This window comes from Melghiribacillus thermohalophilus, assembly GCF_004342905.1.
GTDB classification, from domain to species: Bacteria; Bacillota; Bacilli; order Bacillales; family Alkalibacillaceae; genus Melghiribacillus; species Melghiribacillus thermohalophilus.
The window spans coordinates 1-95256 of sequence record NZ_SMAN01000009.1 but is presented as its reverse complement, the minus strand read 5'-3'; the positions used below and the strand labels follow the sequence as shown (position 1 = coordinate 95256).

At 41.4% G+C, this 95256-nt stretch carries 96 protein-coding genes, 2 pseudogenes and 1 other annotated feature; of the genes and pseudogenes, 63 read left to right on the top strand and 35 right to left on the bottom strand.

All coding sequences use genetic code 11. The features are described from left to right. Positions 1-404 precede the first annotated feature (404 nt). Positions 405-2156: a glycoside hydrolase family 13 protein gene (locus tag EDD68_RS08215; protein WP_132371763.1), complete on the bottom strand. Its 1752-nt coding sequence runs from the start codon at positions 2154-2156 to the stop codon at positions 405-407. Positions 2157-2361: 205 nt separating this feature from the next. Between EDD68_RS08215 and EDD68_RS08210 the strand changes: the two genes are divergently transcribed. The 6 genes and pseudogenes from EDD68_RS08210 to EDD68_RS08185 all read left to right on the top strand — a co-directional run bounded on the left by EDD68_RS08210 (position 2362) and on the right by EDD68_RS08185 (position 11022). Then, positions 2362-3657 (top strand): sugar ABC transporter substrate-binding protein, encoded by a 1296-nt coding sequence (locus EDD68_RS08210; protein ID WP_132371762.1) that lies wholly within the window; start codon positions 2362-2364, stop codon positions 3655-3657. A 289-nt stretch (positions 3658-3946) separates the two neighbouring features. Continuing rightward, positions 3947-5188 carry a carbohydrate ABC transporter permease gene (locus tag EDD68_RS08205; protein ID WP_132371769.1) on the top strand — a complete coding sequence of 414 codons (1242 nt, stop codon included), beginning with the start codon at positions 3947-3949 and terminating at the stop codon, positions 5186-5188. Beyond that, positions 5188-6030, top strand: coding sequence for a sugar ABC transporter permease (locus EDD68_RS08200; RefSeq protein WP_132371761.1), 843 nt, complete (start codon positions 5188-5190; stop codon positions 6028-6030). The genes EDD68_RS08205 and EDD68_RS08200 overlap by 1 nt, the downstream gene beginning before the upstream one ends. A gap of 28 nt (positions 6031-6058) precedes the next feature. Then, positions 6059-7590: pseudogene (locus EDD68_RS08195) on the top strand (alpha-amylase family glycosyl hydrolase). A 19-nt stretch (positions 7591-7609) separates the two neighbouring features. After that, entirely contained in the window at positions 7610-9976 is a 2367-nt protein-coding gene (locus tag EDD68_RS08190) for a glycoside hydrolase family 31 protein (protein WP_132371760.1), read from the top strand. A 14-nt stretch (positions 9977-9990) separates the two neighbouring features. Further along, entirely contained in the window at positions 9991-11022 is a 1032-nt protein-coding gene (locus EDD68_RS08185; protein WP_132371759.1) for a LacI family DNA-binding transcriptional regulator, read from the top strand. 205 nt (positions 11023-11227) lie between these two features. Here the strand turns inward: EDD68_RS08185 and EDD68_RS08180 are convergent, their stop codons facing one another. The 3 genes from EDD68_RS08180 to EDD68_RS08170 form a co-directional block, all read right to left on the bottom strand. Beyond that, a complete protein-coding gene (locus EDD68_RS08180; protein ID WP_132371758.1) occupies positions 11228-12445 on the bottom strand; it encodes a dicarboxylate/amino acid:cation symporter in 1218 nt (405 codons plus the stop codon). Positions 12446-12705: 260 nt separating this feature from the next. Continuing rightward, the gene (gene yppF, locus EDD68_RS08175; protein ID WP_132371757.1) at positions 12706-12891 is read right to left on the bottom strand and encodes a YppF family protein; all 186 of its coding nucleotides are present in this window, start codon (positions 12889-12891) and stop codon (positions 12706-12708) included. A gap of 491 nt (positions 12892-13382) precedes the next feature. Then, entirely contained in the window at positions 13383-14243 is an 861-nt protein-coding gene (locus EDD68_RS08170; RefSeq protein ID WP_132371756.1) for a DegV family protein, read from the bottom strand. Positions 14244-14349: 106 nt separating this feature from the next. Here EDD68_RS08170 and EDD68_RS08165 point away from each other — a divergent pair, with 106 nt between their 5' ends. The 3 genes from EDD68_RS08165 (at position 14350) to EDD68_RS08155 (ending at position 17208) form a co-directional block, all read left to right on the top strand. Beyond that, a complete protein-coding gene (locus EDD68_RS08165; protein ID WP_132371755.1) occupies positions 14350-15204 on the top strand; it encodes a YitT family protein in 855 nt (284 codons plus the stop codon). Between the two features lie 63 nt (positions 15205-15267). After that, the gene (locus EDD68_RS08160; RefSeq protein WP_132371754.1) at positions 15268-16167 is read left to right on the top strand and encodes a BsuPI-related putative proteinase inhibitor; all 900 of its coding nucleotides are present in this window, start codon (positions 15268-15270) and stop codon (positions 16165-16167) included. A 225-nt stretch (positions 16168-16392) separates the two neighbouring features. Continuing rightward, a complete protein-coding gene (locus EDD68_RS08155) occupies positions 16393-17208 on the top strand; it encodes a MerR family transcriptional regulator (RefSeq protein WP_132371753.1) in 816 nt (271 codons plus the stop codon). Between the two features lie 204 nt (positions 17209-17412). Here EDD68_RS08155 and EDD68_RS08150 read toward each other — a convergent pair whose 3' ends face one another. The 5 genes from EDD68_RS08150 to EDD68_RS08135 form a co-directional block, all read right to left on the bottom strand. Next, positions 17413-17676, bottom strand: a complete 264-nt coding sequence (locus tag EDD68_RS08150) for a NifU N-terminal domain-containing protein (protein WP_132371752.1) — start codon at positions 17674-17676, stop codon at positions 17413-17415. Positions 17677-17745: 69 nt separating this feature from the next. Continuing rightward, complete coding sequence (dat, locus tag EDD68_RS08145) at positions 17746-18576, bottom strand: D-amino-acid transaminase (protein ID WP_132371751.1); 831 nt, start codon at positions 18574-18576, stop codon at positions 17746-17748. 171 nt (positions 18577-18747) lie between these two features. After that, complete coding sequence (locus EDD68_RS08140) at positions 18748-18945, bottom strand: DUF3813 domain-containing protein (protein WP_132371750.1); 198 nt, start codon at positions 18943-18945, stop codon at positions 18748-18750. 1 nt (position 18946) lies between these two features. Further along, complete coding sequence (locus EDD68_RS15225; protein WP_165902110.1) at positions 18947-19096, bottom strand: hypothetical protein; 150 nt, start codon at positions 19094-19096, stop codon at positions 18947-18949. A gap of 96 nt (positions 19097-19192) precedes the next feature. Then, positions 19193-20020, bottom strand: a complete 828-nt coding sequence (locus EDD68_RS08135; protein ID WP_132371749.1) for a Cof-type HAD-IIB family hydrolase — start codon at positions 20018-20020, stop codon at positions 19193-19195. 302 nt (positions 20021-20322) lie between these two features. Here EDD68_RS08135 and EDD68_RS08130 point away from each other — a divergent pair, with 302 nt between their 5' ends. Together EDD68_RS08130 and EDD68_RS08125 are read left to right on the top strand one after the other, a co-directional pair. Then, entirely contained in the window at positions 20323-21087 is a 765-nt protein-coding gene (locus tag EDD68_RS08130) for a prolyl oligopeptidase family serine peptidase (RefSeq protein ID WP_132371748.1), read from the top strand. Positions 21088-21173: 86 nt separating this feature from the next. After that, positions 21174-21485 carry a metal-sulfur cluster assembly factor gene (locus EDD68_RS08125; RefSeq protein ID WP_132371768.1) on the top strand — a complete coding sequence of 104 codons (312 nt, stop codon included), beginning with the start codon at positions 21174-21176 and terminating at the stop codon, positions 21483-21485. Between the two features lie 65 nt (positions 21486-21550). Here the strand turns inward: EDD68_RS08125 and EDD68_RS08120 are convergent, their stop codons facing one another. After that, on the bottom strand, positions 21551-22366 hold the full coding sequence (locus EDD68_RS08120) for an undecaprenyl-diphosphate phosphatase (RefSeq protein WP_132371747.1): 816 nt from the start codon (positions 22364-22366) through the stop codon (positions 21551-21553). Between the two features lie 178 nt (positions 22367-22544). On the opposite strand from EDD68_RS08120, the gene EDD68_RS08115 reads away from it, so the two are divergent. Then, positions 22545-22724 carry a hypothetical protein gene (locus tag EDD68_RS08115; protein WP_132371746.1) on the top strand — a complete coding sequence of 60 codons (180 nt, stop codon included), beginning with the start codon at positions 22545-22547 and terminating at the stop codon, positions 22722-22724. 142 nt (positions 22725-22866) lie between these two features. On the opposite strand, the gene EDD68_RS08110 is transcribed toward EDD68_RS08115, so the two are convergent. Next, positions 22867-23046: a DUF2929 family protein gene (locus EDD68_RS08110; RefSeq protein WP_132371745.1), complete on the bottom strand. Its 180-nt coding sequence runs from the start codon at positions 23044-23046 to the stop codon at positions 22867-22869. A gap of 132 nt (positions 23047-23178) precedes the next feature. On the opposite strand from EDD68_RS08110, the gene EDD68_RS08105 reads away from it, so the two are divergent. Both EDD68_RS08105 and EDD68_RS08100 read left to right on the top strand, forming a co-directional pair. Next, positions 23179-23766: a hypothetical protein gene (locus EDD68_RS08105; protein WP_132371744.1), complete on the top strand. Its 588-nt coding sequence runs from the start codon at positions 23179-23181 to the stop codon at positions 23764-23766. A gap of 65 nt (positions 23767-23831) precedes the next feature. Continuing rightward, positions 23832-24788, top strand: coding sequence for a BMP family ABC transporter substrate-binding protein (locus EDD68_RS08100; RefSeq protein ID WP_424399161.1), 957 nt, complete (start codon positions 23832-23834; stop codon positions 24786-24788). Here EDD68_RS08100 and EDD68_RS08095 read toward each other — a convergent pair whose 3' ends face one another. Next, positions 24789-25457, bottom strand: a complete 669-nt coding sequence (locus EDD68_RS08095) for a hypothetical protein (protein WP_132371742.1) — start codon at positions 25455-25457, stop codon at positions 24789-24791. 278 nt (positions 25458-25735) lie between these two features. Between EDD68_RS08095 and EDD68_RS08090 the strand changes: the two genes are divergently transcribed. Both EDD68_RS08090 and fabF read left to right on the top strand, forming a co-directional pair. Beyond that, on the top strand, positions 25736-26668 hold the full coding sequence (locus EDD68_RS08090) for a beta-ketoacyl-ACP synthase III (RefSeq protein ID WP_132371741.1): 933 nt from the start codon (positions 25736-25738) through the stop codon (positions 26666-26668). Between the two features lie 18 nt (positions 26669-26686). Continuing rightward, positions 26687-27928: a beta-ketoacyl-ACP synthase II gene (gene fabF, locus EDD68_RS08085; protein ID WP_132371740.1), complete on the top strand. Its 1242-nt coding sequence runs from the start codon at positions 26687-26689 to the stop codon at positions 27926-27928. A 477-nt stretch (positions 27929-28405) separates the two neighbouring features. Here the strand turns inward: fabF and EDD68_RS08080 are convergent, their stop codons facing one another. Beyond that, a complete protein-coding gene (locus tag EDD68_RS08080) occupies positions 28406-29392 on the bottom strand; it encodes an LCP family protein (RefSeq protein WP_132371739.1) in 987 nt (328 codons plus the stop codon). 195 nt (positions 29393-29587) lie between these two features. Between EDD68_RS08080 and EDD68_RS08075 the strand changes: the two genes are divergently transcribed. Both EDD68_RS08075 and EDD68_RS08070 read left to right on the top strand, forming a co-directional pair. Continuing rightward, on the top strand, positions 29588-29791 hold the full coding sequence (locus EDD68_RS08075) for a YuzI family membrane protein (RefSeq protein WP_132371738.1): 204 nt from the start codon (positions 29588-29590) through the stop codon (positions 29789-29791). 100 nt (positions 29792-29891) lie between these two features. After that, a complete protein-coding gene (locus tag EDD68_RS08070; protein ID WP_132371737.1) occupies positions 29892-30659 on the top strand; it encodes a YjbA family protein in 768 nt (255 codons plus the stop codon). Between the two features lie 314 nt (positions 30660-30973). Here EDD68_RS08070 and trpS read toward each other — a convergent pair whose 3' ends face one another. Both trpS and EDD68_RS08060 read right to left on the bottom strand, forming a co-directional pair. Then, entirely contained in the window at positions 30974-31978 is a 1005-nt protein-coding gene (trpS, locus tag EDD68_RS08065) for a tryptophan--tRNA ligase (protein ID WP_132371736.1), read from the bottom strand. A 110-nt stretch (positions 31979-32088) separates the two neighbouring features. Further along, positions 32089-32327, bottom strand: a binding site (T-box leader). A 57-nt stretch (positions 32328-32384) separates the two neighbouring features. Then, positions 32385-32732 carry a DUF3899 domain-containing protein gene (locus EDD68_RS08060; RefSeq protein ID WP_243646802.1) on the bottom strand — a complete coding sequence of 116 codons (348 nt, stop codon included), beginning with the start codon at positions 32730-32732 and terminating at the stop codon, positions 32385-32387. Between the two features lie 377 nt (positions 32733-33109). Here EDD68_RS08060 and EDD68_RS08055 point away from each other — a divergent pair, with 377 nt between their 5' ends. The 6 genes from EDD68_RS08055 (at position 33110) to EDD68_RS08030 (ending at position 40525) form a co-directional block, all read left to right on the top strand. Then, complete coding sequence (locus tag EDD68_RS08055) at positions 33110-34843, top strand: peptide ABC transporter substrate-binding protein (protein WP_132371734.1); 1734 nt, start codon at positions 33110-33112, stop codon at positions 34841-34843. Positions 34844-34972: 129 nt separating this feature from the next. After that, positions 34973-35902, top strand: a complete 930-nt coding sequence (gene opp3b / locus EDD68_RS08050; protein ID WP_132371733.1) for an oligopeptide ABC transporter permease — start codon at positions 34973-34975, stop codon at positions 35900-35902. Beyond that, the gene (opp3C, locus tag EDD68_RS08045) at positions 35902-37077 is read left to right on the top strand and encodes an oligopeptide ABC transporter permease (protein WP_132371732.1); all 1176 of its coding nucleotides are present in this window, start codon (positions 35902-35904) and stop codon (positions 37075-37077) included. Before opp3b ends, opp3C begins: the two co-directional genes overlap by 1 nt. Positions 37078-37096: 19 nt before the next feature. Next, positions 37097-38170 (top strand): ABC transporter ATP-binding protein, encoded by a 1074-nt coding sequence (locus EDD68_RS08040; RefSeq protein ID WP_132371731.1) that lies wholly within the window; start codon positions 37097-37099, stop codon positions 38168-38170. Beyond that, entirely contained in the window at positions 38167-39102 is a 936-nt protein-coding gene (locus tag EDD68_RS08035; RefSeq protein ID WP_132371730.1) for an ABC transporter ATP-binding protein, read from the top strand. Before EDD68_RS08040 ends, EDD68_RS08035 begins: the two co-directional genes overlap by 4 nt. Positions 39103-39301: 199 nt before the next feature. Next, a complete protein-coding gene (locus tag EDD68_RS08030) occupies positions 39302-40525 on the top strand; it encodes a putative glycoside hydrolase (protein ID WP_243646800.1) in 1224 nt (407 codons plus the stop codon). Positions 40526-40709: 184 nt separating this feature from the next. Here EDD68_RS08030 and EDD68_RS08025 read toward each other — a convergent pair whose 3' ends face one another. After that, positions 40710-40892 (bottom strand): hypothetical protein, encoded by a 183-nt coding sequence (locus EDD68_RS08025; RefSeq protein ID WP_132371729.1) that lies wholly within the window; start codon positions 40890-40892, stop codon positions 40710-40712. Positions 40893-41052: 160 nt separating this feature from the next. Between EDD68_RS08025 and EDD68_RS08020 the strand changes: the two genes are divergently transcribed. Both EDD68_RS08020 and spxA read left to right on the top strand, forming a co-directional pair. After that, positions 41053-41646 (top strand): GNAT family N-acetyltransferase, encoded by a 594-nt coding sequence (locus EDD68_RS08020; protein ID WP_132371728.1) that lies wholly within the window; start codon positions 41053-41055, stop codon positions 41644-41646. Positions 41647-41868: 222 nt separating this feature from the next. Then, positions 41869-42264: a transcriptional regulator SpxA gene (gene spxA, locus EDD68_RS08015; protein ID WP_132371727.1), complete on the top strand. Its 396-nt coding sequence runs from the start codon at positions 41869-41871 to the stop codon at positions 42262-42264. Between the two features lie 103 nt (positions 42265-42367). Here the strand turns inward: spxA and EDD68_RS08010 are convergent, their stop codons facing one another. Further along, on the bottom strand, positions 42368-43033 hold the full coding sequence (locus EDD68_RS08010) for a TerC family protein (RefSeq protein WP_132371766.1): 666 nt from the start codon (positions 43031-43033) through the stop codon (positions 42368-42370). 385 nt (positions 43034-43418) lie between these two features. Between EDD68_RS08010 and mecA the strand changes: the two genes are divergently transcribed. The 4 genes from mecA (at position 43419) to pepF (ending at position 49176) form a co-directional block, all read left to right on the top strand. Next, on the top strand, positions 43419-44102 hold the full coding sequence (gene mecA / locus EDD68_RS08005; protein WP_132371726.1) for an adaptor protein MecA: 684 nt from the start codon (positions 43419-43421) through the stop codon (positions 44100-44102). Positions 44103-44260: 158 nt separating this feature from the next. Next, complete coding sequence (gene cls / locus EDD68_RS08000; RefSeq protein ID WP_132371725.1) at positions 44261-45772, top strand: cardiolipin synthase; 1512 nt, start codon at positions 44261-44263, stop codon at positions 45770-45772. Between the two features lie 181 nt (positions 45773-45953). Beyond that, positions 45954-47147 (top strand): competence protein CoiA, encoded by a 1194-nt coding sequence (locus EDD68_RS07995; protein ID WP_132371724.1) that lies wholly within the window; start codon positions 45954-45956, stop codon positions 47145-47147. 220 nt (positions 47148-47367) lie between these two features. Beyond that, positions 47368-49176 (top strand): oligoendopeptidase F, encoded by a 1809-nt coding sequence (gene pepF, locus EDD68_RS07990; RefSeq protein ID WP_424399160.1) that lies wholly within the window; start codon positions 47368-47370, stop codon positions 49174-49176. 63 nt (positions 49177-49239) lie between these two features. Here the strand turns inward: pepF and EDD68_RS07985 are convergent, their stop codons facing one another. From EDD68_RS07985 to EDD68_RS07970, 4 genes are all read right to left on the bottom strand, one after another. Beyond that, positions 49240-49440 carry a hypothetical protein gene (locus EDD68_RS07985; protein ID WP_132371722.1) on the bottom strand — a complete coding sequence of 67 codons (201 nt, stop codon included), beginning with the start codon at positions 49438-49440 and terminating at the stop codon, positions 49240-49242. 336 nt (positions 49441-49776) lie between these two features. Then, entirely contained in the window at positions 49777-50679 is a 903-nt protein-coding gene (locus EDD68_RS07980) for a ClpXP adapter SpxH family protein (protein ID WP_132371721.1), read from the bottom strand. Next, a complete protein-coding gene (locus tag EDD68_RS07975) occupies positions 50676-51080 on the bottom strand; it encodes a globin domain-containing protein (RefSeq protein WP_132371720.1) in 405 nt (134 codons plus the stop codon). Before EDD68_RS07975 ends, EDD68_RS07980 begins: the two co-directional genes overlap by 4 nt. A gap of 80 nt (positions 51081-51160) precedes the next feature. Further along, positions 51161-51727, bottom strand: coding sequence for a CYTH domain-containing protein (locus EDD68_RS07970; RefSeq protein ID WP_132371719.1), 567 nt, complete (start codon positions 51725-51727; stop codon positions 51161-51163). Between the two features lie 170 nt (positions 51728-51897). Here EDD68_RS07970 and yjbM point away from each other — a divergent pair, with 170 nt between their 5' ends. From yjbM to EDD68_RS07955, 3 genes are read left to right on the top strand one after another with little or no spacing between them, the layout of a single operon-like run. Continuing rightward, the gene (gene yjbM, locus EDD68_RS07965) at positions 51898-52533 is read left to right on the top strand and encodes a GTP diphosphokinase (protein WP_132371718.1); all 636 of its coding nucleotides are present in this window, start codon (positions 51898-51900) and stop codon (positions 52531-52533) included. Positions 52534-52566: 33 nt separating this feature from the next. Continuing rightward, positions 52567-53370: an NAD kinase gene (locus EDD68_RS07960; RefSeq protein WP_132371717.1), complete on the top strand. Its 804-nt coding sequence runs from the start codon at positions 52567-52569 to the stop codon at positions 53368-53370. 15 nt (positions 53371-53385) lie between these two features. Continuing rightward, on the top strand, positions 53386-54267 hold the full coding sequence (locus EDD68_RS07955; protein ID WP_132371716.1) for an RluA family pseudouridine synthase: 882 nt from the start codon (positions 53386-53388) through the stop codon (positions 54265-54267). A gap of 183 nt (positions 54268-54450) precedes the next feature. On the opposite strand, the gene EDD68_RS07950 is transcribed toward EDD68_RS07955, so the two are convergent. Next, on the bottom strand, positions 54451-55638 hold the full coding sequence (locus EDD68_RS07950; protein ID WP_132371715.1) for an FtsW/RodA/SpoVE family cell cycle protein: 1188 nt from the start codon (positions 55636-55638) through the stop codon (positions 54451-54453). A gap of 204 nt (positions 55639-55842) precedes the next feature. On the opposite strand from EDD68_RS07950, the gene mgtE reads away from it, so the two are divergent. From mgtE to EDD68_RS07930, 4 genes are all read left to right on the top strand, one after another. Continuing rightward, positions 55843-57207: a magnesium transporter gene (mgtE, locus tag EDD68_RS07945; RefSeq protein WP_132371714.1), complete on the top strand. Its 1365-nt coding sequence runs from the start codon at positions 55843-55845 to the stop codon at positions 57205-57207. 23 nt (positions 57208-57230) lie between these two features. Further along, complete coding sequence (locus tag EDD68_RS07940) at positions 57231-59093, top strand: monovalent cation:proton antiporter family protein (RefSeq protein WP_132371713.1); 1863 nt, start codon at positions 57231-57233, stop codon at positions 59091-59093. Positions 59094-59448: 355 nt separating this feature from the next. After that, positions 59449-60225, top strand: coding sequence for an enoyl-ACP reductase FabI (fabI, locus tag EDD68_RS07935; RefSeq protein ID WP_132371712.1), 777 nt, complete (start codon positions 59449-59451; stop codon positions 60223-60225). A gap of 289 nt (positions 60226-60514) precedes the next feature. Then, positions 60515-60961 carry a CotO family spore coat protein gene (locus EDD68_RS07930; RefSeq protein WP_165902108.1) on the top strand — a complete coding sequence of 149 codons (447 nt, stop codon included), beginning with the start codon at positions 60515-60517 and terminating at the stop codon, positions 60959-60961. A gap of 67 nt (positions 60962-61028) precedes the next feature. Here the strand turns inward: EDD68_RS07930 and EDD68_RS07925 are convergent, their stop codons facing one another. After that, positions 61029-61481 carry a CotY/CotZ family spore coat protein gene (locus EDD68_RS07925; RefSeq protein ID WP_132371710.1) on the bottom strand — a complete coding sequence of 151 codons (453 nt, stop codon included), beginning with the start codon at positions 61479-61481 and terminating at the stop codon, positions 61029-61031. Positions 61482-61684: 203 nt separating this feature from the next. On the opposite strand from EDD68_RS07925, the gene EDD68_RS07920 reads away from it, so the two are divergent. From EDD68_RS07920 to EDD68_RS07905, 4 genes are all read left to right on the top strand, one after another. Next, positions 61685-61918, top strand: a complete 234-nt coding sequence (locus EDD68_RS07920) for a hypothetical protein (protein WP_132371709.1) — start codon at positions 61685-61687, stop codon at positions 61916-61918. Positions 61919-62116: 198 nt separating this feature from the next. Continuing rightward, positions 62117-62317 carry a hypothetical protein gene (locus EDD68_RS07915; RefSeq protein WP_132371708.1) on the top strand — a complete coding sequence of 67 codons (201 nt, stop codon included), beginning with the start codon at positions 62117-62119 and terminating at the stop codon, positions 62315-62317. A gap of 99 nt (positions 62318-62416) precedes the next feature. Further along, entirely contained in the window at positions 62417-62686 is a 270-nt protein-coding gene (locus EDD68_RS07910; RefSeq protein WP_132371707.1) for a hypothetical protein, read from the top strand. A gap of 29 nt (positions 62687-62715) precedes the next feature. Then, the gene (locus EDD68_RS07905; RefSeq protein WP_132371706.1) at positions 62716-63609 is read left to right on the top strand and encodes an MBL fold metallo-hydrolase; all 894 of its coding nucleotides are present in this window, start codon (positions 62716-62718) and stop codon (positions 63607-63609) included. Positions 63610-63629: 20 nt separating this feature from the next. Here EDD68_RS07905 and EDD68_RS07900 read toward each other — a convergent pair whose 3' ends face one another. The 4 genes from EDD68_RS07900 to EDD68_RS07885 all read right to left on the bottom strand — a co-directional run bounded on the left by EDD68_RS07900 (position 63630) and on the right by EDD68_RS07885 (position 66216). Beyond that, positions 63630-64304, bottom strand: coding sequence for a YetF domain-containing protein (locus EDD68_RS07900; protein WP_132371705.1), 675 nt, complete (start codon positions 64302-64304; stop codon positions 63630-63632). A 143-nt stretch (positions 64305-64447) separates the two neighbouring features. Then, complete coding sequence (locus tag EDD68_RS07895) at positions 64448-64864, bottom strand: GNAT family N-acetyltransferase (RefSeq protein WP_341540272.1); 417 nt, start codon at positions 64862-64864, stop codon at positions 64448-64450. 9 nt (positions 64865-64873) lie between these two features. Further along, entirely contained in the window at positions 64874-65389 is a 516-nt protein-coding gene (locus EDD68_RS07890; RefSeq protein WP_132371703.1) for a YjcG family protein, read from the bottom strand. Positions 65390-65493: 104 nt separating this feature from the next. Then, positions 65494-66216, bottom strand: coding sequence for an alpha/beta hydrolase (locus EDD68_RS07885; RefSeq protein WP_132371702.1), 723 nt, complete (start codon positions 66214-66216; stop codon positions 65494-65496). 373 nt (positions 66217-66589) lie between these two features. Between EDD68_RS07885 and EDD68_RS07880 the strand changes: the two genes are divergently transcribed. Then, positions 66590-67324, top strand: a complete 735-nt coding sequence (locus tag EDD68_RS07880) for a LytR/AlgR family response regulator transcription factor (protein WP_165902107.1) — start codon at positions 66590-66592, stop codon at positions 67322-67324. Positions 67325-67860: 536 nt separating this feature from the next. Further along, positions 67861-69171 (top strand): methyl-accepting chemotaxis protein, encoded by a 1311-nt coding sequence (locus tag EDD68_RS07875; RefSeq protein ID WP_132371700.1) that lies wholly within the window; start codon positions 67861-67863, stop codon positions 69169-69171. Between the two features lie 390 nt (positions 69172-69561). On the opposite strand, the gene EDD68_RS07870 is transcribed toward EDD68_RS07875, so the two are convergent. After that, a complete protein-coding gene (locus EDD68_RS07870; protein WP_165902106.1) occupies positions 69562-70263 on the bottom strand; it encodes a CBS domain-containing protein in 702 nt (233 codons plus the stop codon). A gap of 135 nt (positions 70264-70398) precedes the next feature. Here EDD68_RS07870 and rpsN point away from each other — a divergent pair, with 135 nt between their 5' ends. Next, positions 70399-70668, top strand: a complete 270-nt coding sequence (gene rpsN / locus EDD68_RS07865) for a 30S ribosomal protein S14 (protein ID WP_132371698.1) — start codon at positions 70399-70401, stop codon at positions 70666-70668. 221 nt (positions 70669-70889) lie between these two features. Here rpsN and EDD68_RS07860 read toward each other — a convergent pair whose 3' ends face one another. After that, positions 70890-71129 (bottom strand): hypothetical protein, encoded by a 240-nt coding sequence (locus EDD68_RS07860; protein WP_132371697.1) that lies wholly within the window; start codon positions 71127-71129, stop codon positions 70890-70892. Between the two features lie 178 nt (positions 71130-71307). On the opposite strand from EDD68_RS07860, the gene EDD68_RS07855 reads away from it, so the two are divergent. The 8 genes from EDD68_RS07855 (at position 71308) to EDD68_RS07820 (ending at position 78481) form a co-directional block, all read left to right on the top strand. Beyond that, a complete protein-coding gene (locus EDD68_RS07855) occupies positions 71308-71496 on the top strand; it encodes a DUF5370 family protein (RefSeq protein ID WP_132371696.1) in 189 nt (62 codons plus the stop codon). Between the two features lie 167 nt (positions 71497-71663). After that, positions 71664-73049, top strand: coding sequence for a pyridoxal phosphate-dependent decarboxylase family protein (locus EDD68_RS07850; protein WP_132371695.1), 1386 nt, complete (start codon positions 71664-71666; stop codon positions 73047-73049). A 58-nt stretch (positions 73050-73107) separates the two neighbouring features. Further along, a complete protein-coding gene (locus EDD68_RS07845) occupies positions 73108-73674 on the top strand; it encodes a histidine phosphatase family protein (RefSeq protein WP_165902105.1) in 567 nt (188 codons plus the stop codon). A gap of 28 nt (positions 73675-73702) precedes the next feature. Then, entirely contained in the window at positions 73703-74137 is a 435-nt protein-coding gene (locus tag EDD68_RS07840; RefSeq protein ID WP_132371693.1) for an NUDIX hydrolase, read from the top strand. A 261-nt stretch (positions 74138-74398) separates the two neighbouring features. Further along, a complete protein-coding gene (locus EDD68_RS07835; RefSeq protein WP_132371692.1) occupies positions 74399-75424 on the top strand; it encodes an ABC transporter substrate-binding protein in 1026 nt (341 codons plus the stop codon). A 143-nt stretch (positions 75425-75567) separates the two neighbouring features. Then, on the top strand, positions 75568-76581 hold the full coding sequence (locus EDD68_RS07830; RefSeq protein WP_132371691.1) for a FecCD family ABC transporter permease: 1014 nt from the start codon (positions 75568-75570) through the stop codon (positions 76579-76581). Then, positions 76578-77624 (top strand): FecCD family ABC transporter permease, encoded by a 1047-nt coding sequence (locus tag EDD68_RS07825; RefSeq protein WP_132371690.1) that lies wholly within the window; start codon positions 76578-76580, stop codon positions 77622-77624. Before EDD68_RS07830 ends, EDD68_RS07825 begins: the two co-directional genes overlap by 4 nt. A gap of 11 nt (positions 77625-77635) precedes the next feature. Further along, positions 77636-78481 (top strand): ABC transporter ATP-binding protein, encoded by an 846-nt coding sequence (locus tag EDD68_RS07820; RefSeq protein ID WP_132371689.1) that lies wholly within the window; start codon positions 77636-77638, stop codon positions 78479-78481. A gap of 7 nt (positions 78482-78488) precedes the next feature. Here EDD68_RS07820 and EDD68_RS07815 read toward each other — a convergent pair whose 3' ends face one another. After that, complete coding sequence (locus tag EDD68_RS07815) at positions 78489-79022, bottom strand: GrpB family protein (RefSeq protein WP_132371688.1); 534 nt, start codon at positions 79020-79022, stop codon at positions 78489-78491. Positions 79023-79401: 379 nt separating this feature from the next. Here EDD68_RS07815 and EDD68_RS07810 point away from each other — a divergent pair. After that, a pseudogene (locus EDD68_RS07810) lies at positions 79402-79515 on the top strand (acyl-CoA dehydrogenase family protein); the annotation flags it as partial. Positions 79516-79538: 23 nt separating this feature from the next. Continuing rightward, positions 79539-80678 carry a CaiB/BaiF CoA transferase family protein gene (locus EDD68_RS07805; protein ID WP_132371687.1) on the top strand — a complete coding sequence of 380 codons (1140 nt, stop codon included), beginning with the start codon at positions 79539-79541 and terminating at the stop codon, positions 80676-80678. A gap of 184 nt (positions 80679-80862) precedes the next feature. On the opposite strand, the gene EDD68_RS07800 is transcribed toward EDD68_RS07805, so the two are convergent. The 3 genes from EDD68_RS07800 to EDD68_RS07790 form a co-directional block, all read right to left on the bottom strand. After that, positions 80863-81708, bottom strand: a complete 846-nt coding sequence (locus tag EDD68_RS07800) for an RNA polymerase sigma factor (protein ID WP_279388241.1) — start codon at positions 81706-81708, stop codon at positions 80863-80865. 170 nt (positions 81709-81878) lie between these two features. Beyond that, positions 81879-82646: a 3-hydroxyacyl-CoA dehydrogenase gene (locus EDD68_RS07795; protein WP_132371765.1), complete on the bottom strand. Its 768-nt coding sequence runs from the start codon at positions 82644-82646 to the stop codon at positions 81879-81881. A 43-nt stretch (positions 82647-82689) separates the two neighbouring features. Beyond that, positions 82690-83844 carry a thiolase family protein gene (locus tag EDD68_RS07790; protein WP_132371685.1) on the bottom strand — a complete coding sequence of 385 codons (1155 nt, stop codon included), beginning with the start codon at positions 83842-83844 and terminating at the stop codon, positions 82690-82692. Positions 83845-84056: 212 nt separating this feature from the next. Between EDD68_RS07790 and EDD68_RS07785 the strand changes: the two genes are divergently transcribed. The 4 genes from EDD68_RS07785 to EDD68_RS07770 all read left to right on the top strand — a co-directional run bounded on the left by EDD68_RS07785 (position 84057) and on the right by EDD68_RS07770 (position 87659). Beyond that, a complete protein-coding gene (locus EDD68_RS07785) occupies positions 84057-85253 on the top strand; it encodes a site-2 protease family protein (RefSeq protein WP_132371684.1) in 1197 nt (398 codons plus the stop codon). 42 nt (positions 85254-85295) lie between these two features. Next, the gene (locus tag EDD68_RS07780) at positions 85296-85631 is read left to right on the top strand and encodes a DUF3784 domain-containing protein (protein ID WP_132371683.1); all 336 of its coding nucleotides are present in this window, start codon (positions 85296-85298) and stop codon (positions 85629-85631) included. Between the two features lie 73 nt (positions 85632-85704). Beyond that, positions 85705-86193 carry a PH domain-containing protein gene (locus EDD68_RS07775; protein WP_132371682.1) on the top strand — a complete coding sequence of 163 codons (489 nt, stop codon included), beginning with the start codon at positions 85705-85707 and terminating at the stop codon, positions 86191-86193. Further along, positions 86190-87659: a PH domain-containing protein gene (locus EDD68_RS07770; RefSeq protein WP_132371681.1), complete on the top strand. Its 1470-nt coding sequence runs from the start codon at positions 86190-86192 to the stop codon at positions 87657-87659. The genes EDD68_RS07775 and EDD68_RS07770 overlap by 4 nt, the downstream gene beginning before the upstream one ends. 98 nt (positions 87660-87757) lie before the next feature. Here EDD68_RS07770 and EDD68_RS07765 read toward each other — a convergent pair whose 3' ends face one another. After that, positions 87758-88324 (bottom strand): TetR/AcrR family transcriptional regulator, encoded by a 567-nt coding sequence (locus EDD68_RS07765; protein WP_132371680.1) that lies wholly within the window; start codon positions 88322-88324, stop codon positions 87758-87760. Between the two features lie 180 nt (positions 88325-88504). Between EDD68_RS07765 and EDD68_RS07760 the strand changes: the two genes are divergently transcribed. From EDD68_RS07760 to EDD68_RS07750, 3 genes are all read left to right on the top strand, one after another. Beyond that, positions 88505-90538 (top strand): efflux RND transporter permease subunit, encoded by a 2034-nt coding sequence (locus EDD68_RS07760; protein WP_132371679.1) that lies wholly within the window; start codon positions 88505-88507, stop codon positions 90536-90538. A gap of 2 nt (positions 90539-90540) precedes the next feature. Continuing rightward, complete coding sequence (locus EDD68_RS07755) at positions 90541-92367, top strand: YhgE/Pip domain-containing protein (protein WP_132371678.1); 1827 nt, start codon at positions 90541-90543, stop codon at positions 92365-92367. Between the two features lie 126 nt (positions 92368-92493). Beyond that, positions 92494-92799 (top strand): hypothetical protein, encoded by a 306-nt coding sequence (locus EDD68_RS07750; RefSeq protein ID WP_132371677.1) that lies wholly within the window; start codon positions 92494-92496, stop codon positions 92797-92799. Positions 92800-93024: 225 nt separating this feature from the next. Here the strand turns inward: EDD68_RS07750 and EDD68_RS07745 are convergent, their stop codons facing one another. Further along, complete coding sequence (locus EDD68_RS07745; protein WP_243646799.1) at positions 93025-93636, bottom strand: class I SAM-dependent methyltransferase; 612 nt, start codon at positions 93634-93636, stop codon at positions 93025-93027. A 274-nt stretch (positions 93637-93910) separates the two neighbouring features. On the opposite strand from EDD68_RS07745, the gene EDD68_RS07740 reads away from it, so the two are divergent. Beyond that, complete coding sequence (locus EDD68_RS07740) at positions 93911-94420, top strand: methylated-DNA--[protein]-cysteine S-methyltransferase (protein ID WP_132371676.1); 510 nt, start codon at positions 93911-93913, stop codon at positions 94418-94420. A gap of 566 nt (positions 94421-94986) precedes the next feature. Further along, the coding region (locus tag EDD68_RS15410; protein ID WP_207902558.1) for a hypothetical protein at positions 94987-95256 on the top strand (270 nt) is incomplete at its 3' end.

Below are 95256 nucleotides of genomic sequence, written 5' to 3'. Positions count from 1 at the left end.
AAAAGAAATTAAATAACCTGAGTCCTTATGAATATAGGACTCAGGCTGCATAAGTGTGCTTTTTTATTCCTGTCTACTTGACAGGGGTCACTTCACCAGGGCTGGGCGCTTTTTTTAATGAGGGGGATAAGTCAGGGTGAGACTCTATGTAAGGAACAATAGAGTTCTTGGATGCATTTCCTAACTTAAATGATAATGATAATTATTATCATTGTCAAGGGGGAAATTTATATTTTCTTTAGTCAGTTCAAACCTGACAGAGAGATTTCCGTATTTCCAGCGTTCATTACTGTCCATGTTTAAATGAAAACGTCAGTGTTTGTTCACAAATCATCTTATTTTTTTCCCCATTAAATTTACCGGGAAAACTTTTTGTCCAAAAAAAGAAGCATGAACAGAATGCTTTATTTTAAAATAAACGATTCAAAGGGATTTAGTCTTATTTTTGTGTTATGATGTCTCATTTGTTTTCCGGTAATCAGGTTTGTTAATGGGGAAGTACAAAACTCATCCGGAAGCTGAAAGTCCGTTACATGGTCACTGGGATTTAATACAACCAGTGCCTGATCGCCTTCACGTTTTTTTACAAATGCAATCCAGTTTTCATCATCATGGGCGGGCTGGATGAATGTTAACTCACCTTCATTGCCGAGTAACGGATAATTGTTTCTCAAAGCAATTAAGTGTTGAATATGGTGAAATAGATCTCTGTTTTGTTGATCTCGATTCCATTCCATACATTTCCTGCACCCGGGGTCTTCCCTTCCGGTCATTCCAATTTCATCCCCGTAATAAATGCACGGAGTTCCAATAAACGTCAGTAAAAAGGTAAAAATCTGCTTCACTTTTCTTACGTCACCATTACATTCCGATAAAATCCGGGGGGTATCATGACTTCCGACCAAATTAAACAGCACTTGATTGATCTGATCGGGATACATAAATAAAATCGTGTTCATCTGTTCGACGAACTGTTTTGGCGTGAGGTTTCCCCTGGCATAAAGGTTTAAGATGTTCGTAGTAAAAGGATAATTCATCACTGCATCAAACTGGTCTCCTCGAAGCCATGGCATGGAGTCATGCCAGATTTCCCCAAGAATATAGAGTTCAGGTTTAATGGATTTGACTGCTTTTCGGAATTCTCGCCAGAAGGCATGGTCCACTTCATTGGCCACATCAAGCCGCCAGCCGTCGATATCAAACTCCCGCACCCAGTAGCGCCCCACTTCCAGCAGGTATTCTTTTACTTCGGGATTTTCGGTGTTTAGCTTCGGCATCGTGTGAACGAAAGCGAAGGTGTCATAGTTCGGTTTTGGTTGTAACCGGAGCGGGAATTCCCGAATATGGAACCAGTCTTTATAACGGGACTGTTCACCATTTTTTAGCACGTCCTGAAAGGGCTGAAAATAATAGCCGCTGTGATTAAAAACCGCATCCAGCATCACGCGAATACCCCGTTCATGACAGGCTTCAATGAGGCGGTGAAGTGTATCTTTGTCACCGAACTGAGGATCTATTTCCATATAATCAATGGTGTCGTATTTATGGTTGGAAAAAGCTTTAAAAATAGGTGTGAAATAAATACCGTTCACCCCCAGCTCCTGGAGATAATTAAGCTTTTGAATAACCCCTTCCAGATCACCGCCAAAAAAGTTATCAGGAGACGGTTCCTGACTTCCCCAGGGCAGGGTATTTTCTGGGTCGTTATCACGGTTACCATTAGCAAATCGTTCCGGGAAAATCTGGTACCAGACCGTATTTTTCACCCATTCGGGAGCCCGAAATACATCTGCAGGATTTAAAAAAGGAAAACAAAAATAAGAAGCAGGGTCATCAATTATCTTGTCAAAGAATCCTTTTTCACCAAAAAATAAACGGTCCGTTCCGTCATCGAGCAGAAAACCATACCTGATTCGCCGATATGGCGGAGAGATTTCGACCTGCCAGTAGTCAAACAGATCATCACTCCCTCTTTTGAACATGTCCTTTTCATGTTGTACCCAGTTCTCATGTATCCATTCATAGGGATCACCATAAACCAGTTTCACCTGTACAATGTCATTTTTCTTTGTCCGGATTCGAATGTGAAGACGGTCATTTGTGCAAGCGTATGCATAATTATCTTTTGGGCGATGGTAAATGGATTCACGAAACATGGCTTTTCCTCCCGGGGTAAGATAGATATATATTAAGAGTATGGAAATCTGTTATTTCTGTCAATTTATTTTTAGAATTTTTAAATAAATATTGAGATTTTGAAAAAAAGGTGTATAATAAAACACAAAACATGCAACCGTTTTCATGATTTTATTTTTTGCCTCTTTGTGCAAACGGTTGCGCAAAATGATAGGAGGGATTATTATGAAGAAAAGCATTTCCTTTTTGTTTTTGTTTCTCTTCCTGCTTGGACTGTTAGCCGCATGCGGTCCATCCAGAGATACGGTTAAAGACAGTGGTGCAGATGAACAGAATCCAACTGCATCTGAGGGCGAGCAAGAATCAAGCGCAGAAGGCGACAAACCCGAAAAATTAGTTGTATGGATAAATGATGAGGAATCTCAGAAGAAAGCCCTTGAAGATATTTTTGCGAAATATGAGGAAAAAACAGGCATACAAATTGAAACTGTTCCCATGAGTATGCTGGATCAGGTAGAGGCCATATCGCTCGACGGGCCTGCAGGCAGAGGGCCGGACGTTTATTTCCAGCCACATGACCGAATAGGGGATCTAGTGCTCCGGAGTCTAGCTGAACCTGTGGATTTGAGTGATGTCAGGGAACAGTATGTAGAAACCGCCATAAACGCAGTCACGTACGATGGAAAAATATGGGGAGTGCCATCCGTTGTTGAAACCTATGGTGTCATTTACAACAAAAAGCTCGTTGACCGTGCTCCTGAAACCATTGACGATTTAATGGCAATTGCAGAGGAATATACGAATCCTGAAAAAGATGAGTACGGCTTTTTGATGGAAGCTGCGAACTTCTATTTTGCTTATCCATTTTTCAAAACTTATGGAGGGTATGTGTTTCATAAAGAAGGCAGTACTTATGATATAGAAGATATCGGCCTTGCCAATGAAGGCGCAGTAAAAGGCGGAGAATTGATCCAGTCATGGTTCAAGAATGGATATATTCCAGTAGAAATTAATCCAGATATTATGAATGGCCTGTTTTTAGATGAAAAAGCAGCCGTTGTGTTAACCGGCCCGTGGGCACTTCCGGATTATAAAGAAAAGCTGGGAGATAACCTTGGCACGTCTGTTCTGCCTAAAATTGAGGGAGAAGTGGCAGAATCATTTGTCGGGGTTAAGTCATGGATTCTATCTCCTTATTCCGAACATAAAACATGGGCAGTCGACCTAATGAAATTTGTGACAAATGAGGAAAACTCACTGCAGTATTTTGAAGTAGCCGGGGAGATGCCGGCAAATCAGGCAGCTTTAAACAGCAATACAGTACAAAATGACGAATTAATCAAAGCATTTGCGGAACAAGTGCAGTATGGTGATCCGATGCCATCAGCTCCAGAAATCCAGCAAGTATGGGAGCCTATTAACAACGCCCTTTCCTTTATTGCTAATGGGGAGCCTGTTGAGCCTACTCTCCAGGAAGCGGTAAACCTGATTAAAGAGAACATTCAAGCTGCAAAACAGTAGGATTGACTGGATACACACCTGACTCCGAACAAATACCTGATTCCAGTCCGATTGACCCATTGATCGATGATTTAACGGATGGATTGAATCAGGGCTGATCTAATCCCCATCTTTCCTGAGATAAATTTTACCGGGATAAACACTGCCCTGATTCCTTCTCAAACCATATCGATTAAATACGACAAAAATCGATAGATGACAAACACCCCGTCGGGGGAAAGGGAGGGGATTCTGGTTGGCTACGCAGGGGGCACCAGTTAAGTACAGCAAACATAGTCCGGCACTCGCAATGACTTTGTCACTTATATTTGCTGGATTTGGGCAGCTATATAACCGGAGATATATCAAAGGAATATTGTTTATTGTCCTTGAGGTGTCTTTTATCTTCACTTTGGGGAGGTTTATTAATTATGGTTTATGGGGCCTGCGCACGCTGGGAGTGACACCCCTTGAAGACCATTCCATTTTCCTGATGATTTATGGTCTTATATCGCTCTTATTGATTGCATTTGCACTCGGCTTGTATATATTGAATATCCTTGATGCGAAAAGAAACGCCGAAAGACTGAGACAGGGTGAGTCCAATCCAAAAATGAAAGAGACCATTCGAAATGTCTGGGATCGTGGATTCCCATATTTATTCATCACACCGGGACTTTTTATGCTGACGTTTATCGTCATTCTCCCTATTTTATTTACGCTTTCACTTGCATTTACCGATTATAATCAATATAACTCACCACCCGGTAATCTGCTGAACTGGGTTGGATGGGACAACTTTAAAAAGTTAGTCACCCTAAATACGTGGAGCGAAACTTTTTTCGACGTATTTACCTGGACAATTGTATGGACCCTTGTGGCAACAACACTGCAAATTGCTCTCGGTTTATTTCTGGCTCTTATCGTCAATGATCCACGCGTGAAGTTTAAAAAATGGATTCGGACAGTCCTCATACTCCCATGGGCTGTTCCGGCATTTGTCACCATATTGATATTTTCTGCCATGTTCAACGGAGAGTTCGGAACTATCAATCGGGATCTTCTAGTACTGTTTGGTTTAGAGATCCCCTGGATGCAAGATCCTTTCTGGGCAAAAATCGCCCTGATCATGATTCAGACCTGGTTAGGTTTTCCGTTTGTGTTTGCTTTATTTACCGGTGTGCTTCAGAGCATTTCAAGGGACTGGTATGAGGCTGCAGAAGTGGACGGGGGAAGCCGCTGGCAAAAATTTCGCTACATTACATTCCCTCATGTAATGTATGCAACAGCCCCGCTATTGATCATGCAGTATGCTGGAAATTTTAATAACTTTAATATTATTTATCTCTTTAATGAAGGGGGCCCCCCAATTCCAGGGAAACGTGCCGGGGGTACAGATATTTTAATCTCCTGGGTTTATGATTTAACCTTTGAAATTAATCAATACAACATGGCAGCGGCTATAACGATAATTCTCGGGCTGATTGTAACGGGCTTTGCCTTTTATCAATTCAGAAAAACCCGTTCCTTTAAAGAGGAGGGGAATATGTAATGAGCAGGAAAATGAAATCGCGCCTGGAAGTTTCTGCTATTTACTTTGTCATATTTGTGATGTTTGTTGTCATTTTTTATCCGCTGTTATGGACGGTGGGGATGTCATTAAATCCGGGAAAAAGTTTATATTCTGCTTCTCTGTTTCCGGAAAACTGGTCACTCGAGCATTATAAATGGCTTTTTACAGATCCGGACAGTGAGTATTTACTCTGGTATAAAAATAGTTTAATGGTGGCAACGGTTAATGCATTTTTTTCCGTTATATTGACTTCGCTGATTGCCTATGCGTTTTCCCGTTACCGGTTTATCGGGAGAAAATACGGGCTTTATGCCTTTTTGCTACTTCAGATGTTCCCTGCTATCATGGCCATGGTTGCGATTTATATTTTATTAAACCTGATCGGGCTGCTTGATACTTTAACCGGCTTGATTCTTGTTTACATTGGCGGACAGATTCCATTTAATGCCTGGCTTGTCAAGGGGTATTTTGATACGATCCCCCGGGAACTGGATGATGCAGCAAGAATTGACGGGGCAGGTCATTTCGGCGTCTTTATCCGAATCATGCTCCCCCTTGCGAGGCCGATTTTAGGAGTTGTCGCACTGTTCAATTTCATGGCTCCTTTTATGGATTTTCTGCTACCGCGAATCGTCCTTCGCAGTCCAGAAAATTTCACCCTGGCGGTTGGATTGTTTAATTTTATTAACCAGCAATTCGCGAATAACTTTACAAGATTTGCTGCAGGCTCCATACTAATAGCGGTACCTATTGCAGTCGTTTATCTGCTCTCACAGCGTTATTTAATCACAGGTCTAACTGCTGGAGGTACAAAAGGATAATCAGCAAGGAGGAGCACTGGTGAAAAAAATGGTGGTATTCGTCGCGGCATTTTTGTTCTTTCTTTCTTTTTTTTCGTTTCTTCCAGAGTCCATTTCTGCTGAAGAACATGAAGACAGAACATGGCAGGATGAAACGATTTATATGATTCTGATTGACCGATTCAATAATGGAAACTTCAGCAATGATTATGAAGTCGACCCTGACGATCCATTTGCCTATCACGGCGGAGATCTGGAAGGAATCATCAAGCGATTGGATTACTTGAAAGAACTTGGTTTTACAGCCATATGGATCACGCCGATTATGGATAATCAGGAAAAGGTTATCATGGCTACTGGATTACGGATTTTCAAAACGTTGAGGAACATTTTGGAACATTAGAAGACGCCAAACGTCTGGTACAGGAAGCCCATGATCGGGATATGAAAGTGATTCTTGACTTTGTTGTCAATCATACTGGCTATGACCACCGGTGGCTCAATGATCCGGAAAAAGCGGACTGGTTCCATGAACAGACACCCATCCTGAGTGACAACCAGGAAAATTTAGAAAATGGCTGGCTGGCCGGTCTTCCGGATCTGGCCCAGGAAAATCCTGAAGTTGAGCAATATTTATTCGATACAGCCGAGTTCTGGATTTCAGAACTGGGAGTTGACGGATTTCGTCTCGATACAGTCAAACATGTTCCGAAATCTTTCTGGGAAACGTTTGTCGACCATGTAAAGGGCTTAGATCCTGATTTTTATATGTTGGGAGAAGTCTGGACCAATAATCCTCAATATATAGCGGAATACGAAAAAACAGGAATTGACTCCTTCGTCAATTATCCGATGTATGAGACAGTGGTTGACACATTTAAGCAACCCGGTCAGTCTTTAGATCCGCTCTTTGCCATCTGGGAACGAAATAAGTCTGTTCTGGAACGTCCGGAATGGTTAGGAAATTTTATTGACAATCATGACAATCAACGATTTATCAGAACGGCTATAGAAAACCAACAGCATCCAAGAACACGTTTGAAACTTGCCCTGACTTATTTATATACAGCTCCGGGAATTCCTGTGATTTATCAGGGAACGGAAATCCCAATGGATGGGGGGGAAGACCCTGATAATCGAAGGATGGTCAATTTTGCGGCTCAGGATGAGGAGCTCAGGGATTATATCAAACGTCTCGGTGAACTCAGACAAAGAAATCCTGCTTTAAGGCGGGGGGATTTTGAACAGGTGTATCAAGAAGGGGCCTTTAGCATTTTTCAACGAACCTATCAGGATCAGACAATGTTGATTGCGATTAATAATGATACCGAGGAACACATAGGATCCATTCCGGGATTAGAAGATGGATTGCAATTGCGCGGGCTATTGCATGAAGATCTGATTAAGCAAACCGATGAAGGGGAGTATAAGCTGGCCATTCAACCGGAAACCGCGGAAATTTACCTCGTGGAAGAAGATGAGGGATTAAACTGGTCATTGCCCATTCTTATTGTAGCGGTTTTTAGTGGTTTTATCTGGTTTGTGTTTATGGCTGGTCGAAAACAAAAGAATAAAGTGTAACTGCATGGGAGGGGACAGCATGTTAAACGATACGAGTTTTGCCATTCATCCACAAAACAGTGAAAAGATCGGAAATACATCATATCAGGATATTGGAGAACTGCTTGAATTCAAGAAAACTGAGCGGGGATATCGATTTCAATGTACCGGGGGTTACGTATATATTTTGTTTTACCGCCCAGATATTGTCCGGATTGTGATGAATCCCAATCAAATCCCTGAACTGGATGATTCCCGTGCTGTGGTGGGAAAACAGCAGCTGACAGAAGTTAGTGAAGTCAGAGAAAATGATTTAACCCTGAATAGCGAAAAGCTTCAGCTCAGGATTAGCAGGAAGCCATTCCGCATTCAAATTTTAGATCAACAGGGAACTCCGCTACTGATGGAAACAAGCCGGGGCATGGGATTTAAAAAAACCGGCGAAGTGATTGGTTATAAAGTTATGCATGAGGATGACCATTATTATGGATTCGGTGAGAAAACTGGCTTTTTAGATAAACGAGGAGAAAAATATGAGATGTGGAATACAGACGTTTATGCTCCTCATAACCCGGAAACCGATCCGCTGTATCAGTCGATCCCTTATTTTATGACGCTCCGCAATGGCCGGGCACACGGTTTGTTTTTTGATAATACTTACAAAACAGTGTTTGACTTAAAATCGGAACCTGATTATTTTTCCTTTATGGCTGAAGGAGGACAGCTGGATTATTACATGTTTGCCGGTCCATCACCGAAAGATGTTGTGGAACAATATACGTACTTGACCGGGCGCATGCCAGTGCCGCCAAAGTGGGCACTTGGCTATCACCAGTCACGCTACAGCTATGAGACCGAACAGGAAGTAAGGGAAGTTGCTGGCGCTTTTCTTGAGAAAAAAATTCCTCTGGATGTGATTTATTTTGATATTCATTACATGAATGGCTACCGGGTTTTTACCTTTGATCATGAACGTTTTCCAGATCCAGAAAGGTTGATCGCTGACTTGAAAAAGGCCGGTATACGAGTCGTTCCTATCGTAGACCCGGGTGTCAAAAAAGATCCGGAATATCCGATTTACCAGGAAGGGATTCAGGGCGATCATTTCTGCAAATATCTTGAGGGGAATCTTTATACCGGTGATGTCTGGCCGGGGGAAAGTGCGTTCCCTGATTTTACCGATGAAAAGGTAAGAAAATGGTGGGGAGAAAAGCATGCTTTTTACCGGGAACTTGGGGTTGAAGGAATCTGGAATGATATGAATGAACCCGCAGTTTTTAATGAAACGAAGACCATGGATACGAGCGTCATGCATCGAAATGACGGAAAACCGGCTACCCATCGGGCTCTCCATAATATTTACGGATTCATGATGGGAAAAGCAACCTATGAAGGAATGAAAGAAGGTTTACAGGGAAAGCGGCCATTTTTGCTGACAAGAGCCGGTTTTGCAGGGATTCAGCGGTATGCAGCGGTCTGGACGGGCGATAATCGAAGTTTCTGGGAACATCTGCAGATGTCCCTGCCAATGGTCATGAATCTGGGGCTTTCTGGGGTGGCTTTTGCAGGAACCGATGTCGGAGGCTTTGCCCATGATTCAAACGGTGAACTGCTGACCCGCTGGATGCAGGCAGGTGCTTTTACGCCGTATTTCCGCAACCATTCAGCCATAGGCACAAGACGTCAGGAACCATGGGCATTTGGGGAAGAGTATGAAGCGATTATGAAAAAGTATATTGAACTACGCTATCAGTGGCTGCCGCAGCTCTACAACCTGTTTCGCCAGGCCCATCAAACCGGAGTTCCTGTCATGCGGCCGCTATTGATGGAGTATCCGGATGATCCGAAAACATACCGTCTCCATGATCAATTTATGATAGGAGACAATGTGATTGTAGCGCCGATAATGTCCCCGGGAGTCACTGACAGGGCTGTATATTTGCCTGAAGGTGAATGGGCCGATTATTTCAGCGGCGATATGTACGAGGGAAATAAAGTTCATCTCATTCATGCTGAACTGGATCAGCTACCGGTTTTTATCAAACGTGGTACAATAATAGCGCATGGATCGATGAAACAATCTACTATGGAAAAAGATAAGCAGATGACGTTTCATGTTTATGCTCATCATCAGGGAAATTATCAGTATACGTTTTACGATGATGATGGGGAAACGTTTGATTATGAAAAGGGAAAATTTCTTGAAATCCATGTCAGCATGAACTGTACAAAAGAAAAAGTAGAACTGGAATTGAAAACCGTACAAAATGAGTATCATCCATTATATAAAACGATCCAGGTTGTCATTCACCATTTGGACGAAGGTCAAAAAATAGAGGTCAATGGCAAGTCGATTGCCCGACAACAGAATCAGGCGGTGATCTCTGTTCCAGTTGAACGATCATAGAGTAGGTGAAGAAAATGGGAGTTACCATAAAAGATGTAGCAAAAAGAGCAAATGTGGCTCCATCAACTGTGTCAAGGGTTCTGGCTAACAGCCCGAGAATCAGTGAAGATACGAAAAAAAAAGTGCGTAAAGCTATGAAAGAGCTCGGGTATCATCCAAATGTCAACGCCCGGAGTCTGGCCATCCGATCTGCCAGGGCGATTGGGCTTGTTATGCCCCATTCTGCAGACAAAGCACTGCAGAATCCTTTTTTCCCTGAAGTCATGAGGGGAATCAGCTCCATTGCCCATCGTTTGAATTATTCTTTAAACATTTCCACCGGTGAATCAAAAGAGGAAATTTTTGAAGGTATTGAGAGGCTCGTTCAGGGCGGACGGGTGGATGGATTGATACTTCTATATTCCAGAGTGAATGATCAGGTCGTGCACTTTTTACTGAAAGAAAACTTCCCGTTTGTCATTATTGGCAAACCTGACGAACACGAAACGGAAATCACCCATGTGGATAATGATAACATCCGGGCTGCAAAGGAAATAACGAACCACCTCATCGATCTGGGACATCGAAAAATTGCTTTTATCGGAGGAGGAACTGAATTGATGGTAACCCGTGACCGCCTCCAGGGTTATCAGCAGGCTTTGCAGGAAGCGGAAATTCTACGACTGGATCAATATCGGGTTCACACAGAGTTTTTACGTTCCGGAGGACAAAAAGCAGTAGATCAGCTATTTAAACTGGGTGAACCTCCTACGGGAATTGTCATAGCAGACGATTTAATGAGTCTGGGGGTAATTACCATGCTGGAAGAGTATGGTTTACGTGTTCCCGATGACGTTTCCATTGTAAGCTTCAATAATGTTTATCTTTCGGAAATATCAAAACCTCCATTAACAACAGTCGATATCAGGATTTATGAATTAGGAGCCCAGGCAGCCAAATGTTTAATTGAAAAAGTGACCAATAAAGATGAACCAGCTAAACGAATCATTGTTCCCCATGAAATCATATACAGGCAATCCACGAAAGAAGCTCCTGCTCTTGAATAAAGGCAGGAGCTCTTGGATTGTTTGGAAATGATAAAAATCAGCGGATATGGATCATTTTGTATTGGTCCTGGTGCAACGCCATCCTCTGAGACCCCTGCCATTTCCAGTGTCGGCAGGAACCTACTCGAGTATTCGGTGCTGAAAGGGTTATGAGTTGTTCTTTTTATCCCTGAACAGGAGAGGAGGGTTACCTTCTTATCTATCGTTATACATTTATCGATGTATCCCGGGAAACATGATGTTTGCTTTCTGAGGCGGAAACAATTACGGCAGCCGATCCGTCACCGGTGACATTCAACGATGTTCTGAACATGTCAAGAACACGGTCGATACCGGCAATCAGGGCGATACCTTCCAGCGGAAGATTGACAGAAGTGAGCACCATCGTCAGCATGATCAGTCCAGCTCCAGGTACTCCAGCAGTACCAATGGAGGCCAGGGTTGCTGTAAGCACAATGGTTAATTGTTCAGAAAAGCTTAAATCTATGCCGAAAAACTGGGCTACAAACAAAGCACAAACTCCCTGATAGAGGGCCGTTCCATCCATGTTAATGGTTGCTCCAAGGGGAAGGACGAAACTGCTGACTTCTTTTTTGACGCCTAAATGTTCTTCTGCACTTTTAATCGTTACCGGGAGAGTTCCGGAGCTGCTCTGGGTACTAAAGGCGACAATAGATGCGGGTGCAATTCCCTTAAAAAATTTCAACGGGCTCATGTTTGCTAAAAATTTGACGGCAAGAGAATAGGTGACTGCAGCATGAACAGCCACTCCAGCAACGAGGGCAGCCAAGACTTTAATCAATGGCATTAAAACGGACAGACCGTATTCTCCAATAATGGGAGCCACCAGGCCAAAAACCCCGATTGGGGCGTATCGCATTACTATTCCCGTAATCTTATACATAATTTCGGCAAACTGTTCAAAAAAACGGCGTACTGTTGCTGCTTTTTCTCCTAACATGGTTATCCCTAAGCCAATAAAAATAGCAAAAAATATGATTTGGAGGATATTCCCTTCAGCAAGGGAGCTAATAGGGTTAGTAGGAACAATATTTAGGATTGTATCTACTATTTCCGGCGGTTCCTGGGCTTCAACGGATTCAGCAGACTCTTCTGAGATGTTTAAACCTGATCCAGGGGAAAAAAGATTGCCTGCTGCCAGACCAATGACAATGGCAATCGCTGTGGTAGCAAGATAATATAGAACGGTCTTGCCGCCCATACGCCCAAGTTTTTTTACATTTCCGGTACTAGCAACTCCAACAACGAGTGAAGCGAGTACAAGCGGAACTACAATGAATTTAATTAAACGCAAAAATAAGTCCCCGAGCGGCTGTACATAGCTGGCATGTTCACCTAAAAGGGATCCAGCAAAGATTGCCAGAATAAAGGCAAGTAAAATTTGAGTCAAAATATTTTTCATGTGTTGCCCTCCTTTTCTTAAAAGGTTTTGGTATGGAAAAGTGCGATGAATGTTTTAGACGATTTCTCCTGGTGTGTAATCACCTCCTCTAGAAAAAATGATATATTACGGAATTTTCAAAAAAATACATCCATATTTTACTAAAAATCGTTCAAAAGATGAAGGGGGACAGTGCTGAAATAGTAGAAAATCATCCAAGGCGTGACGAAATGTTGAGAAGACAATAAAATAAAGGAGGGCTGATCAAGGGGCAGATCGGATTAGGCATTCTGATAGGCAGACACTGCCCCTCGATCAAGGAGTTTTTTAAAAAGTATCCGATAATCATGAATGGGAAGCTCCCCATTGATATATTTTTGCTGGCAATAATCCAATAAATGATTCACGGACTCGGGATACTGGTTTCGTTCGTTCATATAATCCTGAATAAGCTCGTTGATGTTCATCGAAATCCTCCTTTGTGTACAATCGTATGAAGCTTGCCAGCAAAAGTTGTCTTTTTTGAAAAAAATTTATGTTCCATCTTTTTGAATATTGCACGATTAAACGTTTCAAAAACATTTCTGATGAATAAATGACTTACTTGATTTTTTCCTTTAGTCAATCAGGACTGAGCTTCGGTTAATCTTGCTCGACAGAAATGCCGGTTGTCAACGTGGAGCTTTGAATAGTCTTATCCTAAACAATTGGATCATGGTTCTGAGATAACGAAAAAACCAGCCATGCTGTCATAAACATGACTGGTTTTTTAACCGGACATAATAAGTTGACATTCAGCTGCAGTTAAAGGACTGCTTAAAGTTGAACATACAAACATAGCTCATGCCCTATTAGCTGTGTCTGTATTTCGTGTGGCTGGAGTTAAGGAATTCAGCGAAAACTTTCCAGGATGGATGGCCCATGGCCTGCCAGCATAAACACGGTGCACTACCGTGGATTATTTATACGTATTATTCAAAAAGAAGAGTGCGATTGTACCCGGGCCGGCGTGGGCACCAATGGCCGCTCCGATGGTATGAATGATGATTTCCCTGGGATTATATTGTTCCCGAATCATAGCCGCGAGTTTTTCGGCGTTTTCAAGATCATCTCCGTGGCTGATGGCAATAACCTGATTGTCTATGTCAGTCCCCCGCTCCCCGAGTATGTCCACCATGCGTTTGTAAACTTTTTTCGATCCCCTGATTTTTTCTAGAGGGACGAGTTTTCCGTCTTCCACATGTAAAAGAGGTTTGATTTTTAGTAAACTTCCCATAAATGCCTGGGTGCGGGTCACCCGTCCGCCCCGATATAAATATTCCAGGTCATCTACGGTAAAAATATGTTCCATATGGGAAGCATGGTATTTGGCCATTTCGAGAATGTCTTCCCGGGACGCGCCTTCTTTTGCCAGTTTAGCCGATCTGAGAGCGACAAGACCATATCCAAGGGAGGCACATTTTGTATCCAGTACATCGATCTGTGCATCTGGGTAGTCTTCCTTAACCTGTTCTTCAGCGATTTTTGCACTCTGGTATGTACCGGATAACTCTGAAGAAAAGGCCAGATAAATACACGGCTCACCTTTTTCAGCATATTTCCTGAAAACTTGCTTGAACGATTCCGGTGTGGCCTGGGCGGTTTTTGGGGCAGCTCCCTTTTTCATTTCTTCATATACTTTTTTTGGCTCAATCGTTCTTGAATCTTCATAATCCTGCCCATTTAAATGGACCAGAAGCGGCACCATATCTGCCTGAAATTCTTCATAAAAGTTTTTTGGTAGATCACTGGCGGAATCAACAATGATATTGACGTTCATTTTTAACCCCCACTATAATAGTTCTAATGATTTGTTGTTATTAGTTTATAGCTAATTACAGCTGTCCGTCAATGTTCATGGAAAAAAATAGTGTCAGGAGGACGTTATGTTTTTATTTGAAATGAAACGATTTATGATCGTCATACTCGGTTCTTTATTTAATGCGATCTCACTGAATTTCTTTTTAATTGAAGCCAATGTCTATGCAAGCGGATTTACCGGGCTGGCTCAGCTCTTGTCCAGCTATTTTCGAGATTTTATCGGCATTGATGTCTCAACCGGTATTTTGCTTTTGCTTCTAAATATTCCAGTGGTGATCCTCGGATGGCAAAAAGTCGGAAAAGGTTTTACGATTTACAGTTTACTATCCGTACTCATGATGACATTCTTTTTAGAAATACTACCTGTTGACGCCCAATCCAGCGATATCATTCTTAATGCCGTGTTTGGAGGAGTGATTGGGGGAATCGGTGTAGGGATAACGCTTAAATGGGGGGCTTCAACAGGCGGGATGGATATCATTGCTATGATTTTGTCCCGGATGAAGGACAAACCTGTAGGAAAATACTTTTTAATTTTTAATGGGATCATTATTGTTATGGCGGGTCTTATGCACGATCCGGAAAAATCTCTGTATACCATGGTTACCCTGTATGTTTCAACCAGGGTGATTGACGCCATTCACACCCGCCATGAAAAACTGACTGCCATGGTGGTCACATCCAGAGCAGAAGAAATCACAGAAATGGTTCACAAAAGGATGCTCAGAGGTGTAACAGCTGTTCCGGCCAGGGGAGGATTCACGAAAAAGGAAAAAAGTATGCTATTTATTGTCATTACCAGGTATGAACTGTATGATTTGGAGAAAATTATTAAAGACATTGATCCACATGCCTTTACAAATATTGTTCAGACAACAGGTATATTTGGATTCTTCCGGAGAGATGATGCGAAGATGTAACTTCTCAATATACGAAACGTCTATTAAGTGACAAATGATGTTGAAAAGGGTGTGTAGCCAAACATGAAACAATTGCTCCTGACAATGATGGCACTTCTTTTTTTGTTAGCGGCCTGCGGGACAGACGATCTGTCCAATGGTGATGGAGGAAATCAGGGAAACCTTGATGACCAGACCGGGCATCAAACGAATCCGAATGATCATGGGGGTGGTCAGGTGATCGATCAGCCCGAAGAATTGACAGAAGAAGAATTGTTGGCGATGATTGATCAATTAAATTATCGTACTGCTGTTCAGCCGGATATCGAACAGACTATCTTTACTATGGAACTGATAAACACTGGAGATGATACGGTTGAATTAGGATTTTCTTCCGGCCAGCAATTCGAAATTGTTGTCACAAATGCTGAGACAGGAGAAGAAGTTTATCGATACTCGGAAGGAAGGGCGTTTACCGAAGCTTTTGTGTACAAACCAGTTGAACCAGGACAGTCCCTGACCTGGAAAGAAGTGTGGGAATACGGTAATGACATTCAGCCAGGAACTTACAATGCCGAAGTCACAATACTTGCATCCCAAATCAATAAACAGGTCATTGAGGGACAGCCATTTGTTAAACAATTCTCATTTGAAATACCAGAAGAAAAGGAAAGGTCAGCTTTCCACAATGTGAAAGTTGAAGGAACCGCCGGCAAGTACAAGGTAACAGGGGAAGCAAGAGTATCTGAAGGTGGATTTATGTATCATGTAGAAGATGGGCATAACTTGCTCGTGGAAGATACCCCGGTGCAGGTTGCAGAAGATGCTGACTCCAGCTGGTCTGAGTTTGAACTAGATATTGAAATCCCTGAAGAACAGCTTCCTGTTAACGGCACTTTAACACTGGTATTATATGAAGAAAATAAAAAAGAAGGGAAACCTGGAAGCCAACATCATGTAACCCTTGAGCAGATTATTCAGTAATCATAAAATGCCGTCCAATTCAGCGGGATGGCATTTTTTCTATTCTCAACATTTATGGTCATATCTATCGTATGAAATCAGAACGGATAAACATATCAGGTATACGGCAATTATCCGCGAGTGTTGTTTTTTTGAAAAATGTACAGTCCATTGTGTTGACCCTCCTGTTGCAGGAGACTCTACAATAGAATTGTCATTCCACATCATTCCCGGAGGATTTATAGCATGTACAGAATCGGAATCTTTTCTCAAATGAACAGGGTATCCGTAAAGACGCTCAGACATTATGATCAAATCGGGCTTTTTAAGCCCCGTTATGTCGATGATGAAACGGGTTATCGCTATTATTCTTCCGACCAGATACCCGTTCTCCATCAAATCCTTGCCTTGAAAAAAATCGGGTTATCTTTAAAGGAAATCCATTATGTTATCCATGATTATGATACAACAGAACAGATGATTTCTTTTTTGGAACAAAAACAAAAAGAAACAGAAGAATTGATTATGTCTGAGCAAAAGAGGCTGATTGAAATTGGTTTATTGATAAAACAATTAAAACAGGAGGGTGAAATGATGAAGTATTCTGTCATTATAAAAGAGCTTCCAGAAGTCATCGTTGCTTCCGTGCGGCAAAAAATTGCGAATTATGATGAATTTTTTAAACTCTATCCGAAAATGGGAAAACAGATGAGGAAGCAGAATGTCACATGCGCAACGCCTGAATATTGCTTTACGATCGATCATGACGGAGAGTACAAGGAGTCGGATATTGACGTAGAAGTTTGCGAAGCTGTAACCGATTTTGGAACGGATACCAATGATATGTTATTTAAAAAGATACATGCGGTGGAGAAGGCAGCATGCGTCATTCATAAGGGCCCCTACTCAACGATTGGGAATGCTTATGCAGCAGTCATGAAATGGATTGAAGAAAACGGGTATAAAATGGACGGGATGCCGAGGGAATCCTACATTGATGGCATCTGGAATAAAGAAAATCGAGAAGAATGGATGACCGAAATACAGGTTCCCATCAAATAAAAAAACGACCTGCCCGGAGTATGAAGGGGCAGGTCGTTTATCATTGATGAACGCTCAGTGGATGTGGATTACTTTGAATTGGGGTGCAGCTGCAGTGCCCGCTCCCTTGAGCTGTCCCTCTGCGGTGGCAGTCTCCTCGGGTATCCTCAGGCAGTCTTCAGCAATTTAGCGGGGTGTTTTAAGCTTTTTTGTGTATGTAGCGTCTCAATACCCATGTTTTTTGAACACTTCTTCTACCTTTGGGATCAGCTCATCCCATCCTGCATTCATGCTTTTGTTGACTGTAATAAAATTTTGATATCCAAATACATTGTCAACACCTTCAAGTTCCATAAGATCGTTCAAAATGGCATGTTCACTCGTTTGACCTGGCATAACAGAGACACTGGCATCTCCTTCGAATATGGCCCGGTCTGCTGTAAATTTCATCGCATTTGGATTTGGTGTTGATTCTGCAATCACACCCATATTAATCCCTCCCTCATCTCTTATATATTAGCATGAAAACTGAAAGAGATAAAAGGCCTGGTTGATGAATTATGTTCGTTCGAAAAAAAGTTTCTGGATCCGGCGGGTAATTGGTCCTACACTTCCGTCGCCAATACGTATATCATCAATGGCCTTAACAGGCAGCACTTCTGCAGTTGTTGACGTAATAAAAGCTTCATCCAGCTCTTTTAAATCGTTTAAAGACATGACTTTTTCTTCGCATGGAATTTGTTTTTCCTTGCAAATATTGAGAACAGCCTGCCGGGTAATACCATTTAAAATGAACGAATTGGCCGGATGGGTAATGAGAACCCCATTCTTTACCCCAAAAAAATTAGAAGATGATCCTTCCGTCACATGGTTCTCGTTTCGATAAAACAGGGTTTCAAAACATCCGCGTTCCTTTGCTTTTTGTTTTGCGATGACGTTCCAGAGCAGATTTAGACTTTTAATGTCACAGCGGAGCCAGCGCAGATCTTCAACAAGGGTCATTCGGATTCCGTTTAGTTGTTCTTGATGTGGTCGTGTAACTGGCAGAGGATAAGCAGTAAACACAGGTTCAGGATGTTCCGGGAATCCATGATTGCGAGGGGCAGCCCCCCGGGTAATTTGCAGGTAAACAGCTCCATCACGGATATAATTCTTCTTCATAATTTCTTTCAGTTTGTTCTCAACCTGATGCTCCTTTACATTGAATGGAATACCGACTTCATTCAGGCTATATTGAAGACGGTCGAGATGCTCCTGTAACATAAAAAAATTGCCGTGGTACATCCGGATGACTTCGTATACTCCATCTCCGAACTGATAGCCCCGATCTTCAAGATCCACATTCGCTCGATCCCGTTCAACAAGTTCTTGGTTCACCCATACATACATTTCAGTGTCTCCTCTCCACTACAGGGAAATTCTTTTTCATCATATTATCCCTGTTTAGCAATCATGTAAAGGGGAAAGCATAAAAAAGCACAACCCTATCGACAAAACCTGACAAGTGACAGGCACCATAAAAAAACAGGGGTACTCATGAGAGCACCCCTGTTCTTGTTATTACTTTAAATGGTTTTCGATCTGCCGTTCCAGTTGCTCTAATTGTTCCTGTTCTTCAGGAGTAGATTGTTGATATGCAGACTGGATCACATTCCGAGCAACTGCGATTTGCCGTTCACGCTCTTCATTTGAGGCCTGTCCCATGTTTGTTAATCGATTAACAGCTTCACGGGCCTGCTCAATCATACGATTGGCCATCCTAAAATCCTCCTAACGTGTGCTGATCGGCTTCTTCCCTTTTCCGTTCCACATCGGTAAACCGCTCTCGATAAGGGAACCGTTCAGCATGTTTCCGAACAGCTTTCGTGCTTTCTGATACAAAGCGCTTTGATTTACTTCGCTTGCTCAAGGCAAGATCCCCCCAACATAAAACCTGAACGCCTATTTAGCGTTCAGGTTTATTGTGTGCAGGTTGAAGGGATTCATACGTATGAAATTTTCTTGTTTAGCCTACAGAAAAAGGAATTTTTAAGTATTCCTCCAGAAAAATGGAAATCCCATCCTCCTGGTTGGATTTTGTCACGTGATTGGCGATGGTTTTTAACTCCTCAATCCCATTTTCCATAGCCACGCCAACACCTGCATAATCAATCATTTCAAGGTCATTATCCTCATCACCAAATGCAATGATACGCTCTTTTGGGATATGATAATAATGAGCAATTTTTTTCAGGCCGACTGCTTTGTTTAAACCGGCGCGTACAATTTCAATTACATTCCATGGTGCTCCCCATTTACGATGCTCAATGACTGACGCATGACGGTGATGCAATGTATTTCTTAGTGCATCTACGTTTTCTTCATAAGGATAAATTAACAAAGAAGTGGGATCTTCCTTTAAATGATTTCGCAGGCTTCCAATGGTTATCGGATGATTTTCAACATCAGCATGAAACAGTTCCAATACTTCCTGATCAAATTTATCTAGATAAACATCATCTTTAATTTCAGCCATAATATTATGGACCCCGAAATCATAGCAGGTGTGGACAATTTCTTTTGCAGTTCGAATCGGCATCGGCGAATGGATGACGTCCCATCGTTGATCCTTTGGGTGATGAATAAGTGCACCATTCATATTAACCATTGGCGTATTTAGCCCAAGCTCCTCATAATATTCAATGCTGGCACGATGGGGTCGCCCGGTTGCAATAACGACAATATGTCCCTGGTTTATGGCTTTAACAATTGTGTTTTTTGTACGGTCTGATATGATTTTTTCATCCGTCAGTAGAGTTCCGTCTAAGTCGAGTGCAATTAAATGTCTTTCCATCGATTTCACCTCATTATTTCTTAATAGTTTAGCGGGGAAGGCGGAACTTGTAAAGGGGTAGATGGGATTCCGTGAATAAAAAATTGGTTGAAGAAAATTATGATATCCTTGAATGATTCATACATGAAGTATAACTTTCCATTTGAATCCAGCACAACGAACGGAGGATCATGAGTTAAAATCTTGGTATTTGTACCAGAATTTGATAATATAATGCTATCTATTGTCTTTTGTTCAATATGGATTATGATTTGAAAAACAGGTACAAGTTAAACAAGAAAATTAAAAAGGTAGGGTAAATCATGATAGTCGTTGAGCGGATAACCATTGAAGATATACCTGTTCTCGCGGTGACAGAAGAAAAACGAAAGAATCAGCCGCTTCCTGTGATCACGTATATTCACGGATTCACCAGTTCTAAAGAATTTAATCTTCCCTTTGCGTATTTAATGGCCGGGAAAGGATACCGGGTGCTGCTGCCTGATTGTCTGTTTCACGGCGAACGGAACCAGGGAATCTCCAGCGATGAACTACAGCTGAACTTTTGGAAAATCGTCAAACAAAATTTGTTGGATTTGCCAGTGATCAAAAAGGAACTGGAACAAAGGAATTGGATTAAAGAAGGACGTTTTGGTCTTGCCGGGACAAGCATGGGCGGCATAACCACAAGTGCTGCTTTGACTCAGTTTTCATGGATCAGAGCATCTGCCGTATTGATGGGATCCCCGAAATTGACTGAAATGGCTTACTTCTTAATTGACCAGGTAGAGAAAAGCGGCACGGAACTTCCCCTTACAAAAGAAGAAATCAAGGAGGAAATCAGTCAGCTGGACAGCATTGATCTTTCCCGTCACAAGGAAGTACTCAATGAACGGCCCCTTTTTTTCTGGCATGGAGATCAGGATCCAGTGGTTCCTTTTGACCACTCTTATTCTTTTTACAATGAAGTCATCCGCGAATATAAAGATCCAGAAAAAATCAGATTTTTACGGGAGGTAGGACAGGGGCATAAAGTGAGCCGGTTTGCCGTGATGGAAACCGTAAACTGGTTTGAAATGCATCTGTAATCCCGGAAAAAAATTGAGAGGGTTAAAAATGATGCCAAAATTGTTTATAATAAAAGTAGAATCCGAAAAAAGGAGGATTATGATTGATGGATAAAGCCCTTGAAGAAAACCTAATGGGTGCACTTGAAAACGTAATTGACCCGGAACTTGGGATTGATATAGTCAATCTAGGTTTAGTGTATGGTGTGGATCTTGATGATGAAGGGACATGCACGGTGACAATGACCTTAACGGCTATGGGCTGCCCATTGGCTGCAACGATTGAGCAGGATGTTAAACGGGTAATATCGGATATACCGGAAGTAAAGGATGTAAAAGTGAATATTGTATGGAATCCCCCTTGGACCAAGGACCGTATGTCCCGCTATGCGAAAATTGCACTGGGCATCCCGGATTGATGAAAAAAATCAGCCCGCTTTATCTAGGGCTGATTTTTTTTTTATCAAATATGGAATGTTTTAGATTACAAAAACAGAAGTACAAGTATTCCGACAACTAAACAGTACAATGCAAAATATTTTAAGTTTCCTTTTCTCATAATATCCATAAACCATAGAAGGGCAAAGTATGACGCAACGATCGATCCAATAAATGCGAAAATATATGGAATCACAAGCGACTCAAAGTGGGGATCTTCCATTAAATCTGTAACGGAAAAAATCATGGTTCCCATACTCACCGGAATATACAGCAGAAAGGAGAAACGTAAAGCGGTATCCTGCTTCATTCCTAATAGCATGGCTGCGACGATGGTAGCTCCGGATCTGCTGATTCCGGGCATCAGTGCAACTGCCTGGGCGAATCCAACAATCAACGCATCTTTTAAAGTCAAATCTCCATCCTGTTTTTTCCCCCGTAAATTACGAATAATCCAGAGAGCAAAACCGGTCACAATCAAGGTTGTACCAATCATGCGTATATCCTCACTAAAAATCCCTTCAATAACATCTTTAAATAGTACCCCAATCATCCCGGCCGGTACAGTGGCAACCACTAACAATAAAACAAAACGAAAATCCCCTCTATTTTCTTCGCCTCTCTGTATAACATATTGAAGACTATTCACGGAGAGCCGATACAGATCTTTTCGGTAAATAATCAATACAGCGATTAATGATCCAAAGTTTACAAATCCTTCAAAAGAGATTCCTACATCATCCATTTCCATGAAGTGGCGGACAATCATAAGGTGACCGCTGGAAGAAATAGGGATAGGTTCTGTAAATCCCTGAAATATCCCGAAAAATAAATATTTGATCAGAGTCCATAATTCACTCATCATAAACCTCCATGTAAACAGTGTTTTGAACCGCACGTGATGTTGACCTATTGAATAAAGTGGTAGAGACAACATTCAGTCACTACAGGACGCATGTACTTTATGTCAAAGGCATATTCATCAATATGTATTTATTGAAACTATTCATGGAGAACAAAAAGATGGCACTATCGTAGGTGTGGAACCGGATTATGTTTTTCTGGAAGTGTCGATTGGTGTCCATCCCCAGATGCCTCAGGACAGTCACGAACGATTCTTCGGATGGGGCTATCCCGTCAGTTCATATTTTGGAAGTGGTTTTGCCCGTCTCATGTTGCCGCTAAAGTTACTGGAAGCTTTACGTTTTTCTTATTTCTGATAATTGTTCATAAAAAAAGGGACTGTCCGTCCCACAGGTACTTCGTATGCATGGTCATATCAAAATGGGCACGCACAAGGAGCATAACGATAGGCGTGCCCATCTACCATTATTTATCAAAATGGAATGAGTAATAACTGAATCAGGAAACGTCTTCTTGTTTTAATAAACCCTCTCCAAGTACTACAGATGCAACCGTAAAGGTTATGGATAAGACAATGGCAAGGGTTAAGTCAAAATGAGCGCCAGTCATGCTGCTTACGACGTATACTACCATGCTGCTAAGCAGGAAGCTCCAAATAATTGTCCAAAATAGCCTCATATATGTCACCTCATTTATGGTCCATTCTCTTCAAATAGTTTACCAGAGGATACATAAAAAATAAAGCAAAATTTCCCCCTTTAAAAACGACTGTCTTACTGAAAAACAATGTGTTGATCAGGGAGGATTTAAATGAAAGTAGTAATCGAAAATTGTTTCCACTGGCTGGGGTTTCATTTGACAGGCACATATCTTGATAAGGGGTATTCAATCATAGGGATAGATCCCCTCGATGATCCGAAGAAGGAATTTTTATATGATTTTTTTGGACGAAACAGTGAATTCATCTTTTTTGACCGCTTCGATGCAATACGTTGCCATCCAGACCAGGAATTTCTGATATATAGGTTCCCGCCAGCGTCCGGATGCATGCCCGGTAAAAAAGGGAAGACAGAAAGTGTCCGCATTACGGATGAGGACTTTGCCAGCCAACCAGAACCAGATGATGGAGGAATCGTGATCCAGGCTCCTAATGTCATCGGTCCCTGGATGGATCAAAAAGACTTTGTAAAAAAATCAAAGAAAAACAACATTATTTATGTGGACGATTTTATAAATTGGGTGTATTTTCAGCGCTGGCGGAAAGAGGGACAAAAATGGATCACCACCAGGCACAATGATGAATACCGAAAGATCATACATGTTACTATAGATAGAGAAGAGGCAGTAAAAAAGGTAGAGAAACATATTCAGAGTTTTCCGAGCTATTATGAATTATAATTTACGTTTATCAAGACAGCAAGTACAATAAAAGTAAGCTACAAAGGACATCGGCCAGAATGGGAGTGCTCAAGTTGAAACAACTCACCGCTTTTTTATTTATTTTCTTCATTGCGGCAGGCTGTTCCGGACTGCAAATGGAAGACAATAAACAAAATGTCGGCATGCTCGTTGAAAGCACGATCAATGATATGACCTGGGGGCAAAAAGGATATATGGGTTTACTCCTTATAAAAGATCAATTAAATAAGGATGTATTTTTTGAAGAAAATGTCCGCTCACAGCTTGATGTAAATCAACAAGTACAGAGCTTTGCGGAGAAACATGTAGGACTCATTTTTGGACACGGAAGTATTTATGGAAGATATTTTTTGGATATTCATAAAGCGTATCCGGATACCCATTTTGTATACTTCAATGGAAATCAGTATGGAAGTAATATGACAAGTTTAAACTTTGATTCCCATCCCATGGGTTTTTTTGCCGGGATGACGGCTGCTGAAATGTCTGAAACAGGGCATGTTGGTGTGATTGCGGCCCACGAATGGCAGCCAGAGGTAGGAGGTTTCTATGAGGGAGCAAAATATGTAGACCCTGACATTCAGGTTCATTTTCAGTATGTTTATGACTGGAATGATGAAAATCGAGCACTCGAGCTTTATGACATTATGAAGGAACAGCAGGTGGATGTGTTTTACCCTGCAGGCGATGGGTATAGTGTGCCGGTTATAGAAAAAATAAAAGAAGATGGTTTATATGCGATTGGATTTGTTACGGATCAGTATGAATTGGCACCGGAGGCCGTATTAACGAGTACTGTACAGCATGTAGACCGCCTGTACCTGCTGGCAGCTCAAATGTATCAGGATGGGAATCTTCCTGCTGGGATACTAAGTTTTGGTTTTCAGGATGGAGTGATCAGCATGGGAACATACAGTGAGGAGATTCCTGAAATGACAAAGAGAAAAATTGAAGATGCAGTAAATGATTATATTGAAACTGGACGTTTGCCTAATGAATAATTATTGACCAATTTTTTTCAGTTGGTCAATGATCGATATTATGCAGAATCTCGCCGGACAACGGCGAGTTTTTTTGTGCTTCCCTGTATTTTCCTTGGCAACTACTTTAGTTCGGGCGGTGGAATATTGGCAGATCGCGGGGCTGTAGTGTGATGGCTCAAGCTGGAGAGTGGACGGCCCAAGGAAGAGTGCAGACCGCCCAAAGTGGAGAGCTGATGGCCCAAGGAAGGGTTCTGATGACCCAAACTGGGTTGCGGATGGCCCAAACAGGGGTATGGACGGCCCAAGGAAGAGTGCTAACCGCCCAAAGTGAAGAGCTGACGACTCAAGGAAGGGTTCTGATGACCCAAACTGGGTTGCGGATGGCCCAAGGAAGAGTGCAGACCGCCCAAAGTGAAGAGCTGACGACCCAAGGAAGGGTTCTGATGACCCAAACTGGGTTGCGGATGGCCCAAACAGGGGTGTGGATGGCCCAAGGAAGAGTGCAGACCGCCCAAAGTGAAGAGCTGACGACCCAAGGAAGGGTTCTGATGACCCAAACTGGGTTGCGGATGGCCTAAGCTGGAGAGTGGACGGCCCAAGGAAGAGTGCAGACCGCCCAAAGTGGAGAGCTGATGGCCCAAGGAGAGAGTGTGACGGCCCAAAGTAGAGAGCCGATCGCCCAAACATGGGAGACGATCGCCCGGGGAAGGGAACAGATCACCCATAAGAATAACAGATGCCTCAAAATAGAGACCTCCTCACTCGACCTCACTTTCGAAGATCATCTCAATCGCCCATAACTTGATTTGTGAAGCAAAGAAAAAACTGGATTTTTTCAGGAATTTTAATCCGGTGATGTGGGATACACAATACAATCCAGTGTTGAAAGTTCCATTCGAATACATTAAAATTGATACCAGGTCATAATAATTGATATAAATACAACCAGTAAGGGGATGAAATATATGAATGCAGGGATTATTGGCACGGGTCATTACGTGCCGGAAAAGGTGCTGACCAATAAAGAACTGGAAAAAATGGTCGATACAAGTGATGAATGGATTCGCACCCGCACAGGAATAGAGGAAAGACGAATTGCCGATGATGATATGGATACCTCGGATATGGCGTACCTGGCTGCAAAAAAAGCACTTGAGAATGCTGATATCGGTGCCGAAGATCTGGATATGATTCTCGTGGCTACGGTGACACCGGATCAACCATTTCCCTCTGTATCCTGTATGCTTCAGGACCGGCTCGGGGCCAAAAAGGCTGCTGCCATGGATGTTAGTGCAGCATGCTCCGGTTTCATGTACGGCCTGGTAACTGCTAAACAATTTATTGAATCAAGCGACTACAAATATATTTTAGTCGTCGGGGTCGAGAAACTATCTAAAATTGTGGACTGGAAAGACCGGAATACCTGTGTTTTATTTGGGGATGGTGCAGGTGCAGCGATCGTTGGGCCTGTACAAGATGGTAAAGGCATATTATCATTTGAGTTAGGTGCAGATGGAAGCGGAGGCAAACATTTGTATCAGGACGAATATGTGGTCATGAATGGACGTGAAGTGTTTAAGTTTGCTGTCCGTCAAATGGGAGAATCTGCAGTCAATGTAGTAGAAAAGATTGGTTTAAAGAAAGAGGATGTGGACTACTTAATCCCCCACCAGGCTAACATCCGGATTATGGAGGTAGCCAGGGAACGATTAGGCATTGACCGTGAGAAAATGTCCAAGTCTGTTCATAAATACGGAAATACTTCAGCTGCATCCATTCCAATTGCTCTATCGGAGGATGCCAAAAACGGTAAAATTAAGGATGGGGATCTAGTAGTTCTCGTCGGTTTTGGCGGCGGCCTAACCTGGGGTGCCGTAGCGCTTAGATGGGGAAAATAAGGAAGGAGGAAATGTTCAATGGTTAATCGACGTGTGGTAGTTACCGGACTGGGGGCAGTTACTCCGGTCGGAAATGATGTAAATTCCATGTGGGAAAATCTCATTCAGGGTCATTCTGGAATTAACAGGGTATCAAGGATTAATCCGGATGATTTTCCAGCCAAGGTTGCAGCAGAAATCAAAGATTTTGATCCTACTCTGTACATGGATAAACGTGACGTGAGAAAAATGGACTTATTCACACAATATGCTATGGCTGCTGCAAAAATGGCTGTTGAAGATGCAGGTCTGGAAATTACGGATGAGCTGGCTCCCCGGACCGGTGTATGGATCGGATCCGGAATTGGCGGAATGACAACTTATGAAGAACAGTTCCATAAATTTGCAGAAAAAGGTTACCGTAGAGTCAGCCCGTTTTTTGTACCGATGATGATTCCTGATATGGCCGCAGGACAGGTATCCATTGCTCTTGGAGCAAAGGGAATTAATTCCTGTACGGTAACGGCATGCTCATCTGGAGCAAATTCCATTGGAGATGCGTTTAAAGTGATTCAGCGCGGGGATGCCGATATTATGATTACCGGTGGATCTGAGGCACCTCTGACCAATATGGCTTTTGCAGGCTTCTCAGCAGCAAGGGCATTAACATTCAATGATGATCCTAAAACGGCAAGCCGCCCATTTGATAAAAATCGTGATGGATTCGTCATGGGTGAGGGATCTGGAATCTTAGTGCTGGAGTCTCTGGAATCAGCAAAGAAACGCGGAGCCAAAATATATGCTGAAATTGTCGGTTATGGAGCTACCGGGGATGCTTATCATATCACCCAGCCGGCTCCAGGCGGTGAAGGGGCAGCCCGTGCCATGAAGCAGGCTATTGATGATGCTCACTTAACCCCAGAAGACATACAGTATATTAATGCTCACGGAACAAGCACTGAATATAATGATCCTTATGAAACCAATGCGATTAAGGAAGTATTTGGAGATTATGCTTATCAGCTAGCCGTCAGTTCCACGAAGTCCATGACCGGACATCTGCTTGGGGCCGCAGGTGCCATAGAAGCGATTATTTCCGTAAAAACTATTTTGACAGGCATTATCCCGCCGACAATCAATTACGAAACTGAAGATCCGGAATGTGACCTTGATTATGTACCGAACAAAAGTCGCGAAGCTGATGTGAAAGCGGTGCTGTCAAATTCACTGGGATTTGGCGGACATAACGCCGCCCTTCTTTTCAAGAAATTTGAAGAATAATCAATTAGTCTAAAACTGTCGCCAGGAATGATATCTCCCTGGTGACAGTTTTTTTATTAAACAGCCTTCTCTCCCATTGATCGTATGTGAAAATACCGTATTCATTGAGAATCAATCCACGTAAAAGGGGATGAAAATCCGGATGGATGGACGCCCCTATTTTTTCTGTTTACATCAAGGATGCCTTATAAACGTGCATACGAAAGAGGCCAGGACAATAAAGAACGAATGGTCGTTTTGCAAAAAAATGCACGAAGTCAACCTATGTAGACTTCTGTGGGAATAGCACGAGCGGAATATCCCCTGGGATGGTGACGAATGAACTGCATCAGGAAACCTTAAGCGGTATCCTCGGAAAACGGAACATTTTGACGAGCAAAAAAATACCCGAACTCATACAAGGATCCTTGAATGAGTTCGGGTATTTCCAGTATTTTATTTATGAAATTTTATTCGAGCCTCTTCAGGAAGGCGGGACTAGTTATCTGTTTCAAAGAATTCCTTTATAGCCTGACGATTCTTTTCTTCATCGATCGCCAGTACAGCCCCCGCATGATCATATGTCTCGTCCCAGAAGCTGCCTTCTACCGGGATGGTCATAGTCTCAATGCTGTCAATAGGATTAAGGAGATAATCTTTACCCAGTGAGAGAATCGTCGATGTTTTCATATTCGTCTCCACATAAGGGAGAATAGTGCCAATAACCCGGGGAAGTTTGAGGATCCCTCCGACGGAAAGGACCTCGTCTTTCAGTGTATTGATGATTTGCTGCTGTCTTCTGACCCTGCCGAAATCCCCTTCAGCATCATTGCGGAATCGGGCATAATCCAGTAAGTTTTCCCCGTCTAACGTTTGTTTTCCTGGATATAAGTCGATGTAAGTTCCATCAGAATCATCACGATAAACCATCCGTTTCTCTACGTCTATTTCAACTCCATCGGGAGCAATGGTATCTACAACATGAATAAACCCCTGAAAATCTACGATAGCGTAATAATGAATATCCAGGTCAAAATTTTCCTTTAGCGTCTGCCTTAACAGTTCTGGTCCGCCGAAGAAAAAAGCGGCATTGATTTTATTGTAGCCATAACCGGGAATGTTCACGTATGTGTCACGCATGATTGAGGCGAGTTTGGCTGTATCCTTCTCAGGGTCGTATTGTCCAATCATAATCGTATCCGTACGGGATTTTTCCTCCCCCCGGGAATCTACGCCTAGCAGCAGAACATTGATTTTATCGGTTAGTTGTTCAGCTGGATTGAAGTCCGTGTACTGGTTTCCCTGATTATTAGAATCATCTGTATTCATTTCATTGAGCCGGTCCCTGGCTTCTTCTTGTCCTGCCATAAACTCGTATCCTCCATATAACAGCAGGCTTAAAAAAAACAGAATGACAAATGAAAATATATATTTTCTTTTTCGTTTTCGCCTTTTTTTCCTCTTCATCATACGGCTTTCTGCCATGATGTTTTCCTCTCCTTACAAAATACTGTGTATCTTCATTCTTTTAAGAAAGACCCCTCTTCTGAATCTGAAAAAGGCCACTATTATCTAATTTACTCGTTAATAAAAAAATAGTAAAGGGATTTTCAGGGAATGATTGTTTTTTTATGACATATATATGAATAAAAAAAAAATGGACATGCTCTGGAGGATAACATGTGGTATATGTTTTGGTTTTTAATTGGGTTTGGGCTAACGATCGCTGGAGGCGTCAGTTTAATCGGATACATGAATTTTTTTCCCGCTGGATTAACCTGGACGAATTATTTGCTCTTTATTAGTACAAGACCTGAATGTTATCTCTTCCCTATAGGAATTGTGATTATTGCCATATCGATCTATTTCTTTCCCTCTGAATAAAATTTGTTTGTAAACAACAGGATGATAAGAATAAAAATTCCATACATGGTTCATAATGAGGGCTAGAAGGATGAAAATATAAAGTGAGGGTCTTTGGCTTATGATGTATTTGCATGATGTCTGGGTCAACTGGTTTGAAGGTGAAGAGAATGGATATAATGTCTGTCCATTTCATGAATGGCGTAAAGAAGACGGAATTGAACTGCTTGATCAGGTTCCGCTGCTGTATGTTACCTCGTCCCTTTATGACTATATAGAGAATGATCTGCAGGATCTGCCAAAACCTTTATTGGACAAGGTATACCAGAGGTCTTATTTAAGGAAAAATCAGAAGCGAATTCCCCTCGAGTATGCCTTCGTAGCATCTGACGGGACAGCGATCATAGCGGTGGATACGATGGGCTACTCGGTTCCTGTTCGCAAGAGTCGCCTGATCCCTCGTCAGGAAAGACTGGTTTACGATATGATCGAGAAAATGGAGCCGGCTTCGTATTCCTTTACTCGAACAGCTCAAAAAGAATATCACCTTCTGTCTTTACCCCCTGAATACATGGTCGGCTTAACGAGAAAAGAGCGCCAGCTTAAACAGCTGTTAATGATGATGGTCGATCAGATGAAACAAACCGCCAAACTGGCCGAAATCAGATACTGGCTTACGGAATGGCGTCCATATCAATATGAAAAGATTCAGAACATGGATTTTGATCAAGCCTGGGAAGAGCTCTATAGCGATTTAATACATGGCTGGAGCAAATCCCATGAGGAATTATGCCAGAAGATGTCAAAGGGGCAGCCGTTTTTTGAGAAAATCTGGGAGTTAGAACATGGACATGTGAATTCTTCATCGTCAAATGAGGCTTATAAGTAAAGTTAACCAACAGGGAGCATAAGTATTTCCTTTTTACGGACGGAATATGATGGAAAATGGCTGCAACAGGAATAGTGAATAAGAACATACCTCTTCAAGAAGAACGCTGACTCGAAAAGATGAGCTGTCAATTCAAGGGTGCAGTTGTTCAATATGGATGTTCCGAAAGAGAATAAATGTGTTCTAGGATATAAAGATAGACGTGTTGACAAGCATCAGAGCAGACTTTCCGGTTGACGGCAACCCCCTAATCATAAGAAGAGTGCCACCCTGGACAAACGTGGTGGCACTATTTTTGGTTATAAATGTTCATTTTATTTTTCATATTTTTTGCTCTTCACCCGGCCAAGCCCCATGGCTTTTTTTGCTTTTCGGAGTGTCTTTTCGGCAACCAGGCTGGCCTTTTCAGCCCCCATGTCAAGAATTTCGTCGAGTTCATCCGATTCAATCAAATCAATATAGCGTTGCTGGATCGGTTTGATTCCCTCGATGACAACTTGAGCAAGGTCCTGCTTAAACTCCCCATAACCCTTGCCTTCGTATTTATGTTCCAGCTCCTGTATGGAGTAGTCGCTGAAAGATGTATAAATCGTTAACAAATTGGATACACCAGGTTTGTTTTCAGGATCATATTTCACAACCCCTTCAGAATCAGTGACAGCACTTTTAATTTTCTTTTCAATCTGTTTCTCGTCATCAAGCATAAAAATGGAAGCCTTCTGATTATCATCAGATTTGCTCATTTTTTTCTCCGGATTTTGCAGCGACATAATCCGTGCACCCGTTTCAGGAATGCGCGGCTCGGGTACAGTAAAAATATCATTATATTTTTTGTTAAACCGTTCAGCCAGGTCCCGGGTCAGCTCAATATGCTGTTTCTGATCATCCCCAACAGGAACAATATCTGTATTGTACAGGAGAATATCTGCGGCCATCAGCGGGGGATAGGTGAGAAGACCAGCAGTGACTGCCTCCTGCTTTTTCGATTTATCTTTATACTGGGTCATCCGTTCCAGTTCGCCGACGTATGAAACGCACTGCATCATCCAGCCCAGCTGTGTATGGGCGGGCACTTCAGACTGGATAAAAAGGGTAGATTTTTCCGGATCGATTCCGGATGCCAGATAGAGCGCAGCCAGGGACCGAATATTTTGTCTCAGCTTTAAACGGTCCTGTGGTACTGTGATAGCATGTTCGTCGACAATACAGAAATAACAGTTGTAATCATTTTGAAGCTCCACAAATTGCTTCATGGCACCGATGTAGTTGCCGATAGTCAGCATACCGCTCGGCTGTATGCCTGAAAAGATTGTTTTCATGGTTTACACACACCCCTCTACGGAATTTTTTGAATAAATCATTGATTGGGTATTCGTTCGCTGAAGTGCTGAAGCTTTAAACAATAAAAAAGTTCATTCTTTCCCTTCAGGTAAGGGACGAATGAACCGCGGTACCACCCTTGTTATCTCCCGACAGATAGGAGATCTCTCATTGCTTCTCATCGAAGCCCCACTAACGCCTGGGTCGCGGTGATTCTTACTTGAAATGTTCAGAATCACAGCTCAAAAGCCCCAATTTCTGCCGAAAACATGCTGCCCGCTTCCACCTGTTTCGGGCTCTCTGGTAAGCAGAGGTTTCCGTGTACTTTCGCTTTTTCATCGCCTTCAAATTGTTCTTTTGTTTAAACGATTATAGAAAAAAATGATTCAAAATGCAACAGAAGCTTTAAAAAGTATAATAGGCTAATAACAAAAATACCATAATGGCCATCAGCATTGCACCCTGGAAGAGAAAAAACTTCATGAACTCAGCATGAATTTTTTCGGAGGGGAGGGGTTTATCCTCCCAATCGTCTAAATAATCCGGATTTTTAGAGCTTTTATGAATAAACCGGCGAAAACTGTACGTGATCCCGTCGAAAAACTTACCCCTGATGACAAGCAGGACAAGCCCGATAAAAAAATAAAACGATCCTACATAAAATACGCTATTAATAAAATGAAACAGATTATAGACCGGTGCTTTGAGCCAGAATACAATTCCGGCGATGGTGACGTTGATGAATAAAACCATCCATTTATTTCTAATCACGGTTATACAAATCCTCTTTCTATCTGTAATATATTATTTTACCGCTACTATTATAGCATGAATTTCAATCATCGATTCCTGAAACTACACTTTGTACTATGCCGAAAGTGCGAGTTAAACATCCTTTAAAATGTAAACAATAGATGGATCTGGAAATAAACGGCTCGTTTAGGAATGTGACGAAATATAGGACTATTGACCTAAAAATTGTAATCCAATCGCTATCATGAATAGGGGTTCGTTATTTTTTTCTAAAAAAGGGGTGCAAAAATGTAAGAAAACTTGTATAATTTGAAACGTAGATGCTTTATCTGCACAAAAATTTAGAAAATTCAATTTTGGGGAGGTCATTAAACGCCATGAAAAAGACAAAATGGTTTTTGCTCTTAGTACTTGGTTTAGTACTAAGCATGTTCCTCGCAGCGTGCGGCGGCGATGATGGAGACGAAAACGCCGGCGATGATACAGGCAATGAGGAACAAAATGAAGGAGAAAATGGTGAGGATGAAGAGAAAATTCTTCGCATCCTTGAAAGTGCCGAAATTCCAACTATGGATCCTTCATTAGCAACTGACGTAGTTGCACTGAACTTTATTGATGCTACTTATGAAGGACTATATCGTGTAGCTCCAGGCGGTGAAATCGTATCTGGACTCGCGAACAAAGATGAGACAGAAGTCAGTGAAGACGGTTTAACCTGGACGTTCCATCTTCGTGACGATGCTACCTGGTCCAATGGTGAACCGGTAACAGCACACGACTTCGTTTATTCCTGGAGACGTGCCATTGACCCTGAAACTGGATCTCAGTATGGTCCTTATTTCTTCAGCGGTCTGGTGAAAAACGCAACTGAAATTTCTGCTACCGATGAAGACGGTAACCCGCTTTACCCTGACATGTTCGGTAAAGTCGAAGAGCTTGGTGTTACAGCAGTCGATGATTATACCCTTCAAGTAGAACTGGTGAACCCGGCTCCATATTTTGAATCCTTTGCAGCGTTCCCTGTCTTCGTTCCTTTAAACGAAGAATTTGTTGAATCTCAAGGTGAAAACTTCGCGCTTGAAGTTGAAAACATGATTTTCAACGGTCCATTCGTCATGACTGAATGGAAACACGAAGAAAGCTGGACTCTAGAGAAGAATCCCGACTACTGGGATGCAGAAAATGTCGGTCTTGATGGAATTGAAGTTAGCGTTGTAAAAGAACGCTCAACTGCTGTGAACCTGTATGAAAGCGGCGAAGTTGACCGTGTAGGTTTATCAGGAGACTTCATCGATCAGTATAAAACTCGCCCAGATTACGGTACTGCCATGGAACCAGTTACTTTCTACCTGCAGTTTAACCGTGAATCTGCTGAAAAAGCAGAGTACATGAACAACGAAAACTTCCGTCGTGCTCTTGCTACCGGATTTAGCAAGCAGGAATTCATTGACGTGGTATACAAGAATGACTCTGTACCTGCTAATGGCTTAGTGCCGAAAGAATTTGTTAAACATCCTGAAACGGGTGAAGATTTCCGTGACCTGAGCGGTGATCACCTGGTTTCTGATATCGAAGGTGCTCAGGAAGCATGGGAAAAAGCCAAAGAAGAACTTGGCTTTGATGAAGTAACCATTACGTTCATGTCTGGGGACACAGAAACGTCTAAACTTACAACTGAATTCTTCAAAGATCAGTGGGAAAACAACCTGCCGGGCTTAACGGTTGAACTGAAGAACGTTCCGTTTAAAGAGCGTCTTCGCTTAAGCCGTGAAGGATTGTTTGAAGTCGTATTCTCCGGATGGGGTCCTGACTATCTGGATCCAATGACATTTATGGACCTGTTTGTAACGGATGGTTCTTACAATGATGGTAGCTACTCAAATGAACAGTTCGATGAGCTGATCGAGCTTGCGAAGACCGAATATGCTCAAGATCAGAACAAGCGCTGGGAAGCTATGGTTCAAGCTGAACAAATCCTGATGGATGAAGTGGGAATTGGACCCGTGTTCCAGAGAGCACGTTCATTCCTTCAGCAGCCATATGTGAAGAACATGGAGCTTAACCCATTTGGCCCTGACTTCAGCTTCAAGTATGTAACGATTGAAAAGTAATTAGCTATCATTATAAAATGGGGTTGTTGGAAGAGAGTATGTGTCGTGTCCAAAAGACATATACTCTCTTTTTCCCTGTAATTCGGCAATTTTTTTGAAAATTTTCATAACGATCAGGAGGTGCACTTCATGGCGAGATATATTACACAGCGTATCATATATATGATTATTACGTTGTTTTTAATTGCTACAGCCACGTTCTTTCTCATGAAGCTTTTGCCCGGGACTCCATTTAATATGGAAGATAAATTAACTGAAGCCCAGAAGGCAGCTTTATACGAACAGTATGGTCTCAATGACCCGTTGCCAGTTCAGTATGCCAATTATATTTTTGGTCTTGTACAGGGAGATATGGGGATTTCTTTTCAGTTTGACAACCGGAAAGTAGAAGACCTGATCATGGACAGAATTGGACCTTCTGCACAGCTCGGTTTTCAGTCCCTTGTTTTTGGAACCGTGATTGGGTTAATTCTCGGTCTCATTTCTGCAATTAAGAGAAACACAGCATATGATTATTCATCAAATTTGATGGCCATTCTGGGAAAGTCAATCCCTTCGTTTGTATTCGCCGGATTGCTTCAGTATTATCTGGCTGTAAAATTTGGCTGGTTCCCTGTTTCCTTCTGGGACTCCTTCAAGCATACTATCCTGCCTACAATAGCCAATGCCATGTTTACACTGGCCGTTACCCAGCGGTTCTTGCGTACAGAAATGCTTGAAGTATTAGGCTCAGATTATATCGTACTGGCCAGAGCAAAAGGGTTGAAAAACAGTGTCGTTACCTTTAAACATGGACTCCGCAATGCGCTCATTCCAGTAATTACCATTATGGGGCCCCTTGTCGTTTCGATGATGACCGGTTCCCTGGTAATCGAAAAAATCTTTGCCATTCCTGGAATTGGAGAACAGTTTGTCCGCTCTATTCAAATGAATGATTATGCTATGATTATGGGAACGACCATGTTCTTCTCCATTTTATTTGTTGTGGTCATTTTAATTGTTGACTTGCTTTATGTGGTAGTAGACCCTCGGATTCGACTGACAGGAGGGAAAGAATAATGGCAAAAAAAGATAAAGAACTTTCAAAAGATTTATTTCAGCCTGCTGACATTTCATCAGACAAAGGGGAAGAATTGGGACGTCCGGAGATTTCCTACTGGAAAGACTCCTGGAACCGTCTGAAAAAAAACAAAGCGGCTGTTTTGGGTCTGATCACACTCCTATTTATTGGATTTATGGCAATAGCTGGCCCATATATGAACAAATATGAGTTCGATGAAACCAATTATGACGCCAAAAACCTCCCCCCACGGGTACCCGGTATTGAAAATGTGGAGTGGCTCGACTGGCTGGGGCTGAATGGAACTCGGACCGTAGCCGTACAGGGGGCAGATCCGGAAGATGCCCTTCAGCGGGGAATAGAGGCGTTTGAACTGGACGGTATCGATTACACTCACAAAGTTGTCCGGGAATATGATGCCAGCCGCCCGAATCCAGATGAGCGCTGGGCAGAAGTCGAAATTACCTTTAATGATTATGAAGCCCGGGGACTGGAAGAACATTATTACTGGTTTGGTACGGATGCAATGGGACGTGATTTATTCACCCGAACGTGGAAAGGTACACAAATTTCCCTTTACATCGGTATATTAGCGGCAGCCATTGACATGGTGATCGGTGTGGCTTACGGTGGAATTTCTGCCTATTACGGCGGAAGAGTGGACAACTATATGCAGCGTATTATTGAAGTGCTGGTAGGTATTCCTAACCTAGTTGTCGTTATTTTAATGATTATCCTGCTTGACCCGGGACTGATCGCCATTACCATTGCCTTAACGATTACAGGATGGGTTGGCATGGCGAGGATTGTCAGGGGGCAAATTTTGAAACTGAAAAGTCAGGAATTTGTCCTTGCATCACGGACCCTTGGAGCGACTGATTCGAGGATTATTAATAAACACTTAATCCCGAATGTCACTGGAATGATTATTATTCAAACGATGTTTACGATTCCAAATGCCATTTTCTTTGAAGCGTTCTTAAGCTTTATCGGTTTAGGACTTCAGCCGCCGCTTGCATCCTTAGGAACATTAATTGATGACGCCTTTAAGTCGTTGCAGATCTATCCGTATATGCTTGTGTTTCCGGCTATCGTGATTTCCTTGTTAATGATTGCATTTAATGTACTGGCTGACGGTCTCAGAGACGCGCTGGATCCTAAGATGCGTGAATAGGAAGGGAAGGTGAATAGATATGGAAAAATTGTTGGAAGTTAAAGATTTAACGGTTTCCTTTGATACGTATGGCGGTAAAGTACAGGCGGTACGTGGAGTGAACTTTGATTTATATAAAGGTGAAACCCTTGCTATTGTTGGTGAGTCCGGATCCGGGAAATCCGTTACAACAAAGGCTTTAATGGGATTAATTCCGAGCCCTCCAGGAAACATTGAAAAAGGTGAAATCCTGTTTGACGGAAAAAATCTGGCGAAGCTATCTGAGAAAGAAATGACCAAAATTCGCGGAAAAGATATCTCCATGATATTCCAGGATCCCATGACTTCTTTGAATCCGACGATGAAAATCGGCAATCAGATCATGGAAGGTCTGATCAAACACCAGAGAATGAATCGCACAGATGCTAAAAAACGTGCCATTGAGCTTCTGGAACTGGTAGGTATTCCAAATGCTCAGGAACGGATTAAACAGTATCCTCACCAGTTCTCCGGCGGTATGAGACAGCGTGTGGTTATTGCGATATCCCTTGCCTGTAACCCAAAAATATTAATAGCGGATGAACCGACGACCGCACTGGATGTAACGATACAGGCACAAATTCTGGATCTCATGAAAGATCTTCAGAAAAAAACCGAAGCTTCAATCATTTTTATCACCCACGATTTAGGTGTGGTTGCAAACGTGGCTGATCGGGTAGCTGTTATGTATGCAGGAAAAATTGTAGAAATCGGTACCGTTGATGATATTTTTTACAATCCAAAACATCCGTATACATGGGGATTGCTGGGATCCATGCCTACCCTTGATAATACGGAAGAAGAACTGGTGGCTATTCCTGGAAGCCCTCCAGATTTAATCAATCCTCCGAAGGGAGATGCATTCGCTCCCCGAAATCCTTATGCACTCAAAATTGATTTAGAACAGGAGCCGCCCATGTTTAAAGTATCGGATACGCATTATGCGGCAACCTGGTTGCTTCATGAACATGCACCGGATGTGGAACCGCCCGAATCTGTCAAACGCCGAATGAAAGGTTTTGCGAAGACTGGAACAGCACCCGGCGTGGATGAAAAGAAAGGTGATGAGTCATGAGCCGAGAAAAATTGCTTGAAGTCAAGAACCTAAAACAATATTTTAAATCTGGCCGGCATAGTGTGGTCAAGGCGGTTGACGGCTTAACCTTTGATATTTACAAAGGAGAAACCTTTGGGCTTGTTGGAGAGTCCGGATGCGGTAAATCCACAACCGGGCGTACGATTATCCGTCTTTATGATGCAACTGATGGTGAAGTCTGGTTTAACGGTGAAAACGTTCATGCCAAAAAATCCCGTAAAGAACTGAAGAAATTTAACCGTAAAATGCAGATGATTTTCCAGGACCCATACGCATCATTGAATCCGCGTATGACTGTCAAGGATATCATTGCTGAGGGCATTGATATTCATGGACTTGCTAAAAACGATAAAGAACGGACGGAAAGGGTACACGAACTGCTTGAGACTGTCGGACTAAATAAAGAGCATGCTAACCGTTATCCTCACGAATTCAGCGGTGGTCAGCGTCAGCGTATTGGAATCGCCCGCGCCCTTGCGGTTGAACCAGAATTTATTATTGCCGACGAACCTATTTCTGCTCTAGATGTATCCATTCAGGCCCAGGTAGTGAACTTGCTGAAAAAGCTTCAGAACGACCGCGGTTTAACCTATTTGTTTATTGCCCATGACCTCTCCATGGTTAAATATATCAGTGACCGGATCGGAGTTATGTACTTTGGGAAAATGGTGGAACTGGCAGATAGCGACGAATTGTATAAAAATCCGATTCACCCTTATACAAAATCACTGTTATCAGCAATTCCTCTGCCAGATCCGGATTACGAACGAAATCGCAAAAGGGTACCATATGACCCTTCCATGCATGATACGAGTGAAGAACCCGAATTTCGAGAAATTAAATCAGGTCACTGGGTGCTATGTACAACGAAAGAATTTGAACAGTATAAAGCAGAAATGGAAAATAAATAAACCATTATCTATAAATTCCCCAGCTGTCATCATATGGCCGGGGAATTTTATATTTTTTTTGCTGAAACATCAAAAATCAGGTGACAGATTGCATAGGATATGAATAAGAAATTTTAAAAATTACCTCCCAATTTTCTACAAATTTTTACTATAATGATAAATAAGAAAATAAAAATAAAAAATACGGGGGTTAACCAGCTTGAAGAGAAAACACATCCATTCTATGTTACCGCTCATTTTTGCATTATTGCTCCTTATACCAGACATTCACAGGCTTTCTTATGCGGATCAGAAGCAAAAATATATGTCCAGACATCATGCGATGCATCAGCTTGGAATTCAAAAACTGGTGCTGCCTGATCCAGTTCCAAGGTTTGTATTTGATTCGGGGCTTAAATTCGAATACCCGGATGCCGTCAGAGGGATTTATGTAACAGGCCCCACAGCTGGCACACAGCGTTTCGAAGAGTTAATTCAACTCGTAAATGAAACGGACTTAAATGCCATGGTCATTGATATCAAAGAAGATCACGGAAATTTAACCTTTAAACCAGATAAAGATTCTCCTTTTCATGATATTGGGGCAAACTATATCGATGATCCACGGGCATTGCTAAAGCGTCTTGAAAAAGAAGGAATTTATCCCATTGCCCGAATTGTAGTGTTTAAAGATACCTGGCTGGCCCAACAGAAGCCGGAATGGTCATTTAAAGAAAATGGAACGGTATGGAAAAACAACAGGGGAGAAGCTTTTGTGAACCCATTCATAAAGGATGTATGGGATTACAATGTGGATATTGCCATTATGGCGGCCGAATTAGGTTTTAAAGATATACAGTTTGACTATGTACGATTTCCGGAAGGGTTTGAAAAAAGGGATAAAATCCTTAGCTATTCCGAAGGCGACTACAAAGATTTAGATATGGACAATGTACAAAAACGGGTACAAGCTGTAACCGATTTTGTTGCATATGCAAAAGAGAAGCTTGAACCATATGACGTGGATTTATCCGTAGATATATTCGGTTATTCAGCAACTATTCCAGAAGCACCGGGCATCGGTCAAAACTTTACTAAGATAGCTTCACATGTCGATGTGATCTCTTCCATGATTTATCCGAGCCACTGGACGTCATATTTTGGTATATCTTTTCCTGATAAACAGCCGTACAAACTGGTAACCGAATATGCAAAAGTGGAAAATGGACGTCTTGGCGAATTAGATCCACCGCCTGTTTCCCGACCGTGGATACAGGATTTTGAAGCACCGTGGCTATATCATAACGAACCGGTTACTCAATATGGAAAAAAAGAAGTGGAAGCTCAAATTCGGGCATTAAATGAAAATGGAATCGAGGAATTTTTAATCTGGAACCCAGCCAATAAATATACTCCGAATGTGGATTATACTCCGCTTGATTAATGAAGAAAAAGCTATCTTTCAGGGCAAATGTCCGTAAGATAGCTTTTTTTAAAAAGAGGCATCGTAACTGCTGGCCTGCCAGGTACTACAGACCGCAAGAGATTCGCTGCATTATTCTTCCGCTGTTCTAAACAAAATGCGCGTTATTTCCGCAGTCTAACATAATAGATTGTCACAAGGAATCCTACTTTTCACGGATTTGTTTCGGCCAGTTTTTCTGAAATTTTTTTGTGTAATCAGGATATTGATGCTTTTGCTTTCGGCCAAATACGCTTTCACCAATTTTTTGCGGTATTACAGCCAGAAAAGCTGTGAGCCCCACAATCAATATAGCGAAGAGAAAAAAATCCATTAAAAAAAGCTTCATATTTTTCCCTCCATCCTCATTTATATACTATTGTAGATGATGTTTAGCTTTTTTGAAAGTGGGTATTTTATATAACGAAGATTTGACCAGATTTAACATATGGTCAAACTTTCGTTATAATGGGAAACGAATCAAAAAATAAGGAGTAGATTGCAAATCAATGAATTGGTATGAAAAGTTGAATCAGTATTTTCCAGTCGAGGAAATGAAATCAAAGGAACATATGGAGACTTTGCTTCAGGAAAAAGGAGACGTCTATCATAAGGATGAAGGCAAATATCATGTTTTAATGTATGCTGAATTTGATACGTTTATTTTTATTGACTATGTATACGTTTCTAAAGAAGCGAGGGGACAGGGAATTGGGCACAAATTAATGAAGAAATTAAAAGAAAAGGGAAAACCGATTATTTTGGAAGTAGAACCAGTGGACTACGATGACACAGATACGGAAAAAAGACTCCGCTTCTATCAGCGGGAAGGTTTTAAACACGCTCAATCGATTGGGTACAAACGCAGATCACTCGCTACAAATGAAATAAATCAGATGGAAATTCTGTACTGGTCCCCACAGGATGAATCCGAAGAAGCGATTTATGAAAAGATGAAAAAAATGTATGAACATATTCATACTTATAAAGATGAAGAAATTTACGGACAATCATTTCAACCAACTGATGAAGTTCTTACCTTTGACGAAAATCGTGAAGAAAATATTTTTGAAGATATACGTGAAACGGAAGATATTAAATAACATGTGCCATCCTTGGACTGACTCCATATGGAAAAGGGTCAGTCCTTTTCATATGATTTTTTGCGGATAAATGTTAAAGATTTCATATAACACCTTACGTTTTACTCGGAAATGTAGTATACTATAAATAAGGTTTAAAATTAGAGTAATTTTAATTTGATATGTGTTAAAATCAACTGGTTGTTTGGATAAATTTTTCCTTGTTAAAGGAGTGTGAAGCATATGGTTACCTTATTTACTTCACCAAGCTGTACATCATGCCGTAAAGCAAAAGCATGGCTGGAAGAACATAACATAGCCTATAAGGAAAGAAATATTTTTTCTGAACCGCTTACGGTAGATGAAGTGAAGGGTATTTTACGGATGACCGAAGACGGGACCGATGAGATTATATCTACACGTTCAAAAGCTTTTCAAAAGCTTCATGTCAATTTAGATCAGCTGCCGTTAAAGGATTTAATCCGTTTGATACAGGACAATCCTGGTTTATTGCGCCGGCCCATTATCCTTGACGAAAAGCGTTTGCAGGTAGGATATAATGAGGATGAAATTCGTCGTTTCCTGCCTAGAACTGTACGTACATTTCAGCTTCGTGAAGCACAGCGGCTTGTCAATTAAATCTTGATTTAACAAGCAAAACCCTTGCAGAATAAAGCTGCAAGGGTTTCATTTATTTGATGTCATAGGGGCCTGATGCTAAACAGGAGAAATCGAATCAAAATCACACTGTTCTGCCCTGCTTTTTGTTTGCGAGGTACCCGTAGACAATCACAAATAAGATGATGCTTATTGGTAACAGGAAGTGCAAGAAGTGATATTCCTCAAAAAAAGGAGCCAGGCGTTTTTCGCCAAGAATCATTTCAGCAGCCGTATAGGCGAGAATTCCTGCACCGATGTAAACCGTAACCGGGAAACGTTCCATAAAGGAAAGAATCAGCTTACTTCCCCAGATAATCACAGGAACCGAAACCAGAAGTCCAAAAATAACAAGCCAGATATTTCCGTGTGATGCACCTGCAATGGCAAGAACATTGTCAAAACCCATGACAATATCAGCAAACACGATGGTTTTGATTGCAGAAAACAGGTTGTCCTGTGCCTCGATTTCTATTTCATCTTCTTTGTCGGTCAGGAGTTTGATGGCGATATAGATCAGCAGAAAACCCCCGACAAACTTTAAGTACGGAATATTTAAAAGGTAAAGTGCTACAGCAGTTAACAGCACCCGAACCGCAATGGCCAGTCCAGTTCCCCACAGGATTGCTTTATTTCTCTGGTGTTTTGGTAAATTTCGGCTTGCAAGAGCAATGACAATGGCATTATCTCCGCCAAGAACTAAATCAATACCGATAATGATTAAAATCGATTTGAGCATTTCAATATCCAAGAACTCCAACCTGTTAAACCTCCCAGCATATACCTCGTGACAAATGGAACAAAATCATGTAAAATGTGTTACCAAACTTATGATAAGCAATAATGGACCTAATCAAATATAGAGGATTGAATGAATCCTGTCAAGGTGAAGCGGCTATTGCTGATTTTTATTAAACGAAGCGTTTCTATTTTCAATATTCGAAAAAATATCATAAAATATAAATAAGAACAGTTGCATAATCGAGTATAATAATGAAATAAATATTTTTTCTGTGCTCATCCGATGAAGGAGTTCATGAGGTGATTGGTGAATTGTATGATTATAGGAGATGGTAATCAGGTGTTACAGATATATTTTCCTTCCCATTATTACCTTAAAGAAGGGAGAGGTAAGTATGGAAATCGAGCGTATAAACGAGAATACCCTGAAGTTTTATATATCCTATATGGATATAGAAGATCGGGGCTTTGATCGGGATGAAATCTGGTACAATCGGGAAAAAAGCGAGCAGCTTTTCTGGGAAATGATGGATGAAGTGAATGATCAAGAGGATTTTACAATAGATGGGCCACTCTGGATACAAGTACAAGCTCTGGATAAAGGGCTGGAAATTGTAGTTACAAAAGCTCAGATGTCCAAAGACGGACAAAAGCTGGAATTGCCTCAGGAAGATGGCAAAACCATTGAAATGCCTGTGGATGATAAGATCGAAGCGCTTCTTGAACAAAAGTTCCAGAGCAAAAAAGATACCGAAGAACAAGTGGATATGCATCCGGACCTGGAAAATGAACTTTCCTTTATTGTCCGATTTGAAGATATTGAAGATGCCATCCAGCTCAGTCATTCGGTCGAATCAAATTATCCATTCCAGGATCGTTTGTTCCACTTTGAAGATTCCTATTATTTGTGTATTCAATTTGATGATGAGAATATGGATGATGAGGAACAGGAAAATATTTTGAGCCTTGTTCTTGAGTTTGGGGAAGAAACGGGAATCACCATATTCCGGCTGCAGGAATATGGAAAGATTATTTTTGCTGATCATGCACTGGAACAAATCAAACATTATTTTCAATAAAAGTTAGCAGGCAGGTATATGGAAATATGACTGATCAAACCCTTGCTGTGTCAGAAGCAAGGGTTTTCCAGTGAAATCAAAAGGACATGTGAAACAAATGACCATACCATGACGTAAAGAAATGTAGAAAAAGAACAGAAGTGAGGCAGGTCATAAAAATGGTAAAACGTATACAAATTTTATTGTTTATTGGCATCTTACTATCTGTGTTATACATAACGGATGATTACTGGGCCAGCTGGTTTTTGACATTTTTTTCTCTTTTTATGACGGTATCTGCCATCCTCATAGGATTTATTATTTTTATGGAAAATCGTAATCCCAGACAGACGCTGAACTGGATTATCGTACTCGCTGCCTTCCCGGTAGTAGGCTTTTTCTTTTATTTGTTTTTTGGACAAAACTATCGTAAACGGAAAATGTTTGCGGAAAAAGCTGCACTGGATGAGCAGGCGTTTCGTAAAGTTGAGGGAAACCGTTCCATTCATGAGGAAATATGGTCAAAAATGGGGGAACATCAAAAACTGCTTTTGAACCTCGCGCAGAAAATGGGGAGTTCCCCGATTTCCTTTGATACGGAGTCTAAAATTTTAACCAATGGCAAGGAAACTTTTTCTGCCATATTCGATGCCATTAAGGGAGCACGTCATCATATACATCTGGAATTTTACATTGTCCGGGATGACAGAATAGGAAATGAACTGAAGAACCTGCTCATTCAGAAAGCGAAAGAAGGGGTAGAGGTCCGTTTTCTATATGATGCCGTCGGAAGCTGGAAACTATCGAAAAATTATAAACAGGAAATACTGGAATCAGGGATCGAATTCATTCCTTTTTCACCTGTAAAGGCGCCATTCTTAAACAACAAAATTAATTTTCGCAACCATCGGAAAATCGTCGTCATTGATGGCAAAGTAGGATTTGTCGGCGGTTTAAATATCGGCGATGAGTATCTGGGACGGAATCCATATTATGGAAAATGGAGGGATACCCATTTATATTTAAGAGGTGAAGCTGTACGGAGCCTTCAATTAATTTTTTTGCGGGACTGGTATTACATGACAGGAAAGCAGATGATAAAACAGTCCTATTTATCCCCGGAGTTATCAGATATCCGGCGGGAAGGGGGAGTACAGCTGATAGCAGGCGGACCTGATGGGCGCTGGGAAGTGATTAAAAACGTGTTTTTTTCGATGATTGTTTCTGCCAGACATTCCATCTGGATTGCATCACCGTATTTTATCCCGGACGAAGATATTTTGACCGCTTTGAAAGTTGCTGCTCTAAGCGGCCTGGATGTCCGGCTGTTAGTTCCAAACCGTCCGGATAAACGAATTGTTTTTTATGCTTCCCGATCATATTTTTTAGAACTGTTGGAAGCAGGTGTGAACATATATGAGTATAAAGAAGGGTTTATGCACAGCAAAATCATTATTGTTGATGAGGAGCTAGCATCAATCGGTACAGCCAATATGGATATGAGAAGTTTTCATTTGAATTTTGAAGTGAATGCCTTTTTGTATAAAACCGGCAGCATGAAAAAGCTGGTGGACGATTTTAAAGCAGACCTTAAAAAGTCCAACCTCATACACCTCCGGAATTTCAGAAGGCGTCCAGTCTATAAACGTCTTCTGGAATCCACCTGCCGACTCCTCTCCCCACTCCTTTGATTGTTTAAGTGCATTTCATCTTTGTTCGGGAGGTCTTCCCTCCCCGTCATTCGTTCGATATTCATGAGCAAACAGGCTTTTCATGCTGAAATATGCGAGAGGCTTCGAGCAGGATAAGTCTGTGTTTTCAGGAGCAGGAATGAAAGAATGTAGAGTGGATCACACAAAAAGGAGGGTTTAGATGTTAACGGCTTACGATGATCAGGGGAAACCTGTGGTTTTGTACAGGTATTCCCGGGAAGAGATTAAAAGATTGAAGTCGCGGAGCTTTTTTTGTCCTGTCTGTCAGGAGAACGTGTATATCCGTGCCGGTGATCAGGTGATTCCCCACTTCGCCCATTTTCAAAATAGTGCCTGCACAGAACGAAAAGGGGAGGGAGAGAAGCATAGACAGGGAAAAATAGATTTGATGAACTGGTTAATGGAGCAGGATATCCCGGCAGTTCTCGAATATTATCTGCCACGTATTCAACAGAGAGCCGATATTTTAGTTAAATGGAGAAACAGATGGTTTGCCCTGGAGTACCAATGTTCATCGATTTCCCGGGAAATGCTTATCAAACGGACGAGATCCTATCAGCGTATGGGTATTACGCCAATCTGGATTTCCGGGAAAAAGAGGAGAGCTACTTCCAAAGCATCGAAAATAAACTTAACCCACTATGAACGCTTTTTCTTTTACGAGTGGGATGCACGTTTTCCACCAGTTTTATATTTTTATAATCCTGAAGACAAGGCAATCCTTATGCTTCAGCAGCCTTACCCCGTCAAATCATCATTCTATGGCACTCTCCGCCGATATCCCTTGTCCCGGATATCATTTTCTCATCTTTTTCAGGTTGAGCGTCAGCCGGATTCATGGATTTATTCCTCGTGGCTAAACGAAAAAATTAAATTCAGAACTTATCGTTCCAGATTTTTTAGCCATGATGACCATGAATTCAGACAATGGCTTTATCAGCTGGGATATCACCCTCAGCATCTCCCATCGGCCATTCACCTGCCTACCCCCCATCATTTTTATATCAAACCTCCTCCGTATATCTGGCAAAGTAAAATAGTTCTTTTATTCCTTCATCCTATGCCAGTGGGAAGCGTCTTTTCTATTAAACAACTTTCTCATGTCATGAACCGACATAACTCCTTTTCTACTGATCTTCCATTTGTGCTTCGGAGTCCCACCCCCGTTGAAGAATATCTCCATCTTTTGTGCAAGTGCGGCTATTTCGATCAAATCGGTCCGGATAGATTCCGGAAAGTCCGGAACTTTACGTTTTTCAAAACTCTGGAACAGGCATTCGATGGAGACAAAACACTTATAAAGTTTCTTTTATCCTGTTCATCCAACACATCCCCGCACTGCAGGAGAAGGTAATATCCTTAAGGAGCTCCTGAAGGCTTATGCAGGAAAGAAATTGAACTTGAAAGGAAAAGTTAAAGGCGATGTTTCAAAGTTTGTCCGTTGGGTCTAATGTCTTCCCATGGCCCTATGGATGGATAAAATGGATAAAGTTTTGAATATGGTTTAAAATATAGAAGGATTTTCCACGACTAATCAAGAAGTTGAAAAGAGAAGAAAATGAGGAGGGATGAAGGTGGCAAAAAGCACAAAACAATTGCCCGAGAGATATGAAGTTCCGAAAGAACGGACATGGAAGCTTGAAGATATTTTTGCGTCAGATGAAGACTGGGAAAAAGAGTTTGAAGCAATGAAACAACTGTATCCAGAAGTGAAAAAATTTCAAGGAAAACTATCTGAATCGTCCGAAAAATTGCTTGAACTGCTAAAATTTCAGGATGAGATTTCCATGCGGATTGGGAAATTGTTTACATATGCCCATATGCGTTATGACCAGGATACAACCAATTCGTTTTATCAGGATTTGAACAGTCGTGCCGAAAATTTAATTACCCAGGTGTCCAGTGCCATGAGCTTCATTACTCCAGAAATATTATCTATGAGTGATGAACAGATTGACGCATTTTTAAAAAACAATGACGAATTAAAGCTTTATGAACATTATTTAAAAAATACGATTCGTCAGCGCCCCCATGTATTAAATGAGAGGGAAGAGGCTATTCTCGCAGAAGCTTCAGAAGTTGCATCCAATCCTTCTCAAACCTTCAGCATGCTAAACAATGCTGATTTAACTTTCCCGGCAATTAAAGATGAAGATGGAAATGAGATGGATCTAACCCATGGCCGGTACATCCGCTTTCTGGAATCACCTGATCGCAGGGTCCGAAAAGATGCCTTTCAAGCCATGTATGATACTTATGGAAAATATAAGAATACCTTTGCATCAACACTAAGCGGAAGTGTAAAGAAAGACAATTTCTATGCCAAAATTCGTAATTATGAATCCGCCCGTCAGGCAGCGCTCAACCCAAATAACATTCCCGAAAAGGTATATGATAATCTGGTTGAAGCGGTAAACGAAAAGCTTGATCTGCTGCAGCGTTACATTGGATTGAAAAAAGAGATTCTGGGTGTGGATGAACTTCATATGTACGACATTTATACGCCTCTGGTAAGAGAAGTGAAAATGGAGGTTACCTATGAGGAGGCACAGGATCTTGTCCTGAAAGGTCTTAAACCTCTGGGAGAAGAATATCTGGAAATTCTTCAGGAAGGCTTTCAAAACCGATGGATCGATGTAGAGGAAAACAAAGGAAAAAGAAGTGGGGCCTATTCATCAGGAGCCTATGGAACCAATCCGTATATTTTGTTGAACTGGCAGAACAACGTGAACAATCTGTTTACCCTTGCTCATGAATTAGGGCATTCTGTTCATAGTTATTACACGAGAAAATATCAGCCATATCGCTACGGAAATTATTCCATTTTTGTCGCGGAAGTAGCCTCTACGACCAACGAAAACCTGCTGAATGATTACTTGTTAAACGAAACAGAAGACAAGCGGGAGAAACTATACTTACTGAATCACTTCCTTGAAGGATTCCGTGCCACTGTTTACCGCCAGACGATGTTCGCTGAGTTTGAACATGATATCCATGTAAGGGTACAGAAAGGCGAAGCGTTAACTGCTGATAAATTAACGAAAATTTATTACGATTTAAATAAGAAATACTTCGGTGATCAAATGGTGGTTGACGAAGAAATAGGACTGGAATGGGCGCGTATCCCGCATTTTTACTATAATTACTATGTATACCAGTATGCCACCGGATTTTCTGCGGCGGCAGCCCTATCTTCACAAATTCTTGAAGAAGGTAAGGCTGCTGTTGACCGATATGTTGAATTCCTGAAAGCAGGAAGCAGCGATTACCCGATCGAAGTGTTAAAACGTGCGGGAGTAGATATGACATCGAAACAGCCGATTTTAGCCGCTCTTGATGTGTTCGAAGAAAAGTTGAATGAACTGGAAAAGCTAATCAAATAAACATCTCAAACATGGCGAAATCAAAAAGGTTAATGGCATACAGGGGGGCAAATCCTTGAGCCATTAACCTTTTTTCATGCGCGGGGAAGAGCGGTATCCCCGAAAAACTTTCCGATAGAACAGACTATAAAAGAACAAGTAGAGTGTGATAAAAAAGGCCGGGAGGGTAATGTAACGCGGAAAAAGGTTCATCAGACCGAGCAAATTAAACATAAATGCTACGAGAACTATAGGAAACATGATCCATGGAAAAATCTGTTTCATGTCTATTCCCCCTGTCAGTAGAGATGTATATGATGGAGGGGACATCAATATGATTCATCGACACTATGTGACAATTTTGTGAAAACGTTCACGTATGTATTGAGAATTGGTATAACCCCTGTTATATTAAAAGCGTAAAGAAATTTTACATCGAAGCTGAGACCCCCTTTGTTCGACTGTGAAACTTTCTCCCATCCCCCTTTGTCTTATAGACGAAAGGATTTTGAAGGATAGATGATGATCTATCCTTCTTTTTTGTATCTAATCATTTACAATCCTTGCGAAACAGGTCCCGTTTTAAAAAAACATCATTCCGCTGACCTGGAATGATGTTCTTTATTGCCCCTGATCGATATATCGCCAGAACGTCCCGTATTTCACAGGAACTCGCTCGGCTTTTTGTTTCAGTACCATCTTTTTCATTTCCTTTTCTGTTTTTTCCAGTGACCAGTCATAGACAACGGATATCTCTTTGGAAGCGACAAAATGGTAGTGTTTTAGAAATTCTTCTAAAGAAGGTTTGGAAGCCGGGCGGGGTTTTTTCTGTAATACTTCCTGTAAAACCTCAACATAAACATCATACGTATAAAGACCTGTGATCTTTAGTCCCTCATTGTCATCCAGCTGATTAAAGAGAACAATGGTTGGAATATGTTCGACTTCCATTTCCCTTGTGATTTGCAAATCACACCGAAGGGCCAGTTTTGCAGAGTTGGAATGGAGGTCCCGCTTAAATTCCTCAACGTCAAGGTCCGCTTCTTCAGCACATTTGGTCAGGACATTCACATCGGAAATATTTTGTTTATCCAGAAATAAAAACTCCTGCAGTTTACGCAAAAATGTCATGCCTGCTTTTCGGCCCTGAAGTTCGGCTGCTTTTATGGCAAGAGAGGCGAGCCATGGGGAGGAGACAGGGTTTTCAAGCCAGAGATCCCCGTCACAGCTCATCCCAGTGCATGTAGCGGTCTTTTCCCATGTTTCTGCCAGTTTTTTCGGTTCCTGAACCTGATTGAGATTTAATCTAGAAAGGTCCCCGGAAATAATCGGCCTCAGTTTGAAAAATCGTCCGTATTCAATAACGAGCTTTTTTAAGAATGGTTCCATCGACCAGCACCTGGGACAAAGGGGATCAATAAACACATAAATTTCAACTGGCTTGTTTAACAGGTTAAAAAAACCATACTGGGATTTAGGGGGTCTGCTTCTGTTGTTGGCATGCCCAGTATTTTTCCAAGTCACAATGATTCTCCTTTCCCTTCCTCTGGAGTATTAATCATATGTGTAGCAGTCATTGCCAATCGGTCGAAAATGGCACTTCGGTAAGGTTCTGGTATTTCAGCTTCATTCAGGGCCCCCTGCATACACTCAAGCCAGGCATTTCTTCGTGAAGGAGTGATCTCAAAAGGGATATGTCTGGCACGCAACCTCGGATGGCCATGTTCGGATGTATACAATGGGGGACCGCCAAAAAATTGTGTCAAAAACTGTTTTTGTTTTCTTGCTGTTTCAGTTAAATCATCCGGAAAGATTGGTGTAAGAGCCGGATGTTTTCCTACCCGAGCATAAAAGGCTTCCACCAAACGTTCGACGGCCTCTTGTCCTCCGATTGCCTCATAGATCGTTCCGTATGGTTTGCTCATTTTCAAATTCCTTTCCGAACGTTTTGTATTTATTGTAGCAACGTAGAATAGGATGGGCAACTATTGTGACTGCGCGGTTCTTACTTGCTTTTAAAAAAACGTTCTATTTTATTAGGCGTATTTCTAGCCGGAATTTGCATGTTTGTTAGCAAAGCTAAAAATACAGCCCGGCCCTTCTTATATTCTGTGGCTTCAAGCTCCAGTTCAAAATCTTCCGTTCCTTTATATTGACTGTGATCAAGCACGAGAGTACAGTCCCTCCATGGAGTTTCAATCCGGCGGGTAATGAGCTTCCCCTGGTAGACGAGCTGTCTGGATGAAATACCCATCTCTTTTAATCGTTTTCCAACATTTTCTTTTAGAGTGACATTCCCTGAGATCCATTCTGAACATTCTTCTTTTGTCAGCCAGTCATGGGTTTCCAGGAGTCCGTATGCTCTAGGCTGTTTTAACGTACATTGATATTTTCCGTCTTTTTCCCGTATCCGCAGTGCTGCGTTGTGTTGTTTTAACTGGAAGTTTTCTGTTTCGAAATAGTAGTTGGTCTGCACGTTAGATTGGGATTCAGATAAATGGAGTTTTTTTATCAGTGAATGATATTCGTCTTTTGTTAACATATTTTTAAATTCAATTTCTACTTCCTGCATGTTTTAAGCCTCCCTGTGATTTTATTATGACGTAAAATCTGTGATTTTGGCAAAGGGAAAGGATGTTGTCTCAGATTATTTATCTGCTGTTTATGCCACTTTATGGTACAATGATAGCGTCATAGTTCCCATAATATTTTTCCGCAAGGATGAAAAGGGTGGGATCCATCATGGAGTGGAAGGTATTTTTAGCTCCCTATGCACAGGCTGTTGAGGAGCTTAAAGTGAAACTCAGGGGAATGAGAGCACAATTTGAATATGAGTCTCGTCATTCACCGATTGAATTTGTTACTGGCCGGGTAAAGCCGATTTCAAGCATTATCGAGAAGGCTAGACGAAAACGGATTCCCTTTGATCAAATCGAAATGGAAATTCAGGATATCGCCGGCCTCAGGGTTGTCTGTCAATTTGTTGATGATATTTACACCGTTGTTAAAATGTTGAGAGGCCGAAGGGATTTTAAAATTGTCGAGGAAAAGGATTATATCAGCTGCAAAAAAGAAAGCGGATATCGCTCCTATCATGTGATTATTGAATATCCAGTTGAAACGATTCATGGAGAAAAAAAACTTCTTGCCGAAATACAGATTCGTACACTGGCCATGAATTTCTGGGCTACGAATGAACATTCGTTAAACTATAAATATTCCTGGCAAATACCCGGTAATATAAAAACAAGGCTGAAAAGGGCGGCAGAAGCAGCTTTTCAGCTTGATGAGGAAATGTCAAAAATCAGAAATGAAATTCAGGAGGCCCAGCGGATTTTTAAAGAAAAGCAGGAACAAGAAAAACACAACAGAGAATAACATACTTTTCAGACAGAGGGGAACGAATTTGCTATGAAATTTGCACTTAAATGCAGAGGAGATCAGACATCGAAAGACATTGTGACCAAAATCAAAAATTACCTGACTGAATTTGACCTGGAATACTGTGAAAAAGAACCGGATCTGGTGATTTCCGTCGGCGGAGATGGAACGTTGCTTGAGGCGTTTCATTCCTATACCCACCGATTGGATAAAACTGCTTTTATCGGGGTACATACGGGGCATTTAGGATTCTATGCGGACTGGATGCCGGATGAACTGGAAAAACTGGTGATTGAAATTGCGAGAACACCATTTCAAGTTGTCGAGTATCCCCTGCTGGAGATCACGATCCATCCGAAAAATGGAGGAAGTGAAGACCGCTATCTGGCATTGAATGAAAGCTCCGTCAAAACTCCAGAGGGGTCAGTTGTTCTGGACGTAGAGATTAAAGGAGAACATTTTGAAACGTTCAGAGGCGATGGATTGTGCATCTCCACGCCATCCGGAAGTACAGCTTATAATAAGGCACTGGGAGGTGCCATTATCCATCCATCGATCGAGGCCATTCAGATTACGGAAATGGCATCGATCAATAATCGTGTTTTTCGTACAGTGGGTTCCCCATTGATTTTGCCCAAACATCATACCTGTTTATTAAAACCTTTAAATGACCGCAGTTTTTTTATCACGATTGACCATATTACGAAAACCTATAAAGACGTTAAAACCATTGAATGCCGGGTAGCGAAAGAACGGGTCCGTTTTGCTCGTTTTCGTCCATTTCCGTTCTGGAAAAGGGTACATGATTCTTTTATTAAAGATGACCGTCCATAAATCAGGTGATGAAAGATGAAGTGGACGATTGAAAAAAAAGATGCCGGAATGCTTGTGCGGGATTATTTGCGCACGGTACGGGCTTTTTCACGACGTGTGTTAAAAGCGGTAAAAGATGAGGGACGGATTTTGCAAAACGGACATGATGTAACCGTAAGGAGTATTTTGCGGGAAGGCGACATACTGGAAGTTCATCTGCCGAAAGAGACAAAGGGGAAGAAAATGGAGCCACGATATATGCCCCTTGAAATCGTGTATGAGGACTCCGCTGTATTAGTCGTCAATAAACCGGCCGGAATTCCGACTATTCCTTCCAGACGTCATTCAGAAAAATCCCTTGCCCAGGGAATTCTCCACTACTACCGGGAAAAAGGGTTATCATACACCGTTCATGTCGTGACCAGGCTAGACAGGGACACTTCTGGGTTGCTGCTTGTCGCCAAGCACCGTTTCAGTCATTCTTTGCTTGCGCGGGCTCAAAAAGAAAAGGAGATTAAACGTCGCTATAAAGCACTGATTGAGGGCCATTTGGATATGAAATCAGGTACGATCAATGCTCCCATAGGCCGTAAAGAAATCTCGATGATCGAAAGGGAAGTGCGGCATGATGGGCGGCCTGCCGTCACCCACTATGAAGTCATCAGAGAGTTCACAGACTTTTCCCTCGTAAATATCCGGTTGGAAACCGGAAGAACACATCAAATTCGGGTTCATTTTTCCTATATCGGCCATCCGCTGCTTGGAGATGATCTTTATGGAGGAAATAAAAAATATCTTGGGAGACAGGCTCTTCACTGCGACCATTTATCCTTTACGCATCCGGAATCATATCAGGAAATGGAGTTTTCCGCCCCACTGGCTGATGATCTCAAACGGGTTATGAATATGAATGAATAATGGAAAGAATGGGCCATCAAAACTTTGTCCATCCCTGCTTTTCTGAAAGGATCGTAGAACCATGGAAACGTGTGATATAGAGACAGTAAAAACGCCGGCAGCCTATACCGGCGTTTTTAGATAAGAAGTCTTCCGCGAAGTGGTCCCCAGTTGCCAGGAGTAACCGGAGTGCCATAAGTTTAGCTACTCATTTTTTGTATCAAACATAAAGACCTTATGTCGGGACCGGACGTTCATCACAAGACCCATAGCCATGAAATAGGCGATGAGAGAACTTCCGCCATAGCTGATGAAAGGAAGAGGAAGCCCGGTAATCGGCAACAGCTGAATACTCATGCCGATGTTTTGAACGATCTGATACGTAATCATGCCTGCAGTTCCTGCTCCAAGATAGCTTCCAAAGGGGTCTTTGCATGCAAGGGATATGTGAATAATTCGGTAAATGAGTAAGAAGAATACCATTACAACCACACTTCCGCCAATAAACCCGAACTGCTCAGCAATAGCGGTGAAGATCATATCGGTATGCCTTTCCGGAATATATACTTCCAGATTCATCATGCCTTTTCCAAATAGTTGTCCAGAGCCGATCGACAACATGGCTTGTATGAGCTGCATCCCATAAGAATCGGCATGCTGTTCGGGTGCTAGCCACCCGTAAAATCGTTCTAATGCGTGGGAAAAGATCGAGTCCTCGAGCTGTTTAATGATTCCAGGAAACAGGTAAAAGAGACCGAGGGCAGCTCCTGTCACGACAAGAATGATTCCAGCGACAGCGAATAATATACGCCACCTTATTCCTGATATAAGAATGAGAACAGCTGTAATGGACAGGTATACGAGTGCTGTTCCAAGGTCTGGCTGAATCACAACTAGACCAACCGGGGGAAGGGCTATGATTAAAATTTTTATCAGAAGCCACAGATCATCGCGAACCTGGGGGGTTTTCCTCTTTTCATGATGCGATGTAATCACATGTCCAAGGGTGATAATCAAAAACACCTTCATAAATTCTCCCGGTTGAATCGTCCCCACATGGGGAATCGAATACCAGCTGGTAGAATGATTTAAGGTCAGTACCAGAGAAGCTGGAATGTTTAAGGCCAGCCCCAGGAGCAATAGCACGCCAATCCCGTACAAATACCAGGAAAGTTTTCGGTACCAGTCATAATCCAGAATCATCATCATGCCGATGAAAACACCGCCTATGATAAACCAGAGGGCCTGTCTCACATAAAATTTTGTATTTGAAATATCCGGAGGCAAAGCGGGTTGGATTGTATATAATGTAAAAATGCTGATGACAGCAAGGAAGACGAGTATAACAATTAAAAAATAATCTGCGTAATATCGATTCTGGTTATTGTTCATAGTTGAATCCTTTCTATATGATGATCAGTCTATCGAATAATCATTTTGTTTTTGTTAAACTTTAAACCAATATGAATCTCTGTTTTCATGATAATACAAAATTCGTCAAAAGAAAGACACAAATATATTTTTTGTTGACAAACTTTTGAAACATCTTTACGATAAAACGGTCTATATTCCAACTGGCGATAAGGAGGGAAAATCATGGAACATTTGACGGAAGATAAATACGGAGAGCTTATGAACACATTGAATAAAGCTCTGGAAAAGGATGATATAGAGCGATTTCGCTATGAATTTTTACAATTGCATTCCTATGATCAGGCACATATATTTAATAGCCAGACAGACAACGCTCGTCAAAAAATCTATACCTACTTGTCGCCGGAAGAAATGGCTGAGATTCTACAACATTTTGATTCCGATCAGATTGAACCGGTTATTGCCGAAATGGACCCCCGGTTTGCGGTGCAAATTTTAGAGGAAATGTCAACGGATGATGCTGTCGATATTTTAAATACATTAGATAAAAATATTGTAGCAAGCTTTTTAGCGATTATGAATAAGGAAGAAGCATCAGAAATTAAAGACCTGCTTCATTATGAAGAAAAGACAGCTGGAAGTATTATGACAACTGAATTTGTATCTGTTTCCTCATATATGAACGTTCGGGAGGCCATGCTTCATTTGCGGAATGTAGCCCCTGATGCAGAAACGATCTACTATGTTTACGTCGTTGATGATCAGAAGCGGCTGGTCGGTGTCATTTCGCTCAGGGATCTGATTATTGCAGAAGATGATTGTCCGGTTAAGGAAATCATGAGTGAGCGTATAGTATCCGTTTCAGTCGGTGATGATCAGGAAGAAGTAGGCCGTGTCATGATGGATTATGACCTTCTAGCTCTTCCGGTTGTAGATTTTCAGAATCACCTCCTTGGGATTATTACCGTTGATGACATCATGGATGTCATGGAAGAAGAGGCAAGCGAGGACTATTCCAAATTTGCTGCCGTTGCAGATATGGAAAAATTGGATAAAAACTCGTTTCATGCTGCCCGCAAACGAATCCCATGGTTAGTGATTTTACTGTTTTTAGGCATGGTTACAGCAACCATAATAAGCCGTTTTGAAACCATACTCAGTGAGAAGGCGATTTTAGTAGTGTTCATCCCGTTAATTATGGGAATGGCAGGGAATACAGGCACACAGGCATTAGCTGTTGCTGTACGTGGGATAGCTACTGGTGAACTTGAAAAGGAAGGGAAGAAAAAAATCGTTTATCGGGAGGCGGGTACGGGTTTAATAACCGGATTCACCTGTGGCATTCTCATTATGGCTATAGTATATTTGTGGAAAGGTGATATTTATTTGGGTATACTGGTAGGTATTACGATTATGGCAACTCTGTTTGTAGCAACGATTGCAGGCGCATTTGTTCCACTTGTGATGCATGTTTTGAAAATCGATCCCGCAGTTGCCAGCGGCCCATTTATTACGACCATTAATGATATTATTTCCATACTGATTTATTTCGGAATTGCCACGGTCTTTATGAACCTTTTATTATAAATCGAGCAAGGGGGCATTCATTCATGGAACATTCCACGACATCCATTACTTCACTAGTCATTGTAATTCTTGCAGCATTTCTCACACCCATCATTTTGCACCGTTTGAATTTAAAACTGATTCCGGTTGTGGTTGCGGAAATTTTTGTGGGACTCATGATTGGAAAAAGCGGTTTGAATATTGTCGAAGAGGGGATGTGGCTTGAGACCCTTTCCACCCTGGGTTTTATTTTCCTCATGTTTTTAAGCGGGCTTGAAATTGACTTTTCCGTTTTTGCCAGAAAAAAGCAAAACAAAAGACAGAACGGTAAACCGAACCAGACCAATCCCCTGTTGATTGCATCGATTGTTTTTACAGGTATTTTTGCTGTTTCGTTATTGTTATCCTATCTCTTTGTTCTTGCTGGATTCATTGACAGTGTATTTTATATGACATTGATTATATCTACGATTTCCCTTGGAATTGTTGTTCCGACTCTGAAAGATAATCAGATTACCAAATCCAATATTGGGCAGACGATTTTACTCGTTGCCGTGATTGCTGATCTGGTAACGATGATTCTGCTGGCTGTTTTTGTTTCCCTTTATGGTGACGGCGGGGGAAATATGTGGCTCTTACTCCTATTATTTGCTGCAGGTGTTCTGTTTTATTTCATGGGGAAACATTTCCGCAGTCAATCATTTTTGGAGACGATGACCAGGGGAACCGTTCAGATTGATACCCGTGCGGTTTTCACTCTTATTATTGTCCTGGTTGCCCTGTCAGAGAGTGTTGGTGCAGAAAATATTCTCGGAGCCTTTCTTGCCGGTGTTTTAGTATCCCTTTTATCACCAAACAAAGAAATGGTAAAGACACTTGATAGTTTTGGGTATGGCTTTTTAATTCCAATATTTTTCGTGGTAGAGGGAGCACGAATTGACTTATGGGGTTTATTTGGGGAGCCTAAAGCATTACTGTTGATTCCAATGTTGCTTCTTGCTTTATTTGCGTCAAAATTGATCCCTTCCATTTTGATGCGAAAATGGTACGACTGGCGTACAGCCATCAGTTCGGGGCTTTTGCTCACTTCTACCCTCTCATTGGTCGTAGCAGGAGCAAAAATAGGGGAACGGATGGAGATTCTTGACAAGCAATTATCAGATGCCCTTATATTAGTAGCAGTTCTTGCAAGTTTAATAGGACCGGTTTTGTTTAACAAATTATTCCAGAAGGTGGAAAAAGACGAACATAAGTATGTGATTTCCGTCATAGGGTCAAACCAGATGACCCTGCCTGTGGTTCGGGAGCTGGATCCTGATTTATATGAAACCCATTTGTACCATACAAAAAATGAAAAAATGGATGAACAGATCGCTGAATCGTGTTTTGATATCAAAGAAGTTGAAAATTATGATGTCAAACATTTAGAGGCATTAAATGTATTTGATGCGGATCTTCTGGTTGTAGCAACAGGAGATGAGGAGACGAATGCCGAAATTGCCATTTATGCGAAAGAACAGGGTGTTGACCGAGTGATTGCAAGGGCTGAATCCCCGGAACGTGACCAGTACTTGAGGTCCCAAAATGTTGATGTGTTTTCCGTGTTATTATCAAACAAAACATTACTAAAAGCGATGATTGTTGCTCCGAGCCTTGTACATGTCTTAACTGAACAGGAAAACCAGCTCTATCAGATCAACATGAATAATTCTACGTTTGATGGGATTATGCTCAGAAATTTTCCATTTACGGGTGATGTCATTATTGTACGGGTCTTTCGAGGAAAAGATTCAATCGTGCCCCATGGAGATACAGAATTAAAAATGGGGGATCGGCTCATTGTCACTGGTTCCAGAGAATATGTAGAAGAACTCAGAAATGTGCTGGAGTTTTGTGACTGGTGTTAGCCTTGTTTTTGCATACCTTTGCTCCTGACTGGGGTAGAGGTATGATTTTTTTTTTTGCCATTTCAGAGGAGGTCATCTGTTTAAAAAACCTTGATCAGAATAAAAGAGGGAAGAGCAGCAACGGATATGACGTCGCTTTGTCTGTCCTGAAATTGATTATGTTCGCAGTTTTTTGGAAATGATGATCGTGTGGTGTACCTGTATCTTTGAATCACTTGTTTGGTATTATTAAAGCATGTTCGGTTGTTGGTTAGTTAAAACCATTTGAGTTTTTTTCCGATTTTTAATAAAATAGTATCAGGTACTAATAACAAATCATAAAAATTGGTGATACACCTTGTAGGAGGTTGGAAATATGAATGTTTCATTGGAAGGTCGTACATATGTCATCATGGGAGTTGCGAATAAACGAAGCATCGCATGGGGAATCGCTACATCTCTTCATAAAGCAGGTGCCCGTCTAATCTTTACGTATGCATCTGACCGTTTTGAAAAACCGGTTAAAGAACTGGCAGCTACCCTTGAAGGACAGGATTCTTTATTTTACGAATGTGACGTGACAGATGATGAAGCCATCGAAACTACCTTTGCACAAATCAAGGAAGATGTAGGAGTCATTCATGGACTTGCCCATTGTATCGCTTTCGCCAAAAAAGAAGAATTGAAAGGTGAATTTTTAAATACAACCCGTGACGGGTTTTTGCTGGCCCACAATATCAGTGCTTATTCACTTGCCGCTGTAGCTAAAGCTGCCAGACCATTAATGACGGAAGGCGGCAGCATCGTGACCTTGACTTATCTTGGCGGAGAACGGGTTGTCGAAAACTATAACGTGATGGGAGTGGCTAAGGCCAGTCTTGACGCGACTATGAGGTATTTAGCCAATGACCTGGGCAAAGACGGCATTCGTGTGAATGCGATTTCTGCCGGTCCGATCCGTACCCTTTCAGCGAAGGGTGTAGGTGACTTTAATTCGATTTTAAAAGAAATTGAGGAGCGTGCTCCGCTTCGCCGGACTGTTACTCAGGAAGATGTGGGTGACACCGCCTATTTCTTAATGAGTGACCTGTCAAGGGGAATAACGGGTGAGATTATTCATGTTGACTCCGGCTATAATATCCTGGGACGTTAAAACCTATTCACTCAGCTAAATCCGGATAATGAAAGACCACAAATTTCCCTCGGGATATTTGTGGTTTTTATTTTATGGGGAGAAAAGGTTAAACGTTTATCGTTCTTCCAATCCATGAGGTGATGTGTTAGGGGTATCTTTGATTCTGTGGTCTGTTTCGGCCGCTGCACTCAGGCAGGAGAAACCCGTTTTTTAAAAATAGGATTTGATCATTTCAAAGATTCATGCACATATTTGGGCGGATGTGCATATAGTTAGTGGTAGGATGATTGGTAAAGGGGAGAATAAGATGGGCGATCGTGATCGGATAGTTCAAAAACCGGTTTTGTATATTCAGCAACCACAGGAGTCAGAAGTCACTGCTCCGATGCAATCCTATTTTTATTACAAGAAAGAAGAGAAGCAGGCGGACAAGAAAGGCAATCGAAAACAGGAAGCAACAGGGCCAAATAACGAAAATCGAAAACCCGAAAATGGCATACAGCAAAATCAAGCCCCTGAAAGACGAAGGGCATTTAAGGAAATGAGCATTCCTGAAAAAGTCAATTATTTTGTGAATATGCCGGAAAAAGTACCTAAAATGAAGTGTGAAGTGATCACAGAAGAGAGGAAAAAGTATCGGGGCTACATTCAGTCGTTAAAAAATGACCTGGTCAATATGAAAACATTCCAGCAGCCATTTCAAGTAGAAATACCTTTAAAGGTAATTCAGGATATCAAGCTTATCGGCTTCTAATAGAGATTCAGTGAATGTCGTGACAAAATGAACCCGGGCGAATATAGCCCGGGTGATTTTTTATGATTTAAGGGATGGCGTTGATGGCAGGGAGACAGGTTACATGACAGAAACATTTCAGGTCAACTGTGATACAGAGCCCTGTTCTCCTTAAATCTTTCGCACTCTGTTTCGTTGGGCTCTTTGGATCAGCTTCTTCACCAGGAGCTCTCAGCAATTCTAATACAGCACAGCAGTCATCAAATACTTCTTTTACCCGGAAGAAAAAGCTGGCTACAACATCTTTATCATGATTGTCTTTTACTGCAAATCCTTTAAACGGTTCACAGTTTCCGTCGCAGTAAAGCAGGACAGGTACAGTGTCTTTGGAAGGAGTCGGTCTTGCTTCTCCGAGCAGTTCATTAATGGAATTTTCACAGCTGACATCACAATCAGCTAAAATGTCTTGCTGGGCGTCTGCGATCTCCCGCAATATATCGCAAACACAGCTTCCGGAATCAAACTTTTTTCCACAAGACATATATTCACTACTCCTTTCTTTATATATTGACGTTTTGTCTCTAATAAAATATGCCCTGCAGAACATCATGTGTGGGCATAAACCTTCTTTTCCAGAAGCTGATTGTTATTTTTTAATGGGATAGGACAAATGACCAAACAATAGACGATTATACGCATACACTAGTACCGTAAACAATTTATGACAAGGGAGTGGATGAGTAAATGTCCGATAAAAATAAAAAGGAAATACATGTAAAGGACCTCGTGATCAAAGCGGATAATGTGATCTTTGAGCCTCCAAGACGACCAGAACCTCCAAGACATCGGGAGCGTCCTCCTTTTGATCCGTTTTTTGGACCTCGCCGCAGAGAAGATGAAGAATCTTCGGAGAGAAGAGAAGGAGATGAAAGGGACTTCGATGATGAGGATTATCGAAGAAGGCCATTTCCATGGTAAATTTTTCAGACAGTCTCGCCATTGGGGCTGTCTTTTTTCTTTTAATTTCCACAACCCCTTTCATTCTCAGTGAAGCAAAAGTGAAGCATATTTGATGAAGACTGATTTCAGCATGTTTTTTCTGAAAAATTCATGCCCGGGTTTGCAACAAGGTTTACTGGTTTTCTTCAATTTCGGGTAAAGAGAAAGGAGACAAACATGAATATCGAAAAACATCCCCTGTATCGGTTTGTAAAGGCTTTAAATGATTTTCTGGATGAGAATGAATCATTGCTTTTGAAACCTGAAGAGCAAATCCAAAGAATCGAGCAGGAGATGGGAGAATGGGATCAGCAGTTTATGGAGCAGATTGGAAGCGTGGAAAAAATGATCAAAGAACTGGAAAGAAGAATGGAATAAGATGAATGTCAAACATCCGTCATAAATATTTGAAAATATACGAATGGATATCATTAAAAACGGGTAACGTATAATAGGTTGGCAAAGGAGGGGATGGGTATGGGCTATATCCTTCCTATTCAGCATCATCAATACCAGGATTACCACAGAAGAACAGCGGGGACAACAGAAAATCCGTTTGTTCTGGAAAGACCTTTTCGAATTGAACTAAACAACAAATTAAAGGAAAAAAAGAAAGAAGAAAAACAAAAAAAACAGACCAGACCCTTAACGATTTATGCAGCAAGAAATGTCCATGCCATTGAGCATACCGAAAAATTATTGGCAGAACTAACAGGAAAAGGACAACATGTTAACGAACAAATATAATAACACACACACGTTAGAGGAGATTCCGTATGCAGTTCAAACAAATCAGTGACACCTGTTTTTACTTTGATGCTCCTGTCAATATCGGATATGTGCAGCACGGTGATGAGGGACTGTTAATTGATGCTGGCCTGGACCGTTCCACCATGAAAAAAGTAGTAAACGTGTTGAACCAGCAGTCCCTCCCAGTTACCCATTTATTTATCACTCATGCACATGCCGATCATTATGGCGGGGCTTCTTATTTGCAAAAAGAAAAACATATTTATACGATTGCCCCCCGCTTCGAAGCAGCTATCCTGAAACATCCCGTGTTCGAACCCCTTTATTTATTTGGCGGCAATGATCCCCTTCCTGAACTTCGCAATAAATTTCTGGAAGGAGAACCTGTACGTGTGGACGAAGAGGTTGATGAAGGACAGTACAGTATCGGAAGTTTTCAGATGACCCTGTATGCCGCACCTGGACACAGCTACCATCAGATGGGAGTATTAATTGATAATGTTTATTATGCAGGGGACAGTTATTTTGGAACTGAGCAGCTGCTAAAGCATAAAATTCCATATATTACAGATGCTGAAGCTGCCATAGAGAGCCTGAAAAAAATTAAACAGATTGAATGCAGGGGAGCCGTACCTGGACATGGGTCCTTTGAAAATACATTTACCGAGACCATACAGACGAATATAGATTATCATGAACATCTGCTTAAGGAAATCCTGCAATATATAGAAGAAAAGGGGGAGGTCAGTCACGAACAAATCATCGCTGACCTGTGTTCGAAGCACGGGGTTCGGGCGAGTCAGCTTTCTCAGTTTTTACTATTTCGGACCGCTGTTACAGCCTATATTTCTGCGTTAATTCAGCGGGAAGCAATTACACATGAAATTAAAAATTACCGCTGGGTATTTAGAAAAGCCTGAAAGGGAATCCCGAAGATCGGTCAGTAGGGCTGTACATACAGTCCTTTACTTTCCTGCCATTCGGCATACATAATATCCTTTACATCGGAGTATCCCTGTTTTTGTAATTCCTGATGCAGCCATTGCTCTGTTAAGTTGGATTCAGCCAGGTTATCATACAACAGTTCACCATCAATGATGAGGGAAACGGGGAGTTCAACTGGTTCCGGGGGAGCATTGACGTCCTGACGGGTCGCCTGCTGCTTTATGGTGTTTTGTAAGACAGATACACTGCCGTCTGTTTCAAAAATAGCATATTCCACATCTCTTACAGAGAATACATCTTTTTTTCGAAGCAGATGCAAGAGCTGATTCAGATCCAATTTATTTTTCTGCATTTCTTCTTTATTAATTTTTCCTTTATGTATGATTAATGCCGGTTTGCCCTCAAGCAATGCCCTTGATCCTTTAAATTTCTGGGTAATCATTTCCGTCACATACAGCAAGGTCCCCCATAAAAAAACAACATAAAGAATTTCAGGAACTCCCGCCTTTTCATCAAATAACGCATTTCCTACCAGTTCTCCAAGAACGAGTGCAGCGATAAAATCAAATGCGGTAATTTGAGTAATCTGGGATTTTCCTAATATTTTTGTCAATGCAAACAGCGCGATGAATCCAACGAGTGTGTCCACCAGCATGTTGAAATAATTCATGTCTATCACTCTGCCTTGATTTTTTGTTTCTTTCCATCATCATAGACAGCTTCGGTGAAAAACATACGTATAAAAGCCAGTGGACAATGAAAAACAGCCTATGCACCGATCAGCAAAGGCTGTTTTTGCAAAAAATTATGGATTTATAATTCCTTAACCATGGTAACATGGGGAATGCCGGCATCCATAAACTCATCGGATATGACTTCATATCCCAGCGATTGATAAAATCCAATTGCATGAGTCTGGGCATTCAGTTTTGCCTTATGGAATCCTCTGGAACGAATGGTCTCTTCCATTGCTCTGATGATGTCTTTTCCGTAATGTTGACCACGAAGATTTTTTAGGACACAGATCCGTTCCAACTTTCCATAACCATCCAGAAAACGAAGGCGTCCGGCGGCTGCTGGCTTTCCGCCAACATAACCGACAAAATGAATCGATTGATTTTCATGTTCATCCATTTCTAAATTCTCAGGCACCTTTTGTTCTTCAATAAAAACCGCCCTTCTGACCGCATAAGCATCCTTTTTTTGCTGTTCATTTTTTGCGATGATCATGTTCATTGCTTACTTTACACCGCCAAACTTAAATGTCTCATACACGGTCCAGGCTCCATTTTCCAGCTGATATAGCAGTTGAAAACGGTCCACCTGTTCCTCGATGTCAAAGGACTGCATTCTCAGGCTGCCGTAGACATCAGAGTGTTCATCATCAGATAATTTCTGTCCAATCGTAATATGGGGTACATAGGCATATGTCCGCTCTTTCGTAAATTTACCCTGATGGAGCTTTTCATTAAGTTCCATTAACTCCTCTACAGGCTCCACTTTCAGGTATACGGTATTGGTTACCGGACTAAAGGAGCTGATTTTTTTGATGATGAGTGGGAAAGGTTTGGTTTCGCTGGCAATTAATCGGAGCTCACCAATTAACTCTTGTATATAATCATCATCGGCTTCAAAAGCTTCTTTTAATGTGACATGTGGAGGAATTAATGAATAGTGGGGATCATAACGCTTTCGATATGAATTGGCAATGTCTTGTACTTCTTTTGAAGGAAAAATAGCTATTCCATACTTCATATAAAAACCTCCTTATTACTTTGTTTTTTGGCTGAATGAAAAAAGGTGACTAATATTCATTATAACAAAAAATTGAAACAATTTTCTAAAAATCATGTGACAGATTATCCGAAAATTTTTATAAGGGCATGCTTCAGATCTTTTTGCCAGTATTTCCATGTATGATTACCGTCTAATTCATGATAGGTGTAATCATTTGTCTTTTCCTGAAGGAGTCTGTTTAATTTCCTGTTTGGCTCAAGAAAATCCATCCTTTGTCCATCAGTCGTTGGAACGTCCGTTTCCCGGGTGCCGATGGTATGATATATGGACATGGATGAAACGTCTTTTGATTCTTTTACTGCATGTAATACCGTTTCGTCTACGTATGGAGATTGCATGATGACTCTTCCAAATGTATTCGGATATTTCAAAGCGGTCATCAGGGAAATGGTTCCGCCCAGGGAATCGCCCATGAGTGAACGGCTGCCACTCAGATAATATCCTGGCAGTTCTTCATCAAGCATGGGAACAACTTCGAAACGCAAGAACTTCATATACGCATCCTGTTTTTTCCCATCCGGATGATATTTCTCCCTGCGATCATAGCGGTCTTTGTAATGAATTCCGGCAAAAATGGTATTCTCAATGTCTCCATTTTCATGAAGTTCATCACTGAACGTTGCTAAACGACCCATTTGAAAGTAGTCGTTTCCATCCTGAACAATGCAAAGATGATATTTATACAATGGAGAAAAATTCTCCGGTCGGTAAATCTTTACCGTTAAGGATTCGTCCAGATATTTGCTCTGTATCTCCCTTTCCATCATGGTACCCTTTCTTCCCACTGGTTACACCTCCAGATGTATAAAAAATACCAAACATAGATATTTTAACATATTCTTTCTTGAAAAGCCCTGCCCTTGACCTTGAATCGGATAGGGACGGTTATGGGTTTTTTAAAACTATGTCAAAAGACCTATTTTCGTACAAGAGGTAGTGTATGAGTTGAGGAATGGAAATTCATATGTTTTAAACTATATTTGCCTGTGCCCCGAACGAAGGATATGAAGGCTGAATAGACAGATTAGGGGATTATACAGATGGGAAAAGGGTATATAAGGAGGGGTTTGTCGTTTTAAATCATTATGTCTTTCTTCGCTCTTGAACCGGTCATTGTATTATGATTATAAAAACGTTGTCATAAGGATGAACAAATATATGAAACCATTTGGCATCATTATTGCAGACCATGATAAGCCTTGTATGGATCATTTTCAGCAAATGATTGATCCATTGAGGCATTTTCATTTATTGGACGTGGCGGAACACGCTAGGGATCTATGGAAAAAGATTCAGCTGCAAAATCCTGAAATTCTTATTATGAATCTGTCATTGCCGGGAATCAGAGGAGTTAGTGGTATTGAAAAAGTCAAACAGTTCCATCCTTACCTGCAAATTATTTTGATGACAGATGATGATACTTTTCCAGGGGAAGTTTTTGACATCTCTCTGACGGATTACATGAAAAAACCAGTAATCCAATCACGATTTTATGATTCACTTAAAAAAGCATTTTACTCATTAAATTCAACTCATCACCTTTCGGGGGGAAGGGTCATTTCAGGAAAGTTAGAAATTCGAATGAACCATTCCCTATTGTTTATACCATTTCATGAAATTGTGTTTATCGAGCGGTTGAACCGAAAGTCGTTTATATATACATTTCAGCATACATATGAAACCTATGAGTCGCTTCATTCCCTTATGGAGCGCCTGGGTTATCAGTTTTTTCAATCCCACCGTTCCTATATCGTTAATCTTGAACACATTTATAAAATTGAACCTGATGGACAAACGTATCTAGTCCATTTTAGAAACTATAAAAAAAGTGCATTTATTTCAAAAAACAACATTCAAAAAATAAAACACGTTTTGTCTGACTTACAGGGGTAAATTGGGTTGATCTATTATAATCACCTGTACCTACTTAAAGTTGTAAACAAACACAAGTCAGGAAAGCGCCATATGTACATAACATATCTCTGTCATTTTCTTAATATCTACATAAAGGAAATAACTATTGCTTGAATAGATACAAATTTTTGTCGAAAAGAACAGAATTTTGTCTGGATGGACCGAAATTCATTAGACATATAAGGATAAGTTTTCTAATATTAGAAATTAAATCTTTAATTTCCACGTTTCGTCCACGTTTCGTCCACGTTTCGTCCACGATGACACAAAATAAAACATAGGAGGGGTGTACTAGAAGACGTATGATTTTAAAATTGATTCCTGTTTTCCATGTCCAGTAAGAACAACAGTTAGCCGGATGTTACCGTCCGATTAACATTTAGCAAGAACAGGAGGAGAGGGTTCCTCGCCGTTAAAACCAGAGACGTTCTTGTCACCGTATGAAGAATGAAAAATTATTGGATCATGAATCATTTATTTGATACAAAAAATAAATCCACTCTAGGAGGAAAAGTATGAGTCAAAAGCAAACCACTTCTCTTCAACATATCAGTTCAGTGATGAGTATGGCGAAAGTTAGAAACAGTATTCGGACAAAGATGATACTGGCGGTTCTCATCAGTTTGGTGATGAGTACACCTATTGCAGGTTTCGTCAATAGTTTATTAGACGGTATGAATATGGGAGTTTACATTAATACAGCTATTACGCTCATCACCACAACAACCATCATTACCATATTTGTCCACTTGATTGTCGTTAAGCCGTTAAATAAAATTGTAGAAGTTACCAAAAAAGCATCTCAGGGAGATTTAACTGCCCAGGTTGATATACGTTCCAGAGATGAAATTGGACAGCTGGCTTCTGCGATCAATCTTATGCAAGAAAATATAAGGAAAATCATTGATCGGGTATCAGAAACAGCGGAACGCGTTTCTTCCCAGAGTGAAGAACTGAACCAGGCTTCGGACGAAGTGAAAGAAGGAAGCGAACAAGTGGCATCTACCATGCAGGAATTGTCTTCGGGAGCAGAAACCCAGGCAAACAGCGCAACTAGCCTGTCAGAGACGATGGAGGATTTTCACGAGAAAATTAGACAGGCTTATAAAAGTGGGGACAGCATCGCTCAATCATCAGAAGAAGTTTTACATATGACTGAAGAAGGCGATGTTTTTATGAAGAAATCTGTTCAGCAGATGGAAAATATTAACGAGATCGTCCATGAAGCGGTCGAAAAAATGAGGGGATTAGATCAGCAAACAAATGAAATTTCCAGGCTGGTTCAGGTCATTGAAGACATTGCCGAACAAACCAATCTGCTTGCCTTAAATGCAGCAATTGAGGCGGCCAGAGCAGGAGAACATGGGAAAGGTTTTGCAGTCGTTGCTGATGAAGTTCGTAAACTGGCAGAACAGGTATCTCATTCTGTTGGAGATATTACAAAAATTGTCTCCAGCATACAATCCGAATCGGATACAGTAGCCAGATCTCTTGAGAATGGATATGAGGAAGTAAAGCAGGGTACCAGGCAGATCAATGACACAGGTGAAAAATTCAAGGCGATTCATACATCGATTTCGGATATGTCAACAAGACTACAATCGGTTTCCGGTACCCTTAAAATGATTGTGGAAAACAGCAAAGATGTGAATCAGTCGATTGAAGATGTGGCATCCGTAGCGGAAGAATCTGCCGCGGGCATTGAACAGGCAGTGGCCTCCTCCCAGCAGACCAGCAGCTCTATGGAAGAGATATCTAAAAGCGCAGGTGAACTCGCTCAGCTTGCTGAGGAATTAAATGAAGAAGTCAGTCGTTTTAAGATTTAGATCTTCAACGGAAAGCATTCCAGATAAGTGAGGCAGGGACAACAACTGCGTAAGCTATGATATATCCGAACACCATTCAATCATCACATGAATGGGTTCGGATCTTTGTACCCCGGCAAAATGCTCCGTTTTCAGCAGGCACACTTCAGATCCTCGACAGATCATGCTGCACTGTCTGCGGAATCTTCAGTGCCCCCAGGAGTCTTCACATGTTGACTCCGTTAAGGTTTTTGCAAATGGGCTCGTATGTTGTACCGTTTATTCCTTCATTGTCCCGGCTGTCTCTTATAAAGCACAAGGTGGACATGCCTGCATCATTAAGCAAAGCAAGAAATGGGAAGGATTGAAAAGTTTACACCATAAAGTGCTGATCAGCGTTCAATGATTCCATTAATCCATGATATGTATAATATCCCAGTGGGTGATAATCCCGAGCAATTCTCTGGATGGTTTTCCGTCTTCTGATATTAACAGCGCGTTTAACTTTTTCCCATTCTGGATCTGGTTTTTAAAAATATCTTCTGCTTCGTATACCGTTGTATGTTTTGAAATGAATTTATAATTGACTTTTACTTTTTCATAAACAAGTATGTTATCAATGGTCTGATGAAAAAGGTTTTTCAAGTTGTTCTCCGCAGCATGGGCCAGCCAGTGAGCGATACCGTTCTCGGTCAATAAACCGGCAAAAGATTCCCCCTCATAAACCGGGAATTTCGTGAAACCGTTATGATGCACATAATGAAGGACATCCTTTGCACGGTCATGAATAGAAAAGGTATATACTTCACGTTTAAATTTCGGAATTACCGTTTCCGGCTGTATTAATTCCTTTTCAATCTTTTCTATATGGACCACTGTTGAATCGTGGGGTTCTGCAATTGCATAACTGGGGTTAATGCTGTCATGAACAATTGCATTCCGCAAATCAGCAAATTCAAACAGGTCGTCCTGGTATTTTCGAACGACTGGGTCGTATTTCTGAGCGTGCTGAACAGCGCTTTTGAAGCTCATATGGCCTGGGTTTTTTCTGATGCGTTCCAAATATTTTTCAATCCGATGAAACGATGCAAGAAAACGGTCGGAATTTCTCATTGTCGTCGTACCTCCTAAATTACATATGATCATTTTAGCAGATCAGAAAAATAGTGGGAAGGTACTGGAATTGACTTTAGAAAGAAAGGGGCGTATAATTAAATCGTAACAATTACGATTTATAGGAGGGTAGAAATGGCCAAACAATCAAAAATAGCTAAACAACGAAAACGTCAGGAGATGGTAGCCAAATATGCGGAAATCCGCAGAGAGCTAAAAGAAAAAGGGGATTATGAAGCGTTACGGAAACTTCCGCGCGACTCATCTCCTACACGCCTTCACAACCGTTGTCAGATAACAGGGAGACCCCATGCCTACATCCGTAAGTTTGGGCTATCCCGAATCGCTTTTCGTGAACTGGCTTCTAAAGGCCAGATTCCTGGTGTTAAAAAAGCGAGCTGGTAAGGAACAAGAGAAGGGACTGATCTGAAGATGTTCCCTTGCCAACCATAAAAGGCTGATTTCTTTTCACATGAAAGAGGAATCAGCCTTTTTAGTATCTATTTGTGCCAGTTTGCCTTACGCATAGACCTTCCATTGTCCAAAAAAATGATCATGGGCTGGACCAATTTAAATCAAACTCATCTTCAAGAAAATTGCTGTCCCGTTCTGAACTGGTATTTTTGCTATCTTGGGTCGTCTTCTTCAACATGCTTCGTATTTTTTCGCATAACTTCACTAAAGCGCTTCATTCGGGGATCCCGTTTTAATGATAGATGAAAAGGATTCGAGTCCAGTTTCCCACCGGGCTGTTCATTCATAATCATCCCTATTTTGACACCTGTGTTATCATTGTAAATTCCATCTCTTCTTGTATCAAAATGGGGGTCAGGGTCACCAATTGTAATATCATCACGGTTTACCATTGAACACGCCTCCTGTAATGATTGGTTTCTGCGAGAGATCATGTGATATGCCATGCTGCCTTCAGTCGTTTGTCTCAACTGATCTTGCATCCTCCTTTTGTGTCTGTACGGGTTTATTAACATAGAATGATTCAAATTCGGAAAAAGTATGTAAAAAAGAAGGTCAGGAGGTCATTCGATGGGAGCTATACAGCAGGACGGCTATACATTTGAAATGGAGTATAGCGTCAGTTATCAGCGAGGTGCATTACATGTTTATAAAGATGGAAAGTTTTTGGAGGAGGTAACGTTTCGATTCAGTGGTGAAAAGCCTGATGAAGGGAAAATTGAGGAGATGATCATGAACTATATTAATGGGCATTCGTAAAACAGTATGTCCTTAACATTCAAGTCATTTGGATAAATATAAAGGAAAACCTTCCCACAATCCGAGTATTCCGTTAGTATAGTGGTATACAATAAAAAGGAAGTGGTATTATTAAAAATCTGTCAGGTTTTCCGGAAGATGGTTTTATCGACCCGAATGGAAATAATATGGATGCGGTGAGGGAGCTCTCTGCCTCCATTATGACTCTAGTGCTTGAAATGTTAGGGCATTCTTCAGAACGTTCACCGCTCCCTAAGCAGGAAGGAACAGGTTCATACACTCCACTGCCGGAAATGGGCAAAACAAGAGATGAATTGCTTCGAAATATAGAACTGGTTGTTCAGGAGTCTATGAATCCACTGCATCCCACTTACATTGGACACATGGATTCTATCCCCACGCTGATATCCGTTTTAGGAGAATGGATCAGCTCATCAATCAATAACAATATGCTGAGCCTGGAAATGGCTCCGGCATTCTCTCGAATGGAAACAGAAGTGATCAGAAGTCTGGCTAAAAGATTTGGCTATGATGATCAAGCAGGAGGAGTGATGGTCAGCGGCGGAAGTCTGGCCAATATTCAGGCTCTTATAGTGGCAAGAAATCACTTCTTTAACACAAAGGATGAAGGATTGACACATCTGAACCAGAAGCCTGTTGTTTTAGCTTCTGAAGCAGCCCATACATCGATTCAAAAAGCAATGATGGTTTCTGGGCTGGGTGCTTCTCAGGTTATCTCTGTGAACTTAGATCATCATGGGCGTATGGATGTTCAAGACCTGGAACAAAAAGTGAAGGAAGAAAAATCAAAAGGAAGAGTTCCTTTCGCAGTCATTGCGACTGCCGGAACAACAGTGACTGGAAGTATTGACCCATTGCAAGACATTGCAAACGTGGCAAAAAAATATGGTCTATGGCTCCATGCCGATGCCGCTTATGGAGGAGCACTTATTTTTTCAGATCAATATCGTTCTCGTATTGCCGGTATAGAACACGCGGATTCGATTACGTTCAATCCGCAAAAATGGATGTATGTCGCTAAAACATGTGCTATGGTACTTTTTCAAAAACGCGAAAGCCTTATACAAAACTTCCGCATTTCTGCACCATATATGAATGAGTCTGATTTCATCAATTTAGGAGAAATAAGCATTCAGGGCACAAGACATGCAGAAATATTTAAGCTCTGGCTGTCCTTGCAGCATATTGGCTTACGGGGTTATGAACAACTCATTCATCACGGCTATGAATTGACAGCCCACTTTACGAATGAGGTAAAAAAAAGAAATTACTTAGAAGTAGCCTGTGAACCAGATGTGAACATATGCTGCTTTCGCTATAAGCCTGATCAAGTTCCTGAAGAACAGCTAGATCAGCTTAATCAGTCTCTCCAGCAAACCCTATTAAATGACACACAGACGTTTTTATCTTTCCCAGTTTTTCGCGGACAACGATGGCTCAGGGCAGTATTATTAAATCCTTTTACAACGGAAGAGCATATCCAAGAGATATTTCGACAAATTGATCAATTTCATCAAGAGCTTTACGGATAATTGCCTGAGCGATTTAAAATCTACCAGTCTATTAAGATATCAAAAAGGAGGATACTGGGTGGGGAAATTATTATTAATCAAACATTCCAATCCTATTCTAGATTCTGAAAAACCATCAAACCAATGGGTTCTATCAGAAGAGGGGAAACAAAGAGCTCTATTACTTGCTAATCAATTAGAGAATTATCAATTTAGTCAAATATTCAGCAGTGTTGAGCCAAAAGCAAGAGAAACGGCAGATATTGTAGCAAATAACCTCGGGAAAAAGGTCCTTGAAAAAGAAAATCTCCACGAACATCGGCGTGAATCAAACCGAATTATATATCCTCGGGATGAATTTGAAAATATCATGAAAAAATTTTTCCATTATCCTGATCAATTGATTTTTGGGGAAGAAACTGCCAGGCAGGCAAAAGGTCGATTTGAAAAGGCGGTATTAGAAATAACGAACAATATTCAGCATGATGAGGATCTAGTTATCATTACACATGGAACGGTAATAACTTTATTTGTTTCAAACTACAATTTTATTGACTGCTTTCAATTTTGGAACTCACTCGGAATGCCTTCTGTTGTAGAATTAAAACTTGATGATTTTCAGCTGAATCAGGTTATTTATTTATAATTTAATAGATAATTATAGGAGGAAGTTTATGCGGCGCATTGATGTAGTGTATGGATTAATAATAAATGAAAATAAAGAAAAAGTGTTAATGGTAAAGAATCGAAGGGGAGACTCATATGATTATTCCCTCCCCGGCGGTGCTGTCGAAGAAGGGGAGACCCTGGAGGAGGCAGTTATCCGGGAAGTAAGGGAGGAAACAGGATTAGAAGTTGAGGCAGGGGGCATATTAGCTGTAAATGGGGCATTTTTTGAAAAAAATGGGCGTCACCCCATATTTTTCACGTTTTCGGTGACAGTAAAAGGAGGTTCCATACATCTATCGAGACCTCATGAAATTTTGGATATCATGTGGGTACCGTTGGAAAAAGCTGACCAATTCATGCCGTATTACAAGGGTGGAATTAGCAGCCTTGTTTCCAGGAGAAAAGAGGCCATTTATTTTTATCAGGGAAGAACTGAATAGCGAACTTTTTCAGGTTGCCCAATACGTTACATAAGATATCTTTGGTTAGTCATAAGAAATTTTTATCAGTTATATAAAAAAGAATGAAAAAATTATTGACTTTTGTACTGAAACACAGTAGTATGATAATCGGTTATCATTAATGATAATCATTCTCATTATTATTGGGAACAGGAGAGATTTAACTACCTGTTTTTATTTTTTGAAATATATTGAGAATGAATATCAATATTAATAGACAGTAATGGAGGGACTTACAGAATGTTACGGAAAACTATACTGGCTATGTTCATTGCTCTTTTAGCCGGTTTTATGTTAACGGCATGTGGTACAGGAGAAGAATCCAATCAGGAAAATAATGATACGAATGAAAATACTAAGGCAGATGCTGGTTCTGGGGATGACAACTCTTCAAAAAGTGCTGATTCAAGCGAGTCTGAGGTACGTGTGATTCAACATGCTATGGGTGAAACTGAAGTGACAGGAACACCAAAACGTATCGTCACTCTTTATCAGGGAGCTACTGATGCAGCTATTGCCATGGGTGTAACACCAGTTGGAATTGTTGAATCCTGGGTTGAAAAGCCTGTTTATAAATACTTAAGAGATGACCTGGACGGAGTTCCGATTGTAGGTCTGGAAACCCAGCCAAATCTAGAAGAAATTGCAAAATTAAACCCTGATTTAATTATTGCTTCTAAACTCCGTCATGAAGAAATTTATGACAAACTGGAACAAATTGCTCCGACCGTCACCCATGAAACGGTTTACGAATTTAAAGAAACCGTTGAATTGATGGGCGAGGCCATGAATATGGAAGAAAAAGCAGATGAAGTATTAGCCGCGTGGGACAATCGTGTGGCTGATTTTAAAGCGAAAGTTCAAGAGAAGCTCGGAGACAAATGGCCTTTAAATGTAGCCCTGCTCAATTTCAGAGCGGATCATGCCCGGATTTACTTTACCAGTTTTGCTGGAATTGTGTTAAATGACCTGGGCTTCGAACGTCCGGAAAATCAGCAGGAAGATGTATGGGGCATTAAACTGACAAGTAAAGAAAGTATACCGGAAATGAATGCGGATATCTTCTACATTTTTATGAGTGATGATGAAGCGGTTCATCAAACCTATGAAGAATGGACCAATCATCCACTTTGGAAAAACCTTGACGCTGTGCAAAATGATCAAGTCTACTTAGTGGATGAAGTGGCATGGAATATGGGAGGCGGAATCCTGGCAGCGAACTTGATGCTAGACGATATTTATGACCGCCTTGGTTTAGAGAAATAAATCCATAGGTGATAGAACGGGAATAGGGGAAGGTAATGTTTCTCCTATTCCTCTATGTATTTCTATAGATAGTTTCATCTTGAAGAAGCTATAATCAATCTGAACCACTTTTTAATGAAAATGTACAGAGAAAGAGGATTTTTATGACTCGTTTCCATGCTAGTACACCTTTGAAAGCAGCAGGTCTATTGGCCATGTTTTTCATTTTTATCATGGCTGCCCTTTGCAGCATCACATTTGGACAGATTCCAACTTCCTTTCAAATGGTGTATGATGCTCTATTTCATTATGATCAAAACGTGACAGAACATATCATTATCACCACAACCCGTGTTTCAAGAACGGTCATTGCAGCCGTTATTGGAGCAAGCCTGGCCATTGCCGGTGCATTAATGCAGGCCCTGACGAGGAATCCCCTGGCAGCGCCTGATATTTTCGGAATAAATGCAGGAGCTATCTTTTTTATCGTATTTTCAGCCACTTTTTTCTCGGTAGATTCTCTTGTTCATTACATGTGGATTGCATTTCTGGGAGCTGGGGTTGCTGGTGTATTTGTCTATTTTCTCGGTTCGATGGGAAAGGATGGGCTTTCCCCTATTAAAATTGTCCTGGCAGGGGCTGCCATTACGGCTTTTTTTGTATCCTTTACTCAGGGATTATTAGTGATAGATGAACAAAGCATTCAGACCGTATTATTCTGGTTGGCTGGATCAGTGGCTGGAAGGGATATGGAAATGCTTCTGCCTGTCCTGCCCTTCATGATCATTGCGGTATTAATTGCTTTGTTTTTGGGCAGGGCCATTAATATCCTGTTGTCAGGTGAAGATGTAGCAAAGAGTTTAGGGCAAAGGACCGTGTTGATGAAACTGTTAATTGGAATTGTGGTCGTATTCTTAGCCGGTGGATCTGTGGCAGTTGCTGGTTCCATCGGGTTTATTGGATTAATTGTCCCCCATATGGTAAGAGGGCTGATCGGAACAGACTACAGGTGGGTCATCCCATACAGTGCACTGACCGGGGCGAGTCTTTTGCTTCTGGCTGATGTGGCAGCCCGATTTGTGATTATGCCTCATGAGATGCCGATCGGAGCCATGACGGCTCTGCTGGGTACGCCCTTCTTTATTCACATTGCGCGTAAGGGGGTTGCCGCAAAGTGAAGGAATATTTATCCATAAGGAATAAAACGGGTTCGATTTCCTTACAGCTGCAAAAAAAGTTTCTCTATGTTTTATTCTTGTTGGTTTTGTTCTCATCTTTTGTCATTGTTCTAAGTTTATCAGTGGGCAGCAGTTTGATATCCCCCTTAGAGGTTATCAAGTATCTGTTCGGCTATGGCAGTGGTGAACATGATTTTACGCTTTATACATTGAGGATGCCGAGGGTATTTCTTGGCTTTTTGGTAGGCGCGGCACTTGGGGTATCTGGACTGATTTTGCAGGGAATCATACGCAATCCCCTTGCTTCTCCAGATATTATCGGGATTACCGGTGGAGCGTCTGTGGGAGCGATTATTTTTATGATTTATTTTATGGGGACGTTCAGTTTGAATTGGCTTCCCCTTGCAGCTATTACCGGTGCCGCTATAGTATCTATCTTCATCTATGCCCTTTCCTGGAAGAAGGGAGTAACCCCCATACGCCTTGTATTGATCGGAATAGGGGTGGCAGCAGCCATGAATGCCATCGTAACCATTATGATCGTGATTAGTGAAACGGCAGTTACAACAAAGGCTTACCTCTGGCTGACCGGAAGCCTGTATGGCGGAAACTGGGAAGATGTGATCTTAATGTTGCCGTGGATGATTATGTTTATTCCCCTGACCTTATTATTTTCTAGAGCAGTGAACGCAAACGAATTAGGGGATGAGATGGCAACAGGTCTTGGAGTAAGGGTACAATGGACCCGCTTATCCCTGCTTTTGATCAGCGTGGCACTGGCAGGTTCTGCCGTTGCCTTTGCAGGGGGAATAGGGTTTGTAGGACTCATAGCGCCCCATATTGCGAGAATGATGGCCGGTCGCATGTTTGGGGGGCTTGTGTTTATATCTGCTCTGATTGGCGGCTCGATGGTTGTTCTGGCTGATGTAGTAGCCCGAACAGCATTTTTGCCCCTTGATATTCCAGCAGGTGTATTTACTTCGGGAATAGGTGCACCGTTCTTTATTTACTTGCTTTATCGGAACCGGCACAACATCCGTTAGGAGGGTTTTGCATGGGAAGTTTACAAACAAATGAATTGACCCTTTCCTATGGAAAGGAACCGATCATCAGTGATTTGAATTTGTCTGTCCCTGAGGGGAAAATAACCGTTTTCATTGGCAGCAATGGTTCAGGAAAGTCCACCATTCTCCGGTCTTTAGCCCGGCTATTGAAACCTGAAAGGGGAAGTGTACTTCTGGATGGGCATGAGATTTTAAAACTATCGACAAAAGAAGTGGCCAAAAAATTAGCGATTTTGCCCCAGTCACCGGAATCTCCTGAAGGACTGACGGTTTACCAGCTGGTGAAACAGGGGCGATATCCTCATCAAAGCTGGCTGAAGCAATGGTCAAAAGAGGATGAAGAAGCGGTGAAGCATGCCCTGAGGGCGACCAGTATGACGGACTTCCATGACCGGCCGGTAGATGCCCTGTCAGGAGGGCAAAGACAGCGGGCATGGATTGCGATGACACTGGCGCAGGGAACGGATACGATATTGCTGGATGAACCAACCACATATCTTGACTTATCCCATCAGATTGATGTGTTAGATTTGCTGTTTTCCTTAAATCGGGTCGAAAAAAGAACGATTGTAATGGTTCTCCATGATCTCAATTTAGCCTGCCGTTATGCAGACCACATGGTAGCAGTACATGACCGGAATATTTACAGTCAGGGGGCACCGGAAGATATCGTAACGAAAAAAATGGTAGAGGATGTGTTCGGCCTTTCCTGTGACATCCACATGGATCCTATTTTCGGAACCCCTCTCTGTGTTCCCCATGGCAAAGGCCGCCAACTCCTAAAGGAAAAGAAATTCACCGAAAAACAGAGAAAAGCAACCTTAGTTCCTGAATAAAACAGGGCTAAGGTTTTTTCTTGATCGTCTGATTTCGTTTCCATATCATCGCTTTTCGGTTCATTTCTTTTACAAATGCATCTTTGCCTTCTATATAACTCTCAATATCTGCTGGAAACTGTTTTGCAAGGTGCTGTTTTAATTCACTGTATTTCTGGGCTTCTTCGGGGTGGGCAATTAAATAATCCCGAAAAGCCAGATGCCGTTCAATTTCTACGCTGCCAGTCTGAAAGATGTGAACATGATGGGTGCGTTCATCTCCGCCTTTAATAAAAAATCGCCGTCCCGGAATACCATTCTCCCCTTTGGCTTCATATCCTAGTTTCTTCATCTCTTGATGATAATGGTCCACCCGCTCGATCTTCCTAACCTCCCCCATTATATCAATGATTGGTTTTGCATGAATTCCTGGGATGGCTGTACTTCCAATATGATCGATTCGAATGATTTCCTGTTTCAATACATTTTTGATAATATTGGCTTCTTGAATAAAGATTAATTTCCAATTGTCATCATACGGTGCAACTTCGACTTTGCGCATATGGTTTCCCCTTTCATTCCCGTTTATCGTCCACAGAAAATAAATAAAGATGATGCTCCTTTATTGTAAAGGAAAAATGAAGATCAATAAAAACAAAACTTTAAGAAAATTGCTGAACATTTTTGAGTGGATATCTTCGATAATGATAAGTCGCGAAACATAAAATGGTTTGAGAATTAACGTTTCAATATTATTTACTTTCAGAAAATTATGTGTTATTTTCGGGTTGAGAAAGGTTTGAAAGTGAGTGAACATTCAGTCAGTTGAAATGCCATTCATCTATACTTCTGGCATTCCATACCTATAAGGGGGGATAAGCCATGACAGCCCGGTACTTAACAGATGAACATCATATGTTCCGTGATGCTGTAAAAAAGTCTACATGGAAGAATATCCGATAGCCAGGCGTTTCCGTGACACACCTGTTGCTTCTATTTACGCCGGATCCAATGAAATGATGAAAAATATTAATGCCAGAATTCTATTAAAATAATCTGATAGAAAGAGGGCATGAAGATGCTGCAAGGTATTCGCATTCTAGATTTTACCCAATATCTTCCGGGTCCTTTTGCATCCTTGAGATTAGCCGAATATGGAGCAGAAGTGATTAAAATTGAACCCTTAAACGGTGACCCGGCCAAATATATGACCATTCATGGACATTCGCCTTTATATACAGCAAACAATCGAAACAAAAAAAGCATGACCCTCAATTTAAAAACAGATGAAGGACAAAGGATTGCCAGACAGCTGATAGAACAATCTGATGTAGTGATGGAAAGCTTTCGGCCAGGTGTTATGAAACGATTAGGCCTGGATTACGAACAGGTGAAAACTTGCAACGAAAACATTATTTATCTGTCTTTAACTGGTTTCGGACAGAAAAATTCCATGGCCCATCTGGGAAGTCATGATCTAAATTATGTTGCCCTGAGCGGAACTCTGGATCAATTGAGGGATCAACATGGAAAGCCTGTTCATCCCAGTATACCATTTGCTGATTTAATCGGAGGGATTGCTGCCAGTGAAGCCATTCTGGCCGCCCTGGTGCAGAAGGGGGAAACGGGAAAGGGGACATATATTGACCTGGCTCTTTCAGATGTAATGGTGTCTATGATGAACAGCCATGTGATGATCTCCCATTTGTCGGGAAACAAACATGGTGTTCCAATTCTGGATGGGTCTTTTATTCACTATCATATCTATGAAACAAAAGATGGAAGGTACATGAGTCTGGCTGCTCTGGAGTATAAATTCTGGAAAAATTTTTGTGAGGCTGCAGGAAAGCCAGATTGGGTGAGAGCTTATCCTGATCACATGGGAATCGAAGACCCACTTTATCAGGAAGTCAAAAGACTTTTTTTAAGCCGTACACAAAAAGAGTGGACAGATTTTGGATTAAAGCACGACTGCTGTTTGTTTCCTGTCCTTGATGTCAATGAAATAACCCACAGTTCATATATACAGGAACGTCAACTCATCCACTTTAAAGACAGCACCCCTTTTGTCAGGACTTTTTTCAGCGAAAACCAAATACAAGGGAATATAGTACCTTTACCAGAACCGGGGGAACATACAGAAGAGATTTTAACCAGACTCTTAAAAGTGGAACGAAAAAAAATAGATGAATGGAAGAAAAAAGGAGTTATAAAATAATTAAAGAAATGGATTTTATCCAGAGTAACCTGTGTAGTTTTTATCATTTTCATAGCTGTTCATAAATGAAATCACTTTTCCTGGGATAAATGTTCAAATAGTAAAAAAGAGGCACTAAAGGGCCACTCAATTAATGAATATGACTTAATGGAGGGCCCTTAATCATTTTTTTATTAAAACCATTTTATTCCCGATAGGCACGAGCTAATTCAATTAAACGGTCTTCTTTTATATTTCCTCGGATCTCAAAATAAATAACCTGATTTTTGTTGTTTCTAACGAGCATGTCAATTTTCTTTCCATATTTTCCAAGATCGGTCAAAATGGCAATTCCATCTTTTTTCGTCAAGGGAATGACTTTTGAGTTTTCTGGAAGATTAAAAGTGGTTTTCATTTCTTCCTCATCTAAGATTCTTTCTGATCGTGGATCTAAATTTTGTCTGGCATATACCCATTCGTCACCTTTATGGAAAATATCCCAGTATGCTGCAAACTCGCTGTTTCCTATACCATTTACTCCTTTTATAAACTTTTGAACATTAGAAGTATCATAGAGTTTTTTATGGGCATAATGCAGCCGTGATTTACATGTTCCAATAGGGATAGATAAAATCTCTGCAATTTCTTTATGAGTAAATTCATTATAGTAGTAGAGGATCAAAATTTCTCGGTATTTGTACGATAATGATTGAATCGCTTCATTTATCAATTCTTGATATTCTTTCCTAATAACTTCATTTTCGGTATTATTCGGATCTTTTTGATACTCTGCTATATCGGGTGATAAGGTAAGCCATTTTCTTTTTCGTATTTCAGCTCTTAACGTATTTAAAGCGACTTTATAAATCCAGGGTTTAAGGGGTTTCTCAGAATTATATAGATGATACTTTTGGAAGATTTTAATAAACGTTTCTTGTGTGACATCTTCTGCCAGTTCTTTTGATTTACAGAGCAGAAAAACGGTTTTAAACACATAGCCTGAATACCAGGAGAAAAGTTTTTCTGCTTTTTCTCTCGATATATGTTTCATCTGAACTCTTCCTTTCCCATTTTTATTAAACTCACCAATAATATGCTTTGAAAAGGTAAAAGGTTCAAAAGTCTCATAATCACAATGAAAAAATTTGTTTTCTAAACACTGAAAAGGCCCGCGTTTATCCATAAAGGATAGAAGCGGGCCTGTTAACTGAAAAAGGTCAATTACTTTGGCTGCATGCGTATGGCACCGTCCAGACGGATGATTTCTCCATTCAGCATTGGGTTTTCAACAATACTTTTTACCAGCTGTGCATATTCGGATGGATCGCCGAGCCTTGAAGGAAATGGCACCATTGCCCCTAAAGCTTCCCGAGCTTTTTCAGGAAGGGACTCAAACAGTGGAGTGTCAAACAGTCCGGGAGCTATGGTCATCACCCGTATACCATGTTGCGCAAGATCCCGGGCAATAGGCAGGGTCATTCCCACAATACCGCCTTTAGATGCACTGTAGGCTGCCTGACCTATCTGACCTTCAAATGCGGCTACGGAAGCGGTATTAATGATCACCCCTTTTTCACCATGATCGCCGTCCTCATGAGCAGACATTTGTTCAGCAGTTAGGCGAATCACATTAAAGGTGCCGATTAAGTTGACCTGAATGACCTTCTGGAAGATCCCGAGATCATGGGGGCCTTTTGAGCTGATCGTTTTTTGGGCAGCAGCTATTCCTGCACAGTTGACCACAATATGCACACCGCCCCATTTTTCAGCTGCCGTTTTTACGGCTTGTTTAACGCTTGTTTCGTCGGTGACATCGGTTTTTACAAAAAGGGCATCGTCACCCAGTTCCTCAGCAAGTGCCTGGCCTTTCTCTTCCTGAAGGTCAGCGATGATTACTTTTGCCCCTTCACTGATCAGCTTTCTCGCGGTCGCTTCACCAAGGCCGGATGCACCTCCAGTTACAAAGCCGACTCGATTCTGGATATTCAGAAGAATCTCCTCCTTCATTCCATTAAGTGTAATGGATCCATGATTATGAATCTATTCTCTCGATGATGGTTGCATTGGCCATTCCGTGTCCTTCACACATGGTTTGTAAGCCGTAGCGTCCTCCAGTTCTCTCCAGTTCATGGATTAAGGTGGTCATCAACTTAGCCCCGCTGGCCCCCAGTGGATGACCTAAGGCAATTGCCCCGCCATTTGGATTTAATTTTTCAGGGGCTGCACCAGTTTCTTTCAGCCAGGCCATCGGAACAGGGGCAAAGGCTTCGTTCACCTCAAATAAATCAATATCATCAATGGTCAGGCCAGCTTTTTGAAGGACCTTTTTGGTTGCAGGGATGGGTCCGGTTAGCATCAACGTTGGATCGGAGCCAACCACTGTTCGGGCCGTTACACGGAAGCGGGGTTTTAGTCCCAGCTCTTCTGCTTTTTCCCTGGACATTAACAGAATGGCTGCAGCTCCATCACTGATCTGGCTGGCATTGCCGGCATGTATCACACCATCTTCTTTAAATGAAGGATTTAATTGACCAAGAACTTCTACGGACGTGTTTCGCCGGGGTCCTTCGTCATCTCGGATTGTTTCCTTGCTGCCGTCTGGCAGGGTCACTTCAATTGGGAACATCTCCCTTTCAAAACGTCCTTCATCCTGAGCACGAATGGCTTTCTGATGACTGTGATACGAAAATTCATCCAGCTGCTCCCGGGAAAACCCCCATTTTTCGGCTATCCGCTCCGCAGAGAGTCCCTGGTGAATCATTTCATATTTTTCAGTTAATGCAGGGCTGAATGAAGCCCCATTCATATTAGAGCCAATAGGAACTCGGGACATGCTTTCCACCCCGGCAGCAATGACGACATCCATATCACCGCTTAAAATGGCCTGAGCTGCAAAATGGACGGCCTGCTGGCTAGAACCGCACTGACGGTCAATGGTTGTTCCCGGAACTTCAATTGGAAATCCGGCAATTAGGGCAGCCAGCCTTCCAATGTCTGCTGCCTGTTCACCAACCTGACTGACGCAACCCATGATGACATCCTCCACAAGTCCGGGGTCAATCCCGGCTCGATTAACCAGCTCTTGTAAGGTTAAAGCGGCAAGATCATCTGGGCGGATATGGCTCAACAGACCATTGCGGCGCCCGACTGGAGTTCTGACCGCTTCGACGATAACAACTTCTCTCATTCTGAAACTCCCCCTGCTTTAATCATAATGAATAACCTCATATGATTTCATTATAACAATATTTTAGAAAAAACAGATGATTCCGAAAAAAAGGCCACTCTCAGAAATGAAACATTTTTCCATGAGAAACGTAGATATTGAACAAACGGTCTGATCAACACATCTATAGGTTATCATGGACAGCCTTATGATATTTCAGGGGGGTGTTCATTATGGAATACATTAAGAAATGGGGAGCAGGAATTGCCGGGGTCTTCGTTTTTGTCGGATCGAAACTGAGCTGGGTGCTGGCTCTGTTAAAGCTGGTGAAAATTCCTACATTAATATCTATGTTGGTTATGCTCGGAACTTATGCATTACTGTTCGGATGGAAATTTGCTGTGGCTGTCGTGTATTTAATATTTGTGCACGAAATGGGGCATCTTCTGGCGGCAAAAATGAAGGGCATTGAGACCTCTCCGGCGATCTTTATTCCTTTTGTGGGAGCAGCTATATCAATCAAAGAAGAGCAGATAAAAGATGCAAAAACAGAAGCATTTCTTGCCTATGGCGGCCCCCTGGCAGGACTATTATCATTTCTGCCAGCCATTCCTCTTTTCAATGAAACTGGGGATCCATTATGGGCTCTCATCATATATCTTGGTGCGTTTATCAATTTATTTAATCTTATTCCTGTTTCCCCTCTGGATGGGGGGAGAATTGTGACAGCGTTTTCCACGAAAGTCTGGCTGCTGGGACTTGTGGTGCTTCTTGTTTTAGCTATTAAACTTGGAAACCCCCTTTTGTTTTTTATCCTGATTCTTGGAATCATCACCTGGTATAACCGATTTACAGAGGGGACAAAGATCGAGCTCCTTCGCCTTGAAAAGTCGCTCATTCAAAAAGCTATTACCGACATAGAGGGCTGGACTAAGCGAATGATGAACCATGCGGGCTATTCCATTGAATATCTCTATCATTCCTTAAAGACGGATCACAACTGGCTCGATGCCAGAATTGAAAGATTGCAGGAAAAACGGGATCATCTTGCGGTCTGGAAACGGCGGGATAAAAAGCAGCTGGATATTGAGACCCATACAATGCGGGAACAAAAACGATTGCTTGATGATTTTCTTTCGCTGCTCGAAGTAAACAGTGAAAGTGATGGTGATGGCGTTTTAGATGAGGGAAAAGAGGCGTACCGGGAAAAAATTTTAGCCAGAGTAAACCGGACAATGGAGAAAGGCTTTGACCTCAACCCCATTGAGAAAGAGCTACAGAAATTAAAAACGTATTACCAGACCGATCTGAGAACCAAAATCACCTGGTTCACCCTCTATCTGACCCTTCTGGCTGTTCTGGCCATGTTTATGTGGTATGGTGGAGAGATCATGGAACAGATTACTGGGTTAAACCCATTAGAAGCATAACCGGAAGATCTTTAGCATAATTCGATGAAGGGAGCTGAAAAGATGATCGGAATCATCATCTATTCCATTATTTTCTTTCTTTTTTTGGCATTGGCCTTTGTGTTTTCAGCAGGAAAAGGAGCGTTTTTAATTGCAGGATATAACACGTTGCCTGAAGAGGAAAAAGCGAAATATAATGAAACTGCCCTTGCTAAATTCATGGGGAAAATCATGTTTGGGATCAGCGGTAGCCTGCTTCTTTTTGCTCTTGGCCACCTATTCAGCCAAAACATCCTTTTCATAGCTGGCATGGTGCTGTTTTTTGGTTTGATAGTGTTTGCCCTGGTTTATATAAATACAGGTAATCGATTTAACAAGAATGAACGATCTGGCAAATGAGGAGTGTCAACTAATCTTCTGTGCAGGGATGAAAATCTGACACTTTTTAGCGATAAAGTAAAGGATGGTACAAATGGATGAAAAAGATTTAAAACATACAATATCTCCACATTTTATCAAGGTCCGCCTAATATCTGAAATGATCACAAATATCATCGGGTTTATCGTCCTGTTGATTTTGTACTGGTTAGACGGCTACTTTCAATGGCCTGATTGGGTCGGGTGGATCCTGCACATTCTTCTTATTTTAACGATTTTAGGGACAATCTGGGATTTGTTTGAACCGAAATATTTATATCGAAGCTGGCGATATGGACTCGATCCAGAATATTTGTACCTTTCTTATGGGGTGATCAAAAAGGAATGGGTAACCATCCCTGTTACAAAGATTCAGTCGGTTTCATCGACCCAGGGACCGCTGATGAAAATGTATAAACTGCGGTCTATAAAGGTCGAAACGATGGGTTCATCCCAAACGATTCCTGGCTTAGATGAACCGACTGCATTCAAACTGAAAGAGGAAATAGCCGAATATGCTAAATTAAAGGAAGAGGAATCATGAGATATCATCCGTTAACGATATTGTTTCGGTTATGGCAATTCATGAAAAATCATTTTGTTCCTGGATTCGTTTTATTTGTCATCAAAGGGAACTCGACTTTCTGGCTTTTTGAGTACGGCAGATATGCATTTTTGTTCTATGCCTCTGTCCATCTGATTTATATCATCTTAAACTGGTTTATGACAACCTATGAGTTCCAGGACAATCAGTCCTTTAAGCTGAAGAAAGGAATATTTGTTAGACAGACAAGCATCATTCCGTTTAACAGGATTCAAAACGTTTCCCAGAGAACCACATTATTTCACAGGATATTTGGAGTAACGTCACTAACATTTGAAACGGCCATGGATGGAGTTGACGATGAAATTAAGTTTGAAGTTTTAACCAAAAAACAGGCTTCATGGTTGATGGATATTGTAAAAAGGGTAGAAAAAAACCATACCCGGCTACCGGAAACTGAATCGAAAGAAACTATCCGGATTGCAGAAGTTCACTTTTCACCATCGAGGAGGGATTTGTGGAAAGCGAGTTTTACTTCCTTAAGTTTTCTTGCGGTGATTCCCATAGCGGTTTCATTATATGACAAATTAGAACCTTTCTTGCCGGACCCTGAGCGGTATGAGGGAATGTTCTTTCAAATCATCAACAATATTTGGCTGTCAATCATCATCATGATTGTTGCCGTTTGCCTGTTTATCGTAGCTGGAATGTTCCGGACATTTGTACGGTACGGAAAATATGAAATATCTTCGGATGATACTCATATTTATATCAAACAGGGAATATTAAATGAGGTATTTTTTACGATTGAAAAAAAGAAAATTCAGGGACTTGAAATGAAACAGCCGCTGATCAAACGCTTATTTGGCTTAGCGGAAGTGAAGTTAATCAGTTCCGCAAATTCCGATTTTGGCGACGATTCTGTACAGGTCAATTCCCTGTATCCCTTTTTACCGATGGATCAGGCGGTTGAATTGATCAAAAAGTTATTGCCTTCCTATTCATTTGATCAGGAGATGGTACGGCTGCCTAAAGTGTCTTTGCTCGTTAAATTGCTTAAACCTGGTTGGTTGTGGGTTATTGCTTCACTCATTTTATATTTCTTCAATCCATCTATATTTGACTTGCACATTCCGTGGTGGGTGTGGTCGGTTATTCTATTGATGATCATGATGGTCAATCGGTTTTTGGATTATTATCATACCAGATACGCCATTTCCGGCGATCAGGTGCAATGGTGGCATGGCGGATTTACCAGCCGACTATTTATAACCAGGCGGAAAAATGTGATTGAAGTGGGTTTTACACAGTCATTTTTGCAGAGGATGTTTCATCTTGTTTCCATACAGACTAAAAACCGTTCCACCCCGGTTCATATTGAAGGAGTGGCGGACGTACCCTTATCTTTTGCCCGGACATTTCACCAGTGGTATAGGGAGAGGAAAAAAGAAGTAAAGGTTCAATGATTCAAATCACCGAACCCATTTCAACACGAAAAACCCTGGATCCAAAACGTTTCCAGGGTTTTTCGTGTTGAATGAGAACAAATTGAAGTTTACGATTTTTACTTTATATACGACAATCCATCATTAATAAACTGATTAATCATTCTGGCCATATCAGGAATGGAGTGATCCAGGTCTTGTTGAATCCAATCTTTGATCACATGAATGGCACCGCTCACTACAAATGTACTTAAATACTTCGATTCTCGCTCGTCCGGAACATGTTTTCTGATCCAGTGATGAATCAGAAACTGTTTGGCAACATCATTCAATTTCTTTTCAAAGCCTGGGTCTGCATTTTGATTGAGTAATACTTTAAACATGGATTGATTGTCTGCAATGTATTCAAGCAGTTTGATTGTCATTTTTTCTCCTTCTTCATCAAGGGAAGATTCATACTGCTTCAGGTATTGATATAAATCTTCAATGATTTCCTCTTCAATTTTTACCAGGAGGTCGTACGAATCCCTGTAGTGGGTATAAAAAGTGGAGCGGTTAATATCTGCTTTGTCACAAATCTCTTTGACAGTAACGGAAGATATCGGTTTGTTTTCAAGGATCGTCATCAAACTCTGTTTGAGGACAGAACGGGTATACTTTTTCCGCCGATCCAGCTTTTTACTCACGCATCCCACTCCTTTTTTGACAAATTTGTTACAATCCAACAGTTAAACGTTAGATGTTGGATAACTGACATGAAACATGAAACTGTCTGTTGAATAGCCAACACGGTGTCCATATAATGATAAAGTGTGAAGTGAATTTGTGCAAGAGAGGGTGTGTACCGATCCTTGTCATCACGTGTGATGAAACATAGAAAAAGCATCGTCAGCAGTTTTTTTATTCTGGCGATTATCGGGGGAATTGTCCAATTTGCCGTATCGGTTAATTATAATCTGGTTGATTATCTTCCCGAAGATGCCCCATCAACGGTTGCCGTGGATGTGATGGAGGAGGAGTTTGATGACCCGGTGGCCAATGCCAGGGTTATGATTCGGGATGTTTCGGTTGCAGAAGCACTGGATTATAAAAGAAAACTCGAGGCAATCGACGGTGTTTCCGGAGTCATGTGGCTCGATGATCTGATGGACATGAAGATCCCCCTTGAAATGGCAGATCAGGATGCCATTGAATCCTACTATAAACAAGAAAATGCTTTGTTTTCGTTGCGGGTTCGTGAAGGCGACGAAGCAGCCATTATGGACCAGATCTATGATGTCATTGGGGAAGAAAATGCGGTAACTGGTGAAGCAGTAAATACCGCCGTTTCACAAAAAATGGCTTTCAAAGAAACATTGTTTGCTGCATCTCTATTAGTGCCAATCATCATTGTCATTTTAATCTTATCTACGAATTCCTGGGTTGAACCGCTGTTTTTTTTAACAGCGATCGGTGTGTCGATATTAATCAACCTGGGAACAAATATCTTTATCGGTGAAGTTTCATTCGTAACCCAGTCGGTGGCCCCTATATTGCAGCTGGCTGTCTCTCTGGATTATGCGATCTTCCTGTTGCATAGTTTTTCAGATTTCCGTCGTCGGGTGAGTGATCCGGCGAAAGCTATGGGATTGGCGATGAAAGAGTCATTTCCGGCCATTACGGCAAGCGCATCCACTACGTTTTTCGGGTTTATGGCATTAACGTTTATGAATTTTGAGATTGGAGCGGATCTGGGGCTGAATCTTGTAAAAGGCATATTTCTCAGTTATGTTAGTGTGATGATCTTTTTACCGGCCTTAACCGTGACGTTTTACCACTGGATTGACCGCACCAGTCATCGCCCACTTGTTCCTGAGTTTAAAAATGTCGGCAGGCGCGTGCTGAAAGTAAGAATTCCGGCTTTCCTTTTGCTGCTGGTGATCATCATACCGGCATTTCTGGCGCAGAGCCAGACGACGTTTTTATATGGGGTCGGGGATCAGCCCGAACATACCCGTGCCGGAAAAGATCAGGTGGCGATTGAAGAAATCTTTGGTAAACAGACGCCGGTTGTGTTAATGGTGCCGAATGGAGATATTGCCAGAGAAGAAAAGCTGGTTCAGGCACTGGAAGAGCTGCCCCGCGTCTCAAGTGTGGATGCTTATGTGAACGCCGTCAGTCCAGTCATTCCATCGGACTATTTGGATGAAAAAGTGACAGAACCATTTTATTCGGAAACGTTTGCCCGAATGATTGTCCACGCTGAAACGGATACGGAGGGAGATGCAGCATTTTCACTGATTGAAAAGATCGAAAAAACCGCAGAATCCTATTATGATAAGGTGTATATACTTGGTGAAAGTGTGTCCTTATATGATATTAAACATACGGTGGAGAAGGATAACCATTTAGTTAATCTGCTGACAGTCGTAACTATTGCTGTGATATTGCTGATTACGTTCCGATCCGTATCCATTCCTGTTGTCCTTCTGATGACCATCCAGGCATCCGTCTGGGTTAACCTGTCTGTTCCGTATTTTATGGATGCATCACTAGTCTATATCGGCTATTTGCTGATCAGTACCATTCAGCTGGCAGCTACCGTTGATTATGGTATTTTGTTTACCGAAAAATACCGCAGTCTGCGGCAACACATGCCTGCACTGAAAGCGATCAAGCAGACCATTGATGAAAAAATATTTGCTATCTTTATTTCAGCATCCATTTTATCCAGTGTCGGCTTTATTTTATGGTTGACGTCAACGAACCCGATCGTTTCATCGATCGGACTGCTGCTCGGACGGGGAGCATTGCTTGCCTTCGGAATGGTCGTGTTTGTATTGCCGGCATTGCTGGTTATTTTTGATCGGGTGATCGAAAAGACGACATGGAAAGCAAACTTTTATAAAGGGGGGAAATGAGGATGATCATATTCAAACGCCTATTCGTGATCGTGATGATTGGTTTTCTGTTGCTTCCAACCCTTCTGGTCTCGGCATCAAACAATCAATCAGCATCTGGCGGTCAGGATGGACAGCGTTCTGGCAGTTATGCTGAAAAGACTGAAGTGGTTTACGCTACACTGGATGCAAATGGAAACCAGACGGGTATGTATGTGGTCAACAGTTTCATCATTGAAGAGCCAGGTTTAATAGAAGATTTTGGGCCTTATAAGCGAGTTAAAAATCTAACAGATCTGCAGGATATTGACGTAAAAGGGGACCGTATTACTTTTGCTGCTAGCGATGAACCTTTTTATTATCAGGGGTATTTGGAAGAAAAACCGTTGCCATGGGTGATTGATATATTCTATTATTTCAATGGCCAACTTGTTTCACCTGAGGAGATCATCGGGAAAGACGGTGAACTAGAATTAAAGATTGAAACGAAAAAAAATGAAGCAGCAGTGGGCGGTTTTTTTGAAAATTATATGTTGCAGATCACCATTCCATTTCGTACGGAAGTTTTTTCAGACATCCAGGCTGAAGACGGTTTAATGGCCAGTGCAGGGGAAAATAAACAGGTGACCTTTACCGTTCTGCCGGAAAAAGAAGAACAACTGGTCGTAACAGCAGATGTGACAGGGTTTGAAATGGAAAGCATTGAAATGACAGCCGTACCGTCATCCCTGGCAATTGATCAACCAGACACGGATGATATGACAGATGATATGAAGTCCCTATCCGGTGCAACAGCTGGCGTTCATGAAGGAGTTCGGGAACTTCACCAGGGTCTCGTAACATTGGACGACGGGATCCGAAACCTTCACAAAGGTTCTGCAGACTATCAAGAAGGAATCCAGGGACTTGATGAGGGTACGGCAGATGTAATCGAAGGTTCCAAATCAATCGATGATGCACTGAAATCGTTAAGCGAATCGGTAACGGATCAAACCATTCATGTGGACATGAGTGAATTAGAAGATCTGCAGAATGGTTTAACTCATATAGCAGGCGGTTTAAAGGAGGTGGAACAGGCATTAGCGGATTTAAAAGTCGCCTATGCTGAGGCCTATCAAGTACTGGATCAATCCATTCAGACGATTCCGGAAGGACAAATCTCAGAAACCGACATTCATCAGTTATATGCAAGCGGTGCAGATCCTGATGTACTGGATCAGCTGATCGCAAACTATGAAGCAGCCCAAACAGTCAAGGGGACGTATAACCGGGTTAATGAAGCTTTCGAGAGTGTGGAACCGGCTCTCAACCACATCATTGAATCGATCCGTGAGATAAGGATTAATCTGGAACAAATGGCAGAACAGCTGGGTAATAGCCTGGAAGAGATGACCGTGCAGGATTCGATGGGTCAATTGCAGGAAGTGATCCAAACGTTGTCCACGAATTATCAGTCTTTTCATCAAGGGTTAATTGAATACACAAATGGGATTCATTCGTTATCAGCCGCCTATACAGATCTGCACAACGGAATCAATACCTTGAAAAATGGCAGCAATGAGTTATCCAGTGGAGCAGCTGACTTAAAAAGGGGAACGGCAAAGCTCGCTGATTCCACCAATGATTTGCCTGACCAGATTAAAAACGAGATGTATGCAATGATCCATGAGTACGATAAATCCGATTATGAACCCGTATCCTTCGTATCATCTAAAAATCAAAACGTTGCATCTGTTCAATTCGTCATGAAGACTGAGAGCATGAAGCAGGATGAAATAGATGAGGAGGAGACCATCCAGACCAAAGAGGTAGAAGGATTCTGGGACCGTCTGCTTGATCTGTTTAAATAGATAAAAACAGGGGACTGCCTCACAAGAACAAGTTCGTTTTACGGGCAGCTCCTTATCGTTTCATTGTGATAAAATAAATATAGTTTTATAATGAAATGATATTGAATGTTAGAAAGGAGAAAGATGATGAAAATAAATTTGGTCATATTTGTTTCTTCCATAACCAGTCAACAAGGACATGTGATGATGAAAACGTTTGAATCTCATTTTCGTCCCGTTAAAGGAGATATCATAGATGATCCGGGTTTTCATCCGGATTTTCATAATGGTTACGAAGTCGTCAACGTAACGGTCAACTATGCTGCAAATGAATGCATTGTTTCACTGAAGCCGCTTGTATTAGACAAAGAAGAAATCACACTTGAAACTTATTTAGAGCATCTTAAAGCAAATGGGTGGCGTGAAGTTACAAAAGATGAAGTAAAATCATGATATGCAGGTATATATGAAAAAGGTGCTCTGGGGAAGCAGGATGAAGATCAAGATGACTCCCCTCCTTCTCTTCTAAGATGATTTGCATTCGTAACGTTTTGACACGATCGTTTGATATTCCTGGAGCACTATTAAACTTGAGTCGGGTACTGATACCCAATGATTATTTTTTTAAACAATGCAATCGAGAGCAGTGTAAAGGTTCATGGAAAAGATCACATGCTATCAAGAAGGTTTCGCATGTATTAAATAGAGACTTCCCAGCATGATTCGATCCATCTTCTCAATTGAAAGATCAGAGTCTTTCAGAAGTCTTTGAATATCCCGGTTCATATTGCAGCCAATCGCCCGTTTAGCCAGTCCATTCAGCCGGTTTTGCAGCCACGTTATGGATCGGAATTGACTGATCCCATGTTCAATCATTAAAATTTGTCCATCTGGTTTGCACCAGCGCTGAAACTGATTGAGCATGTGGAGGGGATCCTGGTACGTACAGAGAGTACCTGAAGAAACGATAGTGTCAAAGGTATTTTCTTCAAAATCCAGTTCTTCCACATCAGCCAGTTGCAATTTCGCACGTATACCGTATTGCTCAGCAGCCTTTCTCGCCTTCTTTAACATTTCCGGACTAAAGTCAACTCCTATCAGTTCAATGCTTTTCGGATAGTAAGGCATATTGAGACCGGCGCCAATGGCTACTTCCAGGGTTTTTCCGCTGGCTTTTGAAAACATTTTTGAACGGAACATCTTCCCCTGCTGTTTTTGAAGATACTTTTCATATTTATCTGCCTGCTTATCGAATTTTTTGATCAACTTTTTCTTATCCAATTTTCTCACCGCCTTATTTCTCCCAATTGGTTTTTGTTAATGTAACATGAGGGGAAATGTATGTAAATGGTTGTAAGGAATAGTAGGGACCGGAACCGCATGATTCTATCGATTATAGAATTAAAAGCAGACTTTGTGAACCCTCCCGATTTGCTTTTGATCAACAATGAAACAGCAAGAAAAGGGAAGAATGTTTCTGTTTTACCTGTAAAAGTAGGAATATACCCATGAAAAAAAGTTATTCATGTAGGGAATTTCATCTCAAATGGGGAGGTTCTAGCGTATGATATATGATGAATGCCATACGACAATAGGCTGTTTGCGCTTTATCTTTCATGAAAACAATGGAGCACTTCAACGAGTGATTTTAACGGATCATCTCTGGAATGCTATAAGTGCTGAGCAGGTTGTGAAAAGAAGCAAAGAACTGGGGAAATCAGTAAGTCACCAGATTCATGAATATTTGCACGGTCACCGACAACAGTTTGATTTGCTTTTTGATCTCATCGGCACTCCTTTTCAAAAACAGGTCTGGGAGTCGTTAACGAAAATCCCATATGGGGAAACACGTACCTATTCTCAAATAGCCGAATCCATTGGAAGAAATTCGAGGTTTGCACGGGCTACAGGCTCTGCCATTTCCCATAACCCTTTGCCATTGATAATTCCCTGTCATCGGGTCATCGGTATTCATCATACGCTTACAGGGTATGTGGGAGGGCTGGAAATGAAGAGACAATTGCTGCACATTGAAGGTGTTCATTTGAAAGAGAAAATAAATCAAAATAAATAGGATCTATGACAGATTTTACAGGTGACTAACTAACGGTACCATAATAAACAGTTCTTCGCTCAGGAATGGTTAAAGATACTTTTTCGTCGAAACGTGTAGCGCAAAACAAAGTCATAACCCATTCCAATCAATTGTAGGAAAATGACATTAAATATGGCTTTATTGAAGAAGTACTCACATCAGCTTTACAAGAATGAAAATAAGAATTAGGGATATGGTAAAAAAGAGCCTCTCCCATGACTGGTTCGGTTTTTAATCACAAAATATAAAAAGGTCAATAATTGGATTAGTATCTCTATTTTTATTGAATGATAAGGGTTAGAAAGTACTCGTTATAAATTCGAATGTCATTACGTTTGGAGAACATGAATATAAGCGTCGTACAGCTCAAATGAAGGTCATTGAGGGTATGTTGATCGAAAGCCTAATCGAGTCGATGATAAGCTTCTAATGGGCATGGGAAAGCAAAATAAAAATTCCGCCTAAGAGTAGCCAATAAATTAAAAATATAGATTGGTAAAATAGTCTTTAATATTTATGAAAATAAATCTCCGATAAATAGAATGATGGATATTAAAATTGATAGACCTAAAGTAAGAATTAAAGTTAGAATACTTCTTAATAATGATTTCCAGTCTCTCACCTTAGAAAAACCTATAAGCCCAAATATAAATGTAATTACATTTAAAATTAGCACCAAAGAGTTAATGGATGTAAATTTATTGAATTTTTTAAAACAGCAGGTTCTCCGCAACAAAATGTGCTTGATTCTTCCTCTATCGTATGATTGCTTTCAAATGCTAGGCTGGTTGCTGACATTCCATGCGAATACGCAT

What these genes read in the sequence shown, in the direction of transcription:
- cls (WP_132371725.1), top strand. Translation starts at nt 44,261, where the DNA reads ATGGTAAAACGTATACAAATTTTATTGTTTATTGGCATCTTACTATCT.
- EDD68_RS07950 (WP_132371715.1), bottom strand. Translation starts at nt 55,638, where the DNA reads ATGAACAATAACCAGAATCGATATTACGCAGATTATTTTTTAATTGTT.
- EDD68_RS07775 (WP_132371682.1), top strand. Translation starts at nt 85,705, where the DNA reads ATGGATGAAAAAGATTTAAAACATACAATATCTCCACATTTTATCAAG.
- EDD68_RS07970 (WP_132371719.1), bottom strand. Translation starts at nt 51,727, where the DNA reads ATGCAGGAAGTAGAAATTGAATTTAAAAATATGTTAACAAAAGACGAA.
- EDD68_RS08180 (WP_132371758.1), bottom strand. Translation starts at nt 12,445, where the DNA reads ATGAAAAATATTTTGACTCAAATTTTACTTGCCTTTATTCTGGCAATC.
- opp3b (WP_132371733.1), top strand. Translation starts at nt 34,973, where the DNA reads ATGGCGAGATATATTACACAGCGTATCATATATATGATTATTACGTTG.
- EDD68_RS07985 (WP_132371722.1), bottom strand. Translation starts at nt 49,440, where the DNA reads ATGAAACAGATTTTTCCATGGATCATGTTTCCTATAGTTCTCGTAGCA.
- rpsN (WP_132371698.1), top strand. Translation starts at nt 70,399, where the DNA reads ATGGCCAAACAATCAAAAATAGCTAAACAACGAAAACGTCAGGAGATG.
- EDD68_RS07890 (WP_132371703.1), bottom strand. Translation starts at nt 65,389, where the DNA reads ATGAAGTATGGAATAGCTATTTTTCCTTCAAAAGAAGTACAAGACATT.
- EDD68_RS07755 (WP_132371678.1), top strand. Translation starts at nt 90,541, where the DNA reads ATGATCATATTCAAACGCCTATTCGTGATCGTGATGATTGGTTTTCTG.
- dat (WP_132371751.1), bottom strand. Translation starts at nt 18,576, where the DNA reads ATGTATGTATGGGTGAACCAAGAACTTGTTGAACGGGATCGAGCGAAT.
- EDD68_RS07760 (WP_132371679.1), top strand. Translation starts at nt 88,505, where the DNA reads ATGAAACATAGAAAAAGCATCGTCAGCAGTTTTTTTATTCTGGCGATT.
- EDD68_RS07880 (WP_165902107.1), top strand. Translation starts at nt 66,590, where the DNA reads ATGAAACCATTTGGCATCATTATTGCAGACCATGATAAGCCTTGTATG.
- EDD68_RS07800 (WP_279388241.1), bottom strand. Translation starts at nt 81,708, where the DNA reads ATGAAACATATATCGAGAGAAAAAGCAGAAAAACTTTTCTCCTGGTAT.
- EDD68_RS07995 (WP_132371724.1), top strand. Translation starts at nt 45,954, where the DNA reads ATGTTAACGGCTTACGATGATCAGGGGAAACCTGTGGTTTTGTACAGG.
- trpS (WP_132371736.1), bottom strand. Translation starts at nt 31,978, where the DNA reads ATGAAAACAATCTTTTCAGGCATACAGCCGAGCGGTATGCTGACTATC.
- EDD68_RS08075 (WP_132371738.1), top strand. Translation starts at nt 29,588, where the DNA reads ATGTGGTATATGTTTTGGTTTTTAATTGGGTTTGGGCTAACGATCGCT.
- EDD68_RS08035 (WP_132371730.1), top strand. Translation starts at nt 38,167, where the DNA reads ATGAGCCGAGAAAAATTGCTTGAAGTCAAGAACCTAAAACAATATTTT.
- EDD68_RS08160 (WP_132371754.1), top strand. Translation starts at nt 15,268, where the DNA reads ATGAAACAATTGCTCCTGACAATGATGGCACTTCTTTTTTTGTTAGCG.
- EDD68_RS07740 (WP_132371676.1), top strand. Translation starts at nt 93,911, where the DNA reads ATGATATATGATGAATGCCATACGACAATAGGCTGTTTGCGCTTTATC.
- EDD68_RS07910 (WP_132371707.1), top strand. Translation starts at nt 62,417, where the DNA reads ATGGGCTATATCCTTCCTATTCAGCATCATCAATACCAGGATTACCAC.
- EDD68_RS07930 (WP_165902108.1), top strand. Translation starts at nt 60,515, where the DNA reads ATGGGCGATCGTGATCGGATAGTTCAAAAACCGGTTTTGTATATTCAG.
- EDD68_RS08190 (WP_132371760.1), top strand. Translation starts at nt 7,610, where the DNA reads ATGTTAAACGATACGAGTTTTGCCATTCATCCACAAAACAGTGAAAAG.
- EDD68_RS08120 (WP_132371747.1), bottom strand. Translation starts at nt 22,366, where the DNA reads ATGAGTGAATTATGGACTCTGATCAAATATTTATTTTTCGGGATATTT.
- EDD68_RS08140 (WP_132371750.1), bottom strand. Translation starts at nt 18,945, where the DNA reads ATGGCCAATCGTATGATTGAGCAGGCCCGTGAAGCTGTTAATCGATTA.
- EDD68_RS08105 (WP_132371744.1), top strand. Translation starts at nt 23,179, where the DNA reads ATGAAAGTAGTAATCGAAAATTGTTTCCACTGGCTGGGGTTTCATTTG.
- EDD68_RS07915 (WP_132371708.1), top strand. Translation starts at nt 62,117, where the DNA reads ATGAATATCGAAAAACATCCCCTGTATCGGTTTGTAAAGGCTTTAAAT.
- spxA (WP_132371727.1), top strand. Translation starts at nt 41,869, where the DNA reads ATGGTTACCTTATTTACTTCACCAAGCTGTACATCATGCCGTAAAGCA.
- EDD68_RS08055 (WP_132371734.1), top strand. Translation starts at nt 33,110, where the DNA reads ATGAAAAAGACAAAATGGTTTTTGCTCTTAGTACTTGGTTTAGTACTA.
- opp3C (WP_132371732.1), top strand. Translation starts at nt 35,902, where the DNA reads ATGGCAAAAAAAGATAAAGAACTTTCAAAAGATTTATTTCAGCCTGCT.
- EDD68_RS07920 (WP_132371709.1), top strand. Translation starts at nt 61,685, where the DNA reads ATGTCCGATAAAAATAAAAAGGAAATACATGTAAAGGACCTCGTGATC.
- EDD68_RS08210 (WP_132371762.1), top strand. Translation starts at nt 2,362, where the DNA reads ATGAAGAAAAGCATTTCCTTTTTGTTTTTGTTTCTCTTCCTGCTTGGA.
- EDD68_RS08130 (WP_132371748.1), top strand. Translation starts at nt 20,323, where the DNA reads ATGATAGTCGTTGAGCGGATAACCATTGAAGATATACCTGTTCTCGCG.
- EDD68_RS07805 (WP_132371687.1), top strand. Translation starts at nt 79,539, where the DNA reads ATGCTGCAAGGTATTCGCATTCTAGATTTTACCCAATATCTTCCGGGT.
- EDD68_RS08165 (WP_132371755.1), top strand. Translation starts at nt 14,350, where the DNA reads ATGTTTTTATTTGAAATGAAACGATTTATGATCGTCATACTCGGTTCT.
- EDD68_RS07860 (WP_132371697.1), bottom strand. Translation starts at nt 71,129, where the DNA reads ATGGTAAACCGTGATGATATTACAATTGGTGACCCTGACCCCCATTTT.
- EDD68_RS07905 (WP_132371706.1), top strand. Translation starts at nt 62,716, where the DNA reads ATGCAGTTCAAACAAATCAGTGACACCTGTTTTTACTTTGATGCTCCT.
- EDD68_RS08070 (WP_132371737.1), top strand. Translation starts at nt 29,892, where the DNA reads ATGATGTATTTGCATGATGTCTGGGTCAACTGGTTTGAAGGTGAAGAG.
- EDD68_RS08150 (WP_132371752.1), bottom strand. Translation starts at nt 17,676, where the DNA reads ATGGGTGTGATTGCAGAATCAACACCAAATCCAAATGCGATGAAATTT.
- EDD68_RS08040 (WP_132371731.1), top strand. Translation starts at nt 37,097, where the DNA reads ATGGAAAAATTGTTGGAAGTTAAAGATTTAACGGTTTCCTTTGATACG.
- EDD68_RS07750 (WP_132371677.1), top strand. Translation starts at nt 92,494, where the DNA reads ATGAAAATAAATTTGGTCATATTTGTTTCTTCCATAACCAGTCAACAA.
- EDD68_RS07835 (WP_132371692.1), top strand. Translation starts at nt 74,399, where the DNA reads ATGTTACGGAAAACTATACTGGCTATGTTCATTGCTCTTTTAGCCGGT.
- EDD68_RS08135 (WP_132371749.1), bottom strand. Translation starts at nt 20,020, where the DNA reads ATGGAAAGACATTTAATTGCACTCGACTTAGACGGAACTCTACTGACG.
- EDD68_RS08185 (WP_132371759.1), top strand. Translation starts at nt 9,991, where the DNA reads ATGGGAGTTACCATAAAAGATGTAGCAAAAAGAGCAAATGTGGCTCCA.
- fabI (WP_132371712.1), top strand. Translation starts at nt 59,449, where the DNA reads ATGAATGTTTCATTGGAAGGTCGTACATATGTCATCATGGGAGTTGCG.
- EDD68_RS08060 (WP_243646802.1), bottom strand. Translation starts at nt 32,732, where the DNA reads ATGGTTTTATTCATCAACGTCACCATCGCCGGAATTGTATTCTGGCTC.
- EDD68_RS07955 (WP_132371716.1), top strand. Translation starts at nt 53,386, where the DNA reads ATGAAGTGGACGATTGAAAAAAAAGATGCCGGAATGCTTGTGCGGGAT.
- EDD68_RS07840 (WP_132371693.1), top strand. Translation starts at nt 73,703, where the DNA reads ATGCGGCGCATTGATGTAGTGTATGGATTAATAATAAATGAAAATAAA.
- EDD68_RS08080 (WP_132371739.1), bottom strand. Translation starts at nt 29,392, where the DNA reads ATGGCAGAAAGCCGTATGATGAAGAGGAAAAAAAGGCGAAAACGAAAA.
- EDD68_RS07975 (WP_132371720.1), bottom strand. Translation starts at nt 51,080, where the DNA reads ATGAGCAAACCATACGGAACGATCTATGAGGCAATCGGAGGACAAGAG.
- EDD68_RS08205 (WP_132371769.1), top strand. Translation starts at nt 3,947, where the DNA reads ATGACTTTGTCACTTATATTTGCTGGATTTGGGCAGCTATATAACCGG.
- EDD68_RS07790 (WP_132371685.1), bottom strand. Translation starts at nt 83,844, where the DNA reads ATGAGAGAAGTTGTTATCGTCGAAGCGGTCAGAACTCCAGTCGGGCGC.
- EDD68_RS07815 (WP_132371688.1), bottom strand. Translation starts at nt 79,022, where the DNA reads ATGCGCAAAGTCGAAGTTGCACCGTATGATGACAATTGGAAATTAATC.
- yppF (WP_132371757.1), bottom strand. Translation starts at nt 12,891, where the DNA reads ATGAACATCAACGAGCTTATTCAGGATTATATGAACGAACGAAACCAG.
- EDD68_RS07830 (WP_132371691.1), top strand. Translation starts at nt 75,568, where the DNA reads ATGACTCGTTTCCATGCTAGTACACCTTTGAAAGCAGCAGGTCTATTG.
- EDD68_RS07895 (WP_341540272.1), bottom strand. Translation starts at nt 64,864, where the DNA reads ATGATCATCGCAAAAAATGAACAGCAAAAAAAGGATGCTTATGCGGTC.
- EDD68_RS07780 (WP_132371683.1), top strand. Translation starts at nt 85,296, where the DNA reads ATGATCGGAATCATCATCTATTCCATTATTTTCTTTCTTTTTTTGGCA.
- EDD68_RS08110 (WP_132371745.1), bottom strand. Translation starts at nt 23,046, where the DNA reads ATGAGGCTATTTTGGACAATTATTTGGAGCTTCCTGCTTAGCAGCATG.
- EDD68_RS08125 (WP_132371768.1), top strand. Translation starts at nt 21,174, where the DNA reads ATGGATAAAGCCCTTGAAGAAAACCTAATGGGTGCACTTGAAAACGTA.
- EDD68_RS08090 (WP_132371741.1), top strand. Translation starts at nt 25,736, where the DNA reads ATGAATGCAGGGATTATTGGCACGGGTCATTACGTGCCGGAAAAGGTG.
- fabF (WP_132371740.1), top strand. Translation starts at nt 26,687, where the DNA reads ATGGTTAATCGACGTGTGGTAGTTACCGGACTGGGGGCAGTTACTCCG.
- EDD68_RS07875 (WP_132371700.1), top strand. Translation starts at nt 67,861, where the DNA reads ATGAGTCAAAAGCAAACCACTTCTCTTCAACATATCAGTTCAGTGATG.
- EDD68_RS07925 (WP_132371710.1), bottom strand. Translation starts at nt 61,481, where the DNA reads ATGTCTTGTGGAAAAAAGTTTGATTCCGGAAGCTGTGTTTGCGATATA.
- EDD68_RS08170 (WP_132371756.1), bottom strand. Translation starts at nt 14,243, where the DNA reads ATGAACGTCAATATCATTGTTGATTCCGCCAGTGATCTACCAAAAAAC.
- EDD68_RS08095 (WP_132371742.1), bottom strand. Translation starts at nt 25,457, where the DNA reads ATGTTTGGGCGATCGGCTCTCTACTTTGGGCCGTCACACTCTCTCCTT.
- EDD68_RS07820 (WP_132371689.1), top strand. Translation starts at nt 77,636, where the DNA reads ATGGGAAGTTTACAAACAAATGAATTGACCCTTTCCTATGGAAAGGAA.
- EDD68_RS07940 (WP_132371713.1), top strand. Translation starts at nt 57,231, where the DNA reads ATGGAACATTCCACGACATCCATTACTTCACTAGTCATTGTAATTCTT.
- EDD68_RS07855 (WP_132371696.1), top strand. Translation starts at nt 71,308, where the DNA reads ATGGGAGCTATACAGCAGGACGGCTATACATTTGAAATGGAGTATAGC.
- EDD68_RS07850 (WP_132371695.1), top strand. Translation starts at nt 71,664, where the DNA reads ATGGATGCGGTGAGGGAGCTCTCTGCCTCCATTATGACTCTAGTGCTT.
- EDD68_RS07870 (WP_165902106.1), bottom strand. Translation starts at nt 70,263, where the DNA reads ATGAGAAATTCCGACCGTTTTCTTGCATCGTTTCATCGGATTGAAAAA.
- EDD68_RS08025 (WP_132371729.1), bottom strand. Translation starts at nt 40,892, where the DNA reads ATGAAGCTTTTTTTAATGGATTTTTTTCTCTTCGCTATATTGATTGTG.
- mecA (WP_132371726.1), top strand. Translation starts at nt 43,419, where the DNA reads ATGGAAATCGAGCGTATAAACGAGAATACCCTGAAGTTTTATATATCC.
- EDD68_RS07785 (WP_132371684.1), top strand. Translation starts at nt 84,057, where the DNA reads ATGGAATACATTAAGAAATGGGGAGCAGGAATTGCCGGGGTCTTCGTT.
- EDD68_RS07770 (WP_132371681.1), top strand. Translation starts at nt 86,190, where the DNA reads ATGAGATATCATCCGTTAACGATATTGTTTCGGTTATGGCAATTCATG.
- yjbM (WP_132371718.1), top strand. Translation starts at nt 51,898, where the DNA reads ATGGAGTGGAAGGTATTTTTAGCTCCCTATGCACAGGCTGTTGAGGAG.
- EDD68_RS08200 (WP_132371761.1), top strand. Translation starts at nt 5,188, where the DNA reads ATGAGCAGGAAAATGAAATCGCGCCTGGAAGTTTCTGCTATTTACTTT.
- EDD68_RS08020 (WP_132371728.1), top strand. Translation starts at nt 41,053, where the DNA reads ATGAATTGGTATGAAAAGTTGAATCAGTATTTTCCAGTCGAGGAAATG.
- EDD68_RS08155 (WP_132371753.1), top strand. Translation starts at nt 16,393, where the DNA reads ATGTACAGAATCGGAATCTTTTCTCAAATGAACAGGGTATCCGTAAAG.
- EDD68_RS08215 (WP_132371763.1), bottom strand. Translation starts at nt 2,156, where the DNA reads ATGTTTCGTGAATCCATTTACCATCGCCCAAAAGATAATTATGCATAC.
- mgtE (WP_132371714.1), top strand. Translation starts at nt 55,843, where the DNA reads ATGGAACATTTGACGGAAGATAAATACGGAGAGCTTATGAACACATTG.
- EDD68_RS07960 (WP_132371717.1), top strand. Translation starts at nt 52,567, where the DNA reads ATGAAATTTGCACTTAAATGCAGAGGAGATCAGACATCGAAAGACATT.
- EDD68_RS07900 (WP_132371705.1), bottom strand. Translation starts at nt 64,304, where the DNA reads ATGAATTATTTCAACATGCTGGTGGACACACTCGTTGGATTCATCGCG.